At 44.2% G+C, this 115343-nt stretch carries 67 protein-coding genes, 1 tRNA gene and 1 other annotated feature (2 of these 69 cut by a window edge); of the genes, 8 read left to right on the forward strand and 60 right to left on the reverse strand.

The genetic code is table 11. The features are described from left to right. Positions 1-2660 carry the 5' portion of an exonuclease domain-containing protein gene (locus ACSYTE_RS04570; protein WP_491716287.1) on the reverse strand. The gene continues 130 nt to the left of window position 1, outside the view, so 2660 of the gene's 2790 nt are visible here — the first part of the coding sequence; the start codon lies at positions 2658-2660; its stop codon lies off the left edge, out of view. A 305-nt stretch (positions 2661-2965) separates the two neighbouring features. On the opposite strand from ACSYTE_RS04570, the gene mvk reads away from it, so the two are divergent. The 4 genes from mvk to fni are packed head-to-tail and all read left to right on the forward strand — an operon-like array spanning position 2966 to position 7029. Next, complete coding sequence (gene mvk, locus ACSYTE_RS04575) at positions 2966-3889, forward strand: mevalonate kinase (RefSeq protein WP_491716288.1); 924 nt, start codon at positions 2966-2968, stop codon at positions 3887-3889. A gap of 11 nt (positions 3890-3900) precedes the next feature. Beyond that, entirely contained in the window at positions 3901-4884 is a 984-nt protein-coding gene (gene mvaD, locus ACSYTE_RS04580; RefSeq protein WP_491716289.1) for a diphosphomevalonate decarboxylase, read from the forward strand. Positions 4885-4901: 17 nt separating this feature from the next. Further along, entirely contained in the window at positions 4902-6008 is a 1107-nt protein-coding gene (locus ACSYTE_RS04585) for a phosphomevalonate kinase (protein ID WP_491716290.1), read from the forward strand. Then, the gene (gene fni, locus ACSYTE_RS04590; protein WP_491716291.1) at positions 5983-7029 is read left to right on the forward strand and encodes a type 2 isopentenyl-diphosphate Delta-isomerase; all 1047 of its coding nucleotides are present in this window, start codon (positions 5983-5985) and stop codon (positions 7027-7029) included. The genes ACSYTE_RS04585 and fni overlap by 26 nt, the downstream gene beginning before the upstream one ends. Before the next feature lie 72 nt (positions 7030-7101). On the opposite strand, the gene ACSYTE_RS04595 is transcribed toward fni, so the two are convergent. After that, entirely contained in the window at positions 7102-8454 is a 1353-nt protein-coding gene (locus ACSYTE_RS04595; protein WP_491716292.1) for an RsmB/NOP family class I SAM-dependent RNA methyltransferase, read from the reverse strand. 89 nt (positions 8455-8543) lie between these two features. On the opposite strand from ACSYTE_RS04595, the gene ACSYTE_RS04600 reads away from it, so the two are divergent. Further along, entirely contained in the window at positions 8544-9362 is an 819-nt protein-coding gene (locus ACSYTE_RS04600; protein ID WP_491716293.1) for a Cof-type HAD-IIB family hydrolase, read from the forward strand. Here ACSYTE_RS04600 and glpK read toward each other — a convergent pair. Beyond that, positions 9355-10866, reverse strand: a complete 1512-nt coding sequence (glpK, locus tag ACSYTE_RS04605) for a glycerol kinase GlpK (protein ID WP_491716294.1) — start codon at positions 10864-10866, stop codon at positions 9355-9357. The genes ACSYTE_RS04600 and glpK overlap by 8 nt on opposite strands. 167 nt (positions 10867-11033) lie before the next feature. On the opposite strand from glpK, the gene ACSYTE_RS04610 reads away from it, so the two are divergent. Continuing rightward, a complete protein-coding gene (locus ACSYTE_RS04610; protein WP_491716295.1) occupies positions 11034-12464 on the forward strand; it encodes a C69 family dipeptidase in 1431 nt (476 codons plus the stop codon). A 56-nt stretch (positions 12465-12520) separates the two neighbouring features. Here ACSYTE_RS04610 and rplS read toward each other — a convergent pair whose 3' ends face one another. From rplS to ACSYTE_RS04700, 18 genes are all read right to left on the reverse strand, one after another. Further along, complete coding sequence (gene rplS / locus ACSYTE_RS04615; protein ID WP_491716296.1) at positions 12521-12880, reverse strand: 50S ribosomal protein L19; 360 nt, start codon at positions 12878-12880, stop codon at positions 12521-12523. A gap of 121 nt (positions 12881-13001) precedes the next feature. Beyond that, positions 13002-13766 carry a tRNA (guanosine(37)-N1)-methyltransferase TrmD gene (gene trmD, locus ACSYTE_RS04620; RefSeq protein ID WP_491716297.1) on the reverse strand — a complete coding sequence of 255 codons (765 nt, stop codon included), beginning with the start codon at positions 13764-13766 and terminating at the stop codon, positions 13002-13004. Then, on the reverse strand, positions 13766-14281 hold the full coding sequence (gene rimM / locus ACSYTE_RS04625) for a ribosome maturation factor RimM (RefSeq protein WP_491717295.1): 516 nt from the start codon (positions 14279-14281) through the stop codon (positions 13766-13768). Before rimM ends, trmD begins: the two co-directional genes overlap by 1 nt. A gap of 71 nt (positions 14282-14352) precedes the next feature. Continuing rightward, positions 14353-14604, reverse strand: coding sequence for a KH domain-containing protein (locus tag ACSYTE_RS04630; protein ID WP_491716298.1), 252 nt, complete (start codon positions 14602-14604; stop codon positions 14353-14355). A gap of 10 nt (positions 14605-14614) precedes the next feature. Next, positions 14615-14890 carry a 30S ribosomal protein S16 gene (rpsP, locus tag ACSYTE_RS04635; protein WP_491716299.1) on the reverse strand — a complete coding sequence of 92 codons (276 nt, stop codon included), beginning with the start codon at positions 14888-14890 and terminating at the stop codon, positions 14615-14617. A 100-nt stretch (positions 14891-14990) separates the two neighbouring features. Beyond that, the gene (locus ACSYTE_RS04640; RefSeq protein ID WP_491716300.1) at positions 14991-15284 is read right to left on the reverse strand and encodes a hypothetical protein; all 294 of its coding nucleotides are present in this window, start codon (positions 15282-15284) and stop codon (positions 14991-14993) included. A gap of 16 nt (positions 15285-15300) precedes the next feature. Continuing rightward, positions 15301-16554, reverse strand: a complete 1254-nt coding sequence (locus tag ACSYTE_RS04645; protein ID WP_491716301.1) for a vWA domain-containing protein — start codon at positions 16552-16554, stop codon at positions 15301-15303. 14 nt (positions 16555-16568) lie between these two features. Then, positions 16569-17711 (reverse strand): ATP-binding protein, encoded by a 1143-nt coding sequence (locus ACSYTE_RS04650; protein ID WP_491716302.1) that lies wholly within the window; start codon positions 17709-17711, stop codon positions 16569-16571. Between the two features lie 59 nt (positions 17712-17770). Further along, positions 17771-19228 carry a signal recognition particle protein gene (gene ffh / locus ACSYTE_RS04655; RefSeq protein WP_491716303.1) on the reverse strand — a complete coding sequence of 486 codons (1458 nt, stop codon included), beginning with the start codon at positions 19226-19228 and terminating at the stop codon, positions 17771-17773. A 13-nt stretch (positions 19229-19241) separates the two neighbouring features. Next, on the reverse strand, positions 19242-19583 hold the full coding sequence (locus ACSYTE_RS04660) for a putative DNA-binding protein (RefSeq protein ID WP_491716304.1): 342 nt from the start codon (positions 19581-19583) through the stop codon (positions 19242-19244). Positions 19584-19647: 64 nt separating this feature from the next. Continuing rightward, a complete protein-coding gene (gene ftsY / locus ACSYTE_RS04665) occupies positions 19648-21096 on the reverse strand; it encodes a signal recognition particle-docking protein FtsY (protein WP_491716305.1) in 1449 nt (482 codons plus the stop codon). A 5-nt stretch (positions 21097-21101) separates the two neighbouring features. Continuing rightward, entirely contained in the window at positions 21102-24638 is a 3537-nt protein-coding gene (gene smc, locus ACSYTE_RS04670) for a chromosome segregation protein SMC (RefSeq protein ID WP_491717296.1), read from the reverse strand. A 38-nt stretch (positions 24639-24676) separates the two neighbouring features. Next, a complete protein-coding gene (gene rnc / locus ACSYTE_RS04675) occupies positions 24677-25366 on the reverse strand; it encodes a ribonuclease III (protein ID WP_491716306.1) in 690 nt (229 codons plus the stop codon). Positions 25367-25446: 80 nt separating this feature from the next. After that, complete coding sequence (gene acpP, locus ACSYTE_RS04680; RefSeq protein WP_491716307.1) at positions 25447-25686, reverse strand: acyl carrier protein; 240 nt, start codon at positions 25684-25686, stop codon at positions 25447-25449. A gap of 17 nt (positions 25687-25703) precedes the next feature. Then, positions 25704-26741, reverse strand: coding sequence for a phosphate acyltransferase PlsX (gene plsX / locus ACSYTE_RS04685; RefSeq protein ID WP_491716308.1), 1038 nt, complete (start codon positions 26739-26741; stop codon positions 25704-25706). A gap of 10 nt (positions 26742-26751) precedes the next feature. Beyond that, positions 26752-28776 carry an ATP-dependent DNA helicase RecG gene (recG, locus tag ACSYTE_RS04690; RefSeq protein WP_491717297.1) on the reverse strand — a complete coding sequence of 675 codons (2025 nt, stop codon included), beginning with the start codon at positions 28774-28776 and terminating at the stop codon, positions 26752-26754. A 50-nt stretch (positions 28777-28826) separates the two neighbouring features. Continuing rightward, positions 28827-30506, reverse strand: coding sequence for a DAK2 domain-containing protein (locus ACSYTE_RS04695; RefSeq protein WP_491716309.1), 1680 nt, complete (start codon positions 30504-30506; stop codon positions 28827-28829). Positions 30507-30540: 34 nt separating this feature from the next. Continuing rightward, complete coding sequence (locus ACSYTE_RS04700) at positions 30541-30903, reverse strand: Asp23/Gls24 family envelope stress response protein (protein WP_491716310.1); 363 nt, start codon at positions 30901-30903, stop codon at positions 30541-30543. Positions 30904-31120: 217 nt separating this feature from the next. Between ACSYTE_RS04700 and rpmB the strand changes: the two genes are divergently transcribed. Next, a complete protein-coding gene (gene rpmB, locus ACSYTE_RS04705) occupies positions 31121-31306 on the forward strand; it encodes a 50S ribosomal protein L28 (protein ID WP_219054488.1) in 186 nt (61 codons plus the stop codon). A 504-nt stretch (positions 31307-31810) separates the two neighbouring features. On the opposite strand, the gene ACSYTE_RS04710 is transcribed toward rpmB, so the two are convergent. Continuing rightward, a complete protein-coding gene (locus tag ACSYTE_RS04710) occupies positions 31811-32407 on the reverse strand; it encodes a hypothetical protein (RefSeq protein WP_491716311.1) in 597 nt (198 codons plus the stop codon). 118 nt (positions 32408-32525) lie between these two features. On the opposite strand from ACSYTE_RS04710, the gene ACSYTE_RS04715 reads away from it, so the two are divergent. Further along, the gene (locus tag ACSYTE_RS04715) at positions 32526-32717 is read left to right on the forward strand and encodes a type II toxin-antitoxin system RelB/DinJ family antitoxin (RefSeq protein WP_491716312.1); all 192 of its coding nucleotides are present in this window, start codon (positions 32526-32528) and stop codon (positions 32715-32717) included. A gap of 152 nt (positions 32718-32869) precedes the next feature. On the opposite strand, the gene ACSYTE_RS04720 is transcribed toward ACSYTE_RS04715, so the two are convergent. The 38 genes from ACSYTE_RS04720 to ACSYTE_RS04905 form a co-directional block, all read right to left on the reverse strand. Then, a complete protein-coding gene (locus ACSYTE_RS04720) occupies positions 32870-33082 on the reverse strand; it encodes an IS3 family transposase (RefSeq protein WP_491716313.1) in 213 nt (70 codons plus the stop codon). A gap of 51 nt (positions 33083-33133) precedes the next feature. Continuing rightward, the gene (locus tag ACSYTE_RS04725) at positions 33134-33343 is read right to left on the reverse strand and encodes a transposase (RefSeq protein WP_491716314.1); all 210 of its coding nucleotides are present in this window, start codon (positions 33341-33343) and stop codon (positions 33134-33136) included. A 76-nt stretch (positions 33344-33419) separates the two neighbouring features. Further along, complete coding sequence (locus tag ACSYTE_RS04730; RefSeq protein WP_491716315.1) at positions 33420-34070, reverse strand: thiamine diphosphokinase; 651 nt, start codon at positions 34068-34070, stop codon at positions 33420-33422. Further along, the gene (rpe, locus tag ACSYTE_RS04735; RefSeq protein ID WP_491717298.1) at positions 34070-34723 is read right to left on the reverse strand and encodes a ribulose-phosphate 3-epimerase; all 654 of its coding nucleotides are present in this window, start codon (positions 34721-34723) and stop codon (positions 34070-34072) included. Before rpe ends, ACSYTE_RS04730 begins: the two co-directional genes overlap by 1 nt. Before the next feature lie 11 nt (positions 34724-34734). Beyond that, positions 34735-35616, reverse strand: a complete 882-nt coding sequence (gene rsgA, locus ACSYTE_RS04740) for a ribosome small subunit-dependent GTPase A (protein ID WP_491716316.1) — start codon at positions 35614-35616, stop codon at positions 34735-34737. Positions 35617-35667: 51 nt separating this feature from the next. After that, entirely contained in the window at positions 35668-37569 is a 1902-nt protein-coding gene (gene pknB, locus ACSYTE_RS04745; protein WP_491716317.1) for a Stk1 family PASTA domain-containing Ser/Thr kinase, read from the reverse strand. After that, entirely contained in the window at positions 37562-38323 is a 762-nt protein-coding gene (locus ACSYTE_RS04750) for a Stp1/IreP family PP2C-type Ser/Thr phosphatase (RefSeq protein WP_491716318.1), read from the reverse strand. Before ACSYTE_RS04750 ends, pknB begins: the two co-directional genes overlap by 8 nt. A gap of 4 nt (positions 38324-38327) precedes the next feature. After that, the gene (gene rsmB / locus ACSYTE_RS04755) at positions 38328-39665 is read right to left on the reverse strand and encodes a 16S rRNA (cytosine(967)-C(5))-methyltransferase RsmB (RefSeq protein ID WP_491716319.1); all 1338 of its coding nucleotides are present in this window, start codon (positions 39663-39665) and stop codon (positions 38328-38330) included. After that, complete coding sequence (gene fmt, locus ACSYTE_RS04760; protein ID WP_491716320.1) at positions 39658-40608, reverse strand: methionyl-tRNA formyltransferase; 951 nt, start codon at positions 40606-40608, stop codon at positions 39658-39660. Before fmt ends, rsmB begins: the two co-directional genes overlap by 8 nt. A 13-nt stretch (positions 40609-40621) precedes the next feature. Then, on the reverse strand, positions 40622-43033 hold the full coding sequence (gene priA, locus ACSYTE_RS04765; RefSeq protein ID WP_491716321.1) for a primosomal protein N': 2412 nt from the start codon (positions 43031-43033) through the stop codon (positions 40622-40624). A gap of 18 nt (positions 43034-43051) precedes the next feature. Beyond that, the gene (gene coaBC, locus ACSYTE_RS04770; RefSeq protein ID WP_491716322.1) at positions 43052-44257 is read right to left on the reverse strand and encodes a bifunctional phosphopantothenoylcysteine decarboxylase/phosphopantothenate--cysteine ligase CoaBC; all 1206 of its coding nucleotides are present in this window, start codon (positions 44255-44257) and stop codon (positions 43052-43054) included. Between the two features lie 67 nt (positions 44258-44324). Continuing rightward, positions 44325-44519, reverse strand: coding sequence for a DNA-directed RNA polymerase subunit omega (gene rpoZ / locus ACSYTE_RS04775; protein ID WP_491716323.1), 195 nt, complete (start codon positions 44517-44519; stop codon positions 44325-44327). Then, complete coding sequence (gene gmk, locus ACSYTE_RS04780; protein ID WP_491716324.1) at positions 44519-45136, reverse strand: guanylate kinase; 618 nt, start codon at positions 45134-45136, stop codon at positions 44519-44521. The genes rpoZ and gmk overlap by 1 nt, the downstream gene beginning before the upstream one ends. Before the next feature lie 77 nt (positions 45137-45213). Further along, positions 45214-46908, reverse strand: a complete 1695-nt coding sequence (gene recN / locus ACSYTE_RS04785; RefSeq protein ID WP_491716325.1) for a DNA repair protein RecN — start codon at positions 46906-46908, stop codon at positions 45214-45216. Positions 46909-46955: 47 nt separating this feature from the next. Then, positions 46956-47411 carry an arginine repressor gene (gene argR, locus ACSYTE_RS04790; protein ID WP_491716326.1) on the reverse strand — a complete coding sequence of 152 codons (456 nt, stop codon included), beginning with the start codon at positions 47409-47411 and terminating at the stop codon, positions 46956-46958. A gap of 20 nt (positions 47412-47431) precedes the next feature. Further along, the gene (locus ACSYTE_RS04795) at positions 47432-48250 is read right to left on the reverse strand and encodes a TlyA family RNA methyltransferase (protein ID WP_491716327.1); all 819 of its coding nucleotides are present in this window, start codon (positions 48248-48250) and stop codon (positions 47432-47434) included. Between the two features lie 16 nt (positions 48251-48266). Continuing rightward, on the reverse strand, positions 48267-49151 hold the full coding sequence (locus ACSYTE_RS04800) for a polyprenyl synthetase family protein (RefSeq protein WP_491716328.1): 885 nt from the start codon (positions 49149-49151) through the stop codon (positions 48267-48269). A 1-nt stretch (position 49152) separates the two neighbouring features. Then, a complete protein-coding gene (locus tag ACSYTE_RS04805) occupies positions 49153-49380 on the reverse strand; it encodes an exodeoxyribonuclease VII small subunit (RefSeq protein ID WP_491716329.1) in 228 nt (75 codons plus the stop codon). Between the two features lie 2 nt (positions 49381-49382). Next, entirely contained in the window at positions 49383-50732 is a 1350-nt protein-coding gene (gene xseA / locus ACSYTE_RS04810) for an exodeoxyribonuclease VII large subunit (RefSeq protein WP_491716330.1), read from the reverse strand. Then, the gene (locus ACSYTE_RS04815; protein WP_491716331.1) at positions 50722-51591 is read right to left on the reverse strand and encodes a bifunctional 5,10-methylenetetrahydrofolate dehydrogenase/5,10-methenyltetrahydrofolate cyclohydrolase; all 870 of its coding nucleotides are present in this window, start codon (positions 51589-51591) and stop codon (positions 50722-50724) included. Before ACSYTE_RS04815 ends, xseA begins: the two co-directional genes overlap by 11 nt. 149 nt (positions 51592-51740) lie before the next feature. Beyond that, positions 51741-52142 carry a transcription antitermination factor NusB gene (nusB, locus tag ACSYTE_RS04820; protein WP_491716332.1) on the reverse strand — a complete coding sequence of 134 codons (402 nt, stop codon included), beginning with the start codon at positions 52140-52142 and terminating at the stop codon, positions 51741-51743. Positions 52143-52145: 3 nt separating this feature from the next. Next, on the reverse strand, positions 52146-52580 hold the full coding sequence (locus ACSYTE_RS04825) for an Asp23/Gls24 family envelope stress response protein (RefSeq protein ID WP_491716333.1): 435 nt from the start codon (positions 52578-52580) through the stop codon (positions 52146-52148). Between the two features lie 41 nt (positions 52581-52621). Continuing rightward, positions 52622-53185 (reverse strand): elongation factor P, encoded by a 564-nt coding sequence (efp, locus tag ACSYTE_RS04830; RefSeq protein ID WP_491716334.1) that lies wholly within the window; start codon positions 53183-53185, stop codon positions 52622-52624. A gap of 140 nt (positions 53186-53325) precedes the next feature. Then, positions 53326-53622 (reverse strand): 50S ribosomal protein L27, encoded by a 297-nt coding sequence (gene rpmA / locus ACSYTE_RS04835; RefSeq protein WP_491716335.1) that lies wholly within the window; start codon positions 53620-53622, stop codon positions 53326-53328. 25 nt (positions 53623-53647) lie between these two features. Continuing rightward, positions 53648-53983: a ribosomal-processing cysteine protease Prp gene (locus tag ACSYTE_RS04840; RefSeq protein ID WP_491716336.1), complete on the reverse strand. Its 336-nt coding sequence runs from the start codon at positions 53981-53983 to the stop codon at positions 53648-53650. Positions 53984-53997: 14 nt separating this feature from the next. After that, positions 53998-54306: a 50S ribosomal protein L21 gene (rplU, locus tag ACSYTE_RS04845; protein WP_219054511.1), complete on the reverse strand. Its 309-nt coding sequence runs from the start codon at positions 54304-54306 to the stop codon at positions 53998-54000. A gap of 19 nt (positions 54307-54325) precedes the next feature. After that, positions 54326-54402: a sequence feature (ribosomal protein L21 leader region), on the reverse strand. Positions 54403-54511: 109 nt separating this feature from the next. Further along, positions 54512-54585, reverse strand: a tRNA-Arg gene (locus ACSYTE_RS04850). A gap of 71 nt (positions 54586-54656) precedes the next feature. Continuing rightward, positions 54657-55160 carry a 2-deoxyuridine 5-triphosphate nucleotidohydrolase gene (locus ACSYTE_RS04855; protein ID WP_491716337.1) on the reverse strand — a complete coding sequence of 168 codons (504 nt, stop codon included), beginning with the start codon at positions 55158-55160 and terminating at the stop codon, positions 54657-54659. An 18-nt stretch (positions 55161-55178) separates the two neighbouring features. After that, positions 55179-56078 carry a hypothetical protein gene (locus tag ACSYTE_RS04860; protein WP_491716338.1) on the reverse strand — a complete coding sequence of 300 codons (900 nt, stop codon included), beginning with the start codon at positions 56076-56078 and terminating at the stop codon, positions 55179-55181. Next, positions 56068-56940 carry an exonuclease SbcC gene (locus tag ACSYTE_RS04865; RefSeq protein WP_491716339.1) on the reverse strand — a complete coding sequence of 291 codons (873 nt, stop codon included), beginning with the start codon at positions 56938-56940 and terminating at the stop codon, positions 56068-56070. Before ACSYTE_RS04865 ends, ACSYTE_RS04860 begins: the two co-directional genes overlap by 11 nt. Positions 56941-57068: 128 nt before the next feature. After that, positions 57069-58004: a dihydroorotate oxidase gene (locus ACSYTE_RS04870; RefSeq protein WP_491716340.1), complete on the reverse strand. Its 936-nt coding sequence runs from the start codon at positions 58002-58004 to the stop codon at positions 57069-57071. A gap of 14 nt (positions 58005-58018) precedes the next feature. Then, complete coding sequence (carB, locus tag ACSYTE_RS04875; protein WP_491716341.1) at positions 58019-61192, reverse strand: carbamoyl-phosphate synthase large subunit; 3174 nt, start codon at positions 61190-61192, stop codon at positions 58019-58021. Further along, positions 61192-62277 (reverse strand): carbamoyl phosphate synthase small subunit, encoded by a 1086-nt coding sequence (locus tag ACSYTE_RS04880; RefSeq protein WP_491716342.1) that lies wholly within the window; start codon positions 62275-62277, stop codon positions 61192-61194. Before ACSYTE_RS04880 ends, carB begins: the two co-directional genes overlap by 1 nt. A 23-nt stretch (positions 62278-62300) precedes the next feature. Next, entirely contained in the window at positions 62301-63554 is a 1254-nt protein-coding gene (gene pyrC / locus ACSYTE_RS04885; RefSeq protein WP_491716343.1) for a dihydroorotase, read from the reverse strand. Positions 63555-63557: 3 nt separating this feature from the next. Then, positions 63558-64496, reverse strand: a complete 939-nt coding sequence (locus ACSYTE_RS04890) for an aspartate carbamoyltransferase catalytic subunit (RefSeq protein ID WP_491716344.1) — start codon at positions 64494-64496, stop codon at positions 63558-63560. Between the two features lie 342 nt (positions 64497-64838). Beyond that, positions 64839-98381 (reverse strand): beta strand repeat-containing protein, encoded by a 33543-nt coding sequence (locus ACSYTE_RS04895; protein ID WP_491716345.1) that lies wholly within the window; start codon positions 98379-98381, stop codon positions 64839-64841. 457 nt (positions 98382-98838) lie between these two features. Further along, positions 98839-100590 (reverse strand): hypothetical protein, encoded by a 1752-nt coding sequence (locus ACSYTE_RS04900; RefSeq protein ID WP_491716346.1) that lies wholly within the window; start codon positions 100588-100590, stop codon positions 98839-98841. A gap of 211 nt (positions 100591-100801) precedes the next feature. Beyond that, positions 100802-115343: the 3' portion of a mucin-binding protein gene (locus tag ACSYTE_RS04905; protein WP_491716347.1), read on the reverse strand. It continues 11513 nt past the right edge of the window; the window shows 14542 of its 26055 coding nt (coding positions 11514-26055); its start codon lies off the right edge, out of view — the gene reads right to left on this strand; it ends in the stop codon at positions 100802-100804.

Below are 115343 nucleotides of genomic sequence, written 5' to 3' on the forward strand. Positions count from 1 at the left end.
CGCGAATCTAAGATGCCAACGAATTGATTGGGGACGCTTAACGCAAGCATCCGATTTAATTGTAAAACCGCATTCGGCAGCAAGAATTGATTGAAAGGATCATTATGATTCTTGGCAATTTGATTTAATATAAAATGATTCCGTTGCGAATCATCTTGAATCAATGGTAAATCAGCAATTAAAATCGAATCAAACTGCTCAACGATTAACTGGCTAACTTTTAAGGTCTCCATTGTCCCAAGCACCGTTAATTGCCCATCATTTAAAATATTTTTAATCAACTTAGCTTGATTGCCGCTAATTTGCTCCGCCATCACGTTAAAGCGTTCATTAACGTGATGTTCAGTTAGTGCAAAATAAACCTGTCTTAACAATTGATACGAGCTAAATATTAGATAGTTCTTCTTGGGACCATCGGTAAGTAACTTCATAACTATCTTGACATAGTAATCAACGTTTGCGTACTCATAATTACTAGCTAATAGTGGTGAGTCTTCGATAATCGTTATCGGATTTGGCTGCACTGAATTATTAATTTGAATTAACCGTTTATTCCTTACAACCATCCCCAGCTTCTTGAACATGAAGTCAACGATTCGTTCATCAACGTTCAAATTATCAACTAACAATACTGGCGGAAAGTACTTATATAATAGTTCAGCTAGGTCATTTTCAGGTGATAATAGTTCCTCAGTAAAAAAAGCATTGTTAATATCGTGAACTTGATTAGCATATACCGATATCAATAGTTGCTCACTACGTTCCCTTAGCTGGTGACAAAAATCATGATACCTTTTAATTTCACGAGTCATTTCTAAAACAAGGGCTTGAAAATGATCGATTACAGACTGTTGGGCGATCGAATACCCGCGTTTCGGTCCATTAATAATTCGGTTCGCATTTTCAAAACAGGCCTTCCAAGCAGTTTTAATGTTGTTCAAACGTTGCTTTTCAAAATTATATTCATCACGTAGTTTTCCACTGTCCAAGATGCCCCGTAAATGATTATCATTGCCATTAACAAATTCACGACCTAAAAAACGAGTTGAGAGTCGTTTTTGAATTGCAGCTAACGTATCGTTCATTAAATTCAAGTCACTACTAATGTGTTTGAGTGATTTTTTGAACTGCTTTTGATCACCAATGATTTCATTAATGCATAATGAGTGGGTATTATTGATCGTCCCTTGCATCTTTCTGATCAAAACGTTGATATGATTTAAGTTGAGTGTCACTTTATTGGCGTTTAAAACGCTATTGTTCAACTCTAAAGCATTGTCGATCACTAACAAAGGTTTTTGATTTTGCTGGCTAATCTGTTTGGCATGGCGCAATAAATAGTCATGGGTCGTTATTATTAAGTTCGAGTATTTATTATGGTTTCTTGCTCGTCGCAAAAAGTCAATCCGATAAAATGGTTGACTGGGGCGAATCGACTTGATGCCTTGATGATTGATCTCATTTACGAACGGTGAATCCTTGATCGAAATCAACTCATTTAAATCCCCAGTCGTGGTCATCGTTAGCCACACTAACAACTGGGCCTTCATGAACTGAAATTGAGTCGATTGATCGGCGACCCTTAAGTTCACAAAGAATCGATTCAGATCAATATAATTATTAGCCGACTTTAAAATTGAATAACTGACCTCAAACGGGGCTAACTGCTTGATCACAGGAATCGTCTTATTTATAAAGTCAATTTCACTCTCCTGGCCTCCCAAACTGATAATGATCTTTTGGTTATGGTTATGACTAATATAAGTCAATGGTAACCCATACCCAAACTTCTTGCCGATGCCCTTGTTAGTTGCCACAAACAGATTATCAGAAGGACTTTTACTATAGTTATCATATATTAAGTTCATCAACTTAACTTGCTCTGGAATGAATTTGATTTGATGATCAAATTCCCCTAATTTTTGATGCGCATTAAAGGGAAATGTGTATTGGTGGTTATCATTATGCTTATGATAACGATTAAATTTACGGACGACCAGACCATGTTTTTCCATTAAATAATCAGGGAGGACCCGTTTACTATGCACCTGTGATTGATAAATCGATTGAATTAAATTTCCAGTATGCAATGGTAATTGCAAATTCAAACCTAAAATTGACTTTAACGTTTGAATCGGCAAGGTCCGCAACCGTTCAACCAATACTAAAAAAAGGTGCGCAGTTGCAATAGCATCACTACTGGCAGCGTGGGGATGGTCATGGACGATATTAAAGTAACTGGTCAGATCACGAAGCCGATAACTAGGGACCATGGGCAACAAGATCTGACTTAAGGTCACTGTATCCACCGCTTTAATATTAAGTTTAGCGTGGCCGACCCTTTCAAATTCATGATTTAAAAATGGAAAATCAAAATTAACGTTATGGGCCACAAAAACAGTGCCAGACAATAATTTATAAATCTTATCCGCTAATTCCGCAAACGTAGGTGCAGATTTAATTTCAGAATTAGTAATTCCAGTCAGTTTAGTAATTCTGGTTGGCACCCTTGTTTCTGAATTAACATCCGTAGAATATACTCGAATGATTTTATTATTTTGCACGAGTGTACAACTGAATTGAATAATACGGTTGTCCTCATGGGTACTATTCCCAGTAGTCTCTAAATCAACCACCGAAAATACAGTGTTAGAATTCATCAAATTCACCAATCTTATTCGCTCAAATTTTAAACTAATATCATGATACTACATTTAAGAGATTTATTCTAAATTTAAAGAACCAATTCGAGCATGCCCAAAATTCGTTCACTATCGTATCAGACATCGCGATATTGCGATTAAATAATCTAGACCAATCTAATTCAGAATGCCTTGAACGATAGTCAAAGTCACGTTCCCTAGGATTGAAAATCTTAAAAAATCAGTAACTATAAATATCTAGGCTTCATTAAAATTAATTTTATGATACTATAAATACTGATTTTAGAAAGCGAGCGATAAAATTGAAAAATGAAGCGATCGGAAAAAGTCATGCTAAAATTATTTTGATCGGTGAACACAGTGTGGTCTATGGCCACCCTGCAATCGCCTTTCCCATTGATAGCATTCCAATGACGGTAACGACAAAAACGATCCCGAACGGAATTAGAATCAATAGTGAATTTTATAAGGGGAGCTTAAAAGAAGCCCCCATTAATCTTTTGGGCATCAAACGATTGATCGAAGCGATCTGTCGTAAATTAGCAAAACAACCAGTTAACATCCAAATCAATTTCACGAGTGAAATCCCTTCTGAAAGAGGGATGGGTTCATCAGCTGCCGTTTCAATTGCACTGATCAAGAGCCTCTACAATTACTTTGAAGCGCCGTTGAACAAACAAGAAATGTTCGAACTAAGTGACATCGAAGAAACCATCACCCACGGTAACCCTAGTGGCATTGATACCGCCACGGTGAGTTCGGAATCGCCGGTCTGGTTCATTCATAAACAACAACCAGACTCGATCGAAATGAACTTGAATGGGTATATGGTAATTGCTGACAGTGGGATTCGTGGTCAAACCGACGTAGCGGTTAATTCGGTCCGCCAAATCGTCAATCAGGATCAAAGAGCTAAAGAAGCGATCGGCAACCTTGGTCAATTGACCGAGCAGACAAAAATCGCCCTCCAACACGATGATATCAAGCAACTGGGTCATCTACTCAATCAAGCTCAGTCTCAACTAGATTATTTAGGCATCAACATTCCTAAGACCGAACGCTTGATTCAAGTCGCCACCGCAAGTGGTTCTTTGGGCACCAAATTGACCGGGAGTGGCTTAGGTGGTTGTATTATTGCCCTATCGGATAACCATGCCTCCGCTTTAAAAATTGCCAATGCATTATCAAACGCGGGCGCCGTTAGTACCTGGATCGAAACTTTTTAGGAGTGAACATTATGCAGGAGCAATTCACATGGGCACGGGCTCATACCAACATTGCATTAGTTAAATACTGGGGCAAGCTCGATGAGAAGTTGATCATCCCCCAAAATAGCAGTCTTTCGTTGACCCTGGATCATTTCTATACCGATACAGGAGTCTGGTTTACGAATCAGATCAACGATGATCAATTGTTTATCGATGATGTCAAACAACCAGTCGCTGCCAAGGTCAAGACCTGCCTAGACGTAATCAGGACCATGGCTAAAATCGATACGCGGGCCATCGTTAGATCATATAACCACGTACCCAACTCAGCTGGATTGGCATCTTCGGCATCGGCATTTGCGGCCCTTGCCACTGCTGCTTGCCATGCGGCGGGACTCAAATTATCAAAAAAACAGCTGTCAATGATCGCAAGAAGGGGCTCTGGATCAGCAACGCGTTCCATCTTTGGGGGCTTTGTAGAATGGCATGGTGGCAATTCGAATGAAACATCGTATGCCATCGACGTCAACCCGCCATCTCCCATGGACATTAAAATGATCACCGTCGTCTTGAACCGTCAGCCCAAAAAGATCAGTAGCCGTACAGGGATGAAGGCATCAGTTAAGACCTCACCATACTACCCCGCCTGGAAAAAACAGGCCGCAAGTGATTTGAAAGCCATCAAAGTGGCAATTCAAAATAATGATTTTGCAACCCTCGGCCACATCGCAGAAACCAATGCAATGCGCATGCACGCCTTAACACTTAGCGCCGACCCTAGTTTCAATTATTTCAATGCAGATAGCTTAAGTGCGATCGATTTAGTTCAATCGTTACGAACGAGCGGTATTGATTGTTATTTTACAATGGATGCCGGCCCTAACGTTAAGGTCCTATGTCAATCTAAAGATGAAGCGTTGATCATTAATAAACTCAGAACCATTTTTAATGCGGATGATATCGTCGTATGTAACCCTGGTCCTGGTGTTACAATTATTAAGGACCCACGCTAAAGAAGGGAAATGATTTTTTGATAACCGTTAAAGCACCCGGCAAATTATATATCGCAGGCGAATACGCAATTGTTGAGCCAGGCAACCCTGCAATTTTAATTGCGGTGGATCAATTTATTGAAGTGCAAGCTAATTTTCAAGAATCAATTAGTTCTGCTTGGTCAGACCAAAGTCCCACTAGTGAATTAAAATGGCACCGAGCAAATCCAGCGATTCGTTTTAATGAATTCGACCAAGGGTTCAGCTACGTCGCTTCCGCAATTAAAACAACCGAAGAATATTTACAGCAAAATCATTATGTAATTAGAGATTATCACCTTGCTATCCATAGTGCATTGAATAGTCAAAATGGCCGTAAATACGGATTGGGATCCTCTGCTGCGGTCACGGTCGCAGTTGTAAAAGCAATCTGTAAAATAGCAAATTGTAATGCGAGTTCGATGACCATCTTCAAACTCGCAGCCATTGCCCATTTAAAAGTGCAAGGCAATGGTTCATTAGGTGACGTTGCGGCTAGCGTTTATCAAGGCTGGATCGCATATCATTCATTTGATCGTAAGTGGCTATTGAACGTTTTAGAAACCCATTCCATTACAGCAGTCGTGAAAATGCATTGGCCACACTTAAGTATCGAACGCCTAATGCCCCCTGCTGATTTAGAAATCATGATTGGTTGGACCGGCACCCCTGCTTCTACTGCCCACCTATTAGGCCGAGTGACCCACCAAAAGGTTGATCAATCAGATTTTTATCAACACTTTTTAGCAGCTAGCCATAAATGCGTTGATAAAATGATCAATGGATTTCAAAATAATGATTTAGCGTTGATCAAAGAACAGATCAAAGTCAACCGTAGTTTATTAGCCGCATTAACGGCCCATACTGGGGTTATGATCGAAACTTCTAAGCTGACACAATTATGCAATATTGTAGAGCAATTCGGTGGTGCTGCTAAATCATCTGGAGCTGGCGGTGGTGACTGTGGTATTGCCATCATTGATCGTTCAACTGACATTCATAAAATCATTGAGCAATGGGAACACTGCCATATTGATAAATTAAACCTGCACGTTAGTTATCATCGACAGGAGGAATCTAATGATCAGCCGTCATTCACATCGTAAGAACGAACACGTTTCACTAGCGGAAAAATTTTTTCAAACAAATGCCAACGCTGGGTTTGATCAAGTCCGTTTCATTCATCACAGTCTTCCTGAGATCGGTATTGATCAAGTGGATCCCGCTACCACCCTTTTTAATGGCCAGATCCAACTAAAGTGGCCATTTTACATTGAGGCAATGACTGGTGGCAGCGATGAGACCGGCAAATTGAATCAACAACTAGCTCAAATCGCTAATCAGACTGATCTAGCAATGGCTAGCGGTTCTGCTAGTGTTGCCCTTAAGGACAAAAAGACCCATCCTAGCTTCACTACGCTTCGTGAGAACATGCCAAATGGCATCGTATTTGCTAACATTGGCGCCGGACATTCACTAGCCGATGCCGATCAAGTGATCCAATTACTCGGTGCGGATACTTTAGAAGTCCACCTTAATGTCACCCAAGAGATTATTATGCCCGAAGGCGATCGTGATTTTAACTGGCAAGCAGAACTGACTAACATCGTTCAAAACGCTAGCAAGCCGATCATCATAAAGGAAGTGGGCTTTGGGATGGATCAAGAAACGATCAAAACCCTAGTTGAGCAAGTCGGCGCTCGGGCCATCAACATTAGCGGACGTGGTGGAACTAACTTCGCTTTAATTGAAAATTTTCGGCGTAAACACAAAGATTTGGCATTCTTATCTGAATGGGGCCAAACAACTGTCGAATCGCTGCTGGAAGCCCAAGCTTACATCCATCAAGTAGACATCATTGCCTCAGGTGGGATTCGTAACCCATTAGACATCGCTAAAGCGATTGCATTGGGCGCTGATGCTGTTGGCGTGGCCGGTGCGATTTTACACCAGTTGATTCAAAACGGTCCTGAAAAAACGGTAACTATGATTCAAGAATGGCAAACGGGATTAATCACGATTATGACAATGCTAGGGTGTCGCACGATTGCCGATTTACAATCAAAAAAATTATTACTTTCATCAGAATTAATGAATTATATCACCCAACGACAAATTAAATACTAAAAAACGAGCTACTGTTCATTATGGACAGTAGCTCGTTTTAATTTAATCTTGCTTAATATAATTATCGTTAATCTATTTAACAAAAAACCGTAATCCCTTGGGGAAAAAGTTCTTAATCGTCCCATTAACGTTCTTACCAAATGCGACTGCTTGATCATCACAGATCAATTGATACCATCCCTTAGTAATAACAGCGTCATTAGCAACCTTGATCGTATCGCCGTGAACATAATCGCCCCATTTTGCATGGTCAATTACCACCGTTTTTTGCATGTCCCGCGGTTGAATCGCTAGGGCCAACGCATAGCTAGGTTCAAACCGTTTCTTTTTGAACGTTCCTAATAATAAGCCTGGCCGCATTACCTTTAACCCCTTTAAAATAGGCGTTTCAGCATTTAACGTGTACAATTGATCGCCAAAACAAATTAAATCTGTTTTGGGAAAAGTCTTGATATTGGATTTCACAAATGCGGACCAAAGTTGTTTTTGTTCAGCAGTTAGATTGCCCCGTTCATACTTGATCTTACTAGGTTCTTTCATCCCCTTTGTCAATCGCAACTTAGCAATAAAGTGGCCTTCACCCTTAAAGAGATGTGGGAACAGTCGGACCGCCTTTGCAATTTCTGGATTGCCATCTGCCCATTGCGGTTTTGCATCGACCATTCCATCGTATTTCTTAATTGCAACCATTTCAAATGGATATTCAGCAAGGAGCCAAGCAATAATTTGCTCATCTTCTTCTGGTGCAAAGGTACAGGTAGAATAAATTAACTCACCACCTGGCTTAAGCATCTGAATTGCATCGGTTAAAATATCACGTTGCCGAACTGCACATTCACTAGGATAATCGCGATTCCAATAATTAATGGCATCTGGATCCTTATGAAACATCCCCTCCCCAGAACAAGGAGCATCGACTACAACTTGATCGAAATAAGCAGGAAAGTGCTTCCGCAACGTTTGTGGGTCTTCATTTAAGATCATTGTATTTTGCGCCCCAAAACGCTCTAAATTTTCCACTAAAATCTTAGCTCGTTTATAATTAATTTCGTTGGAAACCAATAGACCAGTGTTGTCCAAGAAACTAGCTAAATGCGTTGATTTCCCACCAGGAGCAGCACAAAGATCCAATACCTTCATCCCATGCTTTGGGGCGGCCACTTCACCTACATACATTGCACTGGGTTCTTGACTATAAACAGCTCCGCTTTGATGGTCAACGGATTTTCCATTGACCTTCCCGTAATAGCCCCATTTACAATACGGAACTGGATCAACTAATTCCTCTTCTTTAGGCCGATGTTGTTTAAGCGGATTGATTCGAAATGCATGGTGGACAGGTTGTTCAAAGCTTTGAAAAAAAGCCTTGGCCTGATCCCCTAATAATTGTTCATATTTTAATTTAAATTGTTCAGGCAATTGCAAAACAATAACGCCTCCTTGCTTAATAATTGACAAACTAATGAATAATAAGTGATAATTTGTTTAAAAAATAATTGTATAGGATGAAAAAGATGAACCGAAAACTAATTGCACTTGATTTAGATGGCACCACATTAAATAATAATTCAGAAGTTACTGATTCCACCGTTCAGGCCGTTCAAAAAGTAATTAAAATGGGCCACATTGTAAGTATTGTCACTGGCCGCTCAACAAGATTAGCCTTGCCCGCATATCGCAAATTAAACCTTAAGACCCCTATGATTAACTTTAACGGGAGTTTAGGCATCGTTCCTGATTATGCCTGGAGTGGTGAATACGAATTCTCCGTTGATCGTCATATCGTTTTAGATCTATTAGCCCATAAAGACGAACTTGGCATCAATATTATCGTTGCAGAAGATCAAAATTCGATGTTAGCTAGTCGTCCCGCAAGCGATGAACTCTTTAAGGTCTCATGTGGATTCTTTCCAAATCATGTTGAGGCTGATCAGATCTTGAATAAAAATAATCTCACTGTTAATCCCGTTGACATGGCAATTGATTATGATGTTACAAAGTTACCTCAATTAGAAGCATTCATTGCCGATCACTACGGCAACCAAGTTGAAATCGCTCACTGGGGCGGACCACTTTCCATCTTTGAAATCAAACGCAGTGGCGTTGATAAGGGATATGGCATCAACCACCTTGCTAAATGCTTTAACATTGATAGCCGTGATATTATCGCAATTGGCGATCAAGTAAACGACTTACCACTACTCAGGGCTGCTGGTACTAAGGTCGCCATGAAAAACGCGGTGGATTCCGTCAAGTCGATTTCTGACGTTATCACAGAATACAGTAACGAACAAAATGGTGTCGCTAGATACCTTTCCTCAACATTTAATTAGTCCTTGGTGTGTCCCCGAATAACTGGGCAGCTTGAACAGCACGTTGCCAGCCTTGATAGCATTTATCACGAGTTATCTGATCCATTTTCGGCTGAAAAGCAGTGAACTTTCCAACAGTCATCTTAATTTCATCAATATCATGCCAGTAATTAACGCATAATCCAGCTAAATATGCCACCCCGAGTGCTGTGGTTTCAGAAATTGAGGACCGTTGAATCGGAATATCTAAAATGTCAGCTTGAAATTGCATGAGGTAATCATTATTGGCAGCCCCACCATCGACCCGCAACGCCTTTAGCTTCAGCTGGGTATCAGCAGCCATCGTATTAATGACATCCTTAGTTTGATATGCTAATGAATCAAGCGTGGCCCGTACAAACTGCTCACGACTTGTCCCCCGCGTTAGTCCAAACACTGCGCCACGGGTATTTTGGTTCCAGTATGGAGCACCTAGCCCCGTAAAGGCTGGGACCACGTACACTCCATTATCCGCTGCTGATTCAGCCATTTGCTCGGTTTCAGAAGCATGCTGAATGATGCGCATCCCATCTCGCAACCACTGAATCGCAGAACCTGCCACAAAAATACTTCCCTCCAGGGCGTAATTGACCTTACCGTCAACTCCATAGGCGATCGTGGTTAGCAACCCCTTATCAGAAATGGTGGGCTTAAGCCCCGTATTCATAACAATGAACGCTCCCGTCCCGTATGTATTCTTAACCATTCCTGGTTCTAACGCTAATTGGCCAAATAATGCGGCTTGCTGGTCACCAGCAATTCCAGTAATCGGTACTTGAACCCCCGAAAAAGTGAAATTAGAGGTGTATCCAAAATTGTGTGAAGATGGTTGCACCGTTGGAAGCAATGACGCTGGGATGTCAAGTAACCGTAAAATTTCGGAATCCCATTTTAAATCATGGATATTGAATAGCATCGTCCGACTGGCATTGGAGTAATCAGTTGCATGAACATGCCCACTGGTCAATTTCCAAAGCAACCAAGTATCAATGGTTCCAAAGTATAAATCCCCATTTTCAGCCCGTTTTCGAACTCCTGCAACGTTATCCAAGATCCACTTAATTTTCGTAGCTGAGAAGTAGGAATCGATCACTAATCCCGTTTTCTGGTGAATTAAGTCCGTATAACCCGCCTTTTTTAATTCATCCGCAATTTGACTGGTTTGTTTTGATTGCCAAACGATTGCATTATAAACTGGTTTGCCAGTCCGCCGATCCCAAATCACAGTTGTTTCGCGTTGGTTCGTAATGCCAATCCCTTGAATTTTATAGGGCGGAATTTCCGCTGAAATCAAGGCCTCTGAGATAACGGTTTGAACAGCACTCCAGATTTCATTGGCATTGTGTTCGACCCATCCCGGCTTTGGAAAATACTGTTTAAATTCTCGCTGGGCCTTTTGTAAAATATGACCATGGTGATCAAAAATGATTGCCCGTACGCTAGTGGTCCCAGCATCAATCGACATGATATATTGTTGATTCTTCAATCCAATTACTCCATTCGTAAAATCTTTAATATGTCATATTATACCATGATTTCATTACGGTTCTTTGATATTGAGCAATCATTAAAATTTATAAAAAATGAGAATCAATTTAAATGTGCTATAATTATTAACCAAATGAAATTGACAAATAGAAAGGATCTTGTAGCATGAATTCAATTCCATATTATTCAGCATGTACCAGTATTTTAATCGGTAAAAAAGCTAGTATTGATGGTTCGATCATGATTGGTCGCAATGAAGATGCCAAATCATCTTGGCCTAAACATTTAAAAATTTTTGAACGGAAGCATTTCTCCACCCCTCAACAATTTGAATCCGGTGATAATGGTTTTAAGATGCCACTCCCAACCACCCGTTACCAATATGAATCCACTCCCGAATGGACGGATAAGTACGGACTGTTTGAAGAAGACGGTTTCAATGAATATGGCGTTGCGATGAGTGCGACCGAAAGTACCTACGCCAACGCTACCGTCCTTGGCTATGACCCGCTTGAAAAAGATGGTATCAGTGAAGAGGCAATGATTACCGTGGTTTTACCATATGTGAAGACTGCACGCCAAGGGGTTAATCGATTAGGAACGATCGTGGAAAAGTATGGGACTAGTGAAAGCAATGGAATCTTATTTGCAGATAGTGATGAAGCATGGTATATGGAAACAGGCTCTGGGCATCACTGGGTCGCAATTAAAATTCCAGATGATTGTTACGCAGTGATCTCAAATCAAATGGCTATTCAGAAGATTAACTTTGCTGATTCTGAAAACTTCATGTGGTCAAAGGGCATTCAACAATTTGTTGATAATAACCACCTCAATCCAGATATAAATGGCCAATTCAATTTTAGAAACATCTTCGGTACCCATAGTCAATCCGATGCCCACTACAATACCCCACGTGTTTGGTATGGCCAAAAGATGTTTAATCCAGAAATTGAACAATCTCCAGAAAGCCAAACAATGCCATTGTTACGCAAACCTGCCAAAAAGTTATCGGTTGACGATGCTAAAGCCTATTTAAGTTCGCATTTCCAAGAAACCCCATTCGATCCAATTGGGAGTGGCTCTAAAGAGGATAAAACCCGTTACCGCCCAATCAGTTTAGCTAAGACGCAAGAGTCGCACATCCTTCAATTACGACCTAACCTCCCAAAGGCGATTGGTAACATTCACTGGTTAGCAATGGGGGTTGCTGCCCAAAGTACGTACGTCCCATTTATGAGTGGGATTACGAAGGTCCCCGATGAATACCTAGTGGGGGCGCAAGATTATGATGCTAAATCAGCATACTGGATATTTAAATTGGCGGGCGTATTAGTCGATCCACATTACCTAGAATTAAACGATCTATTACAAGCCACCCAAGAATCGCTCTCAATTAAATATCGCCAATTAATTAATCAAGCGGATAGCCAAGCTGTGAACCTTTCTGATTTAGAAGCGAGAACAGTGGCTACCGATATTAGTAACCAGGCTGCTAACCTTGCTTTAGATGCTTATCGCGAATTGAACAATCGCTTAATCTCAGCATCTACTGATTTTTCACCGTTAAATTATAAACAAGATTTAAATCTATAATACAAAAATAACCACCAACTAAAATGAGTTGGTGGTTATCTTGTTTAATTTTTAAATTAACGTTTGCGACGAGTTGCTGGGATTCTAGCAGACTTACCACTAAGTTCACGTAAGTAGTAAAGCTTAGCACGACGAACCCGACCTAATCTAAGCACTTCGATCTTTTCAACTCGTGGTGAGTGAAGTGGGAAAATTCTTTCCACACCCACACCACTTGAAGTCTTACGAACGGTGTAAGTAGCTTGGATACCTGCTCCACGGCGTTTGATTACAACACCAGTGAATAATTGGATTCTTTCACGGTCTCCTTCAACAACCTTAACGTGAACACGAACAGTGTCCCCTGCACGAAAATCTGGTACATCAGATTTTAATTGATCAGCATTGATCTTTTCGATTAAACTATTTTGACGCATAAATATATCTTCCTTTCAACTAGCATTCATGTCAAAGATTCTAACAGCGGAATACCGTTTTAATTGGTGTTAAATACAACAAAAATAATATTATCACAGACCGTAATGATTGTAAAGGCGATTAATCATAATCTGGGTCTGGATGTTCTTCTATTTTGACCTCAGCTAATAACCTTTTTTGTTCAGCGGTTAACTTTGCATAATCAATTAAATCTGGCCGTCTTAACAACGTCTTTCTTAACGCCTCTTTTTGCTTCCATTCAGCAATCTTTTGATGATTTCCACTAATCAATACGTCTGGAACTTTCATCCCCCTAAAATCAGCTGGTCTGGTGTATTGGGGATATTCCAATAACCCCGTTGAAAAGGAATCGCCAGGAGCGGACTCCTGATTTCCTAAAACATCTGGCAATAAGCGGGATGTTGCATCAATTATTGTCATTGCTGGCAGCTCGCCACCAGTCAGGATAAAATCACCCATTGAATATTCATCGGTAACTACGGTCTTGATGCGTTCATCGTATCCTTCGTAATGGCCACAAATGAAAGTAAGATGGTCTTCTTTGGAGAGGTCTTCAGCCACTGCTTGATCAAATTGTTTGCCAGCAGGATCCATTAAAATCACTCGCCCAGTAGAATGAGCATCTTTTTTAGCAGCTGCTTGGGTCGCCGCAAATGCATCTAATACAGGTTGGGCCTGTAATAACATTCCAGCACCACCACCAAATGGATAGTCATCAACATTATGGTGTTTATTGGTGGAATAATCACGAAAATCAGTCACATGCACGTCTAAAATACCCTTTTCAATGGCTTTACCCACGATCGATTCCTTCATTGGACCATCGAACATGTGTGGAAAAATGCTAAGCACGTCAATTCTCATTATTCTAAGCCCTCCAATAAATCAATGGTTACTCGTTGTTGATCTAGATCAACTCTTTTAATTACGTCGTTTATTTTTGGTAAAAGTAACTCTTTACCATTTTCGCGGGTAACGATCCAAACATCGTTTGCTGCGGTATCCATAATATCAGTGATTTTACCCAAATAATTATCAGCTAAGTCATATACGGCTAAGCCCAAAATTTGGTGATAATAATACTCACCCTCTGCTAGGTCATCTGCCGATAATTGAGCATCAGTAATTTTAAGTGTGGATGGTTTTAAAAATTCGATATCATTGATCGAATCCAACCCCTTAAAATGCAGGATGACAAAGTTCTTTTGTGTCCGAACCTTATCGATCGTTAATTCCACTTGCTTCCCGTTTGCCAAAAAGGCGGTCACTTGGTTACCGACCACAAACCGATTTTCTGGAAAGTCGGTCGTTGAAATGACCCGTACTTCGCCACGAATTCCTTGGGTATTTACGATTTTACCAATGTTATAGTATGAAATGATAATTACCTGCCTTCTATAATTGAACTAAAAAAACTCTTAAATAAAACCAGTGGTTTTATTTAAGAGCCTTATTTTTGACCATCTTCAATAATCAATCTAACCCGTTTATTACCATTAACACGGACACTGTAGACAATGGTCCGAATCGTCTGGGCAATGTGGCCCTTTTTACCGATGATTCTTCCCACGTCCTTAGGGTTGGTTTGTAAATGATATTCATAAAACCGGTCAGTCTCATTATGCTGAATAGTAATATCATCTGGATGTTCCACCAGAGGTTTAACGATTGTTTTAATTAACTTGTCAAAATTAGTCGTCATTACTAATCACTTATTTCTTAGTGGATTTTGATTCGTGGTATTTCTTCATGATACCTGCGTTTGATAATAAGTTCCGAACAGTATCTGAAGGTTGTGCTCCTTTACCTAACCAACTCAAGATATCGTCTTCTTCAAGCTTAACTTGTGATGGTTGAGTAAGTGGGTTATAAGTACCAACGATTTGGATGAAACGACCATCACGAGGACTTCTTGAGTCTGCGACAACGACACGGTAGAAAGGACGCTTCTTTGAACCCATTCTTCTTAAACGGATTTTAACTGACATTCAAACACCTCCTATATTTCTTTTAACAAATAATAATATATCAGTAATTCAACAAGATGTAAAGGTTTTTTTCTTTACACCACTGATTTTTTTCAACTCATCATTCGAAACGACCCAAAAGGCTTGCCTTAGCCGCCGAATCGATATAGCTATTATTACGCATAATAAAGGCTTGGACCGATTGATAATCGTTAAAGTCAACCTTAGCATCGATCAACTCTGTCGCTAACAACTGCTTGGCAAGCCCAACGATCTCTGGTGTGATCTGATTAGGCATAAACGGATTATCATCATCAACTAATTGCCATTGGTCGGTTAGCAAATAAAATGCACGTTTAATCTTTTGATCACCATTAAATAATGATTTTAATGTTGTTGGATCTAATAATTGCATTGAAACCCCTCCTCAACTATCGTTTTGAATCAATTGAAATCATTCGTCCTGGAAATGAATTTCGGAGCGAAAACTCATTTACTGGCGTGGTTAAAATCCACACGATATTTTTAAAGTCATGCGCGTTGATTGACTTCTCCCCATGACCGTCTGTCATGATGATGGTTAAAGTATCATTAAACTTATTACGTTGTGAATTCATAAAATCAAATATCGCTTGAAAGCTCGTTCCACCGCCACCGTTTCGTTGATATTTAATCTGATGACCATTATTAGCATGGTAGCTAGCTTTAAAATGAATTACCGAATCAAAACTATAAATGGTCACTAGGGCCGCTGTTTGGTTCAAAAATCGGCTAATTTCATTTAACAACCGACTAATTTCTTGGTCGCCCATCGAACCAGAATTATCGACAAAGATATTAATCCTTCTGATCGTATTGCTAATTTGACCAGCTAGTTCCATTCGGTATCCCTGGCGCCGATTAAAGCGGGCCCTTGAATCCTGCTTTTCAAATGGTAGCATCCCTAACCCCACTTGTAATAAATGGCGCCAATCTTTTATCTTAGGGGCCTTAGCGTCATGATCGATCGCTGCAACTACGTTTCCAGGCATGGTGCCACGTTGCTTAGTCGGTGTCTGTCGCCAAGCACGGTTGACCATTTGTTGCAACTGGCCTCGTTGTAAAGCCCGTTCTTGCTCATTGAATGCTTGCCAACCAGAATGGGCATCATATTTTTGGCGACGCTTGTGCATTAGCGCCGCTACTTGCCTTTGCGATGACTGCTGATTGCTAGGCTTAATTCGTGCTAATTGGGTCAAATAGTAATGCGAACCCATTTGATCGGGTAGATTCAATCCGAATTGAAAATTTACCTGTGCTAACAATCGATCATCGAGGTATTGATCAACGACGAGGTCGCACGCTAATTGATTCAACTGGTTCACCCGTGGATACATCAGGGGGTGGGCAAATGTTAGGTGCAAAGCAATTTGCTTTAATACCAAGTCTAATTGATCAGCCGTGAAGTTGGCCTTGCAAAACCGATTGGGGTTGATCATAATAACAATTCGATCGACGGACCAAGTAATGCCGATGGCCCCCTGAAAAGCACCATCGAACCTCCTGGGGAGCTGTAATAATAATTCACCATAGTACCGCGTGGTTTTAAGGATTTGAATCAACTGCCCACTAATAATGAGATCGATCTGATTTTCTGCATCGTCTGCATTGTTTTGTAAAGCAGCTAAGCGATTGGCTACTTGCATTGCACTCACCCCCACTAAAGGTTATCAAAACCGACTTGCTCAATTTGTCGATACAATGCTTGATAACCGATTCGATCGGCCTTAGCCCCCTGATACAACTGCTCAATTTGCTCTGGATTATCGACCAATGCTAAGCAACAAGCATATTGACCATCTGGATTAACGTCTTCCATTAATCTAAGGAGCCGCTTCACAAAATCACTAGTTAGCTCTAAATGCCTTTGAATCGCTACCTTAAGGACATTCACCCGCGCTACTTGATCTAAATTAATAAACTGCTGAAGCGCGGCTGGCAATTCAATTTCAAACAACTGATCAGCGATGACGCTTCGATCGCTTTGGCTTAAAAATTCATGAAGTGCTACGGCAGCCTGATTACCAATATCACCAGCAAAAATATCTAGTTGAATTAACTGCCTTTGTTCAACGGGCAGTTTCAATAGCTCAAAGTAATTATTAGACAGACGCTCCCATGCTCTGGGCGTTGGAAAAAGATCATCCCCACTGATTTTAGTACTGAGCATCGTCGGATGTTGTTTTAAATAACTAATAATCAGTGGGTGGATGTGCGCATCTGATTGCGCCCAATTTAGCCAATCGTTAATATCGGTTTTCATTACCAGGCGAACGGTCCGATCCTTGATGGCATCATCACCACCGAATACTTGGTATTCACTATCTGAAAAACCACTCATGGTCGCATCTGGATTTTCAGCAATGATAATGTGGACCTGATCAGGCAGGCGTAAACTATTGATCGAGCGTTGCAACACCAAGTTCATCAATTCACTTTGAACGCCTTGGCTACCCCGATTGAATTCATCTAAGAACCAATAGATGGGCTGTGTGGGGTGCTTTTCCGCAAATTGGATGATCTCGATCAACTGGTGAGCATAACCGAATTGAACGTCAGCTAATTTTCCGTAGGCTTGCGTCTCAATAAATGAATCACTGGTCAGCGGTGGTACTGGGATCGCTAGGTCACCCTTTTCAGATAAACTGACAACGGTCGTAAATAATCGAGCACCATTTTGGCTTGCTAAATCAGCCACCAATGCTGATTTACCAATTCCAGCTTCACCGACAATGTTCGGGACGTTCCCCGCCTTGATCACTACATTAGCAGCCATTAATACTTGTTGGTAGTTTAAAGCCATTTTAAGTCCCTCCCAAATTAAAAAGCCATTCCACAGGTAAGCGGTAATGACTTTTTAAATTACTTTTTCCGCTTCTTATTGCGGCGTTTTTTGTTCTTTTTAATTTTACGTGCCATTCGTTTCATAGCAAGGTTAGACAGTTTGCCACCGATGCCGCCACCCATCCCGGGCGTATTGCCACCAAGGCCTTGCATCATGTTTTCCATCCCGGACATGTTGCCGTTCGACATCTTATTCATCATTTTCTTCATCGAATTGAACTGCTTGATCATGCGGTTAACCTCTTGAATCGGTCTCCCTGACCCCCTTGCAATTCTTCTACGTCTGGATGGATTCAACAAATCTGGATCTTCACGTTCCTTAGCAGTCATTGAATAAATCACCGCTTCAATGTGTGCAATATCCTTTGGATCCATATTAACGTTCTTTAAAGCTGGGTTATTCGCCATCCCTGGAATCATCTTCATGATGTCTTCTAGGGGCCCCATCTTTTGAATCTGCTTCATCTGATCCAAGAAGTCGTTAAAGTCAAAGGTGTTCTCACGCATCTTTTCAGCCATCTCTTCGGCTTGCTTTTGATCATAATCCTTTTGGGTCTTTTCGATCAACGAAAGGATATCACCCATCCCAAGAATCCGTGAAGCCATTCGATCAGGGTGGAAAACATCTAGATCGGTTAGCTTTTCACCCTGTCCAACGAATTTAATCGGTTTGTCGGTCACGGCCCGAATGGACAATGCAGCTCCACCACGGGTATCACCATCTAACTTCGTCAATACGACCCCGGTCACGTCTAATGCATCATTGAAACCTTCGGCAGTTTCAACGGCGTTTTGACCAGTCATCGCATCTACCACTAATAGAATTTCATCGGGATGCACCATTTCCTTGATGTCCTTTAACTCATCCATTAGTTTTTCATCGATCTGCAAGCGACCAGCGGTATCAATAATCACATAGTCATTATGATTTTCCTTGGCCTGTGCCATTCCCTTTTCAACAATTTCACGCGGATCAACATCGGTCCCCATTGCAAAGACTGGCACGTCAACTTGTTGACCAACCTGTTGTAATTGGTCAATGGCAGCTGGTCGATATATATCAGCTGCAATCATTAACGGACGGGCTTTTTGTTCATCCTTTAATTTAAGGGCCAACTTACCGGCTGTCGTCGTTTTCCCGGCCCCTTGCAAACCAGCCATCATGATCACGGTCGGTATTTTATCAGATTTATTAAGGGGAACTGCCGTCTCACCCATCATCTTCGTTAATTCTTCATCAACGATTTTAACGATCTGTTGAGCGGGGTTCAATCCCTCTAAAACATCCGCACCCTTAGCACGTGCTTGGACTTTTTTAACAAATGACCGAACCACGCCAAAATTAACATCAGCTTCTAATAGCGCCAATCTAATTTCACGCATGGTTGCTCTTAAGTCAGATTCGCTAACTTTACCCTTGCCCCGTAAATTTCGCATGGCTTTTTGGAGTCGTTCAGTTAAACCTTCAAATGCCATTATTTCACCACTTTCATTCTTCTTCTATTTTTTCTAAATCAGCTACTAATCCCACTAACTTTGCATCGGCAGCATAATTAACCTTAACGTAATCCCTAATGCGATCAGTCTTCTGGTTGCGCGACACAAAATCACGATAAAGGTGGAGTTGAGATTCATACTTTTCAAGAATCAATTCAGTCCGCCTGATGTTATCGTAAACTGCTTGGCGGCTAATTGAAAACTCTTCTGAAATCTCTCCCAATGAATAGTCATCAACATAGTAGCGTTGCATATAGCTATTCTGCTTATTCGTCAGTAATGGTTCATAAAACGATAATAACGAATTAATTCGGTAATTCTTCGATAATTCCAAAGCGATGCCCCCAGTTAAGATTCCTTTAGCTTATAGAATACATAATCTAACGACGTTCCGTCAATTATTTTAATAACCCCTTGAACAATCCATAAACAAAGTCACTAGCGTTGAATGGTTGCAAGTCACCAACTTGTTCACCTAATCCGACGTACTTGACTGGAATATGCAACTCGTTTCTAATTGCTAACACAATTCCACCCTTAGCGGTTCCATCTAGTTTCGTCAACGTGATTCCGGTTACATCGGTCACCTGCTTAAACAACTTGGCCTGATTCAATGCATTTTGACCGGTCGTAGAATCCAATACTAACATTACTTCATGGGGCGCCATTGGGATTTCACGGGTCAAGATCTTCTTCATCTTGGAAAGCTCATTCATCAAATTAACTTTATTTTGTAACCGTCCAGCTGTATCAACGAATAAAACATCGTATTGCCCCTTCTTGGCTTTTTGGACCGCATCGAAGACGACTGAGGCGGGATCACTTTTTTCAGGTTTCTTAACAATGTCAACTTCATCACGCTTGGCCCAAACGTCTAGTTGCTGAATCGCACCGGCTCTAAATGTATCAGCAGCAGCCAACAAGACCTTCTTGCCTTGGTCATGATACAGCTTTGCCATCTTACCAATGGTGGTGGTTTTACCCACCCCGTTGACCCCCACGAATAAAATCACGGTCGGTCCCTCTTTAGCAAAGTTGATCTGATTGGTCTCACCATTGCCATTTTGGTCGTATAGTTCGATCAACTTTTGAATTACGACGTTTTGAACTTCATTTCTGGACTTAACGTTTTTTAATTTCACTTCATCCCTAAGTTCATCAGTCAAATTGACCGCCATATCAAAACCAACATCGGATTCGATCAACGTATCTTCCAGGTCTTCAAAAAATTCTTCATCCACGGACCTAAAGTTAGCGAAGAGCTTATTCAAGCGTTGCCCAAATGATGAACGCGACTTGGCAAGCCCATGTTCATACTTAGTGGCTTCTTCTTGCGGTTCAGTTTCTGGTTCTTGTGATTCTTCTGGTTCTTGTGGTTCTTGTGGTTCTTGTGGTTCTTGTGGTTCAACATGTTCTTCATCAGCCGCAGTTGCTGATTGCGCCGAATCTTCACTTGATTGTGAAGAAGATTCAAGGTCTTGAAGTGAAGAATTTGATTCAACAGATTCATTTTCAGAACTAGTTGAACTTGCTTTAGCACTTGGCTCAATTGATTGCGTTGATTCGACAGATTTAACTTCTCCGCTAGCAGAAGAATCTACCGCTTCTTCACTGCTAGTAACGGGTTCGGTACTTGCTGAAGACTCAGATTCACTAACTGCATCTGAACTGGTTGCGATTGCTTGTGAGGAGTCACTACTTTGCTCACTACTGGTCTGACTGGCTGAACTAGCGCTACTAGATTCAACACTAACCGAAGATTGAGCATTTTTGGATTCCCCTTGATCTGCTTCAGATTGTTGATCTTTCTTTTTATTGCGACGTTTAAAAATATCAAATAATCCCATTTATATCATCCCTTCGTTGCTTGCGCGTTTTTTAAATCGACCGTCAAGACCTTAGAAATGCCAGAGTCTTGCATCGTGACCCCATATAAATTATCAGCATAAACCATCGTTTCCTTCCGATGCGTAATCACGATAAATTGAGTCTGATCCCTTAGCCTTTGGATGTAGCGTGCAAACCGATCCACGTTAGCAGGATCTAGTGCTGATTCAGCTTCGTCCAAAATTACAAATGGCACTGGTTGCAGCTTTAAAATCGAAAACAACAGTGCGATTGCGGTTAATGAACGTTCACCACCCGAAAGCAATAACATGCTTCTAAAGCGCTTTCCAGGTGGTTGGACCATAATCTCAATCCCAGTAGTTAAAAGATGGTGCGGATCAGTCAGTTTCAACTTAGCATCCCCGCCACCAAAAATTTCCTTAAAGGTGGTGCGAAATGCTGATTGTAATTGATCAAAAGTCGTTTTGAACCGTTGCTTAACGGTGGCATCCATCTGGTTCATCGTCGATTCTAATTGGCGTTTCGATTGAATCAAATCATCAGCCTGTTGTTTTAAAAATTGATAGCGTTCATTCACCTCATCAAATTGCGTGATTGAATTTATATTGACTGGCCCTAAGGCTTCGATTTGTGTTTGAAGCTTCGTCATGCGTTGGTTAATTGCTTTTAAATCCTCATTAACGGTGCAATCAACTAACTGTTGCAAAGTCAGTCCATATTTTTGGCTGGCGAGCGTCCGCACTGATTTTAACTGAGCGGTCGTTGTCTGGATCCGTTGTTTTAAATGCTCAACGGTAGATTGGGTCTGCAACAATGCATCTTGTTTTTGAGTAATTTGCTCATCAATCGGTGCAAGTACTTGCTTTAATTTGGTTATTGACTGCTTTGTATCTGCAATCTGCTGTTTTAAATCAGCTTGATTTTGCTTAACAACGCCAATCTTATTATTTAAAGCAGCACTAGTCAATTGACCATTAATTTGTTCATTTAAATGCTCGATTGTTTGGTTCAACTTAATCTGTTGGCTTTGGTTAGTTGCTAATTGGGCATTCAAATCGGTGATCTTTTGTTCAACGTGCCGTGCCTCTGACTGGGCCAATAGTAGTTGTTCTCTTTTGGTTTGCTCATCATTTAGCGCTGATTGATGTTGTTGTTCTAAGTCCTGCTTAGCTTGATTTGCCCGTTTTACAGCGGATTGGTTTTCTGAAATGCGTTTGTTAACCGCTGCTAGTTCATCTTTAAAATCCACATCGGCAGCTTGCGCAAAATTAGCGCTTAACGTTTGTAAATTAACGCGTTGACTAGCAGCCTCGCGTTGCTTATTTTCAATTGTCGTTTGCAGCTGTTGCACCTGTCCGCTCAACATTTGAACATCCTGTTTAAGCGCTAGTTGATTTTGTTGATCTAAATCATTTTGCTGTTGAGCTTGTTTTAAATCAGCTTGACTGGTTTTAACTGATTGCTCTAAAGAAGCTAGCTTTTGTTTCGATTCCTGAACAGCTTGATTTAATTGATGCAACTTTTCCTTTTGAACTAGCATCCCAGTGAACCGTTTTTGGTTCGCCCCACCGGTGATTGATCCTCCTGCATTAACAACCTGGCCATCTAAGCTGACTACCCGAAACCGATGGTTGATCGCAGTCCCGATTTTTATCGCTGCCGCTAGGTCTACTGCCACCAAAACATTTCCCAACAAATAATCACGCACTAATTGATACTGAGCAGGCATTTGGACCAACTGATTTCCAACAGCAACAAAGCCTTCGATTCGTTCCGCTTGCTTTAAAATGGCTGGCGGGACGGAATGATTAGTCAAGCTGTTAATCGGCAATAACGTGACGCGCCCCAGTTTATGAACCGTCATGAACTGAATCGCTTCTCGACCACTTTGATTATCCGTTACCATTATTTGTTGCAGCCGACTGCCCAATGCAGTTTCAATTGCATTCACGTAGTCACTTTCAACATCTAAAAAGTCAGCAACGGAGCCAATAATGCCGTTCAACTCATCGCGATGGTTCAACAAATTACGGCTGCCCTGAAGATAGCCGCCATGTTGATTTTGAAACTCAACCAATCCATCCCGATTAGCCTTGAGTTCTTGACTTTTTTGCAACGCTCGATACCAATCACTTTGGTTATGATCAGCCGATTGACGCAACCTTTGCACTTGTGAGTTATTACTAGCAATTCGATCATTAATCTTATGCAAGGCAGATTGTTTGGTGTCCAAGGCATCTTTTAGCCGTTGGAGCTGTCCTTTGAGCTTCTCGACTGCAGCTTGATTATCAGTAATCCTTGCGTTAATCGCTGTTTGCTGGCGATGAAATTGTTCGCTATCCTTGCTGGCATAATTCAAACGGTTCTTAAGATCACTTGACCGTTGCAATAATTCTAAATATTGATCTCTAAACGATGTCAATTGCTCGTTAACGGTCGTTAGCTTGGCGGCTAGTTGTTTTACCCGTGAAGCCTTTAATTGAGCTTGATGTTGTTCAATGATGTTTTGTTGGGTCGTTTGAGCCTCATTTGCTGTAATGACTTGATTTTCAATTTCTGAATACTGTGATACGAGGTGTTCTAAGTCAGCCTTAGCATTGGTTAACTGCTCCGTTTTAAAGGTTGATTGCTGGGAAGCTAACTTAATTTGACTGTTATATTGCTCCATTTGACTAGTCGCTTTGAGCAGCTTTGATTGTGATTTTTCTTGAGCAATCGTCAGTTCGTCTAGTTGGGCTTGGATGCCTTGCTTTTGTTGTCTCAAACTGTCAATTGCTTGATTCAAAGCCTTTACCTGTTTGTCTGCTTCTTGATATGCTTTTTCATTTGCCGTGTACTCAGCCACGAATCGTTGTGCATTGCCAGCTAATTGCTTTTGGTGCCACTGACCAAGCGATGCTTGTAATCGTTGGTACTCACTTGCCGCTTTACTCTGGGTCCGTAACGTTTGGACCTGTGATTCTAACTCTAAAATAATATCATTGACCCGACTCAAATTATCATTGGTCTCGCCCAATCGATGATCGGCTAACTGTTTGCGCTGGCGATACTTATAAATGCCAGCGGTCGTTTCAATGAGATTACGCCGCTCTTCTGGCTTACTATTGAAGATGGCCTCAACGTTTCCCTGTGAAATGATCGAAAAAGAACCAATCCCGACCCCAGTGTCCATCAATAAATTATTAATGTCCCTTAGCCGACACTCCTTTTGATTTAAATAATAAATGCTATCACCATTACGAAATAACTTTCTAGTTACTGTTACTTCAGTATAATTCGTATTTAAATAGTGATCGGAGTTATCAAAAGTTAGGGTTACTTCAGCACGGTTCAAAGCCCGATGACTCTTAGAACCAGAAAAAATCACGTCTGTCATTTTAGTACTACGTAAATGTTTAGCAGATTGTTCACCTAAGACCCACCGAATTGCTTCGATCACGTTACTTTTGCCGCTCCCGTTCGGTCCAACGATTGCTGTTAAACCGCTTTGAAAGTCAATCGTTGTCTTTTCAGCAAATGATTTAAAACCAACTAATTGCATTGATTTTAGTTTCAAAATAATACCCCATTCTATAAAGATTAATTAAAGTGCTTGAGCGCCTGCTTAGCAGCTCCTTGTTCCGCATTCTTTTTGGAATGGCCACTACCGATTCCATATTCCTTCCCATCAATGGTAACAGAAACCTTAAAACGACGGTGATTTTCGGGACCATTTTCATCTAACAAGTGGTATTCGATCGCCACTGGCCCGTTGACCTGTGCTTTTTCCTGTAGTTCGGTCTTATGATCAAAAAATTCATCAAACCAACCTGCGTCCAGTTTTGGGAAAATGACCTTATGGCAGAACCGAACTACCGGTTCCATCCCTTGATCTAAGTACACTGCCCCAATAAATGATTCAAAAATATCACAAAGTAATGAGTCGCGATTCCGCGCGTTCGCCTTTTCTTCGCCGTGCCCCAATCGAATATACTTATCAAAATGACATTCACGAGCAAAGCTACTAAAACTTTGTTCATTTACCATCGCTGCTCTTAAACGGGTTAATTGGCCTTGAGGTAAATTGGGATACCGTTTAAAAATATATTCAGAAACCACTAGTTCATAAACAGCATCCCCAAGAAACTCAATTCGTTCGTAAAATTTTAAATGATGGCCAGGGTGTTCATTTACATATGAAGCTTGTGTAAATGCTTCATCCAGCAGCGTTTCGTTATTAAATTTAATTCCATAGTTATCCGCTAATTCTTTATCAAAGACTGCATCCATTTTTAATTTCACTCCTAATATTAATTCAAGAAAAAGCGATTACCAAAAGTAATCGCCCCCTTTAAATGTATTCTAATGTTTTAAGAATGACTAACGATATAATCAACGGCTTCATCGACCGTATTTAATTTTTCAGCATCGTCATCATCGATACTAGCGCCAAATTCACTCTCTAAGTTCAAAACAAATTCAACAAAATCAATCGAATCAGCATCCAAATCATTTTTAAAGTTCAAAGAACCAGTAACCTTACTGCGATCAAATTCAAATTGATCAGCAATCATATCAGCTACTTTATTAAAAACTTCATCTTTTGTCATTGTTATCCCTCACCAATTTAGTTATTCTTTGCTTCTTGCTTAATTGCCTTCATTGCATCAGCATGGGCGCTAAAGTAATCAACAATCTGACCGACCGTATTGGATTCGACCATGGTATGAATTTGTCCTAAAGTATTCCGTACGGTAGTCGCCTTACTACTGCCGTGCATTTTTACGACTGGCGCCTTGACCCCGATCAAAACCGCACCGCCATACTTAGAATAATCCAACTTCGTATTGATTTGCTTAAAAGTATCCTTAAGGAAATAAGCACCCAGCTTATCCTTTAAACCACCATTCATTATACTACTTTTGATCAAATTTAGCATCGTCAATGCAGTTCCTTCGGTACTCTTCAAAGCAGCGTTCCCAGTAAAACCATCCGTGACAACAACGTCAGCAGCCCCGTTCAATAATTCACGGGATTCAACGTTACCAATAAAATTAAGATCGTGGTTGGCAGCCAGGAGTTCGTGGACGGCCTTGTGCAACTTGTCACCCTTATCGGCTTCGGTCCCGTTGTTCAAAAGCCCCACCCGTGGGTTTTTAATTCCTAAGACGGCATCAGCATAGTAACTTCCCATAAATGCGTATTGGTATAGATGGAATGCCCGTGAATCAGCATTCGCCCCCACGTCGAGCATTACAAACTTATCATTTGGCCCCTCGACCATCGGTAACGTTGTAGTCAATGCGGGCCGTTCGATTCCCTTGATTCGACCAACGATGAACAAACCAGCAGCTAGTAATGCACCAGTGTTACCACCCGACAAAAATGCATCAGCTTGCCCATTATGAACGGCTTGTGCGGCTTGGACCATACTCGAATCCTTTTTATTCTTGATCGCTTTAACGGGTTCTTCACCCATTTCAATCACCTGGTCAGTATGGATTAGTGTAATCCGTTCATTATTTGCTACTAATGGCTCGACCTGATCTTTAGGACCGTATAATTGGAATTCCATATCTGGATAAAGGTCACGAGCCATTTCAACCCCCTTTACAACTTCAGTAGGTGCATAATCGCCACCCATTGCATCAACAGCAATTTTCATCATATCTCTCCTAATCTAACGAATCATTCAGCGATTCATCATTTAAATATTTAACTAACGGTAAATTATCAGTCTGAACGGTCCATTCGGGATCGCTGACGATATTTTTAGCTTCCATTTGTGCATATGAAAGCATTACTAAGTCGGCTACTGGATCTCCGACCTTAAATTGCACCTGTCCCGATTGCTGGCGACCCATGACATCTCCTGAACCACGCAACTCTAAGTCCTTTTGAGCAACGATAAAACCATTCGTGGTGTCGACCATGACTGCCATTCGTTTTTTACCAACTTCATTTTTAGGATCGGCAACCAAAATACAATAGGATTGTTTGTCGCCACGACCGACACGCCCCCTTAATTGATGCAATTGGGCTAACCCAAAGTGATCGGCATTAAAAATAAGCATCAATGAAGCATTTGGAACGTCAACCCCGACTTCGATCACGGTCGTTGAAACCAGGATTTGTAATGCTTGTTTTTTAAAGGCATCCATAATGGCGTTTTTCTCTTCATCCTTCATCCGACCGTGCAACAAGCCGATCTTAAATCCTGGTAAGTAATTTTCCAGCATTTCAAAAATCGACTCAGTACTTTGCATGTCAGACTTTTCAGATTCTTCAATTAACGGTGCGATTACGTACATTTGCGCATGTTGATTTAAGCGTTCCAAGATGAAAGGCAGTGCATTGGTGAACTGGTTACTAGTGATCCAATAGGTAATAATCGGCTTTCTGCCAGCCGGCAGCTCGTCGATTACTGAAACATCCATTTCTCCATAAGCAGTCAGGGTCATCGTTCGGGGAATCGGGGTCGCAGTCATTGTCAAAACGTTAGGCGCATCCCCCTTTTTCCGAAGTGCTCCTCTTTGATTAACCCCAAAGCGGTGCTGCTCATCAATGATCGCTAACCCCAGGTTTTTAAATTCAACGTCAGATTGAATTAAAGCGTGCGTCCCGATCATAAGATCCACTTCCCCACTCTTTATGCGGGGAAGGATTTCCCTTCTAACCGCTGGTTTAGTATCACCTGTCAACAATACAATCGAAAGGGGGAGATCAGCAAAAATGCGGGATAGACCATTAGCATGTTGTTCCGCTAAGATTTCAGTTGGGACCATCAAAGCACTTTGGTACCCTGCAGTAGCCGCAGCATAGATCGCAATCGCTGCAACGATCGTTTTACCACTACCCACATCCCCCTGTAGCAATCGATTCATTTGGGAATGATTGTTCAAGTTCGCAAGAATTTCATTAACCACCCTTGACTGCGCTCCCGTTAATTCAAATGGCAGGTGCTCAATGAACGCATCAACGGCTTTCCGATCGTAATTAATGTTAACCCCTGTAAAATCATGATCACGCAATCGTAATAACTGCATCCGCATTTGAAAAATAAAAAATTCTTCAAACTTAGCGGTGCGCAACGCTAGCTTAGAGTCTTCTAGCGTCGCTGGAAAATGCATATCATGGATTACCTGGCGATGTGATTCTAGTTGGTAGCGTTCACGCAAAGATGATGGCAGTATTTCTTCTATTTGATCTTGATATTGATCGTAGGTCTCTTGAATTAAACTTTTTAGGGTCGATTGCTTGATCGTTTTATTTACAGAGTAAATTGGCTCCATCTTATTGGTCGTGGTACTAATAATTCGCATTCCCACCATCGATAATTTTTGCAGGTCTAAACGCCCGAAAATAACAATCGGCTGATTGGTGGTGATTTGCTTTTTCAACCATGGTTGATTGAAAAAATGGACCCGAATCGCATTATTTTCAACTTGCATTAAAAAGGTCAACCGCGTCCGCCTATAACCATATCTGAATATCTGTGGTTGGTCTAAGACCAGCCCCCGCAGTGTAACTTGTGATTGTGGCGGAATTTCAGATAATGATTGAACATTGAAATTATCATAACGAAACGGAAAATAATTCAAAACATCATTGATCGTTTTAATGCCTAAACTATTCAATACCTGTTTTTTTTTAGGACCAACTCCGTCCAAATTGATAACTGCGTCATTCAAATTAGTAATTTCAACCACCTCCGAATAAAAAAATCGGAAATAATTCCGATTAATTACCTTTATTCAACAGAAACTAAAAATGGATAGATTGGTTGATCACCCTCATGGATTTCAACTTCTAGGTCTTCATCCATTTTCATAATCTTATCCTTTAACTTTTGAGCTTCACGTTCATTCGCACCATTTCCGTAAATAATGGTGATTGCTTCACTATCTTCATCTAACATTGCTTTTACCATTTGGGTCGCAGCATCGATCATATTCGAACTAGTAACGGTAATTTTACCATCTACAATTCCCATGTATTGATTCTTTTTAATGTGAACCTGATCCAATTCGGTGTCCCGAACTGCTTGGGTAACTTCACCACTTTTGACAAACTCTAAATTAGCTTCCATGGCGGCTTTTACCTTTTCTAAGTCGGCTGATGGATCATATTCCAACATTGCAGTCATCCCCTGCGGAACCGTCTTCGTATGAACGATAACGGTCGGCACGTTAGCAACCTTAGCTGCCTGTTCGGCTGCCAAAAAGATATTGCTGTTATTAGGTAGGATCACCGCACGCTGTGCATGTGAATTATTGATCGCATCAACGATATCTTGAGTACTAGGGTTCATTGTTTGCCCCCCGTTGATCAAATCGGTAACGCCCAAGCTATTAAAGAGCGTGCCAATCCCCTGCCCACTGGAAACGGCAATGACCGCCGTATCATTTGGACGGTCGATTTCATCCTTAGTGGGTTCATCGTCAGCATCATTATTGATGATATCTTCTTGTTGAAGGCGCATATTATCAACCTTCACCGTTGCTAAATCACCAAATTGTTGCCCCCAAGCTAGGACTTTTCCAGGGTGTTCAGTATGAACATGGACCTTAACGATCTCATCATCGTTAATTACTAATAAGGAATCGCCCAGCTTAGCCAGGTAATCATAGAATGGTTGGTATTCAAATTTTTGATCAACTTGCTTACCATGCCCAATTCTGACCATTATCTGGGTACAATAACCATATTTAATATCAGCAGGATCGATTTCACCCTGCACACTCTTGTGATGCTTAGCATCAATCATTTCAGCCACATCTGCATCAGTAGGATCGTTTTTGGCAACGAATACTTCCCGACCGTTCAATGAATCAGCGAACGCCCTAAGTACAAATGCTAGTCCCTGGCCACCAGAATCGACCACGCCGACCTGCTTTAGGACTGGTAATAAATCGGTAGTCGTCTTCAATGCAGCATCGGCTGCATCACTAACCACATCCATGAGTTCAGCAACATCCATGGAGGAATAGACTTCCCGACTTTTTTCGGCTGCCCCATGAATGACCGTTAAAATGGTCCCCTCGGTTGGTTTCATCACAGAACGATAAGCAGTTTTAGTAGCTTCGACTAGCGCATCGTTCAAATCCTTAGCATCCAAGGTTGGCTTTTTGTTAACCGATTTAGCAAACCCGCGGAAAATTTGTGATAAGATCACTCCAGAATTTCCCCGTGCGCCCATTAAGAGCCCCTTTGCTAATGATTCGGCTAGCTCACCAACGGAATTACTATTCGAATTGGCAACGTATTGCGCACCACTAGCTAATGATAAATTCATATTCGTTCCAGTATCGCCATCTGGCACTGGAAACACATTTAAAGAGTTAATAAAATCAGCATTGTTTTTAAGCGTTGCTGCGGCCGCTTGAATCATCTTTCTGAATTGATGACTGTCAATTTCCGTTACTATCAATTGATATCCCCCTAGACAAGAGGTAAGTTTAGATTTAATCGTTTAAAACTTGAACCCCTTGGACTATCACATTAACTGCGTTGGCAGTAATGCCAAGCATGGTTTCCAAATTATATTTTACTTTTGATTGAACATTACGACATACTTCAGAGATCTTAGTCCCATAGCTAACAATGATGTTTACTTCAATCGCAATCCCATTCACTTCTTGTTTAACGACTACTCCTTTTGAGTAGTTTTCATTTCTTAAAATACTATTGACATTATCACGGAGTTGCTTTTTACTAGCCATTCCTACGACTCCATAATTATCAGTAGTTGCACTACCAACCACTGAAGCAATTACTTCACTGCTGATATCAACAATTCCATACTTTGTCTTAATTTTAACGGCCAATCCAATAGCCTCCTTAAAAGATTCGAAATACACTATAAACAATTACTAATATTACCACAAGAACTGCACAATCAAAAGAGTTGAACCCGAATTTGACTTATGAAGCTGTCAAGTAAAAATACTTGAAAGAAAAGTATTGCAAAAAGACTGATAATATGCTAAATTATTGTAGTGTATTAAAACAAAGAATAAAAAATAAATGTAAGGAGGCATTATCATGGCTAAAGACTTTATCAGCGGTAAGAGAACCCATTTCGGTAACAAGCGTTCTCACGCCTTAAATTCTTCACGTCGTAGCTGGAAGCCAAATTTGCAAAAAGTTCGGATTTTAGTTGATGGCAAACCTAAAAAAGTTTGGGTTAGTGCCCGTACCTTAAAATCAGGTAAGGTTACTCGTGTCTAATGACTTTAAATAAAAAAGTATTATTCTAACCCTAATAGGTTGGAATAATACTTTTTACTAGGATATCAATCCCAAATATTAATTTGGTGATTGGTATCCTAGTTTTTTTAATAATATATTATTATTGTAATCCTTAATCCATGTTTTCATCGCATTGATTAAGGATTTTTGGTATCATAATGCGTGTTCATCATTTCAATTTTCATGATATGAAAAAATGATTCCATTTGAGTATCAATTAAATATGTTCCCTTAAGGGACATGGAATGAATAGCTTCCAACTATCATTCCGATATTGAATTCCTTGATCAATATGCACAATTGAATGCTTAACAATGTTCTGGATGCTTTTTAATGCCTGGTTCAACGGATTGATAATTTACAAATGCTTTGGCGTAAATGTAATCGAGAAAAATCAAATAAATAAAGTAACGATACAAAAAGTTACAAATGTATCGTTACTTTACATAAGATTTATTATCTGAAGCATGGAAAAGAAAAAACTTAATCCAATATTTGGTTTTCGTAGCATTCTTCCATATAATCACCAACGGCAAAACCTAAGTCATGTAATTTACTCGTTATTTCAATAGGACTTCCGACTGGAATTAAAATATCTTTTTTATTTCCAAACTCAATAGATGTAGATTCGCTGTATTCGTGTATTCCATCTACTATACGGCCAGCATAAAAATCAAAGTCCATACCAGAAACAGATGAATCATTTAGTGCTTCAAAAATATAACCACCATCTGTTAAAATTGGTGCAAGTAAGCCCTTTGAATTTAAATTTTCTGTGTCAATTGGTATCAATGATATTTCGGGATTTAAACCAAGTCCTTTAAATTCAGTTGACACATTTATTTTAAATGAGTATTCATGTTCGTTGACTTGGTTATATTCTATTAAATCTGAATAATTTATATCAGTGCTTATTTGATCGTTTTCGTGATTTGTTTCGTTATATATCGTTAAATCTTCTATGGCTAATTTCTTTAAAAATTCTGGATCAAAATAATTTAAATTGAAACCTTTCATTATAGAGACATTGTGTCTCTTGATAATATTTTTAACGGTTGAAGCATCGAAATTTAATAACATTTTATTTTACAACCCCTCTTTATTAATTTAGCACCACACTAACGAACTTAATAATATCATGTTTTCATTAGTGCATAAACGATTAAGTGTTTCACATTAAAAGAACAGGAGGAGAATAATGGCAAAGAAATCAAACCTTAACGTCAGAATTGATGAGAACTTAAAAAATCAAGCTAAAGAAGTTCTGGAAAGTATTGGATTAACACAAAGCAAAGCTATTGATTTATTTTTTAGGCAACTCGTAATAGATAGAGAACTCCCCTTTAATGTTAAGCGGAGATCTAAAACTCAAAGAAGTAGTCAATGCTAAAGTGTCAAGAACAACAAATAGTTGTTATTATATATTGAAAATGTCAGATGATCGTATCTATCAAATGGCTTTTAGCGATCATATGTCAGTAGAATATTACTTTTTAGATGAAGCATTACAGGCTGAATATCATATTAATTTAGCTCAAGTAATCAAAGAATTTTGATATGATCCCAATAGGTTGGACTAATACTTTTTACTAGGATATCAATCCCAAATATTGATTTTGTGATTAATATCCTAGTTTTTAATCTATTATTATTGTAATCCTTAATCCATGTTTTCATCGCATTGATTAAAGATTTTTTGGTATTATAATCCTTGTTCATCATTTCAATTTTCATAATATGGAAAATTGATTTCATTGAGCATTATCTAAACATTTCCCCTTATAGTTGTCACTGTAAATTGTATTTTTACATGATTCTTTGGGCTCTTTTATGGTTAACATGACATCCATTATTATTGAATAGTGCTGTTTTACCAAACTTTTTATCCGTCTTTAACCATGAGTAGATTGTTGCAACACCCTCAATGCTATATTTATGGTTAAACGTAGTTGATCCAACTCCAAAAAGATATTCTAAAACAACTTTTAATCTAAATTCATAACTATATTTTGCCAAAATAAAGACCCCCATATGCTGAACATTTTCTGTCCAACATATAGAGGGCTCTTCACAGTTTATAACTGGTCTTTTTTTATTTGTCACGGCTTTGAATTACTGCCATGACCCCTTGATCAAATTCAAAGTGGCCAGTCTCGCCAATAAATTCATTACTGGCCAAAGAAACTGGATTTTGAATTGGATATTGATCTAGTTGATATCTTTCATCATTAAGCGTTAAAGTCATTTTGTTCAACGGCACGAACGCCAGGTACTTTTTATCGGGTTCTTTTGTAATGGTGTGCTTGCCCGGTAAAAAATAACTAATCGTATTCTGCTTATCGATCAAGCGAATCTTGGGCGCGTATGCTCTAAACCGTAATTCTAAAACCATCAAAAAGTTCGCCAAAAAGTGATCGATTCGTCCGCCAGTTGCACCATAAATGTCAATTGCATCGGCATGAAAGCGTTCAATTGCAACCTTTAAGCCTAACTGAGTATCGGTATCGTCTTTTTCTGGATTAGATTGATGATTGCCATGAACGTGGGCTTGGACTAACTTCAATTCAGCTGAGCTCATTGAGTCAAAATCACCAATTGCATAAATGGGATCGTAGCCTAATTTAATCAACCGTAGTGTCCCTCGATCAACGCCAATCCAATCACCATCAACTTGGCGTTCTTCAATCGCTGCAGGCCAGTTTTCGACCGGACCGCCACTTAACAAGTTAATCCGCTTTACCATTACTTAGTCGCATCCTTAATTGCTTGAACCTTACTTGCAGGATCATCAGCACCAAATACATATGAACCAGCAACGGCTACCGTTGCACCAGCATCATAGGCTTCTTTGACGGTTTGGTCATTAATCCCTCCGTCAATTTCAATATCAAAGTCATAGCCATTTTCCTTCTTAATGGCGTTTAGTTCAGCGATCTTCTTAACGGTTTCTGGAATAAACTTTTGGCCCCCAAAACCAGGGTTAACGGTCATTACTAACACTTGATCGACCAAATATAAAACGGGCTTGATTGCTTCCACAGGAGTCCCTGGGTTAATCACTACTTCGGCCTTCACGTTTTGATTCTTGATCATTTGAAGGGCCCGATGAATATGGGGAGTCGATTCAACGTGGACTCCGATCAAGTCAGCACCAGCATCGGCAAAGGTATCGATGTAGCGTTCTGGGTTTTGCACCATCATGTGAACATCTAAGATCATCTTTGAGATCGGTCTGATGGCTTTGACCCAGTTAGGTCCATATGAAATGGCTGGAACGAACATCCCATCCATGATATCAATATGGAGGTATTCAGCACCACCCTTTTCAACCTTTTCAATATCCCTTTGTAAATTAACGTAATCTGCACTTAAAATTGATGGAGCTACTTTAATCATTTTCATTTTCCTCATTTCTTTTTATTATAAATGGGCTTACGGTTCTTGAGCATATTAAACAGTTGTAAATAATCATCGTAACGACTTTTTAATATTTCACCATCAGCAACCATTGCTTTAATTTTACAACCAGGTTCATTCACATGTAAACACCCTCTGAACTTACAATCAGGAGCGTTGCGAACAAATTCTGGAAAGTAATCCCTTAGTTCTCGATAATCAATGTCAAAAGTATCATAAGATGAAAAACCAGGAGTATCAGCAACTAATCCACCTGCAATCGGAATCAAGGTGACTTTACGTGTCGTATGCCGCCCTCGGTTCAATGCTTGAGAAATCTCACCCGTTGCCAGGTGTAAAGAAGGGAGAATCTTATTCAATAACGTTGATTTACCAGCCCCCGTTTGCCCCATAAAAACAGTTAAACAGTTCGCAAAATGTGCTTTTAGATTTTGTAATGAATCATCATCAGATTGCTGATGCGCACAAATTGTCGTGTACCCAATTTTTTGGTAATCATCAGCTAACGATTGAATGGTAGAAAAGCGTTTCGGCGTTAATAAATCTAACTTAGTAAAATAAATGATTGGCTTGATATGGCTGATACCAAGCGCAATCAACTGCCGATTTAATAAATTAATACTAAACTCAGCCTCAGTCGTAGCGGTGACCACCACCGCTTGATTAATATTTGCTAACGGCGGGCGCACTAGCGCATTTTTGCGTTCAGCAACGCTTAAAATATAGTCATTTTCAAACTCTACGATATCACCTACGACCGGCTTAATCCCGTGTTTTCGAAAGTTACCACGCGCCCGTGTACGGTAGGTCTTGCCATCAGAATGAACGTCAAAAAAACCGCTCAATGATTGATAAATTCTTCCCTTTGCCAATTAAACACCCCTTTTGTCTTATTATACTAAATTTTATCTAGATAAAAAATCCTAATTAATATTTTTCACATAGCTGATGGTTTTACCATCTCTAATAATTTTATATTCACCGGGGGTCTTTCCGTCCAACTTAAATGGAATGATGAACTTAGTATCTTGATAAATCGTAATTCGGCGATAAAGATGATCGATCGAATTATCCTCATCTTTAACGTAAATATCAATATTGTTTGAATTATTGTTATTACTCTTATATGGTAAATTAACATTAACGTTTAAAGTATGGGAACCATTTTCCTTTCCATTGGCCTTTTCACCCTTGGAAACTGAAATAATAATGTTATCACCATTATAAACGGTCAAGCCATCCCCTGGATTTTGGTTGAACACGATTCCAGCTGGATATTCATCATTATATTGATAATCGAAGGTTGGATTTAACCCCATCATCTGAACATAACTAGCAGCTTCATCCCTACTTAGCCCGATCAAACGTTTCATCATGAACTGCTTAATCCCGTCAGATACCTCAAATTTAATCGTTTTATTCCGAGGACTATATGAATTGCCCGGAATAAAATTCTGTTTTAAAATTTTACCACTGCCGAACGTATCAGAACTAGAGTACGTTTTTTCAACCGTAAAGCCTTGGTTTTCCAACTCCTTAGCGGTAACATCGAAATCCTGGCCAATATAATTACTCAAATCAATTTTACTGACCCCATTGCTAAGTACTAACGTGACCTTATCGTTGCGAAATAGCCAGCGCTTGGCTGCTGGATCAGTATTGAACGCTTGATTGATTGGCACGTTATCAGCATATTGATACTTAATACGGTCGACCTGTAGGCCAGTTGATTGTAATCGTTTAATCGCTTGCTCCTTGGAGAGTCCATTTAAAGATGGGACCTGGACAAAAAAGAAGTGGACCGTCAATCCGAAGACGACCAAAATGCCAACGACAACTCCGACCCAAGTCCCCCAAAAAACCTTTCCAGGATTTTTAACCGATTTATTGGGATTCGATGAACCATCTGCCGTATTATCCAATAAATTTAAATCATCAAAATTCATGACTTTAGTTTCATCTTCAACATCAAATGAATTTTGCGGGGTAAACCGTAGCACCCGTTTTAAATGGGGGGCGATGTTTAAGGCCTTTTGCATTTCAGAAATCGATTCAAACCGATCCTTGGGATTTTTAGCAGTCGCTTGTAAGACGACATTTTCGACTGCGAGCGGAATCTTATTTTTGCCGTTGTTAATTGGTGGCAATGGAGCCTTAGAATGCTTTAAAGCAATCGATACTGGATTATCACCATCGAATGGTACCTGTCCTGTAAGGAGTTCATACATAATGATTCCGAGTGAATAAATGTCAGAGCGCTTCGTTGCAACCTCACCTCGGACCTGCTCAGGAGATAGATAGTGAATCGAACCTACGATTGAATTAGTTTGCGTCAGCGTATTTTCAGTTGCAAAAATTGCGATTCCAAAATCGGTGATTTTCACATTTTCTGAACCATCGATCAAAACGTTCTCAGGCTTTAAATCACGATGAACGATGTTATTTTGATGGGCAACACTGACTGCATCTAAGATCTGATTCATAATCTTAATCACGTTCGGAACCGAAATGGGAGCATGTTCCTTAATATAATTTTTGAGGTTCGTCCCCTTAACGTACTCCATGATTGAATATTGAATCCCATCATCTTCTTCGAATCCATATATTTTGACGATGTGTTCGCTATTCAAATGGCTAATTGCCAGTGCTTCTCTTTTAAATTGCGCCTTAGTATGCGGATTATCGCGAAAGTCGACCCGTAAGAACTTTACAGCCACAAATCGATTGGTTTGAACATCCTTTGCAATGTATACATCAGACATCCCCCCCTGACCAATTTGATCAATAACTCGGTAACGACCGTTTAATAAACGTCCCTTAATCATGATCATCAACTCCTTGATCAGATTGAGTTTCAATAATTAAAACCGTGATGTTATCAGTGCCACCGTTCTGATTCGCCACTTCCACTAATTTGCGGCATTTATCGTCAGTGGAACGACTAGATGCCAATATTAACTTAATTACGGACTCTGAAACTAAGTCGGTCAACCCATCACTACAAAGTAAAAATTGATCTCCTAATTGAATATCTCCATCTGAAATCGTCGGTTCAGCATGATTAGAAATTCCGAGACTCCTTACGATCACGTTCTTATAAGGATAGGAAAGCGCATCTTTTTTACTAATTTTACCAGCCTTGATCAATTCATTTACATAGGAATGATCTTCCGTCAACTGGGTTAACTTAGCGTTTCGAAATACGTACCCACGGCTGTCACCAATATTACAAATAATGTATTTTTGATCTAAGCCAATCACGCCTACAAAAGTGGTCCCCATTCCCCTTAGCTGTTGATCATGCATCGAAATTGCTAAAATTTCTTGGTTCTCAAAATTAATTTGTTGATCGAACCAATCGGCAGCATGCTCGATCGATTGTAAGCGTTCCTTTTCAAAGCGTTTACCAATGCCATCGACTGCCATCTTGGAAGCAACTTCGCCAGCACGATTACCGCCAATGCCGTCAGCAACAATTGCTAGCAAATTATGATTTTGATCATAAAAAAATGAGGCATCGTCTTCATTTTTGGGGCGCACCATTCCGATATCAGTCTGATAAGCAATTTTTAATCTCATTAATCTAATCACCTGTTTTTACTAAATTTGCAACAAAGAATCCATCTGAATCAAAGTCATCCGGATAAATTCTTACCTCACCACTCTTAGATTGAATACTATCTAGCTCAATGGGCAGCATTTTAAATTCAGGATGTTGGTCCAAGAACTGCACCAATACATCATGATTTTCCTGATCGATAATGGTACAAGTACTATACGTTAATTGACCACCTACTTTAATTTTGGGGGCAATCGCATTTAAAATCGCTAATTGAATCTTAGCAAGGTGTTCTATATCTTGAATCGTTTTTTCATACCTAATTTCAGGTTTGCGTCTCATCAAGCCCAACCCTGAACAAGGGGCATCCACAAGCACTTGATCAAAGGTTTGATCATCATAAACTGAATCCAATTGTCGTGCATCAAGCGCCTTGGTCTTAATATATTCATTTAAGTGCATCCGTTGGGCATTTTTGACCACCTGTTTCAAGCGACTGGCGTGTAAGTCGAGTGCGATCACCTGGCCACTTTTTTGTAGCGCCAGTTGTTCTGCAATCTGCGTTGTTTTCCCACCGGGCGCTGCACAGGCATCTAATATCAGCTGATCTGGCTTGATCGTCATGGTCTCGACGGGGAGCATTGCACTTTCGTCTTGAATCGTTAATTCCCCGTTCTTAAATTCAACTGCCGAGTTCGCAGAACGCTCCTTTAATATCAGACCCTCATCAGCAAGACGACTTTTGGTAACCACAAAGCCAGCTGATGATAACTGATGCATTAATCGTTCTTGATCGATCACAGCGGTATTCGTCCGAACTGATTGCTTAGCGGGATGATTCAGCGAATCTAAAATGTGCGTCGTTTTAGTTGCCCCCACTTGATTGATCAATTGTTGAATAATCCAATCGGGGACACTGAATTGCACCTGCATGCGTTCAATTTGATCTTTGATCGAATCAGGTTTGCGCACGCCATTGCGGTCCATTTGATGCAAGATGCCAGTGACCATCTTGCGAATGCCATCGTGCCCCATCGTTTTAGCAATGTTAATCGATTCATTGAAAATGGCTCGATTGGGAATGCGGTCTAAGTATTCCATTTGGTACAAAGCTGTTTTTAAAAGAACTAATACCCATGGTTGGACATTTTTAGGATTCTTGATGAAGGGGGCAATTTGATATTCTAACGTTAATTTATGTTGAAGCACCCCGTACACAATATTTGTTAAAAGGTTTACATCCCGTTCTTCGATATTGCTATTTTGAATAATTTGATTCAATTGGAGGCTTGAATACGCCCCCTGTTCAATTTTAGTCAGTGTAATCACTGCTAATTGACGTGGATTATCTTGTTTAGTCATTGGTAATAATTTGCTCCCCAACTTGGATGGCTTGCCCCGCACCATTCAAGTAATCACTGATCTTTTGTTTTGGCTTACCAGCTGGTTGAATTACATCCAATTGTAACGTTGTTGAATCCCCCGCTGCGATCACCAATTGTTTTTTAGTTTTTGCTACTACCACCCCTGGTCTTTCGGTAGTCGAATCCGTGAGCGGCGTTGTCTGCCATACCTTAGTCCGCTTGCCATTTAAAGTCGTAAAGGCAGTTGGATCAGGTCGTAGCGCGCGTACCTTCGCATCCACCAATCGAGCTGGTTGAGTAAAATCGAGCCGTTCTTCACTCCGTTTAATGGTTGGTGAAAACACCACTTCAGCATCTGCTTGTGGCGTCCGATCAGCCGTTCCATTTAATAACTGCGGAATCACATCCAATAGCATCGTGCGGCCTAAATCACTCAACTTAATGAACATTGAAGCGGTATCATCATTTGATTCAATCGGAATTGCCCGTTGAGCAATTACATCCCCAGCATCCATGGCCTTAACCATGTACATAATTGAAATGCCAGTTTCAGAATCACCATTCATAATGGCATATTGAACTGGTGCACCACCACGATACTTGGGTAGTAATGAACCATGAACATTAATCGCAGCCACTTTAGCTGCCATTAATAACTTATCTGGCAAGAATTGGCCAAAAGCAGCTGTAACGATAATGTCGGGCTGTAATGAAATTATTTTAGCCATTTCAGGACTACCACTGATCTTTGCTGGTTGCAATACTGGTAAATTCAATTCAATGGCGGCTTGTTTGACTGGTGAAGCGGTCAAAACCCGTTTTCTGCCGACTGGTCGATCGGGTTGGGTGACGACTGCTTGAACATCGTAGCCGTTTTCAACTAGTCCCTTTAAGATGGGAACGCTAAAGGACGGGGTCCCCATAAATACAATTGATGTCATTTGCAAATTCTCCTTACATAAAGCTGACGGGTTCAGAATCGATTGAAATATAGATTCCGTGCCGCGTCGCTGTTTGATAATGATTTAAAATATATTCCAATAGCTGCGGGAGCTTTGGTTCGTGTTTATATTTAACCAGTACTTGATAATAATACTTTTTATTAATCCGTGAAATCGCAGATGGTGTTGGTCCCAAAATAATGTTGCGATTCCCTAAATGCTGTCTTAAAAAGCGGTTAACTTCATAAATGGTCTTGGCAGCTTGATTTTCATAGTTTGCACTGGCGGTCACTCGAATCGTAAAGAAGTATGGCGGATAGTTAGCCATAAAGCGCAACCGCATTTCCCAACGATAAAAAGCTTCATAGTCTTGATCCTTAGCGAATTGGATCGCCTCATTATCGGGATTAAAAGTCTGAATGTAAACCTCGCCCTTCTTTTCAGCCCGACCAGCTCTTCCGCTGACCTGCGTCAATAGTTGAAAGGTTTTTTCATTCGCCCGAAAATCAGGGAGCTCTAGTGAAGTATCGGCATTTAAGACTCCGACTAAGGTCACGTTTGGAAAATCAAGCCCCTTTGCGATCATTTGGGTCCCCAATAAAATATCAGCTTGCCCACTACCAAATTGAGCCAGTAGTTTTTCATGGGCGCCCTTGCGCTTCGTAGTATCGACATCCATTCTAATTACCCTGGCGTTCGGGAATAGCCGATTCAGCTCTTGTTCCACTTTTTCGGTCCCGGTTCCAAATGAACGGAGCTGATGCCCATGACAAATCGGACAAATATTGGGGATCGGTTGCTCAAATCCACAATAATGACATTGCATCCGATGCCCATTTAAATGCAAAGTTAATGAAATATCGCAATTAGGACATTTCAAAACAAATCCACAATCTCGACACATTAGAAATGAAGAATAGCCCCGTCGATTAAGCATTAAAACGGATTGCTCTTGTTTGTCCAACCGATCTTGAATTGCTGTTAAGAGAGGCCTGGAAAAATCAGTTTCACCGTCATCCTTCACCACATTACGCATATCGACAACGTTGACGACTGGTAAAGATTGATGGTTGATTCGATGGGGTAACATTAATAACTGATAGACCCCCTTCCCAGCACGAGCGCGTGATTCTAAGGAAGGCGTCGCACTACCCAACACAACTGGACAGTGGTTATATTGACCACGCCATTTGGCAACGTCACGGGTATTATAGCGGGGTGGATCTTCTTGCTTATAGCTACTATCGTGTTCTTCGTCCATGATGATGACCCCGATATTGGTTAGTGGAGCAAACACAGCTGATCTAGCCCCCACCACTATTTTAGCATCGCCTGAATTCACCCGCCGCCATTCATCGTATTTTTCGCCCATTGAAAGGCCACTATGCAACATGGCAACTAAATTACCGAACCGTCCCTTGACCCGATTGACCATCTGGGGCGTTAATGCAATTTCTGGAACTAACATTAGGGCTGTTTTACCAGCTACCAATGCCTTTTGAATCGCTTGAAGGTACACCTCGGTTTTACCAGAACCAGTCACCCCTTCTAGAAGGTAGACATCGTCTGATTCGCTTTTAATCGAAGCTGCGATCTTTTCAACCGCAACTCGTTGATCATCATTCAAGGCCAGTGGATAGTTCTTGTCAATATGATGATTAGCGGGATCACGTAAAACGGTCACCATTTCTTTTCGCGCCCAGCCATTTTTAACAGCGGTATTAATCGTTGAAACATTAATCCCCAGTTCACTGGATAATGCTGATTGAACAATTTGACGTTCAGGATTATCAATTAACCACTTTAGGATCTTTTGCTGAGCCGTAGCTCGTTTACTAACGTTTGCAAGGGCTGCTTTTAATTCATTAACATCTTGATTAGCGCTAATCTTTACGACTTGCTTAGGGCGCGCTTGGTTTTTGACCACATAATCGACTGATAATTGATCTGATTGCACCGCATCAATTATCGCCTTCATTTGGGCTGGCGTAAAATCTGCTTCATTGTATTTGAGCTCGCTACGATCACCAAATAAAGCCATTAATTCTTTACTTAATGGCTTTCCGGTCGTTCTTAATACCTTGGTCGATTTGGCACGCATAACACTTGGTAACATCGTTAACACACAGCTAATCCGAAACGCAAATGTCGTTTTCGCCAACCAGGCAGAAAGTTGCAACATCTCAGAATTAACAGCAGGGGTTAAATCCATGATCGAATCAATGGGCTTGATTTCCCCGTCATAATCAACATGGTCAGTAAAACCAACAATGAAGCCCTGGACTTTTCGCTTTCCACGACCAAATGAAACGATCACTCGGATCCCTAACTTTAAGTCATCCGCTAGTGCATCTGGAATTTTGTAAGTGTATGGTTTGTCAGTTTGCATTGTCGGAACGTCTACTAACACTTGTGCAAATTTCACCGCAAATCGAATCCTTTCTTATTTTAAATCAGTGGCAATCAGCCGAACTAATTGATCTGCAATCTGTTGTTTAGGTAATACTGCAGTTTGAATTGGTTCGTGATCGTCCAAAAAGAACGTCACTTGGTTATCATCACTACTAAAGCCAATTTTTTGATTAGCAACATCATTTGCTACTAACATGTTCAACCCCTTGTCACGAAGCTTCTTTAACGCGTTTTGCTTTAGGTTATTAGTTTCAGCCGCAAAACCAACCGTATACTGATCAGGCCGTTTCACCTTAGCAACCGCCTTTAAAATATCGGCAGCTTCCCTAAATTGGAGGGTGAACGTTTCCGATTGAGCATTCTTTTTAATTTTTTGGTTTTGAACATGCAACGATTCAAAATCGGCAACAGCAGCAGTCATTACTAATACATCGTTTTCATTCATTAATTGTAGCACAGCGGTCTTCAATTCCGCACTAGTTACCACCCGAACTATTTTCATCCCGTTTGGAATCGCCACTCTAACGTCAGCACAGATTAAAGTAACATCAGCCCCTAGCTTAGCAGCTGCTTTGGCAACGGAAATCCCCATTTTACCTGAAGAAGCATTCGTAATAAATCTGACTGGATCGATTGGCTGGCGAGTGGCTCCCGCTGTTACTAGCACCCGTTTATGCTTTAAGGGCAATTCAGTCGGAGCATTCAATGCCATTAGTTGCCCAAGGACAAATTCAGGTTCAGCCATTCGGCCCTTAGCTTCATAGCCCTCTGCTAAAAAACCAACCGTGGGGTCAATTATTATACCCCCGTCAGCACGAACGGTCGCTAAATTACGCTGGGTCGCAGGATTTGCCAACATCTGATCGTTCATGGCAGGGACGAGTACCTTCTTTGCACTAGTTGCTAGTAAAGTCGTCAGCACCTCGTTATCAGCAATCCCGTTGGCCATCTTCGCAATCGTGTTCGCATCAGCAGGCATTACCAATGCTAAATCAGTCCACTGGGCTAATTCAATATGGGTAATTTGGTCGTCATGCATCCCAGCAGATTGATTGGTTACGACTGGAAAATGAGAAAGGGCTTGAAAACTCAATGGCTGAATAAATTTACATGCACCATCGGTCATTAAGACCCGTACATGGGCCCCCGCTTTTACTAATAATCTAGTCATCAATAAACTCTTATAAGCAGCAATACTACCAGTGACATAAAGGGCAACGTTTAAATTTTGAATCATTTTAACCTCCGAATATTAAAAAAGCCCTTGTGAATTTCACAAAGGTTTCTAGAGTAAAACAATCAGTCTAACGGTCAATCTGAACAACGCCCGCAGCAATTTCTTCGAACGCCTTTCCGATTGATTTTTGTGACTTGTATTCTGATAATAATGGCTTAGCACCATCATCTAGTTCATGGGCACGCTTACTGGCCAACATGATCAAAGAATAACGAGAGTTAACTTGCGTTAGTAATTTATCAACAGATGGGTATAATAACATTAATTTTCATCTCCTAACATGGAAAGGTAATCGGGCATTACCCGAGTCACCTTTAATCGTTCGCTTCTAACGATGTTTTTGATATTAGCAACAGCATTTGCCACTTCATCGTTCAAAACCGCATAATCATAATTACGCATCATCTTAATTTCACCAACTGCGGTATGGATCCGCTTATTAATGACTTCCATTTCATCAGTCCCCCGGCCGATCAAACGGTTCTTTAATTCCAATAAATCAGGTGGGGTCAAAAATACGAATACCCCTTCAGGTGAATTAGCACGAACCTGCATCGCACCATTTACTTCAATCTCTAAAAAGACATCCTTGCCCGATTCAAGGGTTTGGTTAACGTATTCGAGTGGGGTGCCATAGTAGTTATCAACATACTTAGCATACTCTAGCATCTCACCATTTTTGATTTTTTCTTCGAATTCTTCTTTCGAAACAAAGAAGTAATCAACCCCGTTTTTTTCGCCATCCCGTGGTTTTCTAGTCGTCATAGAAATTGAATACTGAAAATCAACGTCTGGTTCATTAAAAAGCGCTTTTCTAACGGTTCCCTTCCCAACCCCAGAAGGCCCCGATAAAACAATTAACATTCCTCTTTTGACCATTTTTAGATATCCCCTCAAAATAAACTATTATTTATATTATCACTTTTTTTGACTAATTTATCAACCCATTATTAAGATTAAAGCTGTTTCTTTTCAGAGGCCATCTTTAACATTTCACCTGCGTGTTCGAGGGTCAACTTAGTTACCTTCTTACCTGCTAGCATTCTAGACAGTTCAGAAACCTGTTGATCATGGTCTAACTTTTTAATGGTCGTTTTGGTGCGGTCTTTTATGACCTGTTTGCCAATAAAGTAATGATGATCACCCATTGCAGCGACTTGGGGCAGGTGGGTAATACACAAGACTTGCTCGGTCTCAGCAATTGCACTGATTTTTTCGGCCATCGCTTGAGCGACCCGACCACTGACTCCAGTATCAACCTCATCAAAGATAATTGAAGTAATGCCCTGGGCACTAACGAAAATGGTCTTCAATGCCAACATGATTCTAGATAGTTCCCCACCAGATGCAATTTTAGATAATTCATGGAATCCTTCCCCCGGATTCGTTTGAATATAAAATGAGACGTTCTCAATCCCGCTACTGGTATAGTGATGGGCAGCCAATGGTTCAAAATGAACTTCAAAACGTGTTTGCGCCATGTATAAATCTGCTAACTGCTTATGAATCGATTGGGCCAGCTTAATCGCATACTGATGCCTAATGGTGCTCATTTGCTCACCTTGTTTTTGTAATTGCGTTTCAACTTTTAAAAGCTGCGCATCCAAATCACTGCTATCGCTTTGATCAGCTTCCGTTTGGGCGAGCTCGTCACTAATCCGCTCATAATAAGCTAAGATCTTATGAATTGAGTCTCCGTACTTACGTTTGAGCTGATAGATCAAATCTAATCTAGATTCAATTTCAGAAAGACGATTCGCATCAAATTCCTGTAAATCAGATTCATGTGAAATTTGATTAGAAGCATCTTGAAGGGCGTAATAAGCATTTTGTAAATCGGCACTAATCGCTTGATAATTTTCACCATATTGTTCGATCGACTGCATTGAATTCATTGCATCCCCGATCATATCCAACGGACTGAGCGTATCATCACCATTGATGTGCACAAAACTCCCCTTCAAGGCATCGCTAATGTTTTGATGGTTCAATAATTGGTCGCGCTCACTCACTAGTTCAGCCTCTTCGTTTTCCAAAAGGTTCGCTGAACTAATTTCATTGACTTGGAATTGAAGCATGTCAATGTGTTGAGCCCATTGTTGTTGGTTATTATTCTTATCTGCGACCAGTTGTTTTAACTTGCGGAACCGTTGGTAACTTTCTCGGTATTGTTCCCGAATTTTTTTAATCGGCGTTCCAATGAATTCATCCAGTAAATGTAGATGCCGTTCGGGACGCAATAGTTCTTGGTGATCGTGTTGCCCTTCGATATCAACAATCGTTTGCCCAACACGCTTTAACGTATTCGTATTCACCAACATCCCATTAATCCGACAAACATTCCGCCCATTTCGGGTAATCTCACGTTGTAAAATCACGTTATCATCATCATGATCGATTCCGAGCTCATCCAATAGTCGATAGGTTAACCCCGCCTTAGGAAAGACGAATTGCCCCTGAAGAACTAATTTATCTGAACCAGTCCGAATCAAAGACTTAGAACCGCGACCACCAGCTAATAATCCGATCGCATCCATTACAATTGATTTTCCGGCTCCGGTTTCTCCGGTCAAAACGGTCATATGGTCTTCAAAATTAACATCAATATGATCAATAATCGCTAAATTTTTAATATTTAATTCCTGTAGCAATGGAGAAATCCCCCTATACTAAAAAAAGACTTGTTATCTAAGTCTTTTTATTTTACCACTAGTTGATTCAATTTGTCTCGTAATTGATTAGCGGCATCATCAGAAGTACAAATAATTAAGATCGTGCTATCATCAGAAAGCGTCCCAAAAATTTCATCATAGTTCATTTTACCTACTAATGAACTAATCACGGGCCCACTTCCGGGCGAGACCTTAATCATCACGTTTTTATCTTGCACCGCAATTGAGATCAAAGAATCCTCAACTGCTTGTTGGAGCTTCTTTTCAATATTGATTTTTTTCTCCTGTGGCAAACTATACTTATAGCCACCAGAGCGGGAGGGTACTTTTACTAACCGCATTTCTTTAATGTCACGAGAGACCGTCGCTTGGGTTACTTTAACGCCCACCGCATCCAGCATTTTAACAAATTCAGCCTGATTGCGAATTGCTTCCTTACTAATTAACTGTTTTATCATGTGTTGTCGATCTCTTTTTTTCAATTCAGAACCCCCCTTTGATCCTATTTCTTTACGTTCAATGTTTCATCAGCTCGTTGTAATACTTGATCAACGGAAACATCGGGTGAAATCATGGGCTGGTCAACTGACTTTAAATGAATCAAAAATTCAATATTGCCCTCGCCACCCTTAATCGGTGAGTAGTCTAGGCCTAATACAGAATAGCCACTCGCCACTGCAAATTGCACGATATCATTTAAGACGGCTACATGCACATTATGGTCACGAACGATCCCATGTTTCCCAACGTTTTCTCGACCAGCTTCGAATTGAGGCTTGACTAATGCCACGACCTCGCCATTCGGCTTAATGATCTGTTTTAATGGCGGTAAGATTAAGTGCAATGAAATAAATGAAACATCAATCGACGCAAATTCTGGTTGTCCATCAGTAAAGTCAGCTAGCTTACTATACCGAAAATTGGTGTGCTCCATTACGATTACTCGTGGGTCATTGCGCAGTTTCCAAACCAACTGGTTACTACCAACATCAAGGGCGTAACTTTGTTTAGCACCAGATTGGAGCATTACATCTGTAAAACCACCGGTCGAAGAACCAATGTCTAGAACGATTAGTCCACTAACGTCAATTTTGAACACCCGTAGCGCCTTTTCAAGCTTTAAACCACCGCGACTAACGTATGGCAGAGCACGGCCCTTTAAGTGTAATTTGGTATCAATGGGGATCCGTTCACCGGGCTTGTCCAATCGTTCCTCATTTTTACCCAAGACTTCTCCGGCCATGACCGCCCGTTTAGCCTTTTCACGCGAGTCAAAAAGCCCCTGCGCAACTAACAAAATATCTACTCTTTGCTTTTCCATTTATGCTTCCGCTCCATTAAACTTGAAAATACGAAAAAAACGATGCCAATAGTGACGTATCAATATTTTTTTCGGTTTGAATCTTCTGTAATGCTGCCCGCCCAGTATCAATCGTCTTCGATAACTCTTGATAAGAACGGTCGAGCCCAAATAAATTCGGGTAGGTGTTCTTGATCGCATCCTGGTGAACCGGCTTGCCCAATTGCTTGGCAGTACTAGTCACATCTAAAATATCATCATAAATTTGAAATGCTAACCCGAACGCCTCTGCAAATTGATTCAATTCATCATTGCAGTCTTGATGATCAGCTAGTATGGACCCCGCTCTCACTGAATATAAGATCAAGTCACCAGTCTTATGGCGATGCAGCTTCTTTAGATCACTAAATGCCAACTGCTGGTTTTCATAATAAATATCATCAGCTTGGCCTGCAACCATCCCAGATGGCCCGGCTAATTTGCTGAGTTCAGATACCAACGCCACCTTCATTTCAGGGGATAAATCATTATCGACCAGCCACTGAAAAGCAAGCGTCAATAATCCATCACCCGCCAGCGTGGCCATTCCAGCGCCAAATCGGACGTGATTCGTGGGTTGGCCCCGCCTTAAATCATCGTTATCCATTGCGGGTAAATCATCGTGGATCAATGAATAGGTATGCAATAATTCAACCGCACAGGCGCCCTTTAATCGAGAATGATCAATTGGGACCCCAAACGTCTTTAGGGTCGCTAGGGTCAATAATGGCCGAAGCCGTTTTCCACCCGCTGCAACTGAATAAAGCATCGATTCTGATAGTCTTGGTTGATCAACATCGACTGGCAGGTTTTCAACTAAAAAGGAATTAATTTCAGCTCGATACTGAGCTTCAAAATCCCTTAACCGTTCATCAATGGGCATTTTAATTTCCCTGGTCCCTGTTAAAGTTACTTTGGGTCCCATCATCATTCATTACTTGGGTCAACTTATTCTCAGCATTAGCTAAGGTCATTTTTAATTCTCGGCTAATTTCGACCCCCCGTTGAAATTGATTCAACGCTTCTTCTAATGGCACGTCTCCTTGTCCCAATCGTTGAACGATTTGTTGTAATGCTTGCATATTGGCTTCAAAAGATGGTTTTTCTGGCATAATTAATCGAGCTCCCTATTTATAATTTGTTTAATTTCAGCTTTAGCAACCCCGTCGATAAACGTCAAATCAATTTGATCATTAACGTTCAAATCGGTGATTTTTTTAACTGCATAATCATTCTTTGATACAAAGGTGTAGCCCCGACTCATTGTTTGGAGCGGGCTTAAATGATTCAAATTACCAACGATTCTTTTAAATGTATAGTCCTTATTATTGATAATGTTATTAATTTTAGATTGTAACTGCTGTTCAATCAGGTTCAATTGATTGCGTTCATTTTGAATCAAACTATTTGGTGATTGGTAGTTCAATTGATAAATTAAGTTTTGTAACTGTTTTTGCTTATACTCTATCTGACCATACAAAGAACTATTTAATTGATCAACTAAAGTGTCTAATTGTTGAACGTATATCTCATATAAACGTTGCGGTTGTTTAAAAATATATGAATTCATAATTTCATTTAATAAATTCTTTTGGCTACTAATGTAGTTAGAAAAATTATTTATTAAAAATTCACTATTATTATTAATAAGTTTAGAGATACTTGCGAAATCGGGAACCGCTAATTCTGCAGCCGCAGTCGGTGTAGCTGCACGTCTATCAGCAACTAGATCAGCAATCGTATTGTCGGTCTCATGCCCTACCGATGATATTATCGGGATATTAGAGTTATAAATAGCGTCGATCACTGGTTGTTCATTGAAGGGCCAAAGGTCTTCAATAGACCCCCCACCACGACCAACGATCATTGTATCAAAATTACCTATTGAATTTACGCGTTTGATTTGGTTAGCGATGCTGTTAGCAGCTGCTTTTCCCTGCACTACGGCTGGAAACAACACTATTTGAGCAATTTTAAACCGTCTTCTCACGGTGGTAATAATATCCTTAATTACTGAACCACTTTCAGAGGTAACAACCGCAATTCGATTCGGATATTGTGGAAGTGGTTTCTTATGGGCTTCATTAAAATACCCTGCACTGTTCAGCTTATTTTTTAGCTGTTCGAAAGCTAGAAATAATGAACCAACGCCTTCTGGCTCAATTTTGGTAACATACAGTTGATAGTTACCACCCACAGTGTAGGTAGAAACACGTCCAACAATATTAACTTTCATCCCATCTTTAGGTTCAAACATAACGTTCCTAAAATCGGATGCCCAAATCACGGCACTGATTTTACTTTTGTCATCCTTTATTGAAAAGTATTTATGGCCTTTGCGGTCCTTATAATTTGAAATTTCACCAGTAACATAAACCACTTTCAAGTAAGGATCTTTTTCAAACTTTAGATTAATATAATGGTTCAATGCAGTGACTGATAAATACTGTTGACTATCTACCATTCTTATTCTTCGCCCCCCATGATGCCAGTTCAACGGTTTGACGCATCAAGGTCGCAATTGTCATTGGGCCAACTCCACCTGGAACTGGTGTAATGTAGCCAGCAACTGGTTCAGCAGAGTCATAATCCACGTCCCCGACTAACTTGCCATCCTCATTTAAGTTTTGGCCAACATCAATTACAGTTGCCCCTGCTTTCAAGTCATCACCTGATACCATGTGCAACTTACCGGTCGCAGCAACGACTACATCGGCTTCCTTAATAAAGTGCTTAGCATCTTCTGAATAGTGATTAAGCACCGTAACCGTGGCATTTGCATTGATCAGCAATGCTGCCATTGGTCGCCCAACGATAGCACTTCTACCGATCACAACTGCTTTTTTACCAGTCAGATCAATGTCATATTCTTTAAACATTGCCATTACACCCTTAGGGGTACAGGCAACGGGATAGTTCTTAGGTTCATTTAAAAATAGGTTTCCAACGTTAACGGGATGAAAACCATCAACGTCTTTTTCAGGTTTGATCGTTCTGGTAATCAATTGTTCATCAATTTGTTTTGGTAGTGGGGATTGAACTAAGATCCCATCGATTGATGCATCGTCATTATATTCATTCACAACTTTTAATAATTCAGATTGTGTTGTTTCGGCAGGCAGGTGGTTCACAATGGATTCGATCCCTAATTGTTCTGCCTTTTTATGCTTATTTCTAACATAACGGGCACTAGCTTGATCGTCCCCAACTAAAATGACTGCTAAGCAGGGCTTAATCCCTAAAGTATGTAATTCATTAACCATTTGCTTAGTTTCGTCATTAGTTTTCTTTGCTAATGCTCTTCCATCAATAATTTGTGCCATGATTCCATTCAACCCCTTGATTTTTTATGAACTTAATTGTTTCGTACCCATCTTTATTTTAGCATAACCAAGATTAATTTAAAAAAGGATTCGCACAATGTACGAATCCTTTATAATAAAATTAAATTATTATTAATTTTCGAATTTGATTAGTCTTCGACCAAGTGGGAAAGCACGCCGCTAACAAAACGACGGGAACGATCGTCACTATACTTTTTAGCCAGTTCGATTGCTTCATTAATCGCAACTTTATCTGGAATATCATCAACATAATCGTGTTCGTAAAATGCAATTCGTAAGATGATCAGATCGACCTTGGCAATTCTGCTGATCGACCAGCGTTGCCCTAAGTATTGGCTAATCTGTGAATCTAATTCAGATTCATGATCTAACACACCGTCAACTAATTGACGTAAATAATCAGGGTAATTAGCTTCATCATCTTTTACAATTACATGGAAAAAACTTTCCTTATCAGTTTCCTTATTTGTATTAATTGCAAACAAGGTCTGAAAAGCAAGCTCTCTAATTTGGTGCCGATTTAAACTCACTTTTTACTCACCCTTACTCTTATCGTTATCCGCAAATAAATCATCAGGATCAATTTTGCTTTCAGAATGAGCATGCACAATCCCATCAACATGAACATTAACATCCAAGACATCCAACTCAGTCATGAACAATAACTGTTGTTTGACCTTATCTTGAATCTCTAATGCTACCTTAGGAACTGAGACACCATAATCAACATAGACATAGATGTCAACGCTAACTTGGTCTTGATCATTGAAGGAAAGCTTGATCCCCTTTCCAAAATCTTTATGACCAAATAATTCATTCACTCCCGTAGCAAATGAACCACGCATTCTTTCCACTCCGGGAACTTTAACGGCAGCAATGCTTGCAATAATTTCAAGCACCCGCGGGGCGATATTGATCGAACCGCCGTTTTCCTTGCTACCCTTTAATAAAGTGTTACTCTCTGCCATAAATATCACCCTTTCATTAAATGCCGGTATTGATATTGTAATTAAGCTCTGGAGATATAAGTCCCATCCGTAGTATTGATGGTCAACTTGTCACCAGAGTTAACGAAGAATGGGACTTGGACTACTAACCCAGTCGTCATGGTTGCGGGCTTAGAACCACCTGAAGCGGTATTTCCCTTGATACTTGGTTCAGTTTCAGCAACTTCCAAAACAACCGTATTTGGTAAGTCGACCCCAAGGGTTTCACTACCGTATTGAATCACGTTTACTTCCATGTTTTCTTGAAGGTAGTTCATTTCTTCTTCAATTTGGTTTTCTGGAATCGTGATTTGTTCGTAAGTATCCATATCCATGAAGACACAACCAGTTGGATCACCGTAAAGGTATTGCATCTTTCTAGTCGTAATTGGAGCTTGTTCCATCTTAGCCCCGGCACGGAAAGTCTTATCTTGAACGGCACCCGTTCTTAGGTTCTTTAACTTAGAACGAACAAAAGCGCCACCCTTTCCTGGCTTAACGTGTTGGAAACTGATGATCTTCCAAATTGCGTTATCCACTTCGATTGTTAAACCATTCTTAAATTGTGCAGTTGAAATTGTAGCCATTGTTATTCCTCCTATAGTAGAAACAATGATATTCATATCTTAATTATCTTGAATATTATAACATACTTGGCAACTATGTGATTATCGGTCACAAAATAAAAAGGAGCCCCTTAAGGCTCCTTAGTTATCTTTTATCCGTATTATTTAGCGACAGCTTCAGATACTGGGTATACTGAAACTTGACGACGGTTACGGCCTAAACGTTCAAACTTAACGATCCCGTCAGCAAGAGCAAATAAAGTGTCATCGCCACCACGCTTAACATTTTTACCTGGGTAAATATGAGTACCACGTTGACGGTAGATGATTGCACCCTTTGTAGCCATACCACCATCAGGAATCTTAGTTCCTAGACGACGACCAGCTGAGTCACGACCATTAGCAGTTGAACCTCCCCCTTTATGGTGAGAGAAGAATTGTAAGTTCATTTCTAACATTTGATTACACCTCCACGGATGGAAATTATCGATTTATTTTTAAATTAACGTATTGTGAATAACTATTCGCAATCTCAGTCATGCCTAATTCAAACGCTGCAAGCAACGTCTGGACTTTCAATGACTGCTCGTGATTACTAATGACTGGAACCTTGACGATCAATAATCCACCGTTAACGGCATCACTTTGAACATCAGGGGTAACTCCAGCAACCGTCTGTAAAGCATTCGTCGTAGTAATCGATAATGCCGAGACCGCTGAACAAACAATGTCTTGACCATATTCACCAGAATCAGCATGGCCTGTTAATTCGAATGAAGTGATCAAATCACCTTGATAATCAATAATTGTTTGTATCATTAATAACTCCTTAATTAAGCCTTGATTGAGTCAATCTTAACCTTAGTGTAAGGTTGTCTGTGACCCTTCTTGGATTGAGAACCCTTCTTAGGCTTGTATCTGAAAATGGTAATCTTCTTTTCACGACCTTGCTTTTCAACAGTTCCTGAAACAGAAGCACCATCAACTAGTGGAGCACCAACCTTAGCTGAGTCACCACCAACGAATACAACCTTGTCAAAGGTAACCTTGTCACCTTCGTTAGCATTGAGCTTTTCAACGAAGATTGATTCACCTTCAGCAACCTTGTATTGCTTACCACCTGTAATAATAATAGCGTACATTTATGTGCACCTCCTTAAATAATTTGCTTAGACTCGCCGAAATTAAGCGTCGCAAAACGCGAACTTAATACTTAAATCGTGCGGTTGTAGCTGTGGAAGTCCACAAATACAACAATGACTAGTATAGCCTACCTAATCATCAAAAGTCAAGCCACAAAAAAACATTAGTCCAAAAAGACTAATGTTTTTTTAATGCCATCTTTAATGTCGCAGGAGAGACTCGAACTCTCGACCTACGGTTTAGAAGACCGTTGCTCTATCCAACTGGGCTACTGCGACATTCAAACAACATTAATGATTATACGAGATGAAACGAAATGTGTCAATCCATAATTTTAAATTATTTGGGATCAATCGCGGTCCAAATTAACCTGGTGGTTGAATTCAGTATTGATATCATCAACGCTGAACCCTAAATCAGCTAACCCTAATTTCAAAAATAATTTCCACGCATGGTTAAAATCAGTTTGACTGTGTTTAAAGTAAGCAGCAAATAACATATTTTTAGTTGCTAGGTAAATCTTGCTTAGATCCGTTTTTGTAAATTGATGACTTAATTTAGTCAACTCTGCATCGTCGATCAACACATTACGGTTCCAATTTCTCAGGTTGGCAACTAGTAAAAATGCCCGCATTACCTTTGCATATTGAGCCAATAATTCAGCAGAACTTTCGGTCGGACGCTCTGCTTTAGCAATAAACCAACCCATCATATCTGCAAGCTTAGCAAAAGAAACATCCAATTCAACAAATGCATTCTTGAACCTGGTATCTGGTAAATATTGGAGTTGATTTTTTTGTTCATATTGACGGTAATAGTTTACCGCATTGATTAACAGCGTTTTAAAATCCAAATGAGCCCCTCCCTGTAATTATTTTGCGTCGATTTCTAAATCGGCAAGGTTATCTAAGTACCAATTCTTTAGAAAGTCGTACTTTAATAATAACTGGAACCAAGAAACGTTCTCGTGCTCATCCACTACCTGCAGGCCCCAATCTGGTTGTTCATCATCACCGTTATTAAAGATGTTTAACTTCACGCCATCTAAGTCCAATTGGGCTCCCGTAAATTGATATGACATTAGGGAATAGCCACTTTGCGAAGCACTTATAAATAGCTCATCAATGATTCGAACCGGAATCTGAGGGTTTTTAAAGGCGTGAAAATGATTGTTGTTGACTGCTAAAATACTATAATCCACATCATACCCAAAATCATTTTGCATATACTTAGCAAACTCAATTAGGGTGTTCACTGCAATGATGATCGGAGTCGATCCCACTTCTGGATTTAAGTTCACCACAAATAAGTTCACGAGTGAATCACTGTTAAATTGAGTTTGCTTCGTAGCAAAGTCTTGGTAGAAGATATGCTCACCATGCTTCACGTCAGTATATGCAACCGCACTTTCATTGACGATAAATTTAAATGCATCGCCATCATCCAATTGGGTTAGCCGTTGAACGACATCCCCTGCAGTCCCGTTCATATCCATTTGAATCATTGATGAAATATTATGCTCTTCTAATAACCGTGCCATAAAGATTAGGTACAGGTCAGCCTTAGAATATTTAACTGGATAAGTAACAAAATCCCCATCAAGCTTAAAGTCGATCAACTGGTTGATTGAATCTAATAATTCATTTTTATCATCAGTATAGATCATATTATCGAATATCTTAGTGTAGTCAGCCCCATTGCTCAGGCCCTTTTTTAGATTTTGATTATATTCAAATAGCGCAATGCTCATTTTCCGATCACTATCTTTCATTACTGTCCACCCCTTCGTGCTTAGCCAAACTGCTCATGTAGTCATGGTAAAGGTGTGATTGATTTTCCATGAAATCGCTAAAAGTTTGAAAAGCATCCCGAATACTTTGCTTTTCATAACTAATGATCGTGTCTTCCTTATTTAAATCGAGGATCTTAGATTCATTTTCCTTGATTTGTTTAGCCCCCGCTGAAGCCAATTCGTCTTCATGCACTAGTTTTTTATACTGCTTAGTCAATTGATGATGCTCTTCTTTAACCTTAGCTGCATCCCAAGGCATCGTGAACTTGGACTCGTTTTCACGGATTGCGACCTTCAATTCACTCTTCTTTTCATCACGATCATTTTTAGAATCAATCATGGTTTGTAATTCCTGGTTGTTATCAGTGATTTCCATGATTTGATCAGAGTAAAACGTTTTGTTTTCAGCTTCTAATTCAAATGAACGCTTTAATTGATCCAATTCAGCTTCTTTAAATTTGAAATTAACGGCTAAGACATCTAATTCACCGAATAACTTATGGTCCCACCAATTACCGAAGTAAATCAAAAAATGGCCGAATTTATATTCATTGTAATAAAAAAATGGATATGTTTGTGCTAAGTATTTAATTAACCGACGGCTTAAGTAGTGGCTTAGTTCAGTTCTTAAATCACTCACTAATAGTGAAACATCATATTTATCATCCAATGGTTCCGCTGGTTCCATAATGGAATTGAAACGTTCAGCGTTAATTAATTGATAGATAGTTAAATCGTCGTTTTGGTGCAAAGCATTCCGCAATGCATTTAGATGTTCGATTTTGGCATCTAAACTAGCACTGAGTTCATCAGCACTAGTGTCTAAATTATCATTATTCATTGTTTACCCTCGCTCTATTTCATGTTTTAAGACCACATTCGCTTTAAAACAAAAATGTAGCCAACTGGATATAGTTAACTACATTATATGATATCATAATTTAAAAATTTGGATAAATATTTTTGATTTTAAATTGTTTTAAGTTTGCCACGGAAATCGGCTAATGACTTATAGCCCTTATCAGCCATGATCCGTTCTAATTCTGCGGTGAGTCGTTGGTAGACACCCATGCCCTCCATTTGGAGTTGGGTCCCAACTGAAACCAATTCAGCACCACAAAGGATGTGGGCGAAAACATCTGCTCCCGTCTTGACACCCCCGGTCCCAATGATCTTGATCGAATCATTTAACCGTTGCCGTAAGGCCCGCACGTTAGCCAAGGCCGTTGGTAATACCATTTGGCCCCCTAAGCCACCAAAGCCACCCTTAGGCTTGATCACAACTGATTCACTGGCTACATCGACCCAAAGACCGTTACCAACTGAATTGATCGAATTGACATGCGTCAACGGGAATTGGTTCAAGACTTCAGCAATTTGATCGAAGTGCACTAGATCAAAGTATGGTGGTAATTTGACCCCGAGTGGCTTTTTGTAAAATGAAAAGATCTCATTCAATAAAGCTGCGGTCCCCTCAACATCATAAGCCATTTGGGGTTTGCCGATCACGTTCGGGCAGGAAAGATTTAATTCGGTCAAACCTTGATAGTCAGAATCTTGAATTTGGTGTAACAACTTCACATCATCAGCTGCTGATAGACCAGCCACTGATAAGATCGTTGGCTTTTGATGTTCACCTAATACATATTTAATGTAGTAGTCAAAGCCATAATTGGGTAGCCCCATTGAATTAATCGATCCCTGTTCGAATTCATAGTAGCGTGGCGCTGGATTTCCATCCCGCTTTTCAAGGGTGGCACTCTTGGTCACGATTCCTCCCATGTATTCATTGTTCAATAAATCATCTAGTTCTTCAGTGCTTTGGCAGTGCACCCCAGATGCGTTCAAGAATAATTGATCGAAAGTAACCCCGTTAATGTGGCCTGTTAAATCTAACTTAGTCATCGTGTTCCTCCTAATTATAATGGCTTGATCTCAAATGAACGTGCTTCTAACACATCCAAGAAGACTGAGACCGTGTCCAATGCGGTGAATAATGGCACTTCATTTTCGATTGCGGTCGCTCTGATCTGACTTTCGTCGTTTGCGGCCCGCTTCGTATTGTCAACGGTGTTCACTAATACTTGGAGCTGATCATCTTGTAGTTCGGTGATCGCATTGTTCTCAGACTCTTCTAATTTGTCGATCTTGTTGGCAGTCAAACCGTTTTGTTCAAAGAACTTAGCAGTTTGTTCGGTCCCTTGAATTTGGAAACCAAGCGCCTTGAACCGTTTAGCTAGTTCCAATGATTCCTGCTTGTCAGCATCAGCAACGGTAAAGAGAACGTTCCCGTGGTCTGGGACCTTTACTCCAGAAGCCACGAATGCCTTATACAGTGCCTTCGGGAAGGTGGTGTCTGAACCCATTACTTCCCCGGTCGACTTCATTTCAGGTCCTAAGGTACTGTTGACGGCTGGTAACTTGCTAAAGCTAAATACGGGGGCTTTAACGTGGACGGTCTGTGGTTCTGGGACCAAGCCCTCTTCAAGCCCTAATTCTGGCAAGGTTTTGCCAAGCATTACTTGGGTCGCCACTTGCGCCATTGAAATGTGGGTGACCTTAGATAGGAATGGAACGGTTCTAGAGGCCCGTGGGTTAACTTCAATCACGTAGGCCTTGTTGTCATGGATTACAAATTGAATGTTCATTAAGCCGACCGTATTCAAGTCCTTTGCCAACTTGATCGAGTCTTCAATAATTTGTTCCTTGATGTTTGGTTGCATGTTCTGTGGTGGATAAACCCCCATTGAATCACCAGAATGGATTCCGGCTCGTTCAATGTGTTCCAAGATTCCCGGAATGACAACGTTCTTCCCATCTGAAATGACGTCGACTTCTGCTTCTGAACCCACGAGATATGAATCGATCAAGACGGGGTGTTCATTTGACACCTTTACGGCCCGGTTCATGTATTCACGTAATGCGTCGTCTGAGGTAATGATTTCCATTGCCCGCCCACCGAGCACGTATGAAGGCCGAATCAAGATTGGGTAGCCAATTTCGTTGGCAACCTTCACGGCTCCATCAACGGTGGTGGCAGTCGCACCCTTTGGTTGTGGTAATTTTAGCCGATCGATCACTTCACCGAATAATTCCCGATCCTCACCACGGTTAATGTCTTCAACGGTGGTCCCTAGGATCTTGATGCCCCGTTCATGTAGTGGTTCTGCTAAATTAATGGCGGTCTGACCCCCAAATTGAACCACTACCCCTAGTGGCTTTTCGTGGTCAATGACGTTCAAGACGTCTTCAAGCGTCAATGGTTCAAAATATAATTTATCTGAGATCGAGAAGTCAGTCGAAACCGTTTCTGGATTGGAGTTCATAATAATGGCTTCGTAGCCCGCCTTTTGAATTGCTCTAACGCTGTGGACGGTGGCGTAGTCAAATTCCACCCCTTGTCCAATTCTGATTGGCCCAGAACCAATTACTAGAATCGATGGTTTGTCAGTCACGACTGATTCATCTGAATCTTCGTAGGTGCCGTAGTAGTAAGGCGTCTTGGATTCAAATTCACCAGCGACCGTATCGACCATCTTGTAAACTGGTAACACAGCGGTTTGTTTTCTGAGCGCTCTAATTTCATCGCCGGTCTTGCCCCAGATTTTACCGATCACGTCGTCAGTAAACCCGTTTTGCTTGGCAAGCCGAAGGGTCTCTTCATCTTGGTTGTTTTTCAACTGCGTTTCAATTTCAATAATGTGTAAGAACTTGTCCAAGAAGAATTCATTGATCTTAGTGATATCATGAATCTTTTCAAGTGCAACGCCCCTTCTTAACAGTTCGCAAATCACGAATAGCCGGTCATCTTGGGCTGGCACTAATTGATCCAATAAGTCCTGGGTATCAACATTAGCCAAGCGTTGATCAAAGACGTACTTGTCATCGATTTCAAGTGAACGAACGGCCTTTAGGATCGATTCTTCAAAGTTTCGCCCAATCGCCATTACTTCACCGGTCGCCTTCATTTGCGTCCCTAATTTCCGACTGGCAGCGGGGAACTTATCGAATGGCCAACGGGGAATCTTAGTAACTACATAGTCCAAAGCGGGTTCAAATTCAGCTAACGTGGTTCCTGTGATCGGATTCGTGATTTCATCCAAGTGAAGACCAACGGCGATCTTAGCGGCCATCTTGGCAATTGGATAACCAGTTGCCTTAGAAGCCAATGCCGATGAACGCGAAACCCGTGGGTTCACCTCAATAATGTAGTACTTGAAACTATTCGGGTCTAGCGCCATTTGGATGTTGACCCCACCTTCGATCTCAAGGGCGCGAATGATCTTTAAGGCCACATCCCGCATCATTTGGTAATCGCGGTCTGAAAGTGTCTGGGTTGGTGAGACCACCACTGAATCCCCAGTATGAATCCCGACTGGATCGACGTTTTCCATTGAAGCCACGATCAATGCATTATCAGAGGCATCCCGCATCACTTCAAATTCAATTTCCTTGAATCCAGCGATCGATCTTTCAACCAAGACCTGCGTCACTGGTGATAATTCCAATCCGTTGGTAGTGATTTCATTCAATTCGGCATCGTTATAGGCAAAACCACCACCGGTCCCACCAAGCGTGTAGGCAGGTCTAATCACAACTGGATAACCCACTTCGGCCACAAATGCTTGGGCTTCCTCTAAGGTCGTTGCGATCCGTGATTCTGGGACTGGTTCGTGCAAGCGTTCCATTAAGTCCTTGAACAATTCACGATCCTCGGCCTCTTCGATCGCATGCAGCTTAGTCCCCAATAATTCAATGTGGAGTTCTTTTAAGATTCCCGAATCAGCCAGTTGTTTAGCCATGTTCAAACCAGTTTGCCCCCCTAAGGTAGGTAAAATGGCATCTGGCAATTCTTGTCTGATGATCTTGGAAACAAATTCTAACGTGATTGGTTCAACAAAGACCTTATCAGCAATTTCCTTATCGGTCATGATTGTGGCTGGATTGGAGTTGATCAAGATCACCTCATAGCCCTCTTCGCGTAATGAAAGACAGGCTTGTGAACCAGAATAATCGAACTCAGCAGCTTGGCCGATCACGATGGGACCGGATCCGATAACAAGAATTTTATGAATATCAGTTCGCTTTGGCATTAGTTTTGACCTCCGTTGTTTTCCTTGATTAGCTTAATGAATTTATCAAACATGTATTCAGAATCATGTGGTCCAGGGCAGGCATCAGGATGAAATTGAACTGAGAATGCCTTGTGGCCCTTTAGTTTGACCCCTTCGACCGTGCCATCATTAATTTCTTCATGGGTAATGATCAAATCGGTATCTTTTAGTGATTCGCGATCAACGGCATACCCGTGGTTTTGGGAAGTAAAGTTCCGTCGGGTACACTCAATGTCGCTAACGGCATGGTTGAACCCACGGTGACCAAACTTCATCTTGTAAGTCTTCGCCCCGTTGGCAAGTGAGAATAATTGATGCCCTAAACAGATCCCCATCAATGGGTAGTGTTCTTGTAATTCGCGAATCGTTTCGAGAGCGTATGGGTATTGAGTAGGATCACCAGGCCCGTTCGATAATAAGATCCCAGCTGGATGCGATTCCATAATTTCTTTAACGGGGGTGCTGCCTGGGAACACGATCACGTTGGCATTCCGTTTCGTTAATGCTTTAACGATCGATTCCTTCAATCCAAAGTCGAGCAATGCGATCCGCACGCCATCACTGGGCGCTTGGTAAATGTTCTTAGTAGCGACTTGCCGTGCCTTGGCGATCAATTCAGATTGGTAATCACGTTGAAACATTTGATCGATCTTCTTTTGGTCTAATTCGCTAACGATCACCGCTGGCATCGAACCTTCGTTTCTGATTTCCTTCGCTAATTTCCGCGTATCAACACCCGTCAAGCCAGGTAAGTCTTCTTGTTCAGCATATTGTGCTAGGCTCATTACCGAACGGAAATTACTAGGCCGTCGTGCTAATTCGTGGACGATGATCGCATCGACTGCGGGTTGGAAACTTTCAAAATCATCGCTGTTAATTCCATAGTTACCGATCAATGGGTATGTAAATACCATTGCTTGACCGTAGTAACTGGGATCAGTAATCGTTTCTTGGTAACCAGTCATCCCCGTACTAAAGACAACTTCAGTGAATACATCCTTATTAGATCCGAACCCTTCTCCAGAATATACAGATCCATTTTTCAATACTAAGTAACGCTTCATTGTGATCCTCCTCAAATGTGTGATTAATAAACTTGCTTGCCAGCTACGAATGTTGCAATCGTCTTCCCGTAAACTTGTTCACCAATGAATGGTGAATTTTTGCCCTTCGATAAAAAGTCAGCGGCATCGATTTGGAATGGGTGGTCTAGATCCATGATCGCCAAATCTGCAGCATCCCCGACCCGCAATTGACCGGCATCGGTCAAGTGAAATGCGTTGATCGGATTTTGAACCATCCACTTTAATGCGGTCTGCAAATCAACTAGGCCACTCTTTACAAAGTGAGTGTAAATCAAACTGAATGCAGTTTCAATCCCAACGATGCCAAATGAAGCCGTCTTCATTGAGCCACTTTTTTCTTCAACGCTGTGGGGCGCATGGTCAGTCGCTACCATGTCGATGGTGCCATCCAATAACCCAGCGATCAATGCGGCCCGATCTTTCGGACTACGCAATGGTGGGTTCATCTTCATCATCGGATTGTCCATTTCAATCATTGAATCATCCAACAACAGGTGGTGTGGCGAAACTTCAGCAGTCACGTGCAATCCCTTGGCCTTAGCGATACGTAACAGTTCAACGGACTCTTTCGTTGAAATATGGGCAACGTGATAATGAACACCAGTCGCCTTGGCAAGCACTAAGTCACGGGCTAATTGAGCAGATTCGCTCAAACTACTCATGCCTGGGAGGCCAAGCTTGTCAGCTGCTGGCCCCGCATTCATCACTCCACCATGAATCAAGCTATCATCTTCAACGTGGGCTACGATTGGGCGTTCAACTGACTTGGCTAATCGCATTGCTTGATACATCGTATCGGCAGTTTGCACCCCATGTCCATCATTGGTAAAGGCGATGGCGCCTTGGTCTGCCATATCGCGCATATCAGTTACTTGATCTGCGGTTAAGTCCCCTGAGATCGCAGCGTATTGCTTGATTTTGATCACGCCATCCCGTTGGTTCTTAGTAACCATCTTCGCAAAATCAGCAGGGTTATCAACAACGGGCTTAACGTTCGGCATTGCAAAGACCGTCGTAAATCCACCATGCGCAGAGGCCTTACTACCAGTTTCGATCGTTTCTTTATAGGTCAAACCGGGGTCTCTGAAGTGCACGTGCACATCGACTAAGCCTGGGATGACCTGGTTATTTTGTGCATCAAAGGTTTTATCGACTGCAACATCGATATTAGAATCGATTGCAGCGATCTGACCATCTTCGATCAAAATTGAAACGATTTGGTCATTCAAACGGGCATTCTTAATTAAGGTTTTCATCAATTAATCCTCCAATAATCCACGTTGGTCCAAAATAGTAGCTAGAATTGCCATGCGTGCGAACACCCCGTTATGCATCTGGGTAAAGATTCGCGACTGGGGAGCTTCTACTAATGAAGAAGCAATTTCGACCCCTCGATTAACGGGAGCGGGATGCATAATGATGGCACTATCCTTCATCAAATGCGCCCGTTCCTCGGACAGGCCATAGGTGTGATAGTAATCACTAGGGGTGAATGATGCGACCGCATTTTCATTCAAGCGTTCCAATTGCACCCGTAATAACATGACCACATCTAAATTAGGTAGCATCTCATCCACATCACCACAGTAAGTTCCAAACTGATCAAAGTCTGCTGGATACCATTCCTTAGGCCCACTGAAGAAGACGTTGACGCCCAATCGATTTAAAATTTCGGCATCTGATCTGGCCACTCGTGAATGGGCAAGATCACCTATGATGCCAATGTTCAACCCTGAAAATGAACCGAATTCATCATGAATCGTCATCAAGTCTAGCAACGTTTGCGATGGGTGTTGGCCACTGCCATCCCCTGCATTCACCAATGATAGTCTGATGTTTTCATCATCAACTAATTGTTGATACCAACCGGTTTTGGCATGGCGAACAACGGCGATGTCAATGCCGATTGCTTGTAGGGTCTTAATTGTATCACCCAGCGACTCACCCTTTTTAACCGAACTAGTGGCTGGATTGATACTAATTAATTCGATGCCTAGTTTTTTTTCAGCCATTTGAAATGAACTATGGGTGCGCGTACTATTTTCAAAAAATAAATTAGCAGCATAGACCGGCCTAGTTAGCTGGACCGTTTTTTTACCAGTTTTAAATTGTTCACCCAATTTAATCAAATCATTAATTTGTAAGTTTGATAAATCATTAATGTTTAAGAAATGGTGATCACTTGATACTTGAATCATTATATTTCCTCCTCAAAAAACAAATCAATTCGAAAGCGGTTAGGTAGGTTCAACTACCCTCGCTGGGGTTGCTTAGATGAGTTTGATATCGGTAAAAAATAAAAGGGCTTCCCGATTATGATAATCAGAAAAGCCCTTTGGTTTGGTCTTAAAGTATGTATCCAGTGCTATAGTCCACACCCATACCATCTCAAACCTTGGCGACTCTCTGGTCAACTCTTAAAGGATATCAACTTCATATGTTGTTTGTATTATAGCATTGAATCCAGCATAAGACAATCACAAAATTAAAAAGGGGGCCGATCAAATCGGCACCCCTTTTTAAAATGTTTTAATCAATAACTAGATGAACTTAACGAACTTCTTGTTACTGGTTAGGTACTTACCCTTTCCAATGTAGAAACGAGTAATTCCCTTGTACTTAACAACCTTGTTTACCTTGACCTTAGAACCAACCTTGTAGAATTTCTTGCTGGTCTTAAAGCCTTTTTCACCATGAACAATTGCACCCTTAGGATTGATAACCTTAACGGTATTACTTCCATTCAGGTCTGATTGTTGATAGTAAACATTGGCTACATAAGCATGGTTCGCAGTGATGTAAGCACCCTTTGAACCAGAGATTACGTTCTTGATGTAGTAACGAACGAGGCCACTAGCAGAAACCGCAATCTTCTTGATCTTGAATCCATCGATGTTCTTACCGGACATCTTGCTAGACTTAGCTAACCGTTGATCAACTGCAAACGTTGCCTTGTCGTAAAGGTAAATCTTCTTCTTGTTGTAGACATATGATGAATGCTTAGCCAACTTAGCGTTGAATTCATTAACGTATCCATCAACATATCCCTTTGCCTTACCACGTAGCGACGATGTAGCAATCGTATCAGCCTTAGCAGCAGCTTTACCACGTGCGTATTCACTAGCATAATCACTTTGTCCGACTTCATAAGCTCTCGCAAAGTCACTAGCATAAACTGATGAAGCTCCAGAAGCAACAACCGATGAAGCATTGTTAGATCCAGCAACGTATCCATCATAAGCACCTTGGTAGGTCGCTTCACTAGCATATGAAGCATTCTTAGCAATGCCACTTTCGGCATCGTTCAATCCAGCACTGTAGTAATCAGCGGCAGAACTAGCATTAGATGAAGCGGAGCTAGTAGCTGATGAACTGGATGATGCGCTGCTAGCTGATGAACTAGCGGCACTAGATGCACTCGACTTAGCAGCACTAACTGATGCGCTGTAGCTAAGCGCAGCACTCGCAGCGGAGGAAACAACGCTGCTTCCACTGGATGCAAGAGCACTGTTCATACTGATTGTTCCAGCAAGCGATACTGCAATTGAATTAGCAACACTCGCAGCTGCAGCGGCACTGTTAGCAATGCTGTTCTTAACGACTGCATCACTAGCAGCAGCATCTGCAACTGAACGAGAGTAACTAGCAACGCTATTGTTACCAACGTTAGCAGCAGCACTGGCAGCTGAAGCAGCACTAGAAGCAGCAGCATTATCACTGTTTACATCAGTCCGCGCACTTTGTGCAACGCTGTTTGCTGAACTAGTGGTGCTGTTAGCGGAACTAACCGTAACCGCAACCGAAGCAGCAAAGATTGCAGCTGCATTCGTAACTGAAGCAGCGCTACTTGCTAATGAAGCAAGTGATGCAAGAGAAGCATCGCCTGGGTTAGCACTAGCAATTGAAGCCAAGAGGCTTGCTCCAGCAGCAGCTGAACTATTGTTAGCACTAATTACTGGCGTAGCAACGATTGCATTGGAGTTAATTACTGAGTCAACGCTAGATGCGTAGCTCGTAAATGCAGCAGCGCTATTAGTAGTGCTGTTTGCAGAACTAGTTACTACGGAATCACTAACGGCAACGCTAGCATTCGAAGCAGCTAGGTAAGCATCGTTTGCAAGACTCAATGCTGATGATGTCGTTGCATTCAACGAATCGGCTGCAACTTGATCAGCAAGTGCCTTAGCAGCAGCAGAACTAGCAACTTGTTGGTTAGAAGCAACTAACGAAGCAGCTGAGTTAACCAATGTGCTGTTAGTCATTGCATCCCTCATTGCTGAAGTAGCAAGACTGTTGTAAATATCACCAGCACTCCGGTTACCATTTACATAGTAAGAAGTAGCTTGAGCAGCGGTAGAACTAGCGAAAGTAGCATCCTTTTGAATGTCATTGTTAGCCGAACTTACAGCTGCACTAGCTGAATGAGCAACAGACTTAGCAGCACTTGCAATGCTGTTTTGAGTAGCGACATCACTATTCAAGCTATTTACAGCACTAGTAGCAGAGCTAGCAACGCTGGCTTGGGTAGCAAGAACACTATTCGTTGGGAATTGAGCAGTCATGCTTGCAATTGCATTATTTGCACTGGCAACCGAACCGTTATCAATAGCGGTAGCCGTTGATGCTGAATTAGCAACGCTTGCATAACTATCAATTGCACTGGTGTTGATGTTAGCACCACTAGCCACACTCGCAGCAACTGAAGCAATAGAATTAGCAGAACTATTCACTTGCGATGCAGTGTTAGTACCAGCATTTGCAGCCGCAATTTCATTGTTGATTGCGGAGTTTGCAGCACTCGCAACTGAACTAGCACTTTGCGCAACGTTGTTATCAGAAGTGGCAGTCGATTCAGCAGCTGAACCAACGGAAGCTAATGAAGCAGCTTCGCTAGCAGCGCTATCGGCTTGGTTTCTGTAAATTACAATCGTTGCAACAGCAGATTCAGCAACTGACCGTGCAGAACTGGCGGTCATGCTGTCACCACTTTGTGCAGCAACACTAGCTACTGAATCAGCACTTTGGGCTGAAGCATTGGCACTATTAGCAGCGCTCAATGCGGAATTAGCAGTTTGACTAGCACTCTTAGCTAATGCAGAAGCAGAACTAGCAACGCTGGCAGCTGATGAAGCTTGACTAGCAGCACTATTGGCAACTGAAGCAGCGGAGGAAGCAAGTTGAACGTTTGATTGAACAACTTGATCCTTAGGATAAGCAGTCGCAGCTGATGAAGCAGCGGCTGCATCCTTAGCAGCACCTTGAGCAGCGTTCATTGCACTTTGGGCTTGTTGTGAAGCAACCAAGCTATTCGATGCAGTTTGAACACTTACCGAACTAGTTACTTGTGAATCCTTAACAACTGCAGCAACGTCTGATTGACCGTTTGCAGCAGCCGATGAGGCCCGTGCAGCATCACTAGCAGCCGAACTAGCTTGTTCAGCAGATTGCGTAGCAGCATTAACCACTGCTGACAATGAGTTAGCAGCACTTTCATCATTGACAGCTGCAATGGCTGCGGATGAAGCAACCGCGGAGTTAGCCTCGGCAACGCTGAATGCGCTTGACGCAATTGAGACCATTGCGCTTGCAGTCGCAGCATTAGTAGCAGCAGATGAATTGTACTTGCTTGCGTTTTGGTAATCGTGAACACCAGTAGCACTAGCAGCTAATGATGAGTAAATGTTAGCAACCCGTGCAGCTTCACTAGCAGTAGCATTGGCACTGTTAGCAACTACGGCAACTGAACTAACTTGAGCAGTCGCAGCATATGCCAAACTCTTTTGTGCAGAAGCATCGGCATTCAAGCTAGCTATTTGTGGTGCGACCGAGTTGATAACTTGAGCCGCAGCACTAATGGTAGCATTGCTGGAATTAGCAGCAACGATCGAGTTAACCAAGCTAGCAGAATTCAATGCTTGAGCAGAATCACTAGCAACGGCAACGGAAGCAGAAGCCGCAATTGAGGCATTATTACTAGTGGCGTTAAAGTCATTAGCAACGTTAGATGCATAGTTCGAAGTCCCACTAGCAGCATTTGATGCGTTGGTGTTGTTGTTACCAGCATCGCTTTGGGCTGCAGAAGTAGCAGCGGAGTTAGCGGAACTAGCAACCGCAGCAGCGCTGGAAGCGACACTTTGATCACTGATTGCAGCTGAAGCAGCGGAACTAGCGATGGACTTAGCAGCACTGGCGATTGAAGCCTGAGCACTGGCATCGCTTTGAAGGCTATTCATTCCACTAGCAGTAGCGGAAGCTTGACTGTTGTAGATACTTCCGGCAGAAGTATCACCACCAGCAAAGGCGGAACTAGCAGCAGAACTTAAGCTGTTAACCGTGCTTGCGGCATCGTTGGCTGCCTTGGAATCGGCAGTCGCCTTCGAAGCAGCGGCACTGGCAGCACTGGCAGCACTATTAGCAGCACTGGATTGCTTATCAGCATCTGATTGAGCACTATTAGCCGTGTTTGCAGCATCCGAAGCAATTGAAGCTTGCGAGTGGATGAAGCTATCAGATGGATTTGCACTAGCAGCAGCACTAGCTTGTGAAGCATCGCTTTGGGCACTACTACTGATGCTGTTAGTAGCAGAAGCAGCAGAGTCAGCTTGACTAGCGTAACTAGATGCAGCAGATGCATCGTTGTTAGCGTTATTAGCAGCGCTACTTACGGCAGCCGATTGGCTACTTGCCACGCTGGAAGCGGCGGAGCCACTGTCGGCACCTGCACTTTGGGCAGCGGAAGCAGATGAAGCAACTGAGTTAGCGGAGCTAGCAACTGAAGCGGCACTGGTTGCAGTGCTATTTGCACTATCAGCCTTGGAAGCAGCAGAGCTAGCGGCACTAGCGGCACTAGCGGCAGCGGATGCAGCACTGTCGGCTCTGGACTTAGCAGCATTCGCAGAATTAGCGGCACTCGATGCAACTGAAGCAGCACTGGATGCGGTAGAACTGTCACCACTTTGGGCGGCAGAGCTAGCGGCAGCAGCGGCACTGGATGCAATTGCTGAAGCCGTTGAAGCATCGTTTGAATCGGAACTGGCAGCAGAGTTAGCGCTCGTTGCAGTTGAGTTAGCACTCGATGCGATCGATGCAGCACTTGATGCTTCAGAAGAAGCTGAGTTAGCAGCACTGGCGGCACTGGTTGCGGTGCTTGCGGCAGAACTGATCAAACTGTTACCAGAGTGTGCGGAAGCCTGACTGTTAGCGGCAGAAGCAGCATTGTTGGCAGCACTAGCAGCAGATGAAGTAGCCGAGCTATCAGAAGTAGCTTGACTGGCAGCGGAACTAGCGGCAGAAGCAGCGCTTGAAGTTACGCTGGTATCTGAGTTAGTAGCACTACTATCACCAGCAGCTTGGCTGGCAGCAGAGCTAGCAGCACTGGCATCACTAGCAGCGGCACTGGCGGTAGAAGCAGCGGAAACGGCCGAGTTAACAACACTGTTTTGAGCTGCGGCAGCGGCTGCAGTAGATGCAGCAGCAGAAGCGGCTGATTGGCCAGCTACAGTCGCTGAGGCTGCAGTTTGACTTGCGGTATTAGCATTATCAGCATTCGTAGCGGCAGCGGATGCGAAACTAGCGGCAGTCGAGTTGTAAGCACTGGCTTGTGAGTAGTTACCAGCGCTATTAGCTGAAATGGCTTGACTAGCGTTGGTGCTTGCAAGACTAGCGTTGGTCTTGGCATTGTTAGCTTCACTATCAGCAGTTGATGCAGCCGTGCTTGCAGCAATGTAAGCAAAGCTTGCAGCACTGGAGTAACCATCAGTGGCACTCTTATCGCTGTTAAGGGCTGAACTAGCACTTTGATATGCTGAGTTAGCACTGCTAATTGCAGCGTTGCTTGGGTTGTTAGAAACGTAGTTGCTCATTGCTGAAGCTTGTTGAGTAGCGTTGTTGGAGTAACTAGTTACCACACTATCAGCAGATGATGCGGTTTGACTAGCAATCTTAGCAGCGGAAGCATTCGCATCAGCACCACTTGCGTATGAAATAGCAGCGGAACTAGCGGTTGAAGCCGTGTTACTTGCACTATTAGCTGAATTGTTTCCATTGCTTCCTTCGCTAGCAGCACTACTTGCAGCAGTAGATGCACTGGATGCAATTGAGTTTGCGGCAGATGCAGCCTTGCTATCGTTATCAGCTTGGGTAGAAGCTGAACTAGCGATCGCAGCGTGGGAACTAGCAGCACTAGCGGCACTGGCAGCAGCATCACTGGCAGACTTGGCAGCAGAAGCAGCAGAACTGGCAATTGATGCAGCTGATGATGCGGCACTACTATCACCAGTTGAGGCAGCCGTACTTGCTGCGGCTGCAGCACTACTTGCGGCACTGTTAGCATTGGATGCGGCACTATTAGCAGCATTCGCAGCGCTTGAATCATCAGCAGCAGCAGATGCGGCACTCGAAGCAGTTGATGCTTGATTACTTGCATCGCTAGCAGCTGAGTTGGCAGCGGAAGCAGCAGAGTTAGCTGCGGAAGCTGCGGAATTAATGACCGCATTGCTTGGGTTAGCAGAGGCAGCGGCATTTGCCGAAGCAGCAGCAGCACTTGCTGACTTAGCATCTGAACCAGCAGAAGTAGCAGAATTACCTGCAGCACTGGCATCTGATTTAGCACCACTCGCAGCACTAGCGGCCTTAGAGTTATCTCCGGAAGTTCCTGCAGAAGCGATTGCAGCAGCTTCTGAATCAGCACCGGCCTTAGCAGCAACCAATGAAAGCATTACACCTGAAGCAGCACTTTCATCGTTAACGGCTTGACTAGCGGCACTTTGGGCAACCTTCGTCAAGCTAGTCGTTGCATCAGCAGCACTAGCGGCAGATGAAGCTTGTTGACTTGCAAAGGCAGCGGCAGATACGGCAATGGATGCGTAGCTTGATCCATTGACGTTATTACCAGTTGAGAATGCAAAGCCAGCTTGTACATTTGCACTAGAGATTGTATTGATAGCACTGGCAATTGCGGAACTAGCAGTCGTGATCACAGCAATTTGTGAAGTAACCGCACTCGATGCACTTCCAGCGATGTATCTTTGGGTTGCAGCATCGGAGTTGTAACTGTTAATTGCATTAACGGCGCTCGATGCGTATGCAGCAGCACTAATGAAGACTGCATCACTAGAATTAGTGTTGAAGTAGGAGTTGATCGAACTAGCAATGACGCTAGCTGATTGAACGTAACCACTTACCGTGGTAGCAGCTGAACTAGCGATACTGTAAGCAGAACTTGCAGCGGCACTATTAGCATTGGCAGTCGAAGCATCAGTTGAAGTAGCAGCAGATGCTGAACTAGCTTCAGATGAAGCCCCACTTCCGGCGGCGTTACCACTCGTTGCAGCACTGGCGGCACTATTAGCGGCACTAGCAGCACTGTTGAAGTTACTGATTTGAACGCCGATTTGAACAACATCATTAGCAGCCTTAGAAGCGGCATCACTAGCGATGTTAGTGTAACTAAAGATTGCACTGGAGTTGTTGATCATCGTTTGGGCAGTGACGCTAGCAGTAGAAGCAGCTTCACTAGCAGTCTTAGCATAGCTATCACCAGAAGTGGTGTTACCAGCCAAGTATGCGGAGTTAGCAGAAGCGACGTTCGTTGCAACTGCAACCGAAGCACTTGAAATCGTGGTTGAAAGTGAACCATCTGAACCATGAACGCTAGTAGCTAAAGCAGCAGCATTCGAAGCAATAGATGCTTGTGAACTTGCATCCACAGAGTATGAATTGATCATCGAGTTAGCTGTACTTGCAGCTGTCACAGCACTAGCAATTGATTGGTTCAAGGAGTTGTTCTTGGCAAGCGTAGCGATACTATCGTTTACAGAATTGATGCTAGTTGCATTGGAACTAGCTAACTTAGCTGATGATGATGCATCAGAAGCGTATGAATTAGCAGAAGCAACGTTGGTAGCATCACCTGAGTTGACACTTCCAGCAACCACATTAGCGGAACTAGCAGTACTGTTGTTAGCACTACCAGCACTAGCACCGTTGTTTGCAGCACTCGCAGCAGAACTAGCAGCACTTTCGGCAGCTGATCCAGCACTGAGAGCAATCGAAGCACTATTTTCGTCAGCCTTAGCCTTAGATGCAGCATCAGATGCAACAACAGTTGCACTCGATGCAAGGGCAGCAGCTGATGCAACCGCAGAAGCTTGTGAACTCAATCCAGGCAATGCAGCAGATGCTTGGGCTGCGTAAACGGAACCAGTATTGGCATCACCCTTAGTGTAGGCGCTATTAGCAGCGGCAACTAAGCTGTTAACGGTACTTACGGTCACGCTAGCTGCATTGGAGATGGCAACGGCACTTGCAGCGGCGCTAGAAGCAACTGCGTAAGCACTATTGGCAGTTGAAGATTGAACAGCTGCATCGGCACTGTAACTAGCAATCGCAGCAGAAGCTGAGTTAACCAATGCTAATTGTGATTGAACATACGTGTTGCTTTGGTTAGCAGAAGCTAATGAGTTAGCGGAAGAAGCAAGCCCTTGGGCGTTACTACTAAAGCCACTCACAACTACGGCAGCGGAACTAGCTTCTGATGCAAAGATCGAAGCTTGGCTGGCATCGGTAGTCGCATTCGAAGTGTTAGTACCAATTACAGTTCCATAGCTATTGGCTGAAGATGAGGTGCCGGAGTTATTGCCAGCAGCAGCACTCGCAGCACTAGCGGTTGAACTAGCAGCATTGGAAGCACTCGTGGCAGCAGATTTGGCACTATCAGCATTACTACTGTCAGCTGAAGCTTGACTTGCAGCGGAATTAGCTTCTGAAGCGTGGTTCTTCGCAGCACTGGCAGCAGAGGAAGCAGCGGCGCTGGCACTATTAGCAGCACTGGCAGCAGAACTAGCAATGGATGATTGCTTAGATGCGGCACTACTATCACCACTTGCGGCAGCAGTACTTGCAGCACTGGCAGCACTAGATGCAGCGGAGCTGGCACTATTAGCAGCACTATTAGCTGAGCTAGCAGCAGATGAATCAGCCGAAGCTTGACTTGCGGCAGAACTAGCAATTGAAGCATGTGAACTAGCAGCACTCGCAGCGGAACTAGCCGTTGACGCAGCGGAACTAGCTGTGGATGCATCCGAACTAATTGTAGAATTGCTTGGGTTAGCTGATGCAGTAGATGCAGCACTCGCAGCAGCTTTGCTTGCGTCTGCAGCAGAGTTAGATGCGGAACTAGCATCTGAATTAGCAGAAGTAGCGGCAGAACCAGCAGCGGCAGCAGCGCTGGATGCAGCACTACTATCACTATTAGCCCCTGCAGAAGCAATCTTAGCAGCTTCTGAATCAGCACCGGCCTTAGCAGCAGCCAAGGAAAGCATTACGCCTGAAGCGGCACTTTCATCGTTAACGGCTTGACTAGCAGCAGTACTTGCAACCTTAGTTAAGCTAGTCGTTGCATCAGCAGCACTAGCGGCAGATGAAGCTTGTTGACTTGCAGTGGAAGCGGCAGCTAAGGCAATTGCCGTGTAGCTGGAACCAGTGACATTATCACCAGTCTTGAAGGCAAAATCAGCTTGCGTATTAGCATTTGAAACAGCAATCACTGCACTTGCAATTGCAGAACTTGCATTCGTGATCACAGCAATTTGTGAAGTAACCGCAGACGATGCACTTCCAGCGATACTCTTTTGCGTAGCAGCATCGGAGTTGTAACTGCTAATTGCAGTTACAGCACTGGATGCGTATGAAGCAGCGCTAATGAAGATGGCGTCACTAGAATTACTGTTGAAGTAGGAATTGATCGAACCAGCGATGACGATAGCTGATTGAACGTAACCACTGACTAAGCTGGATGCGGAACTAGCGGTACTGTAAGCAGAACTTACAGCGGCACTATTAGCGTTAGCAGTCGATGCGGCAGTAGATGTCGAAGCAGATGCGGAACTAGCTTCTGATGATGCCCCACTTCCGGCAGCGTTTCCACTCGTTGCAGCACTAGCGGCACTATTAGCAGCACTGGCAGCACTATTGAAGTTGCTGATTTGAACACCCATTTGTTGAACGTCATTAGCAGCGTTAGAAGCAGCCACACTGGCAACCGAAGTCAATGATGCAATTGCACTTGAGTTATTGATCATCGTTTGGGCAGTGGCACTAGCGGTGCTTGCAGCCGTACTTGCAACAGCAGCGTAGCTATCACCAGCACTGGTACTACCAGCAAGGTAAGCTGAGTTAGCGGAAGCTACGTTGTCAGAAACTGCAGTTGAAGCACTGGAAATTGTACCACTAAGTGCTGAATTAGAAGCATGAATAGCATTGGCAACGCTAGCAGCACTGGATGCCGTGATCTTTTGTGATTGAGCATCAGTATTGAGCGATGCAATTGCAGCATTTGCAGAAGCGGCAGCACTAGCAGCACTAGAGACGGATTGGTTAAGAGAATTACTCTTGAATAAACTAGCGATACTACTATTAACAACCGCAATACTATCAGCATTCGATGAAGCTAAACTAGCTGATGATGATGCATCGGAAGCATACGAGTTCGCTAGGCTAACGTTCTCAGCTTCACCACTGTAGACACTTCCGGCAACTGAATTAGCGGAACTAGCGGTACTGTTTTCGCTATTACCATTGGAGTTGGCCCCAGATGCTTGACTAGCGGCTGAATTAGCAGCACTAGTGGCACTTGCTAATGAAATTTCAACAATCGAAGCAGAGTTTTCAGCATTTACCGCATCGATAGCAGCTTTAGATGCTACTGCAGAAGCAGAGCTAGCAATTACAACTTGATTAGATGCATCATTTTGGTAATTAACTAGACTAACAGCGGCACTAGCGGCTTGAGAATTAAAGATTGCTCCAGCCGTTGGATTTCCATCGTTGTAGGCACTATTAGCTTGACTAGCAAACGCATTAACTGTAACTACCCCATTAGAAACGGCAACACTATCAGCGCTAGCTTGATTAGCAGCAGCCCTGGCGGCACTCGCAGCATTTGAAGCAACTGCATTAGCACTAGCAGCCGTATTGTTGTAACTAGCAACTTGACTAGCAAGCGAAGCAGCAACACTATTGGCACTAGATACTAAAGAGTTTCTTGGGTTAGCAGAAGCTAAACTAGCAACTGCAGCAGCTTGCGATGAAGCCGTACTGTTGTAACCATCGGTTACGGTCGCAGCGGAACTAGCGATCTTAGCAGATGATTCTGCCCCACTGGCATCAGTGTTAGCAGCACTAGCAGAAATGGCAACCGCACTCGCAATACTTGCAGCGGCACTATTAGCTTGTTTTGCACTGCTTTCCCCAGCACCAGATCCAGCAGAAGCGGAATTAGCAGCACTCTCAGCACTGGATGCAGTTGAGCTAGCACTAGCGGCAGTACTACTGTCATTAGCAGCTTGGTTAGAAGCTGAACTAGCAATTGCAGCGTGGGAACTAGCAGCATTAGCGGCACTGGATGCAGCATCACTGGCAGACTTAGCGGCAGCAGCAGCAGAACTAGCAATTGATGCTTGCGTGGATGCAGCACTACTATCACCACTTTGGGCAGCGGTGCTTGCAGCAGCGGAAGCAGAACTGGCAGCATTATTAGCATTAGATGCAGCATTATTAGCAGAACTGGCAGTGCTTGCATCACTAGAAGCAGCATTCGCAGCACTCGATGCGATTGATGCTTGGGAACTTGCATCGTTTGCAGCTGAGTTTGCAGCGGAAGCAGCGGAATTAGCGGCTGATGCAGCGGATCTAATTACAGCGTTACTTGGGTTAGCAGAGGCAGCTGAGTTGACAATAGCAGCACTAGCACTAGCAGCAGCTGCTGATGACTTAGCAGAATCAGCTGAGTTAGAAGCTGAACTAGCATCTGAACTAGCAGAACCAGCAGCAGCACTGGCCTTCGCATTATCTGATGAAGCCCCACTGGTAGCAGATGAAGCAACAATGGAATCGCTGCTTGCTTGGCTCGCATAACTAGCAGCGGCACTGGCGGTTGAAGCAGCGGCAACAGCAGAGTTAACAACACTGTTCAAGCCAGAAGCAACCGATTCTTCGGAAGTTGCAGATTTAGCAGCAGCTTGCGCAGTTGAATTAGCAGTAGCTGCAGTGTCACTCGCAGTATTAGCAGCAACTGCATTATTAGAAGCATCTTCAGCATTCTTAGCAGCAGCGGAGTTGTACTTGCTTGCTAATGAGTAGTTACCAGCACTATTAGCATCAACTGCATCACTAGCATTAGAACTAGCAAGACTAGCGTTGATACTTGCGGCTACGCTAGCACTATTGGCAACGGAGGCAGCGGAGCTTGCGGTACTGTAAGCAGAACTTGCAGTACTTGAGTAACCATCAGTAGCACTCTTAGCACTGGATAATCCAGCACTAGCACTTTGATATGCTGAGTTAGCAGTACTAATAGCAGCGTTACTTGGGTTGTTTGAAACGTAATTGCTCATTGATGATGATTGTTGCGTAGCATTGTTGGAGTAGCTAGTAACAACACTATCAGCAGATGATGCAGTTGAATTAGCGATCGATGCAGCACTAGCGTTTGCATTGGCACCACTAGCAGCAATCGATGCAGCACTATTAGCTGAATTAGCTTCAGAACTGGCACTCGCGGCAGCCGAACTACCAGCACTTCCAGCATTGGCAGCAGCGGCATTAGCAGCTGAAGCAACGCTATTCAATGAACTAACGGCAATGTTAGCATTACTTTCATCATCAACGGCTTGGCTAGCAGCAGTACTTGCAACCGTCGTTAAGCTAGTTGAAAGTGAAGCATAACCACTAGTTGCAACCGCAGTGGAACTAGCAAAGGTAGCGTATGATGCAGCACTGACCATCGCAGAACTACCAGCTGAAGTGTTTCCAGCTTCATAAGCTGAAACAGCGAGACTGTTGGCAACACTAGCAGCAACAGAGGCATTGGATACCGCAACAGAAGCGCTACTGATCAATGCGTAGTATGAGTTAACAGCAGAGTCAGCACTGGATGCGGTACTCTTTTGATTTTGGGCATCAGTATTGAGGCTGTTAATCGTAGCAGTAATGCTATTAGCAGATGAAGCGTAACTCTTGAATGCGGAGTTAGTTGGATCGTTGTTCAAGTAACTGTTAACGATACTATCTAAGCCGTTAGCTGAACTATTTACCCCACTAACCACACTAGCAGCACTCGATGCAACCGCGCTGTATGAGTTTGCAGATGTTACATCCGTTCCAGCAGTGCTAAAGTTGGCGTTAATTTGAGAAGTAGCTGAATTGTAGGCAGATGATGCTGAACTAGCAGCACTGTTTCCACCATTAGCGGCACTAGCTGCAGATGCTGCAGCTGATGATGCTGAGTTAAAGCTACTGATTTGAACCCCAATTTGAACCACGTCATTAGCAGCCTTAGAAGCGGCAAGGCTAGCGATGTTGGTCAATGAGAGAATTGCACTGGAGTTGTTGATCATCGTTTGGGCAGTGACGCTAGCAGTAGAAGCAGCTGCACTAGCCGTCTTGGCATAACTATCACCCTCACTGGTGTTACCAGCTAGGTAAGCGGAGTTGGCAGATGCAACGTTGTTAGAAACCGCAACGGAGGCACTGGAAATCGCAGCACTAGCGGAACTATCACCAACACTGTGGATGCTAGTAGCAACGATGGCAGCGCTGGCAGCCGTACTCTTTTGAGCTTGCGCATCAATATTGAGTGATGCGATGGTGCTATTAGCTAAGCTAGCAGCAGTAGCGGCACTAGCAACGGATGCATTCCCAGAGTTTGCGGATGAAAGACTCGCAATGTTACTGTTTACAGAATTGATGCTAGTAGCATTGGAACTAGCTAAGCTAGCTGATGATGATGCATCGGCAGCGTATGAGTTAGCAGAAGCAACGTTGGTAGCATCGCCTGAGTTGACGCTTCCGGCAACGGCACTGGCTGAGTTAGCGGTGCTGGTATTGGCAGCCCCACTCGTTGCCCCATTGTTAGCAGCGCTGGCAGCTGAACTAGCAGCTGTGGATGCGCTACTCAATGAAACTTCAACGTTCGAAGCAGCACTTTCGGCAGCAACTGCAACACTGGCAGCTGAACTAGCAGTTATAGAAGCGGCACTTGCAATCGCAGCTTGAGTCGAAGCATCAGTTTGGTAAGCAACTAGGCTAGCAGCAGCACTGGATGCTTGGACGTTGTAAATCGATCCGACCGTAGCATCACCAGTAGCGTAAGCTGAGTTAGCTTGACTAGCGAATGTGTTGACCACATCCACACCCTTAGAAACGGCAACACTATCACTGGATGCTTGCACAGCTGCGGAACTAGCAGCAGAAGCAGCAGAAGCAGCAACTGAGTTAGCAGAAGATGCCGTAGCATTCAAGCTAGCAATCGTTCCAGCAGCAGAGGTAGCAAATGATACGGCGCTCGTTACAACGGCGTTGCTTGAGTTAGCAGAAGCTAAATTAGAAACCGCAGCGGCTTGCGAAGCAGCCATACTGTTGTAGCCACTGGTTACGGTCGCAGCGGTACTAGCGATCTTAGCAGATGATTCTGCTCCACTAGCATCAGCATTGGCAGCATTAGCGGCAATTGAAACTGCTGATGATACGCTAGCTGCGGAACTCTTAGCTTGTGATGCACTGCCTGATCCAGCAGCGGAACCAGATGCGGTTGAATTAGCAGCAGAGTTAGCATTTGAAGCAGCAGAGTTAGCACTATCAGCAGCATTGCTGTCATTAGCAGCTTGGTTAGAAGCGGAACTAGCAATTGCAGCGTGGGAACTAGCGGCATTAGCGGCACTAGCAGCAGCATCACTGGCAGACTTAGCGGCACTAGCAGCGGCACTAGCAATTGATGATTGCGTGGATGCAGTAGAACTATCGCCCTTTGCGGCAGCACTACTTGCAGCGGAAGCAGCCTTACTTGCATCACTATTAGCACTGGCAGCCGTGCTATTGGCCGCACTAGCATTGCTTGCATCACCAGCAGCATCAGATGCAGCACTAGATGCGATTGCTGCATGTGAACTAGCAGCGCTGGCAGCGGAGCTAGCAATTACAGCAGCAGATGCAGCGGCTGATGCATCAGAGCTAATTGCAGCATTACTTGAGTTAGCAGAGGCGATTGAGCTTGCGGCAGAAGCAGCTGTACTAGCTGACTTAGCAGCTGAACCAGCAGAAGCAGCAGAATTACTTGCAGCACTGGCATCTGATTTAGCACCACTCGCAGCACCACCGGCGTTGGCATTATTACCTGAAGCACCAGATGCAGCAATCGAAGCAGCTTCTGAGTCAGCACCGGCCTTAGCAGAAACCATTGAAAGGATAGCACCAGAAGCGGCACTTTCATCGGTAACGGCTTGACTAGCGGCAGTACTTGCAACCTTAGTTAAGCTAGTCGTTGCATCAGCAGCACTAGCTGCAGAGGAAGCCTGTTGACTTGCAACAGTAGCAATAGATACTGCAATTGATGTGTAGCTGGATCCATCCGAGTACTTACCAGTTGAAAATGCAAAGCTAGCTTGCGTATTAGCATTGGAAATGGCAGTGATGGCACTGGAAATTGCGGAACTAGCATTACTAATTACAGAAATTTGTGAAGTAACCGCAGTTGATGCACTTCCAGCGATGCTCTTTTGCGTAGCAGCATCGGAGTTGTAACTGTTAATTGCGCTAACGGCACTGGATGCGACAGATGATGCACTAATGAAGACGGAGTCACTAGAATTACTGTTGAAGTAGGAGTTGATCGAACCAGCGATGACACTAGCTGATTGAACGTAACCACTGACGACGTTGGAAGCAGAACTAGCAACGCTGTAAGCAGAACTTACAGTCGCGCTATTAGCATTGGCAGTCGATGCATCGGTTGAAGTAGCAACAGCTGCGGAACTAGCTTCTGATGAAGCCCCACTTCCGGCAGTATTACCACTCGTCGCAGCATTAGCGGCACTGTTAGCAGCACTGGTAGCACTGTTGAATGAACCGACTTGAACTGCAATGCTTTGAACATCATCAGCAGCCTTAGAAGCAGCCACACTGGCTACGGAAGTGTAACTAGCGATGGCAGCGGAATTAGCAACCATTGATTGTGCATACGTGGAAGCATTGGATGCTTCAACACCAGCTTGTTTAGCATAACTGTCCCCAGCGGTATTGCTACCAGCAAGGTAAGCTGAATTAGCAGCAGCGATGTTGTTAGCAACGGCACTAGATGCAGATGCAATCGATGCACTAAGACTTTCATCAGTTGCTTTAACACTCGTAGCAGAAGCAGCGGCATTAGATGCAATTGACTTTTGACTTTGCGCATCAGCATTGTAACTAGCAATGGCAGTATTAGCCGAGTTAGCAGCACTGGCGGCACTGATAATCACTGGGTTAGTAGAGTTGCTTTGCACCAAACTAGCGAGACTGTTGTTAACACTATTAACACTAGAAGCACTGTCATTAGCAGTAGTTGCATAACTAGATGCAAGGGCTGCATATGAGTTAGCAGCGGAGACATTGGCACTGTCACCTGCAGTTACACTAGCGGCAACTGAACTAGCTGAAGTAGCGGTACTAGACCCATTGTTGGCAGCGCTAGCAGCATTAGATGCGGTACTATCAACACTGGATAATGATACTTCGACACTTGATGCAGACTTTTCAGCATCAACCGCAATGGAAGCAGCTGTAGATGCAGCTGTAGATGCTGAAACAGCAATGCTAGATTGAGATTGCGCATCAGTTTGGTAAGCAACTAGACTAGCAGCGGCACTTGATGCTTGAGAATTAAAGATTGATCCACCAGTGGCATTTCCCTCTTTGTAGGCACTGTTAGCTTGACTAGCCAATGCACTAACTGTATTTACCCCATTAGAAACGGCAACACTATCATTAGCAGCTTGAGATGCAGCAACAACAGCAGCACTAGCAGCATTGGAAGCAACTACATTGGCACTAGAAGCCGTAGTGTTATAACTAGCAATTTGACTAGCAAGCGCAATGGCAACACTATTGGCACTGCTTACTACGGCATTGTTTGGGTTAGCAGAAGCTAAACTAGCAACCGCGGCAGCTTGTGATGAAGCAGTACTGTTGTAACCACTGGTTACGGTCGCAGCAGAACTAGCGATCTTAGCAGATGCTTCTGCCCCACTAGCATCGGCATTAGCAACACTGGCAGCCGTAGAAACTACACTAGCGATACTTGCAGCGGAACTGTTAGCTTGTGATGCACTGCTTGATCCAGCAGTGGAACCAGATGCGGCTGAACTAGCAGCATTGGAAGCACTCGTGGCAGCAGAGTTAGCACTAGCAGCAGCACTACTGTCATTAGCAGCTTGGTTAGAAGCTGAACTTGCAATTGCAGCGTGTGAACTAGCGGCACTAGCGGCACTGGATGCAGCATCACTGGCAGCCTTGGCAGCAGAAGCAGCTGAACTGGCAATTGATGCAGCTGATGATGCGGCACTACTATCACCACTTTGGGCAGCACTACTTGCGGCAGCAGCAGCACTATTTGCGGCTTTATTAGCATTAGATGCAGCATTATTAGCAGAACTGGCAGTGCTTGCATCACCAGAAGCAGCAGTCGCAGCACTCGATGCGATCGATGCTTGTGAACTTGCATCGTTTGCAGCTGAGTTGGCAGCGGAAGCAGCTGAATTAGCGGCAGCAGCTGCTGAACTAATTACCGTATTGCTTGGGTTTGCAGAGGCAGCGGCATTTGCCGAAGCAGCAGCAGCACTTGCTGACTTAGCAGCTGAATTTGCAGAAGTAGCAGAATTACCTGCAGCACTGGCATCGGAAGCAGCACCACTCGCAGCACCACTGGCCTTAGAGTTGTCTCCTGAAGCCCCTGAAGAAGCAATGGCGGCAGCTTCTGCATCAGCACCGGCCTTAGCAGCAACCATTGAAAGGATAGCACCAGAAGCGGCACTTTCATCCTTAACGGCTTGATCAGCAGCAGTTTGGGCAATTGTCGTTAAGCTAGTCGTTGCAGCAGCAGCACTAGCTGCACTATCGGCTTGTTGACTTGCAACAGTAGCAATAGATACTGCAATTGCGGTGTAGCTAGATCCATCAGCATTCTTCCCAGTCATGTAGGCAACACTAGCTTGCGTATTAGCGCTAGCAATCGCACTGATAGCACTGGAAATTGCGGAACTAGCATTACTAATTACAGCAATTTGTGAAGTAACTGCAGTCGATGCGCTTCCAGCAATACTCTTTTGCGTAGCAGCATCGTAGTTGTAGCCGTTAATTGCGCTAACGGCACTGGATGCGACAGCAGATGCGCTTTGGAAGACGGAGTCACTAGAATTACTGTTGAAGTAGGAGTTGATTGAACCAGCAATGACACTAGCTGATTGAACGTCGCCACTGACAACGCTAGAAGCGGAACTAGCGGTACTGTAAGCAGTACTTACAGCAGCACTACTAGCATTAGCATTGGAAGCATCCGTTGAAGTAGCAGCAGATGCGGAACCGGCTTCAGATGCAGCACTACTTCCGGCACTGCTTCCACTCGTTGCAGCACTGGCGGCACTGTTAGCAGCACTGGCAGCACTGTTGAATGAACTAACTTGAATTGCAATGCTTTGAACATCATCAGCAGCCTTAGAAGCAGCCACACTGGCTACTGAAGTGTAACTAGCGATGGCAGAGGAATTAGCAACCATTGATTGTGCATACGTGGAAGCATTGGATGCTTCAACACCAGCTTGATTAGCATAACTGTCCCCAGCGGTATTGCTACCAGCAATGTAAGCTGAATTAGCAGCAGCGATGTTGTTAGCAACTGCACTAGATGCAGATGCAATGGATGCACTAAGACTTTCATCAGTTGCTTTAACACTCGTTGCAGCAGAGGCGGCGCCAGATGCAATTGCCTTTTGACTTTGCGCATCAGCATTGTAACTAGCAATGGCAGTATTAGCAGAGTTAGCAGCACTGGCGGCACTAGTGATCAATGGGTTAACATTATTGCTTTGCGCCAAACTAGCGAGACTGTTGTTAACAGTATTTACGCTCGTAGCGGCATCACTAGCAGTAGTTGCATAACTAGATGCAAGGGCTGCATATGAGTTAGCAGCGGAAACATTGGCACTGTCACCTGCAGTTACACTAGCGGCAACTGAACTAGCTGAAGTAGCGGTACTAGATCCATTGTTGGCAGCACTAGCAGCATTAGATGCGGTACTATCAGCACTGGATAATGATACTTCGACACTTGATGCAGACTTTTCAGCATCAACCGCAATGGCTGCAGCAATAGATGCAGCTGTAGATGCTGAAGCAGCAATGCTCGATTGAGATTGGGCATCAGTTTGGTAAGCAACTAGACTAGCAGCGGCACTGGATGCTTGAACATTAAAGATCGATCCAGCAACTGTGTTTCCTGCACCATAAGCAGCGTTAGCTTGACTAGCCAATGCACTAACGGTAGTTACACCATTAGAAACGGCAACACTATCAGAACTGGCTTGGTTAGCAGCAGCTCTGGCGGCACTTGCAGCATTGGAAGCAACTACATTGGCACTGGAAGCCGTAGTGTTGTAACTAGCAATTTGACTAGCAAGCGCAATGGCAACACTATTGGCACTGCTTACTACGGAATTGTTTGGGTTAGCAGAAGCTAAACTAGCAATCGCAGCAGATTGTGATACAGCCGTACTATTGTAACCACTGGTTACGGTCGCAGCGGAACTGGCAATCTTAGCAGATGCTTCAGCACCACTGGCATCAGCGTTGGCAACGGTGGCAGCAGTATCTACTGCTGATGATACACTAGCAGCGGCACTGTTAGCTTGTGATGCACTGCCTGATCCAGCAGTGGAACCTGATGCGGCTGAACTAGCAGCACTATTCGCACTGGATGCGGTGCTAGATGCAGAAGATGCAGTACTGTTAGCACTAGATGCGGTACTGTTAGCAGAACTAGCATCACTTGCGTATGAGTCAGCAGCCTTTTTCGCAGCAGCGGCAGCGCTAGCGGCAGCTGATGCAGCATTCGCAGCAGAACTAGCAATCGATGCCTCTGTTGATGCAGTACTACTATCACCCTTTTGAGCAGCAGAGGAAGCAGCAGAAGCGGCAGAAGCAGCAGTCGAATTAGCAGCTGATCCAGCAGCGGCAGCAGAATTAGCACTACCACTTTGTACGATTGCATTCGAGGAATCAGAAGCAGCCTGCGTATTAGCAGAACTAGCAACCGCAGCAGCGGAAGCAGCCGATGAGGCCGCGGCAGCAGCACTCGATGCTAACGATTGAATTACAGGGTTGTCCTTGTTGGCACTGGCAGTTGCTGAAGCAGCACTAGCACTATCAGCAGCTGTGCTGGCAGTCTTTGCTGCACTCGCTGCATTGTTGGATGCCGAAGTAGCGTTATTACTTGCAACACTAGCATCAGATTGAACCGCAGCACTATCACTCTGGGCACTACCATTGTAAATGGATGCTTGGCTAGAAGAAATTGCCGCAGCACTAGCGTAACTTACAGCAGAACTAGCATTTTCAGCACTTTGGTAAGCAGAGGTAGCGGCGCTGTTAAAGCCAGAAGCAACAACAGCTTCGGAACTAGCAGAACTAGCAGCACTGACCGCAGCAGGCGTAATTGAAGCAGCAACTGAACTAGCAGCATTCGCATCAGCAGCATTTTGCGCAGCGGAGGCTGCCGCAGCGGAGGCATTGGAGTTCAATGAATTAGCTTGGGCGTAGTTTCCAGCTGATGTTGCAGCAGCAGCAGCGGAAGCGTTGGCACTCGCAATACTTGCGTTGATGCTGGCCATCGTGCTGGCACTATTAGCAACGGAGGCAGCGGAACTAACTGCACTGTAAGCGGAACTAGCGGTTACAGAGTAACTATCAGCAGCGGTCTTGGCACTGGTCAAACCAGAACTAGCACTGTTGAAGACCGAATTAGCAGAACTAATTGCAGCATTGCTTGCGTTAGTGGAATTATTTACGATTGCACTCATGGCAGAACTCATACCATTAGTGTTGTTGGAGTAGCTAGTAACGGCGGCATCAGCGGATGATGCAACTGAATTAGCACTCGATGCAATCTTAGCATTCGCATTCGCATCGGATGCGGCACTACTTGCAGTGCTACTTGCGGATGAAGCTGTACTACTTGCACTGGAAGTAGCAGAAGATGTGCCTGATCCAGCATTGGATGCAGCAGATGAAGCGCCAGATGAAGCTGAAGTCATTGAAACAATGACATTAGATGCACTAGCTAAATCTTTTCTAGCGTTGTCAGCAGCAATCGATGCCGTGGAAGCCCAACTAGTAACGTTGTTTGCCGCACTGGTGGCAATTACTGCGATGGAACTAGCGTTATTAGCATAGCTAACTGCATTGCTGGTATAAATGGATCCACTAATCGTATCCCCGGTAGCGTATGCACTAAGGGCTTGACCATAGTAACTGTTAGCACTATTTACAGCCCCACTAACACTTGCACTTGCGGAAGCGATTAATGCCACCTGTGAAGTTCCGGCGGAAGAAGCCGTAGATGCAATACTATTTTGTAATGAAGCATCGGCATTAAAGCTATTAACCGCGGTAACAGCACTAGTAGCAACTGATGCTGCACTCTTAAAGATCGAGTTCGTTGGATCATTGTTAAGGTATGCATTGATCGAGTTTGCAATTGAGTTGGCGGAAGTAACATTGCTCGTCATTGTTCCAGCAACTGAACTTGTGACAATGTAAGCGGAGTTGATAACACTATCATTTATAGCGGCAATCGATCCGGAAGCTGAAGTTGCGGAACTAGCGGATGAAGCCTGACTACTTGCACTTGAACCGGTACTACCACCACTTTGGGCAGCGGAGTTTGCAGCACTGGCAGCACTAGCGGCACTATTAAATGAACTGATCTGAACGCCCATTTGTTGGACATCTTGAGCAGCCTTAGAAGCAGCCGTGCTGGCGATATTAGTGTAACTGAGAATGGCACTAGAATTATTGAGCATTGCTTGAGCAGCAGTGCTTGCAGTTGCAGCAGCAGAACTTGCGGCAGAAGCAAAACTATCCCCATCGGTGGTACTTCCAGCAAGGTAAGCTGAGTTAGCGGAAGCTACGTTATTGGAAACAGCGATTGAAGCCGTTGAAATTGCGGCACTCAATGAGCCATCAGAATTGCTGTGAATTGAGTTGGCAACGCTTGCAGCACTGGAAGCCAAGCTCTTTTGTATTTGCGCATCAGAATTAAATCCTGAGATTGCAAAACTAGCCGAACTAGCTGAAGCAGCGTAACTAGCAAGTGATGCATTCGATGCATTGGCACTCACTAAGGAAGCAATACTATTGTTAACCGTGGTAACACTATCTGCATTGGAAGAAGCTAAGCTAGCGGATGATGATGCATTCGATGCATATGAGTTCGCCAAACTAGCGTTGGTTCCGTTCGCAGAAACCACGCTTCCGGCAACGGTATTAGCGTTGCTAGCGGTACTATTGTTGCTACTACCGTTCGAGTTAGCACCAGATGCTTGACTAGCGGCTGAACTAGCGGCACTAGTGGCACTGGCAACAACGCTGGCAGCGGATGAAGCAACGGCTTGATCAGAGATGGCAGCCAATGCAGCACTGGAAGCCAAAACAGTCGCACTGGAAGCAGCAATCACGGCATTGGAAGCTGCAGTGGATAATGCGGCCATCCCAGAAGCAGTTGCAGATGCTTGGGAAGCAAAGATGGAACCGTTGGTAACGTCACCATTAGTGTAGTAGCTATTGGCAACACTAACCAAGCTGTTAACGTTACTTACGGCCACACTGGCAGCGGTCGAAGCTGCGATCGCACTGGCAGCGGCACTGGATGCATTCGCATAGGCGCTGTTAGCAGCAGCGGATTGATTGTTAGCGTCAGAAAGAGCGCCAGCTGCGGCAGCAGAAGCAGAGTTAACCAACTTAGCTTGTGCTTGCACGATCTGGTTTTGCCCGTTAGCAGAAGCTAAGCTATTGGCAGCAGTCGCGTTGCTAGTAACTTGCGTATTGAAGTTACTTGTAGCTACGGCAGCAGAACTAGCTTCTGAAGCGTAGAACGATGCCGAGTTAGCGTATGATTTCGCGGTACTGGTGCTGATGCTAGTAGCCCCATTGTAACTACCTGCTTCACTCGATGTTCCAGATGTAGCACTTGAAGCCCCACTTCCGGCAGAAGCATTCGAACTAGCGGCACTATTTGCACTGGATGCGGTACTGGATGCAGAAGATGCAGTACTGTTGGCACTGGATGCAGTACTGTTGGCGGAACTAGCGTCACTTGCGTATGAGTCCGCAGCCGACTTAGCAGCAGCGGCAGCACTAGCGGCATTTGAAGCGTCGTTAGCAGCCGAACTGGCGATTGAACGCGCCGTACTTGCAGCCGAAGAATTCCCGGATTGGGCAGCCGTGGAGGCAGCACTAGCGGCGCTACTTGCAATACTGTTAGCCTTTGAGCCAGCAGCTGCTGCTGAAGTAGCATTACTGCTTTGGACAATCGCATTCGATGAATCAGCAGCAGCCTGTTTACTTGCTGAACTAGCAATGGAAGCAACTGATGCAGCCGTTGAAGCAGCAGTGGAAGCACTCGATGCTAACGATTGAATTGCAGCGTTACTCTTGTTGGCATTCGCAGTTGATTGGGCAGCACTGGCACTGGCGGCAGCCGTGCTTGCAGTCGTTGATGCACTCGCAGCATTGTTAGATGCCGAAGTAGCATTATTACTTGCCGCACTGGCATCGCTTTGGACCGCAGCACTATCGTTTTGCGCATTATTATTGTAACTGGATGCTTGACTTGCGTAACTAGATGCAGCACTGGCGTCACTAGTGGCGGAAACAGCCGCTTGGGCATTGGAAATTGCCACGCTAACGGAAGTATTGTATCCAGCTGCATCACTTTGGGCGGCTTCTGCTTGAGAAGCAGCAACCGAAGCCGCTTGCGTTGCAGTAGCAGCATTGCCACTATCAGTTTGCGCAGCAGCAGCGGCAGACGCAGCAGCAGACGCATAGCTAGATGCATTCGCAGTCAAAGAAGCCGCCTGCGTATAATTCTGGGCAGTATTAGCAGAAATGGCCTGCGAAGCAGCTTGGTTTGCCAAACTAGCGTTAACACTGGCAGCAACACTGTCGTTGTTCGTCAAACTAGCCGCACTGCTGGCGATAATGTATTGCGAACTAGCGGTAGCAGCGTAAGAATCAGCACTGGACTTAATACTGCCTAAGGCTGAACTAGCAGCACTGTATTGCGAACTAGCGCTGCTTAACGCCGCATTACTGGATCCGCTGAACTGACTAACGATGTTACTCAACACCGTCCCCTGCTGGGTCGCGTTATTGGAGTAGCTAGTAACAACTGAATCAGCAGATGAGGCGTCCTTGTTGTATTGAGAGGCCTTCGATGCATCAGCATTGGCTCCATTCACAGCAGTTGAAGCAGCCGAGTTGGCAGAATTAGCGGAACTTTGTGCTGAGTTCGCCGATGAAGTCCCACCACTAGCAGCGGAAGTGGCATAGTTGGAAACGGAAACGTAGGCATTCGCAATTTCGGTATAACCAGATGCAGCTGCCGATGAATATGTCCCGGTAGAAGTTACCGCATATCCAGCCCCAGTAGTTAACGACTCGATTGGATAGGTCGCAATCGCAAAACTGCCGAATAATGCATTAGCACTGCTTGCCTGCAAATTGGCATTTGAGACGTAGGCATTTCCACCCGTAATATCACCCTTAGCATATTCAGCAGATGCCGCTGCAGATAAACTTGAAACGGAAGTTGAGTATTGGGCAATCCCGCCAGCAATGGCATGCATTTGACTCCATAGTGAAGTAATATTTTGAGCTAAACTGTCAATCAAATAAACTTCAACCTGGGTTCCACCACTGGCAGTATTAACAGTATTGAAACCTTCGTTTACCTGTGAATTAGCAGTGCTGAAGGTAGTATTATTAGGATCCTTCGCAAAGTAGGAGTGAACGTATGCAGTCTGTCCAGATCCAGTTGGATAAGCAGAAGCAACCGAACTATTGACACTGTGAATATAACTTTGATAAGAAGCAATTTCAGACATGAAAACGGAATTAGAACCAAAGGCCGAATTCATTACACTATTCATATTACTGAAGATTCCAGAAGCACTATTTGCGGCAGAATTACCGTTACTAGCGTTAGAAGCCGCACTTGAAAATGCGGATGAGGCACTATTAAAGGAACTCAATTGAGTGGCAATCCCACTAGCATCAGCAGCAGCCTTAGAAGCAGCTACACTAGCTGAATTAGTCAAATCTTGAATTGAGCCAGAATTATTCAGCATCGTTTGCGCAACTGAACTAGCACTATTTACCGCAGATTTGGCGTTCGAAGCATTCGTATCACCACTGGAGACGTTCCCAGCTAGATAATAAGAATTGGCAGCTGAGTCGTATGAACTCACGGCCGCAGAATAGCTATTGACATTAGACAATAGACTCGCATCGGATGCATGGAGCAAACCGGCTGCACTAGCAGCACTGATGGCGATACTAGATTGAAGCCCAGCATCACTATTGTAGCCACTGATGGCCACTTGAGCAGAATTAGCAGCGGAAGCGTAGGTAGATAGCGTCGAGTTCGCAGTATTCGAAGCAAAAATGCTTGCAATCGTAGCATTCGCAGCAGAAACACTGGCGAAGTTACTGCTTGCTTGACTAGCATATGAAACCGCGATGCTGGCGTATAAACTAGCAAGACTGGCATTCGTCGAGTTAGCACTGTTAACACTGTTAGCAACTGAGCTAGCACTGTTGGCAGATGAAGTGTTCGTAGATGAATTGGTAGAAGCAGATGAAGCCGTCGAATTGGCAGCAGAAGCCGAATTAAAGGCGACTGAAATTACAGACAATGCTTGGTCGGCATTGCTTTTATCAATGATAGCTTGACTAGCCGCAGCAGAAGCGGTATTTTGAGCCACTGAAGCCACTGATGACTGGTAACTAATGTCATTGGCTTGATCGGACATCGCAGCCGCAGCATTCGAAGCGTTAGTAGCAAAGGAATTCCCGAGGCTAACGTTTCCGGCAGCATAGGCACTGTTAGCGGAAACAACCGCATTCGAAACCTTGGCGTAGTTAGAAGCAGCAGCGGAAATGTCACGGTTAACTTGGTTGGAAGCCGCAACGGCGTCCCCAGCAGCAGAATTAGCAGTTGATGATTGGTTCACAGCATCAGCATACGCAAGCGAAGCAATCCCACTTTGGACAACTGCAACTGAATTGGCGCTAGAAATAACCGTATTGTAGGAGTTCGCAGATGCTAAGGATGCAATCTGCGTTGCAATGCTCCCGACTGAACTATTGAGCCCACTGGTGGCAACGGCAGCCGAGCGAGCGGCGGAAGCGTAACTATTGGCAGCATTAACGTATCCGCTGAGTATGCTAGCGTCATTTGCAATGGAATTATTATAAGAGGAAGCAGAACTATTGATCGAATTTGCGCTGGCGGATCCGCTCGTAGCAGCACTACTGTTCCCAGCAGCCGCACTGGCGGTACTCTGGGCAGCACTATCGGCTGAACTAGCGATAGCTGAAGCATTCGAAGCATCATTAGAAGCGTTGCTAGCATCAGCGGCAGCACTCGATGCGGTCGATGCCGCTACACTAGCGATGCTGGCCTGAGTACTTGCAGCAGCAGCAGCTGAACTAGCGGCACTCCGCGCAGAACTAGCTGTGGAACTATCCCCACTATTTGCAGCTGAAGAAGCCGCACTCGCAGCTGAAGAAGCCGCAGCTGAAGCCGAACTGGCGCCAGCTGAAGCACTGGATGCAATGGCACTTTGCGAACTGGCCACTGAATTGGCACTATTAGCCCGACTAGCAGCAGAAGATGCTTTGTTAGCGGCGCTGCTAGCATCATTTGCTTCCGAAGTTGCCTGGGAAGCATACGAACTATACGCTGCATTACTAGATTGAGCAGAGGCCGCACTCGCCATTGAACTAGCGATTGAACTGGCATCAGCAGCACTTTTAGCCGCAGTCGATGCCGAATTACTAGCACTATTAGCCGCAGTCGATGCCGCAGTCGAGGCAGAGTTGGCCATCGAACTAGAACTCTGTGCATTTCCAGAGTAGCTTCCAGCAGTATTAGAGTAGCTCCCCGCAGCACTGGCATCACTGTCAGCCGCACTGGCGGAGGCGGCGCTGTTGGTAAGAGCGGTGATCGAGGCACTTAAAGTGGCTGCATAATTAGCATCTGAAATGGCTTGGCTAGCATAGGCTTGGGCTGAACTAACAATACCTGTCATCGTACCAGACATTGTAGTAAGATATGGTCCATATTTACTAGTAGTAGCAGCTTCCTTTGCGGTTAATGAGTTATATTTATTAACATTTGCAGAGTTCCCTGCTGATGCCGCAGATTGGGCTAATTCATAGTATGAAGAAGCCAAACTTGCTATAGTAGCAATAGCATCACTATAGCCACTGTAACCTGCTAAAGCAGAACTAGCTTGTGTAACTGCAATTGATGCATTGGATACTTGAGCTGACGCATCATTGCTCAATGAACCCAGCTGACTATTAATTAAGTTGATCGCACTCTGCGCACTGATAATTACTTGATTTCCAGAATTAACGGCATCGCTAGCGTAACTATTTACAATCGCAGCACTATTGTTACCAGCAGCAGAATAACTATTTACCACCGTGGAAGCCGATTGAGCTTGAGAATAAGCAGAATCAACAATTCCATTTTGGATACTAGCCCCACTATAAGCCGCTGCGGCCTGAGCTGAAAGATTATTAACACTAGTATTAGCAGAGTTAGCAGAAGTGGATCCACTAGTATTCGCATTATTAACCGCACTCGATGCATTGTTGAAGGCGATATTAGCAGCACTAGCAGCTGAACTTGCGATCGAAGCATCAATTGATGCTCTAACCGATGCACTGGATGCTAGCGAAGCATAGCTTTGGGCACTAATCTTAGCAGATGAAGCCGCATTGTCAGCACTCAGAGCCGCACTCGCACTACTTGCAACCTGGGCACTATATGATAAAGCAGAAGCACTATCACCAGTTGAGTATGCACTACTTGCTAGGATTGCATTCGAAGAGGCTGCACTATACGCATTGCTTGCAGCAGTTGCGTAGCTAGCAGCAGAAGTTGATGCAGCATTAGCTGATGAATTAGCATTCGATGCGTCCGAAGTAGCACTCGTTGCGTCATTACTTGCGGAGATTGCAGTAGAAGAAGCACTCGCAATGGTTACAGCAGCACTCGAAACGACCGCAGCCACGCTTGAAGTCGTAGAATCATTCGACGCATTGACTGGGTACAAATTAGCCATTGAGCTAACAGCAGTACTTTGGGTGTTGATCGAGCTAACATAGGTTGTAGCCATGCTTGAAGAAGCACTTGCCGAAACCGAATAACTCGACGCTTGCGTACTGTAAGTAGCTGCACTAGATGCTTGAACAGAATTAGCATCATTAGCGTAACTTTGGGCTGATGAAACGTTTTTATACATATTGCTGACATCGGCAGCAACGGAGGAAGCACTAGCAGCGGCATTAGAAATGTTAGCTGATTCGGTGGCCATTTCATTTTTAATACTACTCAATTGGATGTTGAGTGATGATAGGACGCTACCAGCTCCAGATAATGTATTATAAGCCCCTTGAGCAGCACCAGCAGATGCTTGCGCTGGAAGTAACTCAGCATATCCTGAAGAATAATATGATTTAGTAGCGCTACTTAATCTAGCAGAAGCGGCACTGTAAGCAGCGCTCCCGTTACTATAAGCATTGCTAGCGTTGGCCAATGGAGTTGGACTACTGGAGTTTATGATTGCCAGAGATAAATTGGCCAGAGACGCAACTGAACTTTGGTCAACAATTGCATTACTAACTGAATCAGCTAGGGAGGCATATGATGCTAAATTAGATTCAGCAGTTGATCCTTGGCTAACGTAATTACTAATAAGGGCATTGTTCGGAGTAGAAGATTGTGCATTGGACAGCGTATTGGCAGGAGCACTCGCAGCATTTTTAACTGCACTAACGCTCGTAACTGTACTTTGTGCATTAACAGCCTGTGCAGAAGCATTTTGCGAGACAAGCGGCATTGCATTGGAATAGCTTGTATAAGTGCTCCCGGCAGCAGAGGCAAGGCTCATTAAAGCGCTTGCACTGTTTTCATCGTCAGTTGGATCGTAATTGAAGCTGTCTAAACTACCAGCAAGCCCAGCTAGTGAATTTGCTGCATCAGCTGCCGCAGCAGCAGCTTGTGAAGCTACTATTGCTTGTCCTTGTGCTGAAGTAACTGCCGCATTAACACTGTCAATAGCGGCTTGGATTGAGGACTTTTGATCCTGTGCAGCCTTTGCATATGATACGGCACTAGTTAGAGCAGCTGACGCAGCCGCAACATCCGAACCACTTAATGCTGAAACACTATTATAATATGACTGAGCAATGGATGCAGCTGACGTGGCTGATGAAGCATTTGAAAAGATTGCAATTGCTGCAGAAGAAAGTGCGTCAGAAGCTGACGATGCAGAATTTGATTGAGCCGTAGCTGTTGATGAGGCCGAAGAAGCAAGTGAAGTTTGTTGTGATACTACCGAAGTGGCAGCACTAATTCCACTAGCAATTGAACTTAGGGTCGCCTGATTACTAGTATTACCGTTTGCACTAGCAACACTCTCTGCACTACTTGCCTTAGCATTAGCAGAAGAAGCAATGATTGCGGCACTACTATAGGCGCTAGCAGCAGCATTATTGGCAGCTGATGCACTATTAGTTTGATTAGTAGCATTAGATTTAGCATTGGTAGCAGATTGAGAGTTGGCTGAAGCAAACGTAGATGCCCCAGAAGCCAAAGCAGCTGCACTGTTAGCACTAGAAATCCCTGCATTAGCTTGAGAAATCAATTCATCAACAACGACTGAATTTGAACTAGCAAGTGATGCAGCATAAGAAGCAGCAGAAACGGCTGTTGACAATGCTATATAACCAACTTGAGCAGCAGCCAATGCGGATGAAGTAACTGAAGAATCCGAAGTGGTAACATTAGCAGTCCCTGATAAAATAGTTGCATATGAACTTGCTAATGTGATGTATGCCGAAGCGTTAATTGCAGTGGCAGCAGAAGCTGCTAATGATCTGGCTTGGCTCATGTAAGAGAGCGCATAGCTGGAATTGGTAGTAGCCGAAGCACTCGCAATTGCACCACTCGTAGCTGGAGTTGAAGCTGCATTCCCAAAGAATTGTAGATTTCCATCTGAATAAGCACTGGCAGCAACGCTTAAGTTATAAATTGCAGCAGAATAATTGTCAGCAATCGTCTTTTGCGCAGAAGAAATGGTACTAGCTTGAGCGGCCTGAAGACTATTATAGTATGAAAGAAATGTAAAGTAGGAATATTGAGAGGCAGCACTAACGGCTTTAGACCAAGCTGATGCCGTTGATGAGTAAGCCGAACTAGCAAATGAGGCGGCACTGTTAGCTACGGCTGCTTGGCTACTTCCAACCGGCACAAATAAACTTTGGTTAGCAGTAACCGCACTTTTAGCGGTCGCATAGTAGCTACCAGCAAGTGTATCTGGCTTTGATGCGTACCCGTTTTCATACCCTAATTGATAATCAATTGTATTGTTGTAAATGGCATTGTTAAAGTTAATATCATTTTGACCTTGGTTATAACCCTTAGCATAGTTCGCACCAGCAGTATAATCATTATAAAGTGATCCACTACTGCTACTTTCATTGCTGTTAGCAGTCTGGCCATCCTTACCATCATCATATGCCATTACATTCACGGTAGCTTCCTTGGTGGCTTTAATGGTGTTCAAATGGGCTGTAACATAGAGCAAGTAACTTTGATAAGCAGTATTAACATCACTCAATTGATCGCTAGGAATCGTAAAATTCCAATTTCCGTTTCCATCTGCTTTAGTAACATACCAAACACCCTTATCGTTTGTATCATCGGATGCTTCATAAGAATCTCCCGCATACAAAGGCGCGTTAGTAGTATTGGCACTTTGATAATATGGAATCTTAATGTAAGAACCTGGGGTAGCCCATCCAGAAATGTATCCAGTTTTAGAATTATAATTAACTCCCCCGATTTGGACATCTTGAACGTGGTCCATTTCGATATAATTGCTAAGTCCCTGATTAGCTCCTGTAAGAGGTGATAGTGATTGACTAAAGGTAGTTCCGTTCAAAATGTAACCAGTGGGGGTAGTAGATGTCTTTCCAGTCGTGGGATCAAAGTATTGAACCGTGACCCCGCTACTACTACTAGCTTGGTTTAGAATAACCCCTGTATATGGTCCATATTTGTTACCATTAGCATCAACAAATGTAACCGCTTGTCCTTTAATGGTAACTCCCCCGGCCATCATTACAGAACCAGAAACATTATTAGACTTCATCTTAATTGTTTCAGGGTCATTGATAACAACATTTCCTTGGGCGTTAATTAAAGTAATTGCACCTGTACCATCAACACTTTCAGTAAAGACTGACTTACTATTTAAATTCATGGAACTACTTCCTGAGATGTAAATTGCAGAAGTAGAAATTCCACCTAAATTTTTACCGACAATGTTTAATTGTCCTTGGTTAGAAACGTTAATACTAGAAGCTCCAGCTAAGTAAATAAAGCCAGATCCATTTTGACCACCAGGAAAATAAGGAGCTTGAGTTCCACCAGAACCGTCGGCAGTAACATTTAATTGGGCCCCATTAGCTACATTGATGTTTCCACCACCAGCTGAGTAAATCGCAACAGGCATAGTATAACTTGAGTATACAGCATAATTAGTATTAGGATTAACATACGGATTAACGTTCAAAACACCACCGGCATTAACGTTCACGTTCCCAGTCCCCATTAAATAGATTCCAGCATTCATATTATTAACTACTGGATCTTCAGCACCATATCCAGCTGGTCTTAGGGTAACGTTAGCTCCATGGTCAACGGTAGCATTACCACCAGCCGTGATTTCCAAAACATTCCCGTTATAAGTAGAACCATTAAACGTAGATCCTGGCAAAAATTCAACGGAAGCAACTTGGAAGTTTTGTTGGTTAGAACCACCGCTGTTCGCAGATTTATCACCCATTGGCCATCCTTCTGCCTGGGCAACTCCATTGGTTAAGACACCTAAGTTATTATTCGTCGGCATCGTTCCGGTATTATATTGCGCATTTACAGCATAGGCATCGTAGTTTTTCCCACCGTTAATAATAACGGTACTCTTGACCGGATTATCATTAACATTGATGGATCCGCCGTTTTGCTGGGCAACCGTATCTGCAATATTATTTGGGTTTCCTAAAAATAGTTTAGTACCTGTAGCAAAGGCTAATTGACTCCCAGTGTAGGTAATATTATCATAGTACAAATTTTGAGGAGTTTTAGGAGGAGTGAAACTACCAGCGGTAATTGGTCCGTAGTAATCCGTTCCAAATGCCGTCATGTTCTGCATGATTACGGTGGACGCACCTAAAACATTATAAGAAGCTCCGGCAAAGTCAATCGTGGACGTGGTTCCATCCATCCGCAAACCGTTCACAGTAAAGGTCGTCCCATTGTGGGAGTTAGAAACGTTGTCATTATTATTATAGTATTTACTCCACAAGTTAAAGTTTCCATCGACGTTAATGTGGGTAATATTGGAATTTAACATTGCCGCATCAAACTGCGATGCCGTTGTAACGTTAATGAACCCACTGGCCGTCGCTGCGCTATTGGCATTCACAGAGGCCTGTGATGCTGTCGCACTGGTGGCACTGGAAACTATCGTAGCATAGCTGCTAACGACCACTGTCCCAGCACTAAGGCTTGATAACGCATTACTATTGGCGGTGTAATAACCGTTAGTTGAAGATGCAACGGATGCAGCTGAACTATATAGACTCGTCATCGAAGAGGCGTCTAAAGTGGCCCCGTTTGCCGAAGCACTTGAAGCAGCCGATAGTGCCGCCGATAAAGAATTTAACGTGGTTAATGCATTGGTTGCAAACACACTTTGTAGCGTCATTGTCGTAACGTAGGCAGATAAGCTACTGTAGGCTGAACTAGCGGACAGTGCCCCCTTACTAGCCGCACTACTACTTGTATTGGTGGATGAATCGGCGTAACGAATCGACAGGATGTTCGCAGAATTTACCACAGCAGAAGCTGAAGTCACTTGATTACTTCCCTGCGTATATTGAGCTGCTATTGAATTAGCAGAAGCAATCGCTGTACTAACACTAGCAATGGCTGAAGTTAGGCTATTGGTATCAGTATCACCTAATCCATCATCAGCATCCCGATACAACAACTCCACGTTCGCCGCATCCGAAGCAGATAGCTTGTTAACATCTAACGTTGAAACAACGTTATTGGAATTAGCTACTACCGTTTGTAGATCGGATATTTGAGAAGATGTAACATAAGCACTATCACTTACGTTAGCAGCACTAACTGAGATCACGCTAGATTGAACTGCATTGTCTGAAGCAGTACTAGATTGATCAGTAGTCGAACTGCTATCTTGTGAAGAGCTATTCGAAGTCGATGAACTATCAGTACTCTTAGTTGTACTACTAGATACAGTCGCCTTAGCAGCTAATGAAAGCGCAGCACTAGATAGACTAGCATCTTTACTGATACTGTCACTAGAAGTAGAGTTAGAGCTGAGTGAACTAACACTGAGTGAACTAGCGTTATCGCCACTGGCACTACTTGCGCTTTGCTCATTTGAAGAACTGCTGTTATTAGCAGAACTAGAAGCATTATTATCGCTTGATGAACTAGCAGAAGTCGTACTGCTAGAATCCTTAGCAGCACTCGTATCAGTCGCGCTACTTGTTGAATTACTGTTTTGATTAGAAGCATTAGTTAGGCTTGAACTAACGTTATTTCCACTATTATTAGCAGCACTAGAGTCAGCACTACTTGAACTACTAGTCGTGCTAGAACTTGCATTGGTGCTTGAGTCCGCATTATATTCATCACGATCCGCATTCGAACCGTCAGAAGTATAGTTAGCATCCCCAGTCGTGTCGGCATGAACCGTCTCGTTGGCGATGGCAGTCCCTCCACCAAGTACTGTTAACATTGATAAGGAAACAACAACCCATTGCTTCTTAACTTTTCTAAGTACTTTTTTATCATTTACTTTATTAAATTGATATTTGTTATAAAGCAAAGTAATTCCCCCTTATGTTTGGATATTACTATTGATACAATGATTAATCAATTGTCTCATTATACTGATCGATACATAATTCCTATTTAAATTTATCGTTAATTTTGCCCCTAAAAGGCGATAAAAATTATAACAGACAATAGATATTCAACTGTCATTATACCACCAGTTGACCTTATAACAATAGTAAATAGAATTATTATAATATTTCTGTGTAACAATTAGATACAACAGTATATTAGTTAAATATCAAAAGCCTTCATCAAAATAAAAAATAAGCAACTAACTTGTAAAGAAGCCAATTGCTTATTTATATTATTCGAATTTTTAATATTTTATTTATAGAGATATTTGTTTAATAAGTCTGTAACAGTGAAACAAATTTAATTACCCAACATTCCCCAAAATTTGGAATTACTTATTAAAAATAAACTAATCGTACGCTTTTTAATTTTTACTAATAAAGTGCATTGCCGACCAAAATGAATCGATCACCGTCAACCCACTGCAATTTTTTAAACCCATGCCACTTAATTTTGCGGACATAGTATAACATTACAGTGCGGCGGTAGAGTCCCAAACGTTTCAAGCGGGCATCATAAAAACTGATTCTGGATTTATGACTAGCCTGTTTGCGTTGGCCATAACGAAAAATCGTTTTCCGATTATAAGAATCGTTCGGATGGATGATGAGCTTATTATTGAACGCTTCCACATACCCTTCCAGATAGGAACGGGATTTATTCGCTAGCTCCTTAGAAACAATGTGATCATCCCTAGCCTGGGCCTTCCCTGCTTGATATTCATTTTCAAAATTAGCATGGGCGTTTTGATACTCTTCGGCAAAATTGGTCTTACCATCAGAAAAATCACCTAATTCAGCAGCCATCTGCAGTAATTGACTAATATCAGCCGCTGAATTAGCACTAGCAACGGCCTGCCCTAGCCTAGCAGTCTCACGACGCAATTCACTAATTGCACTATTCCCACTCGCGATCGTATCGACGTTCGCGGATACCATTTGATTCGCATAGTGAATCCTTGATGCGTTCGAACTCATTTTATTTAATCCACTGTCAATGATACTCCCCGCCGTTGAGACCTTACTAGCCAGCTGATTCGTTGCAACGTAATTTCGATTCGTATAGGCCTTGCTAATTGAAACATTGAATGAATTAATATTGGCAACCGCAAGGGACGTAATCTGATCAACATTTTGATTATCACTATTGAGTGAGTGAATCACCGCAACTAACGACTGGGTCTGTTCAAAAGCGGCTTGTGCACTATCTTGGAAGGATCGAGCTACAACTTGATGGCTCATCGCCTGTGAAGCTGCACTTGCAGCCATATTATCATGAGCTAACGAAGCAAAGTGCGTAAGCTTTTGTTGACTGTCGATCAGCATGTTAATATTTCTCATCGCAGTAGCAACCAATGATTTTGTCGTGAGCTGCTCATTATCGACCGCAGCGTTAATCGAGCTAGCCTCATGAATTGGAGCTGCGACTCGACTTAACACCCCTGCCAGCGAATTGCTGAACGACTTAGCCGCTGAATTTGCGGACTGTGCACTTTGCATCAATTCACGTTCTTGGGCGAGACTATCGACCCTGTCAACGACTTGGTTATAAGTCGAAAGCATTGTCGAACTATTTAATTTGATCGTGGCTAAGTCATCATAAAAATTGGTCCGTAGCTGGGATAGCTGGTGGCCAATCGATTGAATATCGATCAATAACGACTGCAATGAATCGTCATATGTGACCTTTCCAGATAGGGCTGCTGCAGAACTAGCTAAGCTCTTATAAACGTCGGCAATGCCAAAATTAAGCTCATCAGCATAGCTATTTGCCAATTCCATGTATGAATCCATCGTATGGTTCATTTGATCAGCGGATGCGGTTAGCGAGCGGGCCATTTGGTTATTACTATCGACCTGTTCTAAGTATTGATTAGTCAATCCTAAATTAGACTGTGCGATTTGGTTCAAGCTGTTCGCCTGGCTACCAGTCAAGCTTGCTTGCCAAATTTGATTTTTTAATTCGAGGTCATTGGAAAAATCACTAGTTAATTTATCGATCATATTAATCGTTCCAATAACGCCGTCATTAATATGGGAGGTATCTTGGGCGTAGGAACTAATTTCATTTCCAATACGACTAGCTTGACTAGCCGCATTATTAATTTCGTTTGCTAAACTATTCATTAAATCAACTTCCATACTATGCTTATTATGTTTTTATAATTGGATTCACTTTATTAATGATACATTAAGTTATTTCGGTTGTAAATTATTTTGCGAAGATATTAAGCACCCATTAATCGCTAGCTGAAGCGCTTTAGAAGCAATTTTACAAAATGAAATAAAAAAACAGCCGTTATTAAACGACTGTTTTTTTAAACTGAGAATTCGTACACTAAATGAACTTAACGAATTTCTTATTACTTGTAATATAACGGTGGTTGCCTAGGTAGAACCTAGTTAATCCCTTGTACTTAACGACCCGTTGAATCTTGATCTTAGAGCCGGTCTTAAAGTGACGGTTGTTCGTCTCGAACGTCTTATCACTGTGCGTCCAAGCCCCCTTCGGATTAATGACCCGAACCGTTTTACGACTGTGCTTAGCAACATCACTTGATTGATAGTAAGCGTTCTTCACGAAACTAGGTTTGACGGTAATGTAACCGCTAACGTTTTGTGATGAAAGGTGGCTCTTAACGTAGTAACGAACTAACCCATTCTTTGAAAGTTTGATCTTCTTAATGGCAAATTCGTAGACCTTGTTTTGGGCAAGTTTAGCCCGTTTAACGATCCGACCATTATTCGTGAACGTTGCATCGTTATAAACGTAGAGCGTCTTAGTATTGTAAACGTACTTCGCATGTTGCTTGAACTTATTGTTGAAGGCGGCAACGTACCCGTTTTGATAGCCGAGGGCCTTGCCACTGACTGAACTAACCGGCATGCTTTGCGTCTTTGCTTTAGCTACTCCCGCTTTGTAGTCTCTAAGCCCTACTCGGTAAGCCTTTGCATAGTTAGCAGCATAAGTTGCATCGTCATTATCAATCCTTTGGGCCTGCTTCTTCGCACCGGCCATGTAACCATCATAAGCTCCCTTATAACTTAAGTCATCAGCCAATGTGGAACGAACGTGCTTATTCAGCTTAGCATCTTTCATCCCAGTTGCATAGTAATCAGTAGTAGCGGTGGACGAATCACTAGTGCTACTACTTGAAGTACTAGTCGAACTAGCATTGGAACTGCTGGATTGCGCAGCACTAGCAGAACTAGCAGAACTACTGGTAACGAACGATGATTGGAGAGACGTTGCTTGAGCCACTAAACTAGCAACTGCACTAGCATCGCTAACCGCCCGACTAGCCGCACTGGAAGCAATCGCATTGACTGAATTCATAGCAACAGAATTGCTATTCATTCTTGCGATGCCGCTATCAGCAATGCTCAACGCTAGCTGAGCCGTATTAGCAAGGCTATTTGCAGTACTTGAATCACCCTGAGCGTATGCCGAGCTAGCAGCGCTATTGATCGAGTTGGCCTGAGCGACTGCGGTCGTAACCACTTGGTTCGCACTACTGTTATCAGCACTGAGTGAAGCCGCATAGCTTGATGCCAAACTGGTTTGGCTATTAGCACTAGCGGTATCGGAATTAAGCGCATTAACGACGGTGGCGATACTACTTACGCTACTGGTCATACTTGCAATGCTATTGATCTGACGCGCCCCACTCGTTGTTTGGCTATTAGCGGAACTGGCCACACTAGCGTAGTAGCTAGTCTGATTGACCTGGGTGTTGACCCCTGAATAAGCGGATGAAGCAAGCATCGTGAACACTGAAGCTGAGTTCGCAAACGTACTGGTACGAACGGCAGTTGAACTAGCCGCCACTGCAGAACTAGCTGCTGATTGGGCGGTCACTAGGGCTGCATTGATGGTGGCACTAGCAGAACTGGCAGTCGAGCTGGCAGTTGAAGCTAATGCACGTGCCGTAGTGGCAACCGAATTAGCCGAGCTAGCGACCGATGCCATCTGACTAGCCGCATTCAAAGAAGTAGCAACGGTACTATAAGCGGACTGTGCTAAGCCTGCATAGACGCTACCCATTGCAGAACTGCCCTGGGCATAGTATTGACTAGCCTGACTAGCGTAGCTTTGCCCCACTGAAGCAACACTTTGGGCATTGCTATTGATCGTTGTAGCAACACTAGCAGCCCGATCAGCATTTGAAGCAGCTTGACTTGCGAGCAATGATTGTTGATTAGCAACACTGTTGGCACTGGCGAGTTGACTGGCGGCACTGTTGGCCACACTAGCTTGTTGAACCACTTGGCTAACGGCGGAATTGGCGGTTGCTACGCTATTAATAGCACTGAGCACCCCGCTGGCAGCGGTACTAATTTGATTAATCCCACTAGCGGTACTGCTTACGGTATTGCGACTTTGCTCAGCACTCACAGCCTGGCTATTCGCAAAACTGGTGAGACTGGCCACTGACTGTGCAATTTGCCGTGCTTGGTTGAGTTGATCAGCACTAACGGCCGATTGAGCAGCCACGACGGCCACACTGGCTGCACTAGCGGCTGAATCCGCAATGCTATGGGCATTACTATTTGCAGCATAGGCACTGGCAACGGCTTGGTTAGCTGAACTGAGCGCTGGACTGAGTTGGGTAGCAGCCTGAGCCGCAGAATTAACCAACCCTAAAGCAGCGTTGGCCAAACTATCATAAATGCTGGCAGCATGCTCATCACCAGTAGCAACTGCTGAACTGGCCTGAACAGCGTAGGAACGACCAACACTAGCGGATTGGGCAGCGTTACTGCTCAACGATTGAAGCTGCAGACTAATCCCTTGCGCCGTACTAGTGGCTTGACTAGCAACACTAGCGTTTGATTGCGCCACGGAATTAGCTGAGCTGACAACGATCGCTACGGAACTTACGATCTGAGCTTGAGAATTGACCAAACTATTGTTAGCGTTACTTGCAACTAAGCTGTTCGCAATTGAGCGTTGCCCATCAACAAACCCACTAGATTGGGCGGTCGCAGCAGCTAAACTAGCAATTGCACTGGTTTGGTCATTAACAGAACTATCGACACTGTTAAAGGTATTTTGTGCGCTGTTTACCGCGCCTGCGTAGCTAGTAGCAAAGCTAGTCTGACTAGCGATTCTCATCGCAGCAGTCACGGTAGCACTGGCGGAATTGATCACTTGCTGTGCAGTGGATACAACGCTTTGGGCTGAACGTGCCGTTTCATTAGCTGTCTCAGCAACCCCTGATAGTTGATCAGCACTTACTTGGGCGGAAGCAACGGCCGTTGAAGCAGCCTGCGCTAAGCTATGCAAAGTAACTGCTGCATTCGAATCACCACGACTATCGGCAACTGACGCAGCGGAAGCATAGGCCTTTCCGGCACTGGCCGATTGAACGGCAGCATCCCTAAGCCCGTTGGCCACGCTGGTTGCACTATTGGCAGTTGAGGCAGCTGCACTGGCAATTTGGGATTGTTGTTGAACAACTTGATCAGCAGAATTAGCTTGACTAGCAGCAACGCTGGCAATCGAAGCCTGAGCACTAATGGCACTGTTGCTAGAAACGGAAGCGTTCAAGCTTGCGATCGCATCCGCAGCATTGTTAACGAAACTAGTAGTTTGACTAGCAGCGCTGGCCATTTGATTAGTTGCTGACTGTGCGTACCCAGTAGCACTGGCTGTCGTGTTAACAACACGGGCGACTGAACTAACGTGGGCCTGGCCACTATCGATCGAACGATCGTATGCACTCACCGCACTCGATTCCTTACGGGCGGCTTGTTCTGCAGCCTGTGCAGATGCAAACGCACTAAGGGCAGCTTGATGTGCGGTCGTGGCTACCGTAGAAGCAGAATTAAAGGCGCTAGCGGCTGAAGTAACCAAGCCATTGGCTGATGAAGCAACCGCCGTGAACGAATTGGCAGCCTGTGATGCAGCACTAGCGGCTGAATTAAAGACCGCAGCTTGACTAGCAGCTGCTGAAGCTGAATCGTTCGCCCCTCTGGCAGCTGCATTGATGGCAGCACTGGCAGCAGAACTAGCGGAACTGGCATTTAAACTAGCAATATTGGCATTAAAGGCTGCACTTTGCTTAGCATTATTAACCACGTCATTTTCACTCGCAACGACCGTAGCAGCAGATTTGGCGGTCACTACTGCTGAATTTGCAACTACTCCAGCAGATTGAGCCACTTGATTAGCACTATTCACGACGCTATTCCCAGCATTAACGGAAGCAATCGATTGCGTAGCACTAGCCAAATCATTAGTAGCATTAGCAGTGGATTGCACTAAGCTTGAGTCGGCCTGCTTATTTTCACTGGCAGCACTCATACTCATTTGGGCTGCACTTTGGGCAACGCCAGATGCAAGATCAGCAGTCGTTGCAGCAGCCCTAGCAGCGGAAGTGGCAGCACTGACGTAATCAGCTGCCATGGCCGCAGCATCAGCTTTACCTACCGCAGCTGAAATATTAGCTGCGATCGAATCAGCAGTTGAGCGCGCAACACTGGCGGCACTGTAGGCATTTACAGCACTGGTATTTGCAGCACTTGCACTGGCCATTAAGTCGGTTGCACTTTGCGCAGCGGATTGAACGTTGGTCAATGCAGAATTAGCTAAACTGGTGTAGGTTTGGGCGTTACGTGCATCGTTTTGGGCAGCCGCAGAACTAGCGAGGGCGGCAAATGCCCGTCCTGCCGAAGCATTCGAACTAGCTGCACTGCTAAGCGATTGCACTTGACTAGTGATCGCACTAGCTGTAGATGCAGCAACACTAGCAACCTGAACTTGTGATTGAACAGCCCCGTTTGCACTCGCAACTTGTCCAGTTGCAGAACTAATGAATGTTGATTGAGCGTTCAACACGGCGTTATCAGGATGAGCAGCACTCAAACTAGCAACGTGAGTGCCAGCTTGGTTAGCTGAGGCAACGACTTGATTAGTCGATTGGTTCGCTGATTGGACCTGCGCACTGGAATTAGCAGCATTGTTAGAAGCAGCATTCGCAAAGTTGCTTGCGCTCCCAATAATATTTTCAGCGCTGTTCATCGAATCGTCATAACCACTGATTGCGCTTTGAAGACTATTAGCAACGCTAACTGCTGAAGCAACTACCGAAGCATTTGAGCTAGCATTACTATGTGCACTAGCAATGGTACTGTTGGCAACACTGGCTACGCTAGCAGCAGAGCTAACGAGCGAACTAGCGACACTAGCAACGTTGGTAGCGGAACTAACGACTGAAGCATTGTTGCTGGCAGCGACTTGATAAGCACTGGCTTGGCTAGCGGCAACACTAGCGGTCGTAACATCACCATTTTGAACCGCTGTCGAAGCAACGTGTGCAGCAGAACTAGCCGCAACCGCATTTGAGTTTGCAGCAATGGTAGCACTTTGGGCCACCGAGTTAGCAACACTGGTCTGGACATTTGCAGATGCAGCCACGCTAGCAGCTGAATTGAACGTACTTGCAGCCCCACTAGCGACTGATGCAGCTGAGTTAGCGGCGCTTGCAGCACTTTGCGCCGTCCCGTTAGCTGGGTTGGCAGATGCAATCGCATTGGCAACGCTAGCGGCACTCGTGGTCGCAGTAGCCATGCTTTGGGCTGCAGCACTGTTTGCTGATACAGATGCATTATTCGCACTCGCATTAATAGCAGCTTCGCTGGCTGTCTGTGCATTGGCGATCGCAGCACTAGCGTTAACACTAGCTGAATTAGCCGCATTGCTAGCGGCACTAGCATAACTGGTTTGTTGAGCGACAGTATTAGCAGTTGATTGGGCGTTTGCGATCGTCGTTGCAGCAACACTAGCTACTGATTGGGCGGAATTAGCGACACTATTAGCAGCACCTTCTGCCGCGCGTGCTGCAGAAGCAGTCGCTGCTAATTGACTTGCAGCACTGGCAAGGGAAGTCACCTTGTTCAATGCTGAACTAGCAAGACTCGTGTAAACGCTTTGGACGTTGTTATCACCACGGTTACCAGCTTCAATCGCAGCGGAGGCGTATTGTTGCCCATCACTTGTAGCTGCACTGGCAGTATCACTCAAGTATTGAACCGCGTTGCTAGCACTATTGGCAACTTGATTGGCCGAACTAGCAACCGATGACTGCCGTTGCAATTCATCATTGGCACTAGCCAATTGGGTCGCTGCAGAATTAGCAACTGAAGCCTGCGTGCTGATGGCACTGTTATTAGCAAATGCCCCACTCAGACTGTTGAGTTGGTCAGTAACACTGTGGGCAATAACATTGGCCTGAGCGGTCGATGAAGCAACTACACTGAACTGGGCATTAGCACTCGTTGTTGCGCTAGCTGCCTGGCTGGCAACACTACTTGCGCTATTAATTACGGATTGAGCACTATTGGTCGTTTGAACATAGCTACTAAATGCGACTGCATTGTTGCTGGCAGCATTGGTTGCAGAACTAGCGACATTAGCGTACGATCCAGCATCATTGTGGGCACTGATGGCCGTATTGTTGGCTGAAGTAGCGGCACTAGCGGCTTGACTGGCAACTGAGTTAGCAGCCTGAGCTGTGTCCTTAGCGCTGCTTGCAACCATTGAATTGGCGCTGGCTACAGAATTAAAGGCACTGGCTTGACTAGCATATGAACTAGCAGCACTGGAATTCCCGTTATTCGCAGCTGAAGCCGCCTGACTGGCAGCAAAACTAGCCGCACTTGCATTTGAGTTAACGACGCTGGTTGCACTCGAAGCGATCGCACTAGCAGAGTTCGCCTGACTAGCGGCTGATGATGCAACACTACTTGCCGTTTGGGCGTTCGCATTCGCACTATTAGCAATTGCTGCAGCCGAACTAGCAGCACTGGCGGCGCTCTTCACAACGGCGGTCGCAGAATTGTTGTTAGCAACCGAACTAGCTAAGCTGGCCGCAGAATTGGCTGAAGCCGCTTGTGATTGCGCATTGGCAGCCGCAGAACTGGCGGTTGTACTTGCTGCATTCGCACTATTAGCAGCACTCGCAGCGGCACTGTTATCAGCATTTGCCGTGTTGGCGGCACCAGAAGCATTCGATTGGTTACTATTTGCACTGATGGCAAAGTTGGCAGTCGATTGAGCTGCTGAGACCACCGCACTCGCAGAAAATGCGGTTGATTGGGCAGCGCTGGCAGCTGCATTGGCGCTACTTGCAGTGCTATTAGCACCACTGGCCACTACAGCCAGTTGACTAGCCGATTGCACGGAGTCATTCACATCACTGAGTGCGGAGCTAGCTAAGCTGTTATAGATGCTTGCAGCGTTCGAATCATTCTTGCTGGCAGCATCACTAGCAGCTGCCGCATATGATTTACCAACACTAGCGGTCTTAGCAGTAGCGCTAGTAACTGATCCAACCGCACTATTGGCACTGGCGGCGATGGCAGCAGCAGAACTGGCGGTAGCAACATCGCTTTGCGCATTTTGATTAGCAGCTGCAGCTTGATTGGCAGCAGAACTAGCAAGTGCTGCTTGAGCACTTACCACACTATTATTAGGATATTGTGAACTCAAACTGTTCAATTGACCAGTTGCACTGCCGACCGATTGGTTAGTAACACTAGTTAAACTAGCGTTGTTGACAGTATTGGTAGCATTATTACCAGCAACACTAGCGGCAACAGAAGCGGCATTACTGATCCCACTTAGTTGACCTTGCGCATTACTCATTGAACCGTTATAGCTATCAACGGCACTGGAGTTAACGGCGGCTTGACTAGCGGAACTAGCTGCGGAATGGGTCGCTTGGTTAGCGCTGGTAACGATTCCGTTGGCTGAACTGACCACACTGGCGGCCGAACTGGCAACGTTACTTGCCGATGATGCCGTTACAGCAGCGGAACTGGCAGCCTTTGCCCCATCACTGGCGATGGAGTTATAGGCACTAGCTTGACTAGCGGCAACACTAGCCGTTGAAGCATCACCGTTATTAGCGGCAGAAGATGCGACAATGGCAGCCGAACTAGCGGCTGCCGCATTCGATTGGGCAACACTGTTGGCGGATGAAGCAACTACACTGGCTTGGCTAGCGGATTGTTGAGCAGCATTCGCAACGGAAGCAGCGGAACTAGCAACACTGGCGGCACTCGTAGCGTTGGCAGCGTTAGAACTGATCGTACTGTTAGTTGGGTTAGCTGATGCAATCGCATTCGCATCGTTGGCAGCCGATTGGGCAGCGGAAGCACTGGCAGCAGCGGATTGGGCAACGGTACTGGTTGCGGCACTCGCATTGCTTGTGGCTTGGTTATTGGCACTAGCGGCACTGGCGTTCGCATTAGCAGCATTCGCATTCGATGCAGCGGAACTAGCGTCGTTAGTAGCACTGGCAGCAGCACTAGCATTCGCACTGGCACTAGTAGCGGTTGCACTGGCGGCGTTCACTACTGATTGAGCTGCACTAGCAGTCCCACTGGCAGCAATAGTAACGCTGTTTGCGGAACTAACCACTCCAGCTAATGAACTAGCAGCGCTTGCAGCACTGCTGAGGCTGTTGATTGCCGAACTGGCCAAACTGTTAAAGACGCTCGCGACATTCGAGTTGCCTGCAGTGACAGCTGAACTAGCGGCAGCAGCATATGACTTCCCGTCGGTAGCCGTTTGAGCAGCGGCACTGCTGAGCGAGTTGAGCGCACTGTTGGCACTATTGGCAACTGAATTAGCGGAGCTGGCAGTTTGTGATTGTTGTTGAACCACGCTGTTGGCACTGGCAGCTTGACTAGCAGCACTATTGGCTAGTGAGGCCTGTTGACTAACCGCACTATTATCCTTGAACGCAGAGCTGAGTGCATTCACCTGACTGGCGGTGCTGGAAACGAATCCGTTCGCCTGTGAAGTGGCGCTGGCATTACTGCTTACTGCGCTATTGGTGTTATTGGCCGCAGTCACAGATTGATCAGCGGAACTACTTGCTGCATTGATCTTTGATTGGGCCTGGTCGATAGCGGCGTTGTCATTATTGGTAACACTGGAGTTGACCACGGCATTGGAAATCACTTGGCTAGCGGAACTAGCGGTCTGACTAGCACTTGCAACGACACTGTTGGCAGAGCTGGCCAAACTTGCCTGGGCGCTTGCGGTAGCACTGGCGGATTGGGCATCGTTATTGGCAGCACTGGCAACGTCAGCCTGCTTACTTGCGGTGACACTGTTGGCACTGGCAACGCTAGCAGCGGAGCTAGCCGTACTTGAATCACCAGCCTGGGCCGCCGAAGAAGCAACGATGGCGGCGGAACTAGCGGCATTCGCTGCGGATTGAGCAACACTGTTAGCACTGGAAGCACTGGCGTGGGCGGAACTAGCATGAGCAGCGGCGGAACTAGCTGAATTGGCGGCATCATTGGCAACACTTGCGGCACTGCTTGCTTGTGATGATGCTGAATTAGCAGCACTAGCGACACTTTGCGCCACACTGTTATCTGGATGGGCACTTGCAATCGAGTTGGCTTCGCTAGCTGCCGATTGAGCAGCACTAGCATTCGTATTCGCAGCTCCTGCACTGGCTTGAGCAGCACTGTTAGTAGCACTGGCACCATTAGCAGCAGTATTGGCAGCGTCGTTATTAGCATTTGCGGAGGCTGCATTGGAAGCGGCGGCACTCGCATTCGATTCAGCACTAGCTGCTGAGTTAGCGGCACTCGCTGCGGCGTTGGCACTGGCATGGGCCTGTGAAACGGCCTGACTAGCGACAGTCGCATTGGATTGAGCCGCAATAACGGCAGCCTTAGCATCATCTGCACTGTGGCTCGCAGCAGTAGCTTGATCAGCTAAGCTGCTTGCCGAACTAGCGGCATTGGCCATCTCACTTTGCGCAGAACTAGCCAAACTGTTGTAGATGCTGGCGGCATTCGAGTTACCACTTTGGGTCGCCACACTCGCAGCGGCGGCATAGGAAGCCCCATCGGAACTGGTCTTATTAGCAGCACTGCTGAGTGAACTAACGGCACTGGCCGCGCTACTAGCAACTGAAGCAGCGGAACTGGCGACCGTTGATTGACTTTGGGCAACTTGGTTGGCACTGTTGACCTGGCTAGCAGCAGAATTAGCGTTGGCGATCTGGGCACTGACCGCACCGTTACTTGAATATGCAGAACTCAAGCTGTTAACCTGAGCGTTTTCACTATTGGCAGCACTGGTCGTTTGTGCAGTGGCACTGGTAATCCCATCGGCATCCGAATGATCAGCGGAAGCGCCACTCGCAGCCCCACTGGCGGTAGCACTGGCACTGGTGAGCTTGGCTTGGTTATCGCTCATCGCACTATTGTAGCTATTGACCGAATTGGTGTTGGCACTCGCAGCAGAAGCCGCACTGTTAATGGCGCTGCTGTAAGAACCAGCGGCGGAACTAGCACTGTTGGCAGCGGAATTGGCCGAACTGACCACGCTGACCGCGGAACTAACGACCGCACTGGCCGATTGGGCAACACTAGCTGCTGAGCTGGCAGCCTTAGAATTATCGCTGGCGGCGGAATTAAAGGAACTGGCCTGACTCACATACGAACTAGCAGTGCTGGCATCACCATTGGAAGCCGCACTGGCCGCCTGACTAGCAGCAGAATTAGCGGCACTGGCGTTAGCACTAGCGGCAGAAACAGCATTTGAAGCACTGCTCTTAGCGGCGTTGGCTTGATCAGCTGCTGAAGAAGCGACCACGGAAGCGGCATTCGCCGAACTAGCGAGGCTGTTCGCCTGGGCGGCAGCAGAATTAGCAGCACTGGCAGCACTTTGCACCGCACTGTTATCTGGGTGAGCGGAAGCAGCGGCGTTCGCATTTTCGGCACTCGATTGTGCAGCACTGGCGGCGGCATTCGCACTTTGGGCCGTTGAACTAGTGGCTGCATTCGAATTAGTGGCACTGTTGGCAGCGCTGGCAGCGGCATCGCTACTGGATTTAGCAGCATTGGCGGTGGCGGAAGCGGAGCTGGCATTCGCATTCGCCCCACTCGCCGTTTGCTCTGCGGAAGCGGCAGCAGTTACAGCAGAATTAGCTGCATCAATGACACTAGCAGCAGCACTGGCGGTGCTACTTGCTGAGTTAGCGGTGTTTTGAGCGCTATTAGCTGTATTACCAGCATTGGTGGCCACGATTGCTTGCGAACTAGCAGCATTGTTATAACTACTTACGTCACTAGCAGCGGAGTTTGCCAAACTATTGTAGAAGCTTTCATCAGTCGTTTTACCGGCAGCAGAGGCTTGACTGGCCTGAGCGGCATATGACTTCCCGATTGCAGCGGAGTTTATGGCAGCGGAACTAAGTGCATCAACGGCACTGCGAGCACTATTGGCAACGACCGCAGCAGAACTGGCCGTTGAAGATTGTGCTTGGGCAACGCTGTTGGCACTGCTGAGTTGATCAGCGGCAGAACTAGCGGCCGCAGATTGCGCATTGATGACCGCATTGCTAGGCACTGCCGAATTTAGGCTATTAATGGCACTGATTGTCCCTGCGGCACTGCTGGTCAGTTGACCAGTCGCACTGGCGATCGAACTAGTAACGGAACTGGCGTTATTAGCGGTGTTGGCCCCGGCAGTGGCGGTGTTGCTGGCACTCCCGATTTGAGTGGCGGCACTATTGAGCGAGCCGATGTAGCTATTAACGGATTGGGCATTGTTAGTAGCTGCGGAGGCTGCACTGGAAGCGACGCTATTGTATGAGCTAGTCGTACTATTAGCACTGGATGCCGTTTGGTTAGCGGAACTAGCCACACTCGCAGCGGAACTAGCGGTTGAACCTGCAGCTTGGGCGTTGGCGTTCGCGGAACTGACAACGTTAGCGTTCGAACTAGCAGCTGAATTAGCAGCACTGGCTTGGCTGGCGGCTGAATTAGCGGTATTGGAATCGCCATTTTGGGCTGCGGATGAAGCAACGCTGGCAGCGGAACTGGCGTCGTTAGCATTCGAGTTCGCAGCGGATGCAGCACTGGAGGCGATGCTAGATGCCGAGTTAGCCTGATCAGCAGCCGATGAAGCAGCATTATTCGCACTGTTTGCAGAACTAGCGGCACTATTAGCCTGTGAAGCCATCGAATTGGCATCACTGGCTGCACTTTGGGCGGCACTGTTGCTAGGTTGAGCAGATGCGATCGAGTTCGCCTCGCTCGCAGCAGCATTAGCAGCACTGGCGCTGGCATTGGCTGAATTAGCAGCCGAGCTAGCCGTACTGTGCGCCGAGTTGGCAGCCGAAGCTGCGGCACTAGCGGACTTACTGTTGTCATTGGCAGCACTGGCTTGTGATTGAGCAGCTGAAGCAGCACTGGCAGCAGAACTAGCAGCATCGGCAGCATTGGCAGCTGCTGTGGCATGCGATTGAGCAGTATTGACGGTTGCACTAGCGGAGCTAACGACTGATTGAGCAGATTGGGCACTACTTTGGGCCCCACTGGCAACCGCGTTGGCTGAGCTGGCGATCGTTGCCAAGCTGTTGGCGGAGTTAGCGTAGCTATTGGCGTTACTCAAAGCAGAGCTAGCGAGACTGTTGTAGATGCTAGCGGTCTTGGAATCGCCATCGTTAGCAGCACTATTGGCTGCTGAAACGTATGAATTCCCGGAAGCCACATTTTGGTTGGCACTACTGCTAAGGGCGTTGATCCCACTATTGGCGGATTGGGCAACCGAAGCGGCTGAACTAGCAATTGCTGATTGTTGTTGAGCAACGCTGTTGGCACTGGAAACCTGGCCTGCAGCGGAGTTGGCCACACTGGCCTGACCACTAACGATACTATTATTGGAGTATGAAGAGCTCAGGCTATTGATTTGGCCAGTCGCACTAGTAGCAGCCGAATTAGCCTGGCTCGTGGATCCAGCAATCTGGCTGGTAACTGAACTAGCGGATTGTGCTGCATTGGCTGCAGAACTAGCAGAGTTAGAAGCTGAATTGAACTGGCTTTGGGCGCTGCCCATCGAACCGTTGAAAGCACTGATCGAATCGGCGTTGTTGCTAGCACTAGCCGCTGTCGAAGAGGCTGCGCTGTTGAATGAACTAGCGGCACTAGTGGCAGAGCTGAGCGCACTATTGGCGGAGCTGAGCACGTCAGCAGCGGAGCTAACGACTGCACTGGCCGATTGCGCAGATTGAGCAGCCGAGCTAGCAACAATTGCGTTCGAACTAGCGGCGCTGTTCGCATCAGCAGCAGCCGATGCAGCAGCACTGGCGGTCTTGGAATCACCATCCTGGGCAGCTGAACTAGCCACACTCGCAGCCGAGCTGGCAACGTGGGCGTTGGAGCTGGCGGCACTAGCGGCATTGGATGCCTTTGATTGGGCTTGGCTGGCCTGATTAGCTGCAGATGATACTACACTAGCAGCAGAATTTGCTGAATTGGCCGCACTGCTGGCCTGCGTTGCTGCAGATTGAGCCGCATTGGCAGCACTTTGCGTCGCACTATTTGGATTAGCAGATGCGATTGAAGCTGCACTTTGGGCGGCAGAATTGGCAGCATCAGCAGAAGATTGAGCAGCGCTGGCGATTGATTGGGCTGCACTGTTGGTAGCACTAGCAGCATCGTTGGCACTTTGGGCAGTACTTTCATTAGAACCGGCAGTAGATGCCGTAGCACTAGCGGATTGCGCACTATTGGTAGCAGCGGAAGCGAAGCTAGCGGCACTGGCAGCATCGTTAGCCTGCGATTGTGCAGTTGAAATGGTGGAACTAGCGGAGTTTACAACAGATTGAGCGGAACTAGCAACGCTAAATGCCACATTAGCCGCACAATTAGCATTGGTGGCGGTGGAAGCTAAGCTATTCGCATCGCTAGCATACCCACTCACGTCGCTGAGCGCGGAACTGGCCAAGCTATTGTAAATGCTTGCCATCTCTGAATCACCCTTGCTGGCAGCAACACTGGCGGCAGATGCGAATGAGTTCCCAGCACTAGCTGATTTAGTGGCCGTACTGTTGACCACGCTGGTGGCACTGGCGGCACTATTGGCGACTGAAGCTGCGGAACTGGCAATTCCAGATTGTTGTTGGGCAACCTGGTTGGCACTGGAAAGCACACCAGAAGCAGAACTAACTGCTGATGATTGCGTATTGATTGCAGCGTTACTTGGGTAAGCAGAATTCAAGCTATTGACCTGGTTCGCCACTGAATTAGCGGAACCATTGGCCTGAGTGGTAGCACTAGCCACTTGGCTGGTGGCTACACTTGCGTTATTAGCACCGTTCGCAGCGGCGGTGGCGGTGTTGCTAGCACTCCCGATCTGGGTCTGGGCACTTTGGACCGACCCGTTATAACCGTTAACGGAACCAGAGTTATTGTTAGCTGCTGAAGCAGCACTCGAAGCAACATTAATGTAAGAATTAGCGGTGCTATTAGCGTTCGAGGCAACACTATTCGCAGAACTAACTGCGCTGTTAGCGGAACTAACCGTTGATTGGGCACTATTAACATCACTGGTAGCGGAATTAGCGGCATTGGAGTTAACAATCGCATTCGAACTAAAGGCACTGGCTTGACTAGCAGCGGAACTAGCGGTACTTGAATCCCCACTTTGGGCGGCGTTTGAAGCAACACTGGCAGCGGAACTAGCAGCGGCAGCATTCGAACTAGCAGCACTCGCAGCAGATGAGACAACGTCGGCAGCGGAACTAGCCTTAGCCTTCGCCGATGATGCGTCTGCGCTGGCGGAGCTGGCCTGGTTAGCAGCAGAACTGGCTTGACTAGCAGCTGATTGCGCATCACTGGCAGCACTTTGCGCCGCACTGTTGGATGGATTAGCACTCGCAATTGATTGTGCAGATTGGGCAGCAGAGTTAGCAGCATTGGCGTTCGATTGGGCAGCACTAGCGCTATTGGCAATCGTACTGTCACTGTTGATCGAACTAACCACGGAACTGGCAGCTTGATTACTACTTACTGCTGAACTAGCGGTAACGCCAGCTGATTGAGCCGCGGTAGAGGCACCA

Source organism: Nicoliella sp. ESL1120 (genome assembly GCF_058508515.1).

Coding starts and splice junctions, on each gene's coding strand:
- rpmB (WP_219054488.1), top strand. CDS start 31,121: ATGGCTAAAGACTTTATCAGCGGTAAGAGAACCCATTTCGGTAACAAG.
- plsX (WP_491716308.1), bottom strand. CDS start 26,741: ATGAAAATTGCTGTTGATGCAATGGGTGGCGATTATGCACCTACTGAA.
- rplU (WP_219054511.1), bottom strand. CDS start 54,306: ATGTACGCTATTATTATTACAGGTGGTAAGCAATACAAGGTTGCTGAA.
- rpsP (WP_491716299.1), bottom strand. CDS start 14,890: ATGTCAGTTAAAATCCGTTTAAGAAGAATGGGTTCAAAGAAGCGTCCT.
- rplS (WP_491716296.1), bottom strand. CDS start 12,880: ATGCGTCAAAATAGTTTAATCGAAAAGATCAATGCTGATCAATTAAAA.
- ACSYTE_RS04630 (WP_491716298.1), bottom strand. CDS start 14,604: ATGACGACTAATTTTGACAAGTTAATTAAAACAATCGTTAAACCTCTG.
- rpoZ (WP_491716323.1), bottom strand. CDS start 44,519: ATGTTATTATACCCATCTGTTGATAAATTACTAACGCAAGTTAACTCT.
- smc (WP_491717296.1), bottom strand. CDS start 24,638: ATGCAATTAGTTGGTTTTAAATCATTTGCTGAAAAGACAACGATTGAC.
- mvaD (WP_491716289.1), top strand. CDS start 3,901: ATGCAGGAGCAATTCACATGGGCACGGGCTCATACCAACATTGCATTA.
- ACSYTE_RS04800 (WP_491716328.1), bottom strand. CDS start 49,151: ATGCCCATTGATGAACGGTTAAGGGATTTTGAAGCTCAGTATCGAGCT.
- ACSYTE_RS04640 (WP_491716300.1), bottom strand. CDS start 15,284: ATGCAATTATTAGATCCAACAACATTAAAATCATTATTTAATGGTGAT.
- acpP (WP_491716307.1), bottom strand. CDS start 25,686: ATGACAAAAGATGAAGTTTTTAATAAAGTAGCTGATATGATTGCTGAT.
- ACSYTE_RS04890 (WP_491716344.1), bottom strand. CDS start 64,496: ATGATTCAAGTATCAAGTGATCACCATTTCTTAAACATTAATGATTTA.
- ACSYTE_RS04715 (WP_491716312.1), top strand. CDS start 32,526: ATGGCAAAGAAATCAAACCTTAACGTCAGAATTGATGAGAACTTAAAA.
- fni (WP_491716291.1), top strand. CDS start 5,983: ATGATCAGCCGTCATTCACATCGTAAGAACGAACACGTTTCACTAGCG.
- ACSYTE_RS04610 (WP_491716295.1), top strand. CDS start 11,034: ATGAATTCAATTCCATATTATTCAGCATGTACCAGTATTTTAATCGGT.
- ACSYTE_RS04600 (WP_491716293.1), top strand. CDS start 8,544: ATGAACCGAAAACTAATTGCACTTGATTTAGATGGCACCACATTAAAT.
- efp (WP_491716334.1), bottom strand. CDS start 53,185: ATGGCTACAATTTCAACTGCACAATTTAAGAATGGTTTAACAATCGAA.
- pyrC (WP_491716343.1), bottom strand. CDS start 63,554: ATGAAAACCTTAATTAAGAATGCCCGTTTGAATGACCAAATCGTTTCA.
- ffh (WP_491716303.1), bottom strand. CDS start 19,228: ATGGCATTTGAAGGTTTAACTGAACGACTCCAAAAAGCCATGCGAAAT.
- ACSYTE_RS04795 (WP_491716327.1), bottom strand. CDS start 48,250: ATGGAAAAGCAAAGAGTAGATATTTTGTTAGTTGCGCAGGGGCTTTTT.
- ACSYTE_RS04710 (WP_491716311.1), bottom strand. CDS start 32,407: ATGTTATTAAATTTCGATGCTTCAACCGTTAAAAATATTATCAAGAGA.
- ACSYTE_RS04865 (WP_491716339.1), bottom strand. CDS start 56,940: ATGAATAATGATAATTTAGACACTAGTGCTGATGAACTCAGTGCTAGT.
- ACSYTE_RS04750 (WP_491716318.1), bottom strand. CDS start 38,323: ATGAGATTAAAAATTGCTTATCAGACTGATATCGGAATGGTGCGCCCC.
- coaBC (WP_491716322.1), bottom strand. CDS start 44,257: ATGATTCAAAATTTAAACGTTGCCCTTTATGTCACTGGTAGTATTGCT.
- ACSYTE_RS04720 (WP_491716313.1), bottom strand. CDS start 33,082: ATGAAATCAATTTTCCATATTATGAAAATTGAAATGATGAACAAGGAT.
- rnc (WP_491716306.1), bottom strand. CDS start 25,366: ATGGATGCAGTCTTTGATAAAGAATTAGCGGATAACTATGGAATTAAA.
- ACSYTE_RS04900 (WP_491716346.1), bottom strand. CDS start 100,590: ATGAATAGTTTAGCAAACGAAATTAATAATGCGGCTAGTCAAGCTAGT.
- ACSYTE_RS04880 (WP_491716342.1), bottom strand. CDS start 62,277: ATGAAGCGTTACTTAGTATTGAAAAATGGATCTGTATATTCTGGAGAA.
- fmt (WP_491716320.1), bottom strand. CDS start 40,608: ATGACATCAATTGTATTTATGGGGACCCCGTCCTTTAGCGTTCCCATC.
- ftsY (WP_491716305.1), bottom strand. CDS start 21,096: ATGGGATTATTTGATATTTTTAAACGTCGCAATAAAAAGAAAGATCAA.
- ACSYTE_RS04870 (WP_491716340.1), bottom strand. CDS start 58,004: ATGACTAAGTTAGATTTAACAGGCCACATTAACGGGGTTACTTTCGAT.
- rpmA (WP_491716335.1), bottom strand. CDS start 53,622: ATGTTAGAAATGAACTTACAATTCTTCTCTCACCATAAAGGGGGAGGT.
- rsmB (WP_491716319.1), bottom strand. CDS start 39,665: ATGACTAAACAAGATAATCCACGTCAATTAGCAGTGATTACACTGACT.
- ACSYTE_RS04730 (WP_491716315.1), bottom strand. CDS start 34,070: ATGGTAAAGCGGATTAACTTGTTAAGTGGCGGTCCGGTCGAAAACTGG.
- ACSYTE_RS04645 (WP_491716301.1), bottom strand. CDS start 16,554: ATGCAAGTAGCCAATCGCTTAGCTGCTTTACAAAACAATGCAGACGAT.
- pknB (WP_491716317.1), bottom strand. CDS start 37,569: ATGATTAAGGGACGTTTATTAAACGGTCGTTACCGAGTTATTGATCAA.
- ACSYTE_RS04825 (WP_491716333.1), bottom strand. CDS start 52,580: ATGGCAGAGAGTAACACTTTATTAAAGGGTAGCAAGGAAAACGGCGGT.
- gmk (WP_491716324.1), bottom strand. CDS start 45,136: ATGGTCAAAAGAGGAATGTTAATTGTTTTATCGGGGCCTTCTGGGGTT.
- ACSYTE_RS04840 (WP_491716336.1), bottom strand. CDS start 53,983: ATGATACAAACAATTATTGATTATCAAGGTGATTTGATCACTTCATTC.
- ACSYTE_RS04650 (WP_491716302.1), bottom strand. CDS start 17,711: ATGGCTTTAAACTACCAACAAGTATTAATGGCTGCTAATGTAGTGATC.
- ACSYTE_RS04805 (WP_491716329.1), bottom strand. CDS start 49,380: ATGCCAGAAAAACCATCTTTTGAAGCCAATATGCAAGCATTACAACAA.
- carB (WP_491716341.1), bottom strand. CDS start 61,192: ATGCCAAAGCGAACTGATATTCATAAAATTCTTGTTATCGGATCCGGT.
- ACSYTE_RS04860 (WP_491716338.1), bottom strand. CDS start 56,078: ATGAAAGATAGTGATCGGAAAATGAGCATTGCGCTATTTGAATATAAT.
- ACSYTE_RS04815 (WP_491716331.1), bottom strand. CDS start 51,591: ATGGCACAAATTATTGATGGAAGAGCATTAGCAAAGAAAACTAATGAC.
- xseA (WP_491716330.1), bottom strand. CDS start 50,732: ATGGTAGATAGTCAACAGTATTTATCAGTCACTGCATTGAACCATTAT.
- rpe (WP_491717298.1), bottom strand. CDS start 34,723: ATGATTAAAGTAGCTCCATCAATTTTAAGTGCAGATTACGTTAATTTA.
- trmD (WP_491716297.1), bottom strand. CDS start 13,766: ATGAGAATTGACGTGCTTAGCATTTTTCCACACATGTTCGATGGTCCA.